Here is a 115,343-nt window from a genome sequence, read left to right as displayed (position 1 = left end):
AGCACGAGGATCGAGATCAGTTCGGCGGACATGCGGGGCTCCCGTCGTCGGTGCTGTCCGAGCTGGGCCGGTGGTCCGGGTCAGTGGCCGAGTGGCTCAGCCACTTTCCGCCCGCGGTCCACCGGCTGTCAAGAGGTGGCCTAGTGGCTGAGCCACTTGACCGGTTACCCTGGGCAGATGTCCGAGGCGCTGCGGCCGGTGGTGAAGTCCCGCCTGTACGAGCAGGTGCTCGAACGCCTGCGCGCCCACGTCGCCGAGGCGGGTCTGAAGGCGGGGGACAGGCTGCCGCCTGAACGCGACCTCGCCGCCGGCCTCGGGGTGAGCCGCGCGTCGGTCAAGCAGGCGATCGTGGTGCTGGAGGTACAGGGCCTGGTCGAGGCCCGCCACGGCGGCGGCACCTACCTCGTGCGCGACACCCTCGACGTGGAGCCGGTCGAGCAGCTCGTCGAACGCCGCAAGCGCCTCCCGGACGTGCTGGAGGCCCGCGAGGCCATGGAGACCAAGCTGGCCGAGCTCGCCGCCGAACGCCGCACCGCCGCCGAGCTGGCGGACATCCGGCTGGCACTGGACTTCATGCGCGACGAGATCGCGGACGGCGGGGCCGGCGTGGAGGGCGACCGCCGGTTCCACGCCGCCGTCACCGCCGCGGCGCACAGCGCGCTGCTGGCCGAGTTCATGCGGACCATCGCCACGCAGATCACCGAGAGCCGCACCGAGTCGCTGCGCCAGCCCGGCCGCCCGTCGCGGTCGCTGGCCCAGCACACCGCGATCTACGAGGCCATCGCCGCCGGTGAACCGAAGAAGGCGGCGATGGCCATGCGCAGGCACGTGCGGACGGTCGCGAAGGTCAGGCTCCTGGACTGGGTCCCGGAGGACTGACCGTCAGCGGAGGTCGACCACCACCCGCCGGTGCGCCGACTTCGCCATCGCCTGCACGGTGCGCGTGGTGCCGTCGGCCCTGTGCACGACGACGGTCCAGTCCCGCTGGGACACCTTGCCGGGGAACCAGCCGCGCGCCGGGTCGATCGTCACCTTCCCGTCCTCATACTTGATGCGCGTGCGCGCGGACAGCTTGCGGTCGTCGTCCTCGTAGAGCGAGAACTCACCGCGAGCGCCTTCCGTGACGTGCACGGTCAGCGCGTCGGCCTTGTTCTGCACGTGGTTGGCGACGTTCCCGGTGCGCTCCACCAGCAGGCCGCCCGAGCGCAGGAACACCGGCATGGTGTCGAGGCCCGCGCTCACCGTCGCCCAGGTGTTGCCCTGGTACACCCGGCCGGTGAAGTAGTCGGTCCACTGGCCCGGCGGGAACCACACCCGCGTCTCGCCGACCTCACCCGGGGTGGTGATCGGTGCGACCAGCATGTCAGACCCCAGCAGGAACTGCGTGTCCACGGTGGAGTACGCCTCCGGGCTGCTCGGGTACTCCAGGTACGCGGGACGCACCATCGGCACACCGGTCCGGTTGGCCTGCTCCGCCAGCGTGTAGAGGTAGGGCACGAGCCGTTCGCGCAGGTTCAGGAACTTCGTCGCCGAGGCCTGCGCCGCCGGCCCGTACTGCCACGGCAACCGGTCGCCGTGGTTGCTGTGCAAGCGGGTGATCGGCTGGAACGCGCCCAGCTGCACCCACCGCGCGTACAGGTCGTCCGGCAGCTTGGTGGTGTGGCGGAGCTGGCCGTTGTCGAGGTAGGTCTCCGAGCCGCGCAGCCCGGTGGTGTCGTTGTGACCGCCGATGTCGTGGCTGATGTTCGACATGCCGGTCGCCACGCCCTCCGCTGAGGTGAGGCCGATGGTGCCCTTCATCGCACCCCACGTCGACGAGGTGTCGCCGGTGAAGTGCAGGGTGTGCCGCTTCTCCGCCCACGGACCGGTCGGCAGCGGGCCGGACCCGCTGTAGCCGCCCGCCTGCAGCGAGCCGTAGCCGCGGGAGAACGCGAACCCGCGGTCCAGGGTGGACAGCTTCGCGTACTCCTCGTTGATCAACGTGTCCGGCGTGACGCCGCGTGCCGACGAGCCGGAGCCGTCGCAGCACCAGTCGAGCCACCAGAAGTCCGTCTTCATCGGCCGGTGCAGGTCCAGGTACGCGCGCAGCTGGTCGGGGTCCGCCCAGTCGAACGCGTAGCTGTCGACACCGCCGCGGCTGCCGTTCTTCGCCAGCTTGCCCTTCGCGGTGGCCTGGGCCTGCGCGAAGTCGGGGTCGTCGGCCTGGATGCTCGGGTGGATGTTCAGCGTGCTGTGCAGGCCCTGCCCGTGCACCCAGTCCTGGAAGTCGGCCGGGAACTTCGCCGGGTCGACCCGCCAGCCGTTCCACGCGTTGTGCGCCTTGAAGTCCGTGTCGATCACGAGGACGTCCAGCGGCACGCCGTTCGCGCGGAACGCGGGCACGATCCGGTCTCGGAAGTCGGCCGCGGTCCGGTCGATGTACTCCGAGTACCAGACGCCGTAGGCCCAGCTCGGCAGCAGCTTCGGGCCACCGGTCAGCGTCGCCAGGTCACCCAGCGCGGCCTTGTAGTCCTGGCCGTAACCGAAGACGTACCCGTCCTGGTAGGGCTGTGCGCCCCGGTCCGGCCGCACGGCCCTGGTGGCGAGAGCGGAGGTCGTGTCGTCGAGCAGGTACCAGCCGTCGCGGTGCAGCAGACCGGCGTACAGCCTCGGCGGGCCGTCGTTGCCGGAGTAGCCGTCGAGCGAACGCCGGTAACCGCCGAGCTGGAGGTGCTGCGACGTCGAGGCGATCCCGATGGTGTCGAGGTTGACGTGGCAGCCGGTCGCCGGACACGTGACGGCGAGCTCCGAGCTGCCCGCCGGCAACGGCACCTGCGCCGTCACCGTGCCCCAGGTCGCCCAGTTCGCCGTGGCCGGCAACGAGACCGCCGTGCCGTTGACGAACACCGTGCGCGCCTCGTGCTTGCCGTCGCCGCCGACGCCGTTGGCGTAGCGCAGCTGGACCGCGTGGGTGCCCGCCGCCGGGACCCCGCTGATCCGCTGCGTCACGCTCCTGCCGCCGACCAGCTCGGCGACGAACCCGGTGCCCGCGTACCCGGCGTGCTCGTCGGCGATGTCGGCGTCGGTCACGCCGTTCTCGGCCTCGCAGGTGGTGCCGAACCGGCACTCGTCGGTCGCCCGCTGCGTCGGGAACGCCTGGCCGGCTGTGAGGACCGCGAGGCTGTCAACGTTGACATTGCCGGAGTCGCCCGCTCCTCGCGTCAGTGCGACGCGGTGCTCGCCGGCGGTGAGGTCGACCTCGGTCTCGGCCAGCTGCCAGTCCCGCCAGTCCGCGGTCCTGGGCAGCGTGACCTGCTTCGGCGCCTTGCCGTCGACGCCGATCCCGAGCGTGCGGCTCTCGTGCCTGCCGTCACCGCCCTGCCCGTTGGCGTAGCGCACGACGATCCGGTGCTTGCCCGCCGCGGTGGCGCGGACGGTCGCCGTGACGCCGTTGTTGAGGTACTGGAACCCGGCTGCGAACCCGCTGCCGGTGTGACCGGGGTGGTCGGCCGCGATCAGCAGGCCCTCGCGCTGCTGGTCCTCGACCTCGCAGAGCTGCCCGGTCGCGCACACGACCCGCCGCCACGGGGACGCGGTCGTGCTCGCCGTCTTGACCTCCAGGTTGTCCGCGCGGAACGGCCCGGAGTCGACGCGGTAGCGCAGCGTCATCGCCGAGGTGGTGATGACCAGCCAGCCGTTCTCGGTGCGCGAGCGGTAGGCCGTGCGGGGGAAGCCGGCGCGGTTTACAACGTTGTAAGTGGCCGCGTTCTCGAAGCGGCGGTCACCGGCGTACTCGGTGCGCACCAGGGTGGGGGAGAGGACCTGGAACCTGGCCTGCCCGGACACGACCGTGTCCGTCGGCTGTGCGGTCGCCGGAATCGGCAGGACCAGGCCCAGTAGTGCCAGCAGAGGTAGTGCTGTCGTGCGTTTCCGCATCGGGTCTCCTCGTTGACAACGTTGGCGTGCGAGGGTCGTTCAGGTTCTTGCACACACCCTGGCCTGCCGGGGTGGACCGATCAAGAGGGAATTCGGCCTGACATGATGCCGCCGTGCGCACAGCGGAAGCGATCTTGCGGGACACCGGCTGGGACGACCTGGAACACGCCTGCGGTCCCGCCTCCGACGCCCCCGGTCGGCTGGCGGCCCTGCTCAGCGAGGACCCGGAGGCCTGCGGAGACGCCCTCGGCTTCCTCGACTCGGCGCTGCTGCACCAGGGTTCGGTCTGCTCGGCGACTCTCCCGGCCGCCGAGCTCGTGGCCGCGGTCCTCGACGACCCGCGCGTGGGTGTCCCGTGTGAGAGCGCTCTGCCGTGGGATGAAAGGGAACGCCCGCTGCGCGCCGCTCTGCTGGAGTGGCTCGGCGCGTTCGCGGAGTCGGTGACGTGGGACGACGAGGACGAGGACGACGAAGAGGACGAGGACGACCCGTGGGTGGCCGGCCGGCTCCTCCTGCCGGACCTCTTCGACCGGGTCGCGCCGTTCCTGGACGACACCGACCCCGCCGTGCGCTAGGCGGCCACCGGTGCCGTGGCGCACCTGCTCCAGGCCGACGAGCTCGCCGACCGGCGGGGCGCCGTGGCCGACCGGTTGCTGCGTGCGGCGCAGGACGCGTCCCCGGCGGAGCGCGCGGGCATCGCGCTGAGCCTGGGCGGCTGGGGCATCCCGGCCCTGCTGACCGACGACCACCCCGGCGTGCGGGCGTGCGCGGCCGTCACCACCGCGCACGACGGCGATCCCGCGGCGCTCGCGGAGGTCCGGGCGGCGTTGCGCGACCCTGAGGCAGCCGACGACCTGCTCGGCGAGCACCCGCCCCAGCTGGAGGGAAAGCTGCGGTTCCAGCTGGTCGCGGCGCTGTTGCGGCGCACGACCGAGTTCGACCAGATCGCCGACGAGGCCGTGGCGGTCGCCCGGATGACCAACGAGTACACGGTGGACGCGGACTGGGGACCGCTGCTGCTCAGGGCGTTCCGCGGCGGTCCAGGTGATCGGCTCTCCGAGGCGCAGCGGCGCTTTCTCGGCGCGGTGGTGGACAACGACCGCTGCTGGGGCTCGATCGCGAACCGGGTGCTGTGGCTGCGCAGGGCCGGTCTGCCCGCCGACCGCGACGGGCTGCGCGCACTGCTCTGATCGGCCGTGGCGGGCAAGGGCCTGACCTCACCACCGTGCAGCGGCTGGTCAGGCGGAGTCCCGCCTGATCAGCGGAGCGGCGCCCAGGGCCGTCTCCAGCTGCTCCCAGCGCGTCACCAGGTCCGACATCATCACCATGAGCACGTCGGGGAACGCGTACAGGAAGCTCTGGTACCGGTAGTGGTCCAGGTAGTACACGACCACGTCGTCGGTCAGCGCCGTCGCGGACGTGGTGCGGGCGTTGAAGAACAGGTCGTGGTGGCCGAGCAGCGCGCCCCTGCCCAGCCGCGCGCGCTCGTAGATGCCGCCGAAGTCGACCTCGACCTCACCGGCGCGCACCAGGAACACGCCGTGGGCCGGGTCGTCCTCGCGGAACAACCGGTCACCGGCGCCGAACGGGATCTCGTCGAACATCGACGCCAGCGTCTCCAGTTCGGCGTCGGCCAGCGCGGTGAACAGGCGGACGCCGTGCGGGTCGGTGCTGTCGCGCAGGCACGCCACCCGTTCGGTCAGCTCGGGCTCGCTCAGGTGCGTCATCCGCATCCGCACGAACCGCAGCATCCGGTCGACGTTGCGCGTCTGGCGGCGCGGCGTGCCGGCGCTCGGCGGTGCGAACAGCGTCGCGTCACCGCTGATCCTGGCTGCCTCGCGCCGCCCGGACTCGTAGGCGCTGTGCACGCAGCCCCAGTGGTAGGGGTTCGTGCCCTCGCCGGCGAAGTGCAGCCAGTCGCCGACCGGTTCGGCGAGCGCGGCGACGTCCTTCGACGACGAGCCGACGCCGATGCACGTGTAGGAGCCGTGGGCGAACGGGTCGGCCGTCCACGCCGTGCGCGAGATGTGCTGCGGTGCGGGCACGTCCGGGCCGAAGACGTCCCGCACCACCGTGGTCGCGTACGCCTCGACGTGCTCGTCGGTCCACGTCTCCAGCTCCCGGCCCAGCGACGCACCGAGCAGCATCACCAGGATCGGCTTGCCGTGCGACTTCCACATGCTGATGACGACGGTGGGGTAGCGGTCGGTGTCGCGGCACAGGTAGCCGAACACGTACTGGTCGCGCGGCCAGAACGGCTCCGGGTAGTGCAGCGCGATCTTGTTGAGCGTGCCGAAGCCGAGCTTGTCGATCGCCGTCCGCTTGTCGCGGGGCAGCGGCGGGTCGAACCGCACCGCCCGCGCCTTGAGGACGCCCAGCGGCAGCGTCACCAGGACCCTGTCCGCCTCGAACACCCCCTGCCCCGTCGTGACCCGGCCCGGTTCGACCAGCGAGACCACGTGGCCGAGCCGCACGTCCAGCCCCTCGGCCAGAGCGTCCACAACGGACTGGTAACCCCGGTGCAACGTGCTGTCGCCGTAGCCGTACACCAGGTAGCCCTCCTCCCAGTGCTGGAGCGACAGCCGGTCCGGGTCCTCCGCCGCGTCCTCGCGCAGCAGCACGTTGAGGTGGTAGCGGACCGCCTGCTCGTCCTCGGCGGACAACGCCCTCCCGGCGAGGACCTCGCGCAACGCCTGGCCGAGCGCGACGTCGGGCAGCTCGTCCCTGCGGGCGAGCGCGGCGCGCTGTTCGAGCTCGTGCAGCACGTCGTCGGCCAGCTCCAGCGTGCGGCTCTTGTAGCGGTGGCCCACGACCCGGTTGTCCGCGCCGAACAGGTCGAGGCTGTCGAAGCCGCCGGTGTAGGCGCTGTCGCCGCCGACGTAGCTGTACGGGATGCCCAGGTCCTCGACCAGCTCGGTGACCGGGTTGCCGTCGGTGCCGTGGATCCAGTGCGCACCCAGGTCGACGCCGTGCCCATCGGTCCAGATCCGCCCGCCGACCCGGTCGCGCGCCTCCAGCACCGTGACCCGGTGCCCCCGGTCGTGCAACGCGCGCGCCGCGGCCAGCCCCGCCATACCCGCTCCGACCACGACCACGCTGGCTCTCTCCGGCATCGCACGATTGTGCGGTCGGTGGGTTGAGCCCGAACATTCCTCGATCGTGTACTTGCGTCGCAGGTCTTGCCGATACAGCAAGTTCTCGTGCCAGAACGGCCGGTCCGCCACAAAACTCCCCGGCATGATCCGCGCTCTCGTCCTCGTCCTGGCCCTCGTCACCGCCTGCGCCTCACCACCCGCCGAAGTCCCCGAGCACGCCGCTGTCACCCACGACGACCCGGTCTTCTCCCGCACGTTCCAGCACGGGTTCGCCGACGTCGACGGCATCCGCATGCACTACGTGACCGGCGGCGAGGGCACCCCGGTCGTCCTGCTGCACGGCTGGCCGCAGACCTGGTACGGGTGGTGGGAGGTCATGCCCGCGCTCGCCGAGCACCACACCGTCTACGCCGTCGACCTGCCCGGCCTCGGCGACAGCACCGGCACGCCGGCGAGCTACGACAAGGCCACCCTCGCGCGTTACGTCCACACCCTGATGACCCGGCTCGGCGTCCGCGACGCCACCGTCGTGGGCCACGACCTCGGTGCCGCCGTCGCCTTCCAGTACGCCGCGCAGTTCCCCGCCGACACCGCTCGCCTCGGCTACCTCGACCTGCCCCTGCCCGGTCCCGCCGTCGACGCCGCCGCCTACCGCTCCCTGAGCTGGCACATCGCGTTCCACATGCAGCCCCGCGTGCCGGAGGCCGTGGTGGGCAACGACGTCCGCGACTACCTCGCCCTGTTCTACCCGCAGGTCTCCTTCGGCGGCAGCGCGTTCGGCGGCACCGCGGACCGCTCGCCGTTCACCGCCGCCGAGATCGACGAGTACGCCCGCACCTACCGCAGGCCCTCGGCCCTGTCCGGCGGCTTCGACCTGTACCGCACCCTCGACCGCGACGTCCGCGACACCACGGCAGCCGCACCCGTCACCACGCCCGCACTGGTGCTCGCCGCGCAGGGGCAGGTCGAGGCCATCCGCGGCACCGCGGCGACCCGGATGACGAACGTCGTGCGGGCGGTGGACGTTCCGCGGGCCGGGCACTGGCTGGTGGAGGAGAACCCGGAGTTCGTGACCGCGGAGCTGCTGCGGTTCCTGAAGAGCTGACCACGGGAAATCGGTGGGAACGGGGAGCGGTGGCGTGGTCGAATGCGCCGGTGACCAGCAAGCGCTCCTCGACCACCGTCCGGGCCCGGCACCACGCGCACCTCACCGCGCCACGACCCGGCGACGTGCTGAAGTCGGTGTCCGCGGGCCCGTCGGGCGAGGCCGTGGCGCTGTGGGTGGCGGCCGGTGACCTGCCGGAGGGCGCAGGACCCGCCAGCAGGGTGAAGCCCTCGGTGCCGGCCCACGTGACCGTGCACCAGCCGGACCAGGTGCTCACCGTCCGGCTCGCCGGCCTGAAGGTGGACTTCCCGTCGGTGCAGCCGTTGCCCGGCGGCCGCTTCCTGGTGGTGGGTGCGCGGTGCCGGTGGCGGAAGAACGACCCGGAGCGCAACGCGTTCGTGTACGACGCCACCGGCGCGGTGGAGGCCGCGCACACCTTCGGCGACGGAATCGAGCACGTGCAGGCCACGCGCGACGGCGAGGTGTGGGTGGCGTACTTCGACGAAGGCGTCTACGGCAACTTCGGCTGGGGCGAAGCGGACTCCCCGGCGCCCGTCGGGTCCTGCGGGCTGATCCGGTTCTCCGCCGACCTCACCCGGCAGTGGCGGTACCCGTCGCACTGGGAAGACGAGTGGGGTGCCATCAGCGACTGCTACGCGCTCAACGTCGGCGACAGCGCGGCGTGGGCCTGCTACTACACCGACTTCCCGGTGGTGCGGATCGACGACGCCGTGTCCGGGTGGCACAACGAGGTGCGCGGCGCGAAGGCGCTCGCCGTGGCCGGTGACCGCATCGCCCTGTACGGCGGGTACGGACCGGACCGCCACCGGCTCGTCGTGGGGGTGCTGGCGAACGGCCGGGTCGAGGTGACCGGGAAGTTCCGGCTGGTCCTGCCCGACGGCCGGTCGCTGCCCAGGACGGCCGAGGTCGTCGGCCGGGGCTCGGACCTGCACGTGTTCGCGGGGGACGAGTGGTCGCGGCTCGGCGTCGAGGACATCGGGCGGTGACGGCGCGGGACGGTGGACCCGTGGACACGACCGAGGTTCTCGGTGCCGTGGCACATCCGGGCGGCCTGCTGGTGCACCGCCCGGAACTCGTCGTGGGTGTCGTGCGCGCGATCTCCACGCCCTGGGCCCTGGAGATCGAGCTGCAGGCCCGCCGTCCGCTCGACCACCGCGGCGCGGCCGAAGTCGCACCCCGCCGGTTGCTGCCCGCACACGACGAGGGCGTGGACCTGCGCGTGGCCTGGCTCGACGAGACCGGGCACGCGCACTGGGAGTACGCCCTCTCGTCGTGGTCCGACAGCGGCGACCACGTGGGCGGCACCTCCGGCCATCGGGTCGTGTTCCGCTTCCCACCGGTGTTCGACGAGATGTCGCTCGTCCTCGCGTGGCCGGAGATCGGCTTCCCCGAGACAATTGTTCGCCTGCCGCTGCCGGACCGGGCCACCGTCGAGCGGACCACCATCTCGATCTGGCGGGCACCGCTGGACGTCCGGCCCCTGCCGCAGGGCCTGACCCACCACGTCGCACCGCACCACGACGCACCGGCCCTCGAAACGGGCACGATCGCCGCGCCACCGCTCGTGCTGCACCGCCGCGTCCACCGCGCCGCCGTGGTGCTCACCCGGTTGACCGTCGTGGGTCCGGGTCCCGTGCTGTCCGCGGAGCTGCTCTGCGTCGCCAGGGGCCACGCCGCTGACGTGGTCAACGAGCACGCCTTCTCCGATCGGCAGGACACAGCGCCGGACGACCCGGCCCGGGTCCGGACGAGTGGCCCCGGCGCCGCCGTGGCGGTCGTCCAGGGGAGCGGGGCGTTCTGGGTGCGGCGGGGGGAGCTGGTCGCCTCCGGTGGCGACCAGACGTTCTCCTGCCTCCAGCAGCTCGTCCTGCGGCGCCCGGAGGACGGGTGGCTCGACCTGGTGGTCGCGTGGCCGCTCGCCGGGCTCGGCGACGTGCTGGTGCGCGTCCCGCTCACCTCTGCCTGAAAGGTCGTCGTTTCCGCCGGTTCAGGCGAAGTGCGTACCGGCAGGTTCACACGACCGTGTGAAGGATTTGATCTTGGCGCCCGTCGTGCCCCACTCTGCCGCAATCCGACGACGTTGCGAGCGAGAGGTGCCATGGAGCACGAGGCGAACTGGTTCAGGGGCGCTGTCTTCTACGAGGTCCTGGTCAGGGCCTTCAGCGACTCCAACGGCGACGGCACCGGCGATCTGCGCGGCCTCGCGTCCAAACTGGACTACCTGGAGTGGCTCGGTGTCGACTGCCTGTGGTTGCCGCCGTTCTACGCCTCGCCGTTGCGTGACGGCGGGTACGACATCAGCGACTTCCGTGCGGTGCTGCCGGAGTTCGGCACGGTGGAGGACTTCGTCCACCTGCTGGAGGAGGCGCACCGGCGGGGCATCCGGGTGATCACGGACCTGGTGCTCAACCACACCAGTGACGCGCACCCGTGGTTCCAGGAGTCGCGGCAGAACCCGGACGGCCCGTACGGCGACTACTACGTGTGGAGCGACGACGACTCGCGCTACTCCGACGCGCGGATCATCTTCGTCGACACCGAGTCGTCCAACTGGACCTTCGACCCGGTGCGCGGGCAGTTCTTCTGGCACCGCTTCTTCAGCCACCAGCCGGACCTCAACTACGACAACCCCGCCGTCCAGGACGCGATGATCGACACCCTGCGGTTCTGGCTGGACCTCGGCATCGACGGGTTCCGCCTGGACGCGGTGCCGTACCTGTTCGAGCGCGAGGGCACCAACTGCGAGAACCTGGCGGAGACGCACGACTTCCTCCGCAAGTGCCGCAAGGTCGTCGACGACGAGTACCCCGGCCGCATCCTGCTCGCCGAGGCGAACCAGTGGCCGTCCGATGTCGTGGAGTACTTCGGTGACCCGGCGGTGGGCGGGGACGAGTGCCACATGGCGTTCCACTTCCCGTTGATGCCGCGGATCTTCATGGCGGTGCGGCGGGAGTCGCGGTTCCCGATCTCGGAGATCCTGGCGCAGACGCCGGCGATCCCGGAGAACTCGCAGTGGGGCATCTTCCTGCGCAACCACGACGAGCTGACGCTCGAGATGGTCACCGACGAAGAGCGCGACTACATGTACTCCGAGTACGCCAAGGACCCGCGGATGAAGGCCAACATCGGCATCCGCCGGCGCCTGGCCCCGCTGCTGGAGAACGACCGCAACCAGCACGAGCTGTTCACCGCGATGCTGCTGTCGCTGCCGGGCTCGCCGGTGCTGTACTACGGCGACGAGATCGGCATGGGCGACAACATCTGGCTGGCCGACCGCGACGCGGTCCGCACACCGATGCAGTGGACCCCGGACCGCAACGCGGGGTTCTCCTCCTGCGACCCGGGCCGGATCTACCTGCCGGTGATCATGGACCCGGTCTACGGCTACCAGGGCCTCAACGTCGAGGCGCAGGCCCGCAGCCAGTCCTCGCTGCTGAACTGGACCCGGCACCTGATCGCGGTGCGCAAGCAGCACCGGGCGTTCGGCCACGGCGACTTCACCGAGCTCGGCGCGTCGAACCCCACCGTGCTCGCCTACCGCCGCACGCTCGGCGCCGACGTGGTGCTCTGCGTCAACAACCTCTCCCGCTTCCCCCAGCCCGTCGAGCTCGACCTGGCCGAGCACGCGGGCAGCGTGCCGGTGGAGCTCACCGGCGGCGTGCGGTTCCCGGCGATCGGGGAGCTGCCGTACCAGCTCACCCTGACCGGTCACGGCTTCTACTGGTTCCAGCTGACCTCCGACGTGGAAGGTGGCGACAAGAAGTGACGACGAGCGAGGCCGTCGAGGTCGTGCCGGAGCAGCTGGACCGCTGGCTGGTGACCCAGCCCTGGTTCCGCGGCCGCGGGCCGGTGGAGTGCGAACGCGTGACCGTGCTGCGCGACGGTGACCCGACGCTGGCCCACGTCGTGCTGGCGGCGGGCGGACGCCGCTACCAGCTGCTGCTGGGCGTGCGCGACGAGCTGCCGGAACGGCTGGTGCACGCCAGGATCGGCGCCGCGGGCGACCGCCAGGTGTACGAGGCGGTGTACGACCCCGAGCTCACCGCCGTGCTGCTGCGGCACTTCGAGGAGTCCGCGCAGGTGGCGGGCCTGCGGTTCCGCGGCGACCTGCCGCCGCGCTACACCGACGCGCCGGTCGGGCGGCCGTTCCCGGGCCCGCAGCGCAACTGCTCCATCGTCTACGGCCAGCGCCACGTGCTGAAGTTCTTCCGCGAGCTGGTCGCGGGCGACAACCCGGAGCTCGTGCTGCACACCGCCCTGCACTCCATCGACGACCCGCACATCGCACCACCCCAGGGCGCGCTGGAGTCCGAGCTGGACGGGGAGCGCACCACGTTCGCGGTGCTGCACGAGTTCGTCCCGCTCGGCGCCCTGGGCTGGCCGATGGCGACCGCGAGCGTGCGGGACTTCCTCGCGAGCCCCGGCACGGACCCGCAGGCCGCGGGCGGCGACTTCGCCGCGGAGGCGCGCCGGCTCGGCCGGGCCGTCGCGCGGGTGCACGCCGACCTGCGCGAGACGCTCGGCGAGCAGACCGCGGGACCGGACGAGGAGGCCGAGTTCGTGGCGGCCCTGCACCACCGCCTGGACGCGGCACTGGCCGAGGTCCCCGCGCTGGCACCATTCGAGGCGGGCCTGCGCGCCCGGTTCGACGCCGTCCTGGCCGCCGCGGAGCCGGTCCGCCTGCAGCGGGTGCACGGCGACCTGCACCTGGGCCAGGTGCTGCGCTCACCGCACACGTGGGTGCTCGTCGACTTCGAGGGCGAACCCCACGGCGGTGCGGCGGAACGGGCCCGGCCACGTCCCGCAGAACACGACGTGGCCACCGCCCTGCGGTCCCTGCACTACGCGGCGGCACAGCTGCTGGTGGGCGCGGACGACGTGGCCACCCTGCTGCCGCGGGCCGCTCGGTGGCTGGACCGCAACCGCGGCGCGTTCTGCGACGGCTACGCCGAGGTGGCGCCGGACCGCCGTCCCGGTGGCGCGCTGCTGGCCGCGGTCGAGCTGGACCGGGCGGTGCTGGAGGTGTGCCACGAGCAGCGCTACCGTCCCGAGTGGACGGTCATCCCGCTGTCGGCGATCGCGGAGGCGGTGACCGGCGAGCCCGCCTGGCTGGTGTAGCCGGGTTTCGGACGGCGGCGGGCCTCAGCGGTCCGGCCGCCGTCCACGGCCGGCGTGATCGCATCGTCGGTGCGGTCGTTGTCGGCAAGCTCGTGGTGGGACCGCGAGCCAGGTCGTCGTCGGCTCTCCGCGTTCGGCACCGCCGCCCGCGGCTCAGCCGGACTTGAGCAGGTTCTGCGTGTCGCCCCGCCGCTGGGTGCCCACGGTCGCGTCCGTGCCGATCAACGGCACCGCCGTCGTCCGCACCGGTTCGAGCACCGGGGTGGCCTGGGTCCAGCTGCGCAGCAGGTGCCGGCACAGGGACGCCTCCAGGGCGATCGCGGCGGCAGCGGCGTGCAGGAGGTCCTGGGTCCGGCCGGGGTGGGCGGACAGGTGTTCGCGGCTCTCGTTCAGCATCCTGGCCCAGCGCTCGTCCGGCGCCTCCGCGACGGACCGGACCGGGCGGCCGCCGACGCGGTGCAGGCCCGCGGTGAGGCGGCGGTCGAACAGCAGCGCGATGCCCGCCGCCGCGGTCCGGTGGCCGATGGCCGTGGCGGTGGAGAGGGCCAGTGCGCTCATCGTGTTGTGGGCGGCGATGGCGACGGCGGGCACGCGGTCGATCGCGGGCTGCGGCTCGTGCAGCGACTTCGCGGTGACGAGCTCGCGCAGCTGCGTGGTGGTGGCCTTGGTCTCGATGAACGTGTACAGCGCGGTGTGGCTGCTGCGCATCAGGCTGATGAGGTGGTCGCCGATGCGGGCGGGGGAGGCGGTGTCACCGCCCGCGTCCCTGACCATCGGCGCGGTCATCTCCCGCAGGGCGGCCAGCCACCGCTCGCTCAGCAGCGCACGCCACCGCACGACCTCCGGCTCGGCCGCGCGCTCGGCGCCGACGCCGTCGAACTCGCCTTCGTGCAGGGCGATCCACAGGGCCAGCTGGAAGTCCGGGTCGGCCACCAGCCGCGCCGGCTCGTCGACCGCCGTGAGGGCGGGGGGTGCCGTGCGGACGTCGAGCAGTGCGGCGATGACGCCGGCGCTCAACGGTCCTCGGGCGGTGGGCAACAACATCAGTGCCTCCGACGGGGGTGATCGCGATCCCGTGATCACTTACCCCTCCCGGGGTTCGTCAAACGCCTTCCCGGATTCCGGTACCCGGACGTGGGTCCGCGCCCTGCCGCTGAGGCGCCGTACAGGGGCGGCGAGGTCGCGGTCTTCAGGTCGTGTCCGGCTGACCGGACACGACCTGAAGACCGCGCGAGCTGGAGCACCCGCAACCCCGATGACGGCAGGTCGGCGGTCATCTCCCCGGGGGACGACCGCCGCCGACCTCCCGGCCGACCCGGCTCAGGCCGTCCGGGACCCCAGCAGTTCCAGCATCTCCGGCAGGTCGAAGAACCGCGCCACGTCGAGCGCGGACCTCGGCCCGAGTGCCGGGTCCGCCCCGGCCTCCAGCAACAGCCGCACGGAGCGCTCGGAACGGCGGAACACCGCCGCCCCGAGCGCGGTCTGCCCGCGGTCGTTGACCCGCCCGGTGTCGGCGCCGCGCTCCAGCAGCGCGGCGACGGTGTCGGGGTGGTTGTGGTACGAGGCCAGGACCAGCAGCGAGTCACCGGCGCCGTTGGTGAGGTTCACCGGCACGCCCGCGTCGAGTGCCTCGGCCAGCCGCTCGGTGTCGCCGGTGCGGGCCAGGTCGAACATCGACTGCAGGAACGCGAGCTCCTCCTCCGTCAGCGCCCCGGTCATGCGATCGTCGCCGGGAACCGTTCCCACACGCGGTGGGCGCCGAGCAGCGTCATCAGCTCCGTGAACACCTTCGTCGCGTCCTCACCGGCCACCACGCCCGCGGCACCGGTGATCCCGGCGGCCTCCAGGGCAGCGCGGCCGGTGCCCCACGCGCCGATGGCCTTGGCGTGGCGGAAGCACTCCTCGACCATCAGCAGCACGCGCGGGTCGACGGTCGTGCCCGGCGCGCCCGCCTTCGCGTCCCTGGCCGGCACCGCGTCCGGGCCGGGCGGGGGAGCCGCGGCGAGCAGCAGGGCGTCGAACTCGATCGACCGGGCCGTGAGGAACGTGCGCTGCGCGACCAGGCCGGAGTCGCCGATGGGACCACCGGTCGGCGCGATCAGCAACGGCACCATCCCGCCGGCCAGGATCGTCTCGCGGACGGTCCGCACGCCGTCGAGGTCGGCCGGGTCGACCACGATGCCGATGAGGCGGCCGTCGGTCGGCCAGGTCTTCCCGACCTGGGAGAGCGCCGGGCTCGGCGTGACCTTCCTCGGCCGCACGGTGGGTTCGGGCGCGGGCAGGCCGAGGCCGCGGGCGACCTCCGCGCACAGCGTCGGGTCGACGTTGGCGAGCACCCGCAGCTGGCGTTCCTTGATCGCCTGCTCGTAGCACTTGCCGAGCTCGAAGGTGAACGCGCGCACCACGTGCTCCTTCTCCACCGGCGACAGGCTCAGCCAGAACAGCCGCGGCTGCGTGAAGTGGTCGGCGAACGACACGGGCGACTGCCGCACCTTCGCCGACTTCGGCAGCGGCTGCGCCACCTCGACGAACGCCCGGTCCTCCACGCCCGCGGTGAACGGGTTGCCGCCGTCAAGCGTGTTCGGCCGGTACGGCGCCACCCCGGCGTGCACCGCGTGCTGGTGGTAGCCGTCGCGGAACATGTCGTTGACCGGCACGTGCGGGCGGTTGATGGGGATCTGGTTGAAGTTCGGCCCTGCCAGCCGGGTCAGCTGGGTGTCCAGGTAGGAGAACAGCCGCGACTGGAACAGCGGGTCGTCGGTGACGTCGATGCCGGGCACCAGGTTGCCGAGGTGGAACGCGACCTGCTCGGTCTCGGCGAAGAAGTTCATGGTGTTGCGGTTGAGCGTCAGGAGGCCGACCGGCTGCACCGGCGCGAGCTCCTCCGGCACGATCTTCGTCGAGTCCAGCAGGTCGATGCCCTCGAACGTCTGCCGCGGGGTGTCCGGGAAGATCTGCAGGCCGAGCTCCCACTGCGGGTACGCGCCGGACTCGATCGCGTCGGCGAGGTCGCGGCGGTGGAAGTCCGGGTCGAAGCCGTTGGCCATCTGCGCCTCCTCCCACACCAGGGAGTGCACGCCCAGCTTCGGCTTCCAGTGGAACTTCGCGAGCGCGGTCTCACCCTCGGCGTTGACGAGCCGGAACGTGTGGACGCCGAAGCCCTCCATCGTCCGGTACGAGCGGGGGATGCCGCGGTCGGACATGTTCCACAGGACGTGGTGGGTGGCTTCGGTGTGGGTGGACACGAAGTCCCAGAACGTGTCGTGCGCGCTCTGCGCCTGCGGGATCTCCCGGTCCGGGTGGGGCTTGCCGGCGTGGATGATGTCCGGGAACTTGATGCCGTCCTGGATGAAGAAGACCGGGATGTTGTTGCCGACCAGGTCGAAGTTGCCCTCCTGGGTGTAGAACTTCGTCGCGAACCCGCGGGTGTCGCGGACCGTGTCGGCCGAACCGCGCGAGCCCAGCACGGTCGAGAACCGCACGAACACCTGCGTCTCCACGCCGTCGCCCAGGAACGCGGCCTTGCAGACGTTGGCGGCCGTGCCATAGCCGACGAACACGCCGTGCGCGCCGTAGCCGCGTGCGTGCACCACGCGCTCCGGGATGCGCTCGTGGTCGAAGTGCATGATCTTTTCGCGCAGGTGGTGGTCCTGCAGCAACGTCGGGCCGCGGTCACCGGCCTTGAGCGAGTGGTCGGTGTCGTACAGCCGCGCGCCGGCCGACGTGGTGAGGAACTCGCCCTGCTGACCGTTGGCGAGCTTCGGGGCACCGGTGGGCGCTCCCGTCGGTGACACCGTCTCCGGACCGGTCTGGTCCTGCTTGGGCGGCAACGGGCCCCGCGGCTCGGTCGGCTCCTCGAGCGAAGGCGGCTCGCTGTTCGGCACGCCGGGGATCGGCGGGTTCACCATCTCGGTGACCTTGTCGACCGCCTTCTCCAACGCCGCCTTCACGCGCTTGCCCGGCTTCTGGGTCGCCACTTGCTTCCTCCTCGGAGCTTGAACGTCAGCCAGGCAGTACCCGCCTAAACGCCATCTATGCGTGACAACCCGTCCGAGTATTGGTCAGCGCCGCCGTTTCTTCTCCTTCGCCTTCTTCTCCTTCGCGGCGGGCGCGGGCACGATCCGCTCCGCGACCGCAGGTGGCGCGGCGGCCAGCCCCGGTCCACCGGCCTCGACCCACTCGACGACGCCGTCCACCACCTCGTCCTCCAGCACCGACCCGACCCACACCGGCCGGGCGCCCGCGGCCCGTTCCCGCGCGCCGGGCAGCACGACCACGACGTTGGACACCTCGCACGCGTCCAGGCAGTCGGCGACCCGGACACCGGACAGGCGGGAACGCAGGACCGCGAGCTGGTGGTCGTGGTCGACGTCGGGGTGCTTGCGCGCGGTACCGCAGCAGCACCCCCGGCAGACGGTGATCTTGGGCGTCATGCCCTGAGTTCTACCCACCGACCGGCCGCGAGGGGTGTGAACGTGCTGCGGTTCTCAGTCCCGCGATCCGGGCGACCGGCCGATAAAGTGCCGTACCCCTACGGATGCGGACCCTGATTGTTCCTCACCGGACACCGCCTGACAGTGATCGGCAGTGAACTGCCGCCGTCCCTGCCTGAAGGCGAGCGTTCCTGATCCGAGAGGAACTGAAGTGAACAGAACACCACGGTCCTGGGGTCTGCTGGCCCTGGTCGCCGCGGCGGCGCTGGCCCCGGTCAGCACCGCGCACGCGGCACCGGAGAACGCCCAGCGCACCGCCCCGGCGGCCACCTACCTCGGCGACACCGTCCCTGCGAACCTCGGTGACGTCTCGCCCATGTTCGCCGGCGGCCAGAACGCCACGGTGAGCGAGTTCCCCGGCATCGTCGCGGGCATCCGCGCCGGTGGCTCCCGGCCGGAGGGCCAGACCTGCACCGGCACGGTCGTCGCCCCGCGCAAGATCCTCATCGCGGCGCACTGCGCGGACGCGGAGGGGGAGAAGAAGTTCGTCTACGGCCTCGACGACCTCAAGGACTACCGGGGCGGCGCCGGTTCCGGGTTCGCCGTGAACGTCGTCAGCTACAAGAAGCACCCGCGGTACGTCAACTTCGACCAGGGCTACGACGTGGCGGTCGTGACCGTCGACCGCGACATCGCGCTCAAGGGCGGGGCGGCCTACCCGAAGTTCGCCACCTCGGCGGACGCCGGCGGCGCGGCACCGGGCAAGACGGGCCAGGGCTTCGGCTACGGCAAGAAGGACTTCAACGACACCTCGCAGGACGTCACGCTGGACAAGGCGAGCCTGCCGGTCGTCGACGGCGACCGGGTCTGCCAGGGCGTCGGCGCGGGCTTCAAGTCGGCGACCATGATCTGCGCCGGCTACTCCGACGGCCGCACCACGATCCTGCCCGGTGACAGCGGTGGCCCGCTGGTCGTCGACGGCAAGGTCTACGGCGTCGCGTCGTGGAGCCGGTCGGACTTCAAGTGGTACTCGATCTACGGCCGCCTCGACAACGACATGGGCGACTGGGTGAAGACCGAGGTCGGCGAGCAGCCCCCGGTCGGTGACTTCGGGCTGACCGTCGCGCCGGGCAGCGGTTCGGTCGCCGCCGGCAAGGCGCTGTCCGCCGCGGTCAACACGACCGCGGGCTCGGGTGGTGCGGAGAACGCGACGCTGTCCGCCTCCGGCCTGCCCAGCGGCGTGAAGGCGGTCTTCCAGCCGACGTCGGTCACCACCGGTGGCTCGGGCAAGGTCACGTTCGACGCGAGCACCACCGCTCCGAACGGCACCTACGAGATCACCGTCACCGGCACCACGTCGAGCGGCAAGACCGCGTCCGGCAGGTACTCGCTGACCGTCACCGGCGGCGGCGACCCGCAGCCGGGCGACTTCACCCTGGCGGCGACCCCGAGCAGCGTGAAGGCGGCCAAGGGCAAGTACGTCTCGACCACCGTCGGCAGCACCGGCGACGGCCAGACCATCACCCTCTCCGCTTCCGGCGTGCCCACCGGCGTGAAGGCGGCCTTCCAGCCGTCGTCGATCGCCGCGGGCAGCGCGGCCAAGCTGACGCTCGACGTCTCCACCACCGCGGCCGCCGGCACCTCGTCGATCACGGTCACCGGCACCGACGCGGGCGGCAAGACCGCCACCACCACGGTCTCGCTCACCGTCGAGGGCACCGAACCGCCGACCGGTGAGGTCACCGTCACCGCGACGCCGTCGTCAGCGACCGTCAAGCAGGGCCTGCTCGCGCAGACCCTGGTGAAGGCCGCCGGCGGCACCGGGAACCTCACGCTGACCGCGTCCGGGGTGCCCGCGGGCGCGCAGCTGTCGTTCAACCCGGCCACCATCGGCCAGAACGGCAGCAGCAACGTCTGGGTCTTCACGAACTTCTCCACCCCGCCCGGCACCTACCCGATCACCGTCAAGGCCACCTCGGCGGACGGCAAGACCGGCACGACGACGTTCACGCTGACCGTCACCCGCTAGCAGCAACAACGACGTGTGGGGTGTGACCGCTTCCCGCGGTCACACCCCACACGTGTTCTCGCTGCTGAGCAGGTTGCCAGCTGTCGTGCCTTCGCCCCCGAGTTCCCGCCCCTGGCTCTGCCGGCGTCTGCAAGTACCACCAACTGGTACTTGCAGACGCCTTGGGCAAGCAAGGAGGGGAGGGGCGGACAAGACTTCTGGCCCCAGGTGTTCAGACCGTGAGAGTCCAGGAGTCGATGGTGCCGACGTCGTAGGTGTAGACGTCCTTCACCTGGAGCTTCCACGTGCCGTTGCGCGTCTCCGAGGAGAGGTCGACGGTGTAGGTCTCGTGGACCCCCGCCGAGGACGACGCGCCGCCGGCCTTCTTGAGCACGTAGGACCGGCCGGACGGGCCGACCAGGTCGATGGCCAGGTCACCGGTGTAGGTGTGGTTGATGTCGACCTTGACGGTTGCCGAGGCCGTGGAGTTGCCGGTGCAGCCCGCGATCGTGACCGAGGACGAGACCGCGGTGCCGTTGTCCGGGATGGACACGTCCTCGCCGTTCGTGCCGGGGCCGCACTCCGGTGCCGGGCCGCCGCCGATGAACCCGCTGTGGAGCAGCTTGTTCGGTGAACCCGAACCGGGGTTGGTGACCTTGCCGCTCGTGGCGCCGTTCACCAGCGCGTCGCGCAGGGCCTGGGGGCTCGCGGACGGGTTGGCCGACAGGTACAGGGCCGCGACCCCCGCGACGTGCGGGGTGGCCATGGACGTGCCGGACATGTTCGTGGCACCGCCGTTCAGCCCGAGCGAGGTGATGTTGTCACCCGGCGCGAAGATGTCGGTGCAGGTGCCGTAGTTGGAGAACGAGGCACGGGCGTCGTTCGACGAGGTCGCGTTCACGGTGATCAGCGCCGCGATCTTCGCGGGGCCGGTGGAGCAGGCGTCGGTCGAGCTGTTGCCCGACGCGACGGCCATCTGCACGCCCGAGCTCACCATGCCGGCGATGGCGTCGTTGCCGATGTCGGCGGTGTCGAACGTCCAGGAGGCGTTGACCACCGCGGGCTTGCGGGCGTTCGCGGTGATCCACTCGATCGCCTTGACACCCGCGGAGTCCGGGCCGTTGCCGGTGCAGCTGGTGCCCAGCATCCGCACCGACACCAGCTTCGCCTTCTTGGCCACGCCGTAGGTCTTCGACCCGACCGTGCCCGCCACGTGCGTGCCGTGGCCGGAGCAGTCCTGGCCGTTCTGGCCGTCCTCGATGAAGTCCGCGCCGACGGTGGCACGGCCCTCGAAGTCGGCGATGCCGGTCTTGATGCCGGTGTCGGTGACGTAGACGGTGACGTTCGACGCGCCCCCGTCGGGGTAGCTGAACCTCTTGTCCAGCGGGAGGTTCGCCTGGTCGATCCGGTCCAGGCCCCAGGTCGGGTTGCTCTGCACCTCGGTGGCCCGCGCCGTGCCGTCCTGGTAGACGGCCTTGACCGCGGGGTCGGCCGCGAGCCTGCGGGCCTGCTGCGAGCTCAGGCCGGTGACCTGGAACCCCTGCATGGCGCGGGAGAACACGGTGTCGAGGGTGCCGCCGTAGCGCTGGACCAGCGTGGAGGAGGCGGCCTGGACACCGGCCAGCGAGATGCCGCCGGCCGGTTTGAGGGAGACGATGAAGCTGTCGCCGGGGGCGGGGTGCTCGGCCCGGACGAAGTCGGCCTCAGCGGCGTGCGCCGCCGGGGCGGTGATGACCGAGAGCGACGCCAGCACGGCGAGCCCGAGAGCGGTGCGTTGCATGACAGGTCCTTCCGGGCGTCGTCAGAACGTCAGGGTCCAGGAGTCGATGGTGCCGCTGTCGTAGCTCCACACGTCCGTGACCTGCAGCTTCCACGTGCCGTTGCGGTCCTCCGCGGACGCGTCGACGGTATAGGTCTCGTGCACACCGGTCGTGGACGACGCGCCGCCCGCCTTCTTGAGGCCGTACTTCGCGCCGGACGGGCCGACCAGGTCGATGGCCAGGTCAGCGGTGTAGGGGTGGTTGATGTCCACCTTCACCTTGGTGGTGGTGGACGCCTTGCCGGTGCAGTTCGAGACGGTCACCGAGGAGGAGACGGCGGTGTTGGTGTCCGGGATGGACACGTCGTCGCCGTTGGTGGCCGCCGCGCACGGCTCGGGGTCGGGGCCGCCGCCACCGATGAAGGAGATGTTGAGCAGCTTGTTCGGCGAGCCCTTGGTGTCCGAGATCTTGTCCGGCGTCGAGTTGTTCACCAGCGCGTCGCGGACCTGGGCAGGGGTGGCAGAAGGGTTCGCCGAGAGGTACAGCGCGGCCGCGCCGACCACGTGCGGGGTGGCCATCGAGGTGCCGCCCATCGACGTGGTGCCGCCGCCGTTCTTCGTGGAGGTGATGTTCGAGCCGGGCCCGAAGATGTCGACGCACGAACCCCAGTTGGAGGCCTGGCCGCCGGTGTAGATCGAGCGCTTGTCGGCCGAGTCGCTGGCGGCCACCGTGATGGCCTCCGGCGTGCGGGCGGGGGAGGTCTGGCAGGCGTCGCCGTTGTTGTTGCCCGCCGCCACGCCGAACGTGACGCCCGCCGCGATCGCCCGCTTCACCGCGCTGTCCACAGTGGAGTCGGCGCCGCCGCCGAGGCTCATGTTCGCCACGGCCGGCTTCTTCGCGTTCTGGGCGACCCAGTCGATGCCCTTGATGATCTGCGAGTACTGCCCGTTGCCCGAGCAGTCGAGCACGCGCACACCGACGAGGTTGACCTTCTTGGCCACGCCGTAGGTCTTCGACCCGACCGTGCCGGCGACGTGCGTGCCGTGGCCCTGGCAGTCCGAGGCGTCCGGGTCGTTGTCGATGAAGTCGTAGCCGTCCTTGGCGCGTCCCTCGAACTCCGGGTGCGCCTTGTAGATGCCGGTGTCGAGGATGTACGCGGTGACGTTGGAGGCGGTGTTCGGGTAGGTGTAGCGCTGGTCGAGCGGCAGGTTCGCCTGGTCGATCCGGTCGAGGCCCCAGGTCGGGTTGGTCTGGGTCTCTGACGTGCGCGCCCAGCCGTCCTGCTGCACGTAGGCGACCTGCGGGTCGGCCGCGAGCCGCCGGGCCGCCGCCTCGTCGAGCTTCACCGCGAAACCGCGCACGGAGGCGACGTAGGTGTTGCTGACCTTGCCGCCGTGCTTGCGGGCCAGGTCGAGTGCCTTGGCGTTCGTGGTCGGCGCGTCGCTCGCCCCGTCCTTGAACACCACGATGTAGCTGCCCGCGACGGGCTGCGCCACCGCCTTGACCTCGGCCTGCTGGGCGAAGGCGGGGGTCGCCGCCGCAGCCGCGGCGCACAGGGCGGCCACACCGAGTCCGGCCGTGACCAGCCGGCGGGATGTGCGATCGAGTCGCATCTGAGGTTCTCCGTTCTGGGCCGCCTCGGCAGGGAGTGGGCGGCCACGTGCGGATCACCATCGGTCGCGTGCGCACCGCGAACAATCCGGATATCGCTACGTAGGGATACCCGTCTTTCGCCTAAGATCAGTCCGGATGAGTCGGACACCGAGCCAGCGCCGGCCCGGCCCCGCCGCACTGGTGCGGACCAGCTCCCCGGTGCTCGTGGGGCGGGGGGACCAACTCGGCACGCTGCGCGCCGCCGTGCCGAGGCACCCCGCCGTGGTCATGGTCGAGGGCGAGGCCGGTGTGGGGAAGTCCCGCCTGGTCCGCGAGCTGCTCGACTCCGACCTCGGTCCGATCGCCGTGCTGATCGGGCACTGCCAGCCGGTGGGGGAGCCGTTCCCGTACGGGGCGGTGCTGGAGGCGTTGCGCGACTGCGCCGAACGGCTCGCGCGCGGTCCGCGGCTCAGCCCGGTGACCGGTGTGCTGGGCGCGTTGCTGCCGGAGATCGCCGAACACCTGCCGCCGCCACCGCCGCCGACCGGTGACCCGCGGGCCGAGCGGCACCGGGTGTTCCGCGCGGTGCGGGAGCTGGTGAGCGTCCTCGGGCCGGTGCTGCTGGTCGTGGAGGACCTGCACTGGGCCGACGACGGGTCGCGGCAGCTGCTGCGGTTCCTGATGGGCGACCCGCCCGCGAACCTCTCGATCGTGGTCACCTACCGGCGCGAGGACGTGCCCGGCGGGGTGCCGCTGGGGTCGGCGTACCGGCCGCCCGGTGGGACCACCAGCGCGGTGCTGGAGCTCGAGCCGCTCGACGTGGCCGAGGTGCGGGCGCTGACCTCGGCCATCCTCGACGGCGAGCCGGTGTCCGCGGAGTTCGCGGCCAAGCTGCACGAACGCACGGCGGGCATCCCGTTCGTCGTCGAGGAGACCCTGCGCGCGCTGCGGAACCCGGCCGGTGCCGTGCACGCCGACGGTGCCACGGCGCGGCGGCTGCTCGACCACGTGGACGTGCCGGTGCTGCTGCGCGACGCGATGGCCGAGCGGCTGGCCGCGTTGCCGGTGACCGCGACCCGGCTGGTGCAGGCAGCGGCCGTGCTCGGGGTACCCGCGACGGCCGAGCTGCTCGGTGCGGTGGCCGCCATCGGGGAGAACCGGGTGCGCACGGCGTTGACCCACGCGCTGACGGGCCACGTTCTGCACGAGGCCGACGCACGCACCTACGGCTTCCGCCACGCGCTGGCACGCCAGGCCGTGTACGACACGTTGAGCGGACCGGACCGCCAGCAGCTGCACAGCCGGGCCGTCGAGGCGTTGTCGCAGGTCGAGCCGCTGCCGTTGGTGCAGCTGGCCGAGCACAGCGAACGCGCTGGTCACACCGCTGAGTGGCTGCGCTTCGGCGAGGCCGCCGCCGACCGGGCCGCCGAGCGCGGTGAGGCCGGGACCGCCACCGCCCTGCTGCAACGGCTGCTGTTCGACCCGGCCGTGCCCGCGGCCGACGTGGACCGGCTCGCGATCAAGCTCGGCGAGGTCGCCCACCGCGGCCTCGACCAGCACGCCCCGACCGAGGCGCTGGAACGCCTGCTGTCCGACCGGCGGCTGTCCGTCTCGGCGCGCGGCGAGGTGCGCCTGTTCCGCGGCCTGCTGCTGATCCGCCAGGCCGGCGGCCTGGAGGAAGCCCGCGTCGAGATCGAACGCGCCGTCGCCGACCTGGGCGAACGCCCCGACCTGGCCGCCCGCGGCGCCGCCGTGCTGGGCCTGCCCTACCTCGGCACCACCCCGGTCGGCGAGTGCATGCCGTGGCTGGACCTCGTCGAGGAGCACCGCGCGTCGACCGGCGACGCCGAGCTGCGGCTGTCGCTCTACGCCAACCAGCTCGGCTCGAAGATGCACACCGGCGACCCGTCCGTGCTGCGCGAGCTGGACTTCACCCCCGCCACGACCCCCGGCGAACTGCGCCAGCTCGCCCGCGCCCACTGCAACCTCGCCGACGCGCTGGCCACCACCGGCCACCTCGACCTGTGCGGTGACCTGCTGCGCGACGGCCTGCGCCTCGCCGCCGAGTGCGGCGCCCCGTTCGTGGTGAGCACCGCCCAGGCCACCCGCGTCCGCCTCGACTGGCTGACCGGCCGCTGGGACGGCCTCGCCGACCGCGCCCAGACCCTGCTCGACGAGTACCGCGACCTGTTCCCGGTGGCCAGCGAGCTGAACCTGGTGCTCGGCTCGCTGGCCACCGCGCGCGGCGAGTGGGCGGAGGCCACCAGCCACCTCACCGAGACCGGCGCGTTCGCCCCGGAGGAGTCGATCGCCCCGGTCGCCATCGCCGGCTGCGCCGCACTGGCGTGGACGGTGCTGTCGCAGGACGAGGTCACCCGCGCCTGCGTGGACGTGGACCGCGGCCTCGCCGTCGTGCGCGCCAAGGGCGTCTGGGTGTGGGCCACCGAGCTGGGCCCGGTCGCCGTGGCCACGTTCCTCGCCGCCGGCCGCGAAACCGACGCCGAGACCCTGATCGCCGACATCGCCCGCGGCATCGAGGGCCGCGACGCACCGATGGCGGTGGCCGCACTGGCCCAGTGCCGCGCCCGCCTCGCCGAGGCCCGCGGTCAGCTCGACGTCGCCATGACGCTCTACCGGGAAGCCGCCGACCGCTACGCGGCGCTGCCCGCGCCGTACTTCACGGCCCTGGTGACCGAACGCGAGGCCGTCTGCCTGCTCCCGACCGACCACGAGAAGGCGACCGAGGTCCTCTCCGCCCTGGTGGACACCTTCGACGCGCTGGGCGCGACCCGCGACGCCGCCCGGTGCCGCCACCTGCTGCGCAGCATCGGTGGCGGCAAACCGTCCCGCCGCGGCCGCCGCGGCTACGGCAACGAGCTGTCCCCGCGCGAACAGGAGGTCGCCCGCCTGCTCGCCGCCGGCCACACCAACCGCAAGATCGCCGACGTGCTGTTCCTGTCGCCGCGGACCGTGGAACAGCACGCGGCCAGGGTGCTGCGCAAGCTCGGGGTGTCGTCGCGGGCGGAGCTGCAGGCGGAGGACCTGGGCTGACCGGTTGCGCGGTGGTGTTCAGCCGAGCAGCCTGGCGCACGCCCTGGCCATGCTGTCGCGGTCGCCCGCTGACAGGGCCCGTCAGCGGCTGTCAGGCCCTGCCAGCCGCACGTGCGCCCGGTGCCAGCGCCTCCCACCAGTCTTCTGGGCGTACACCCCAGAGCTGATCAGGAGTCCACCCCATGCACGTCACGATCACCGGCGCCGGTCTCGGCGGCCTCACCCTCGCCCGCGTGCTGCACGTGCACGGCATCGAGGCCGCGGTCTACGAGGCCGAGCCGTCACCGACCGCCCGCGCCCAGGGCGGCATGCTCGACATCCACGACTACAACGGCCAGCTCGCCATCACCGCCGCCGGGCTGATGGACGAGTTCCGCGCCATCGTCCTGGAGGGCCGCGAGGCCATGCGCGTCGTCGACCGCAACGGCACCGTCCTGATCGACAAGGCCGACGACGGCACCGGTGGCCGCCCGGAGGTGCAACGCGGCGAGCTGCGCACGTTGCTCATCGACTCGCTGCCCGAAGGCACTGTCCGATGGGGGCACAAGGTCAGCAGCGCGCGCACCCTCGACGACGGCCGCCATGAGGTCACGTTCGACAACGGCACCGTCATCGCCACCGACCTGCTCGTCGGCGCGGACGGCGCCTGGTCGCGCATCCGCCCGCTGCTGACGCCTGCGACCCCCGAGTACGCGGGCACGTCGTCCGTCGAGACCTTCCTGCTCGACGCCGACACCCGCCACCCGGGGGCCGCCGCACTGGTCGGCGGCGGCATGATGATGGCCGCCGCGCCGAACAAGGGCATCCACGCCCACCGGGAACGCGGGGGCACGCTGCACGTCTACGTGATGTTCACCGAAGCGCAGGAGTGGTTCGACCGCTTCGACTTCACCGACCCCGCCGCGGCCACCGCCGCGCTCGCGCGGGAGTTCGACGGCTGGGCCCCCGAACTGGTCGCGCTGATCACCGACACCGACACCCCGCCGCTGTGGCGGCCCCACTACGGCCTGCCCTCCGGCCACCGCTGGGAGCGCGTGCCGGGCGTGACGCTCGTCGGCGACGCCGCCCACGTCGCCGCACCGGACGGCGAGGGCGCCAACCTCGCGATGCTCGACGGCGCCGACCTCGCGCAGGCACTGGCCGCGCACCCGCACGACGTCGAGGCGGCGCTGGCGGAGTACGAGCGGAAGATGTTCGGGCGCGTGGAGGCGGGCGTCGACGAGGAGCAGCTGCTGCAAAGCCTGTTCGGGGAGAACGCGCCGCAGAACCTGGTGGACCTGTTCGCCGAGCACCAGGCGTCCTGACCCACGAGGAGCCGGTCCGTCAGACCAGGTCCGCCGGGGCACGGGCCGCGAGCGCCTCCGCGTCCGGCACCCCCAGCCGCCGTCCCGCGCCTGCCGTGCGCGGCCGGAACGCCGGTCGCACCCGCAGGTCTCGAAGCCCTCGTAGCGCAGCCCGGCCGCCAGCGCCGCGGCCACGGCCCTCCACCCGGAGTCGTCCGTGCGCCGCGGCGCCGTGAAGTCGTGGCCCGCGAACGCGTACCGGTACACGCCGCCGACGGTAGCAGGAGCCGCTCAACGTCCGAAGTGGACGAACCGCACCGCGGTGTGCAACGCCCGCGCCACCGGCTGAGCACGTCTTCACGACCGGCGACGTGCGCGGAGTCCACCACCCCGTTTCGGCCACCTGACCGGGTGAAGTTCCGCCCGAACGACGGCAGCGGCTGGCTTTTCGGCCGCGCGGTCCGGTAAGCCCTCCGGCGTGCGTTTGCCTCACGCGGTTTGGGTCGGCGGGCTGCTGGTGCCCGCCCTGCTCGCCGCCACCGGTGTGTTCGTCTACGGCAGTGGCGTCGAACGGTCGCTCGACGCCGATGTCCGCTCGGCGCTGACCAAGGCCGGCTACCACGGCGTCGTGGCGGTGGACGGGCGGTCGGTGGTGGTCAGCGAGGTGGCCCCGCGCGCGGCCGACGCCGTGCGCGCCGTGGTGTCCGACGTGGACGGTGTCGCCACCACCGAGATCCGCGCGGCCGGCCCCGAGCAACTGCTCGTGGCCGTGCGCGGCGCGGAGGTCCTGGTGTCCGGCGCGGTCGCCGACGACGCGGAACGCCGCGCGCTGGTCGACGCCGTCCAGACCCCCGGTCACCGGGTCACCGCGGCACTGCGCCTGGGAGGCACCCTGCCGATCCCGCCCGCGGTGGTCGGCCGGCTGGTGTCGGCCGCGTTGTCCGCCAGGGTGTCCGAGGTGACCACGACCGTCCACGGTGGACATGTCGCCGTGGCTGCCCGCGTGCCGGACGAGGAACGTGCCACCGCGGTCCGCGAGGCCATCCGCCAGGCCGCGAACGGCCTGCGGGTCACCGACCGCGTCGAGGTCGGCCCGTCCACCACCGCCGGCGACCTGGACGTCGCGGCCCTGCACGACTCGATCAGCCGCATGGTCAACGGCAACGGTGCGATCCGGTTCGTGCAGGGCACCACCGCCTGGGAGGGCCACGGCCCGGTGCTCGTGCACCGCGTCGGCCGCATGCTCCTGGTCGCACCCCGCGCCTCCGTCACGCTGGTCGCCCACGGCACCGACCCGGTAACGGCCACCACCCGCGGCCAGATGGTCCGCGACGAGCTCGTGGGCCAGGGCGTCTCCCCAGCCCTGATCGCCGTTGAGACCCGCCCCGCCCCCGACGGCGAGTACGACCCGGCCACCCGCCAGGTCGACGTCGTAGTCCGCTAGGAGTTCCCGTGCTCTGGTTGTTCTCGCAGATGTTCCTGCTGTGCCTGGCGTCCTTCGCCGCCGGCTGCCTGCTCACCTGGCTGGCCGTGCGCAAGCGCCACGCCGAGTCCCCGAAGCCCCGCCTCGCCCTGCCCGCACCCCGCACCGAGAACCCGATCGTGCGCCAGCAGCCGCTGCTCCAGGTCGCGGACGAACCCGTGGTGACGGTGCCCGCCGATGACGAGGAAGCGTTGCCCGTCAAGGGGAACTCGCGAACGATGGTCTACCACACGCCGGACTCGCCGTACTACCGGCGGATGAAGGGCGACGTGATGTTCGGGACCGAGACCGAGGCGCTGAAGGCCGGGTACCGGATGTGGACGACGAAGGCCCGCGTGAAGGCCTGATCGCACTTCTCCAGACCCCTCCGACGTCGAGGAAGGCCCCGTCGATCTGACTAGCAGGTAGTGACTTGCCGCACAAGCGCAGGTATAACTTGTTCTCATGCGGCAAGAGTGAGGATGATCACATGAACCACACAATGACGTGTGATAACGGTTTCAAGGGTCCCTCTCGACGTTCGTTCTTGACTGGAACAGGTTCTATTTTAGGTGGCATGGCCCTGGGTGCCGGTCTCGCACCGGCGGCCAGAGCGAGCACGATCGCCGACGCGGCGGTGGTTCCGGCGCTCGTCATCGGCACCGGGTACGGCGGGTGCGTCGCGGCGCTGCGCCTGGCCCAGGCCGGTGTCGACGTCCACATGGTCGAGATGGGCATGGCCTGGGACACGCCCGGTTCCGACGGCAAGGTCTTCGCCAACACGACCACGCCGGACCAGCGCTCGTTCTGGCTGCGCACCAGGACGAAACAGCCTTTGAGCAACTTCCTCGGCTTCCCGATCGACAAGGCGATCCCGAGGTACACCGGCATCCTCGACGCCGAGGAGTTCGGCGGCATCACCGTCTACCAGGGCCGCGGTGTCGGCGGCGGCTCCCTCGTCAACGGCGGCATGGCCGTCACGCCCCGGCGCGAGACCTTCGGCGACGTGCTGCCCGGCGTGAACGCCGACGAGATGTACGGCACCTACTACCCGCGGGCCAACGCCGAGCTCGGCGCCGGGCTCGTCAACCCGGCCTGGTTCGACGGCACCGCGTGCTACCAGTACGCGCGGGTCGGCCGCAAGCACGCCCAGCGCAGCAACTTCCCGTACGTGTTCGTGCCCACCGTGTACGACTGGGGCTACATGGAACAGGAGGCGGCGGGCACCGTCCCGAAGTCGGCGCTGGCCGGCGAGATCCTCTACGGCAACAACCACGGCAAGAAGTCCCTGCAGAAGTCCTACCTGCCCAAGATCAGGGCGACCGGGCGGGTCACCATCTCGCCGCTGCACCGGGTCGCCTCGGTCCGGCCCACGACCGGCGGCTACGCGGTCACCGTCGAGCAGCTCAACACCACCGGTGACGTCATCGCGACCAAGTCGGTGACCGCGGCGAAGGTGTTCTTCGCGGCGGGCAGCGTCGGCACCAGCAAGCTGCTGGTGAAGCTGAGGGCCACCGGTGCGCTGCCGAACCTGAACGGCGAGGTCGGCAAGGGCTGGGGTGACAACGGCAACGTCATGTGCGGCCGGGCCAACCACATGTGGGACGCCACGGGCGCGCTGCAGTCGTCCATCCCGACGCTGGGCATCGACAACTGGGCGGCCGGGGGAGCGTTCGCGGAGGTGGCGCCGCTACCGACCGGGATCGAGACCTACGCCTCGTTCTACCTGTCGATCACCAAGACCCCGCACCGCGCCGCGTTCTCCTGGAACGCCGCCACGAACAAGGTCGACCTCAACTGGCAGACGGTGTGGAAGGAGAAGTCCATCACCGCCGCCAAGACGATCTTCGACAAGATCAACGCGAAGGAGGGGACGATCTACCGGACCGACCTGTTCGGCGTGTACAAGATCTGGGGCGACCACCTGACCTACCACCCGCTCGGCGGCGCGGTCCTGGGCAGGGCCACCGACGCCTACGGCCGCCTGCACGGCTATCCGGGGCTGTACGTCATCGACGGGTCGCTCATCCCCGGCACGACCGTGGTGAACCCGTTCGTCACCATCACCGCGCTCGCGGAACGCAACATCGAGAAGATCATCGCCACGGACCTGTGACCGGGTCTGTGAAGTCCTGCGTGGACGCTCCCAGCTGACTCGGCAGCACGCAGACCGCGTCGAGCCCGAGCACGTGGTTCAACCGGCCGAACGAGAGCCACGCGCCGATGCTCATGGTCAGCTCCACGATCTCCACCTGGCTGTACGACGCGGTCATGCGGGACCAGAAGTCCTCGTCGAGACCGTGGTGGTCCAGTGCGTACCGCTCGGCGTACTCGGCGGCCATCCTGGTGCGGTCGTCGAAGGCGTCGGTGGTGCGCCACTGGGTCACCGCGTCGAGGAACCCGTCCTCGACCTTCTGCCCGTCGCGCTCGGTCCGCCAGTCGAGGCAGAACAGGCACCCGTTGATCTGCGCGGTCCGCAGCCGTGCCGCCTCGAACTCGCGCAGCCCGAGCGTGGTGTGCTGGTAGACAGCGAGCGAGAAGTTCGCCGCGGCGACACCGATGCCCGGCACCATCTCGCTCCACACGTACCCGATGGGGTCCTTGCCCTGCGGGATGTCGACGTTCACCGCACACTCCTCCCCAGCTTGCCCGCCACCGGTCGCAGCGGCACGTCCAACGCGTCGTAGAGACCGGGTTCCGCCGCGGCCAGCCAGTCGATGGCGTTCACGAGCCGCCCGACCGCCGTCGCGTTGCCGCCCGCGGACCGGTTCTCGCCCTCGTCGTCGGCCTCGACGGACACCTCGATGCGCGGCCGGCCCTCGATGATCACCTTGTGCGCGCCGTCGCCGGAGGGCGGCATCGGCCAGTCCGGCGCGCAGGACGGGTGGATGCGCGTGACGTGCTCGATCACGATCAACGGCTCGCCGCCGACGACCCCCTGCACCTCGAACCGGATCGCGCCCTGCGTGCCCGCCTCGAACTCGCCCATGGTCCGCGTCGTCACCGTCTCGTCGAGCGCGCGCCGGTCGACGGTCTCGCGGATCTCGTCGACCTCCACGCCCAGCGCCCTGGCCATCAGCCGGATCTGGCCGCCCCACACCATGGTCGGCACCGTCGCCATCAGCATCGGCGCCTGGTAGTCGAGCGGCTGGCCCATGCCGATCAGCCACCGCACCGCGTCGGGCTGGTCGTAGGTCGAGTAGTCGAAGATCTCCTGGCAGCGCACCGCGTCGATCCGGCTGCCCAGTCCGCTGATCAGCAACGGCAGCACGTCGTTGCCCCAGCCGGGGTCCACACCCGACACGAACAGCGACCCGCCGCCGTCCGCGATCGCCTTCAGCGCCGGGTCGCGCAGCTCCGGCGGCGCACTGCGGTGGTCGTAGAGCGCGTACAGCGACGGCGTCACCACCACCGCGCCCGCCGCGATCGCCCTGGTGATGTCGGCGAGCGCCTCGGCCGGCCGCACGTCACCCGAGGCCGCGTAGACGACGGCCCGCGGACCCGTGGCGAGCACCGCGCCGATGTCGTCGGTCGCGACGATCCCTGTGTTGTAACCGGTTCCAGCAAGCTCACCGGCGTCGCGTCCCACCTTGTTGGCGTCGTGCACGACCACCGCGGTCAACTTCAACCCAGGATGGGCCTCCACGGCCCGAATTGCCGCACGCCCGACGTTGCCCGTGCCCCACACCACTGTGGCGATCATGCGCTGTAGCCTAACTAGAACACGTTCCAGTTTCTAGTGCAGTCCCGTTCCCGCTCCCAAATCCACCCGCGGGGCGTAACCCCCTGCCTTCCACGGCATCTGCAACAAGCGGGGTGGGGCTAGGGTTTGTGGAGTTGGACGGTCAGCTCCTTGCCTGGGTGCAGGAGAAGGGACACGGCCAGCGTTTCGCGTTCGACGAAATCGCGGTGCGTGTGAACGGCCGCCGCGACGTCCTCGGGTGCCGTCAGGACGACCTCGATGCGGTCGGAGACGTCGAACCCGGAGTCCTTGCGGGCCTGCTGCACCAGCCGGACCACGTCCCGCGCCAGGCCCTCCGCCTCCAGCTCCGGCGTGAGCGCGGTGTCGAGCGCGATCGTCACGCCCTGCTGCGCACCCACGACCCAACCGCTGCGCGGCGCCTCGGTGACCAGCACGTCATCCGGCGAGAGCGTGACGGACCCGGCCAGCTCGGCCGCACCCGTGGCGCGCAGGGCCTCCGCCAACGAGCGGGGGTCCGCGGCCGTGATCGCCGCCGCCACCTCCTGGGTGCGCTTGCCGAACCGCTTGCCCAGTACGCGGAAGTTCGGCCGCACCTCGATGTCGACCACCTCGCTCGCGGCGTCGAGCGGCAGCACGACCTTGACGTTGAGCTCGTCACCGACGTCGTCGAGCAGCTCCCGCGGCAACGGAACGCTGACCAGCGCGCGGCTCAACGGCTGGCGGATGCGCAGACCCGCGGACTTGCGCGCGGCACGGCCCAGCTCCGCGACCACGCGGGCACTCGCGACCTGCGCGGACAGCTCGGGGGAGACGCGGGCGGGATCGCTGACGGGCCACGTGGCCAGGTGCACCGAGTCCGCGGCGGCGGGGTCGTGCGGCCTGATCACCCGCTGCCAGACCTCCTCGGTGATGAACGGCACGAACGGCGCCAGCAGCCGGGTGAGCACCTCCAGGCACTCGTGCAGCGTCGCCAGCGCGTTCTCGTCGCCGCGCGAGAACCGTTGCCGCGACCGGCGCACGTACCAGTTCGACAGGTCGTCGACGAACCCGGCGAGCAACCGGCCGGCCTGCGCGGTGTCGTACTGCTCCATCGCAACGTCGACGGCGGCCACGAGCGCGTGCAGCTCGGAGAGCACCCACCGGTCGAGCACCGGCCGGTCGGAGCCCGCGGTCCACGTGGCACCCGAGGCGTGGAGGCTGAAGAACGAGGCGGTGTTCCAGTACGTCAGCAGCACCTTGCGCACGATCTCGTCCAGCGGCCCGGCACCGACGCGGCGTGCCGACCACGGCGAGCCCGAGCAGGCCATGAACCACCGCAACGCGTCCGCGCCATGCGTGTCCATCAACGGGATCGGCTCGATGATGTTGCCCAGGTGCTTGCTCATCTTGCGGCCGTCCTCGGCCAGGATGTGGCCCAGGCACACGACGTTCTCGTACGGCGACTTGCCGAACACCAGAGTGCCGATCGCCATCAGCGTGTAGAACCAGCCGCGGGTCTGGTCGATCGCCTCGCAGATGTACTGCGCCGGGTAGGTGGCCTCGAACGCCTCGACGCTGCCGGGCAGGTGCGGGTAGCCGAGCGAGGCGAACGGCATCGCGCCCGAGTCGTACCAGGCGTCGATGACCTCCGGCACCCGCGTGGCCACCTCGCCGCAGTCCGGGCAGGCGAACGTGACCGCGTCCACGAACGGCCGGTGCGGGTCCAGTGTGGACAGATCAGCCCCGGCCAGCCGCCCCAGCTCCGCCCGCGAGCCCACGGCCGTGACGTGCCCGCCGTCGCAGCGCCACAGCGGCAGCGGCGTGCCCCAGTAGCGCGTCCGCGACAGCGCCCAGTCGACGTTGTTGACCAGCCAGTCGCCGTAGCGGCCGTGCTTGATGTGCTCGGGGAACCAGTTCGTCGCCTCGTTCTCCCGCAGCAGCTCCGCGCGCACCTCGGTCGTGCGGACGTACCACGACGGCTGCGCGTAATAGAGCAGCGGCCAGTGGCAACGCCAGCAGTGCGGGTACGGGTGCTCGAAGTCCTCGTAGCGGAACAGCCGGCCGGTCCGGCGCAGCTCCTCGACCAGCACGGGGTCGGCGTCCTTGAAGAACGTCCCGCCCACCAGCGGCACCTCTGCCAGGAACCGCCCGTCCCGCCCGACCGGGTTGACCAGCGGCAGCCCGTTCTCCCTCGCCACGGCCAGGTCCTCGGCGCCGAACGCCGGCGCCTGGTGCACCAGACCGGTGCCGTCGGTGGTCGTCACGTAGCCGGCGAGCACCACCCGGTGCGCGTCGGGGATGTCGATGAGCTCGAACGGCCGCTCGTACCGCAGCCCGGCCAGCTCCGCACCGGTGAGCGCCGCCAGCACCTCGGCGTCGCCGAGAACGGCCTCGACCCGCGGCTCGGCCACCACGAACACGCCGTCCCCGGTGCGCGCGACCACGTAGGTGACCTCCGGGTGCACGGCGACCGCGGTGTTGGACACCAGCGTCCACGGCGTCGTGGTCCAGATCAGCAGCTCGGCGCCGTCGATGCCGTGCAGCGGCTCGACGAGGGGGAGTCGCACGTAGGCGGACGGGTCCGTCACCGTCTCGTACCCCTGCGCCACCTCGTGGTCGGACAACGTGGTCTGGTCGTTCGCGCAGTACGGCGTGACCCGGAAGTCCTCGACCAACCGGCCGTCGGCGTGGATGCGCTGCAACGACCACCAGACGCTGTCGACGTACTCCGGCGTCATCGTCTCGTACGGGTGCGCCAGGTCGATCCAGTAGCCCATCCGCTCGGTGAGCTGCTCGAACGCGCCGACGTGCCGCAGCACGGACTCCCGGCAGCGCGCGTTGAACTCGGCGACGCCCATCCGCTCGACATCGGGCTTGCCGGACAGCCCGAGCTCCTTCTCGACCGCCAGCTCCACCGGCAGCCCGTGGCAGTCCCACCCGGCCCTGCGCGGCACCGAGCAGCCCTTCATCGTGCGGTAGCGCGGGAACACGTCCTTGAACACGCGCGCTTCGACGTGGTGTGTGCCCGGCATGCCGTTCGCGGTCGGTGGTCCCTCGTAGAACACCCACGCGGGCCCTTGGGCGGTCTGCTCGACGCTGCGGGCGAACACGTCGTTGTCCTGCCACCACCGGATGATCCGGCGGTCCAGGTCACCGAGGTCCACCTTGGACGGCAGCGGGCGGGCGTTCTCGCTCATGCCGGCCATGATCCTCCAGTCGCGCGGTCAGGCGCCGAGCGGCGTGCGGAGCTTCGCGGCCCTGGCTGCTCCGTACCTGGTGGTCAGCAGCTGGTCGACCAGCTGCTCGGAGGTCAGGCCCTCGCGGTTCTTCTGCTGGTTGAACGCCAGGTCGGAGAGGTCGAACAGGGCCGGCAGGTCGAACTTCCACACACCGTCCTCGAGGCCGAAGCCGATCATGCCCGACGCCTGCTCGCCCCGGACGGCGTAGCGGGCCAGCGCGACGCCGTTGTGGATCGTCGGCCGGCTCAGCGCGATGTCGCGGGCGTCGTCCGCGTTGACCAGACCCCGGTCGATGATCGTCTTCACCAGGTCCTGCGGCGAGCCGGTGCGCAGCACGGCGTGGTCGAGCTCGGCGCGCATCGCGTACGTGAGGAGGCGGGCGCTCGGCCGCTGGGTCGCGACCGTCTGCTCGGTGCCGGTGACCGCTTCCCGCCTGATCCCGTCGTAGATCTTGAAGGTGTTGCTCAGCAGCACGGGGAGGGCGGCGGCGCCGTCCTTGGCCAGCGCGGCTTCCCGGTAGGTCTCGAAGGCGGCGGAGATGGCCTGCGGATCACCGGCGGACGTCGGCACGGTCGTCGGCGCGCCGCTGGACGCCCCGGTCGAAGGCGGTGCGGCGTCCGGAGCCGGGGTGGTGCAGGCGGCCGCTGCCAGGCACAGGACGGCCGCGATGAGTCGCTTCACGGGCGGAGCGTAATCGACGAAGCAGGCCGGGACCGCCGGGTTTTGACAACACAGGCTAATGGCATTAGCTTTTGGCTAACGACATTAGCCGAGGCTCTGGAGAACAGCGTGACCGAGCACCTGGAGATCGACGGCAACACCCTCGCCTACGACCTGATCGGGCAGGGGCCGCTCGTCGTGCTCGCCCACGGCATCGGCGACAGCCGCCACTCCTACCGCTTCCTCGCCCCGGCACTGGCCGCGCAGGGGTACCGGGTGGCGAACGTCGACCTCCGCGGCTGCGGTGACTCCGGCGTCGGCTGGGACGGTTACAGCCGCACCGACATCGCGGGGGACCTGGTGGCCGTCATCCGCCACCTGGGCGGCCCGGCGGTGATCATCGGTCAGTCCATCAGCGGCGGTGCGGCGACGATCGCGGCCGCCACCGCGCCCGACGTCGTCGCCGGTGTCGTGGAGCTCGCGCCGTTCACCCGCGCGCAGTCCTTCGACGTGGGCGGGCTGCTGCGGGTGCGCCGCTTCCGCGCCGGGTACGCGCAGCTCGCGAAGGTCATGATCGCGGGCAGCCTGCCGGGCTGGACGAGGTACCTGGACCTCGCGGTGCCGGTGAAGCCGGCCGACTGGACCGCGGAGCTCGCGCGCATCGAGGCCAAGCTCGGCGAACCCGGTCGGATGGGGGTGCTGCGGGCCATGTGCAAGACCAGCCCCGCCGACGCCGGTGCGCGGCTGGCCGACGTCACCTGCCCGGTGCTCGTCGTCATGGGCGACGCCGACCCCGACTGGGCCGACCCGCGGGCCGAGGGGGAGAAGGTGCTCGCCGGCCTGCCCCGGGGTTGCGGTGAGCTGGCCGTCATCGAGGGTGCCGGCCACTACCCGCACGTGCAGACCCCCGACGAGGTCCTCGCGCTGTGCCTGCCGTTCCTGGCCGCGACGCTGGCGGACCGCCCCGCCAAGCTGGGTATGTCCGACACTAGCCAGGTGTAGGCTCCCCTGCATGCCCATGCAGATGAAGGGCCCGTTGGCCGCGCTGGACCAGTGGCAGCCGGACCGGTGCTCGATCGCGCTGGCGCTGGACGTCATCGGCACGAAGTCGGCGGTCCTCCTGCTGCGCGAGGCCTTCTACGGCACGACGAGGTTCGACGCGTTCGTGCGGCGCGTGGGCATCACCGAGGCCGTCGCGGCCAAGCGTCTCAAGGAACTGGTCGAGGCCGGCGTGCTCGCCAAACGCCCGTACCGGGAGCCCGGCGCGCGCACGCGGTACGAGTACGTGCTGACCGACATGGGCAACGCGCTGCTGCCGGTGGTCGTCGCCCTCATGCAGTGGGGCGACACCTACCTGCGCGAGGACGGCCCGTTGCAGGTGGTGGCCGCCGAGACCGGTGAACCGGTGAGCGTGCACGTCGTCCCCTCCGGCGCCGGGTCGCTCACGCCGGAGGGGTTGCAGGTGCGGATCAACCGAGGAGCAGGCACGTCGTGACGGCGTGCGCGATCACGCGGCCGGATGCGTCGGTGACGCGGCCCTCGGCCGTGGCGGTGCGGCGCCCGCTGGACACCACCCGGCCCTCGCACGTGAGCGTGCCGCTGCCGAGCGTGGCCGGGCGGGTGAACTTGATCGTGAGGTCCAGCGAGGTGTAGCCGGTGCCCGCGGGCAGCCTGCTGTGCACCGCGCACCCGAGCGCGGTGTCGGCGAGCGTCGACAGGACGCCGCCGTGCACCGAGCCGATCGGGTTGTAGTGCCACTCGGCCGGTGTCAGCTCGAACCGCGCGTAGCCGTCACCGATCTCGGCCATTCTCAGGCCGGTGGTCTCGGCGGCAGGGGGAGCGGGCAGGTCGCCGCTGCCGATCTTCTTGAGGAACTCGGCGCCGTCCAGCTCGCTCGCCGCCCGGGCGAGCAGCCGCGGGTCGCTCCAGCCGTAGGTGCGGGTCCGGTCCACCGTCAGACCCTCTCGATGATCGTCGCGTTGGCCAGTCCGCCCGCCTCGCACATGACCTGCAACCCGAACCGGCCGCTGGTCTGCTCCAGCGCGTTCAGCAACGTCGTCATCAGCCGCGCCCCGGACGCGCCCAGCGGGTGCCCGATCGCGATGGCGCCGCCGTTGACGTTGACCTTCGCCGGGTCCGCGCCGGTCTCCGCCTGCCACGCCAGCACGACCGGCGCGAACGCCTCGTTGACCTCGAACACGTCGATGTCGTTGATCGTGAGCCCGGCGCGGGCCAGCACCTTGTGGGTGGCGGGGATGATGCCGGTGAGCATGAGGACGGGGTCGTCGCCGGCGACGGCGAACGAGTGCACGCGGGCCCGTGGCCGCAGCCCGTGCCGCGCCGCCGCCTCCTCGCTGGTGAGCAGCACGGCCGCAGCGCCGTCGTTGACCGGTGAGCTGTTGCCGGCGGTGATCCGCCAGTCCAGCTCGGGGAACCGCGTCTCCCAGTGCTCTGCCCGGAACGCCGGTCGCAGCCCGGCCAGCACCTCGGCGGTCGTGTCGGGGCGGATCGTCTCGTCCACCGCCAGGTCGGTCACCGCCACGACCTGCGCGTCGAAGAGCCCGTCCTTCCACGCCGCGGCGGCCTTCTGGTGCGACTCGGCGGAGAACTCGTCGAGCCGCGCCCGCGACAGGCCCCACCTCCGCGCGATCAGCTCCGCGCTGATGCCCTGCGGCACCAGCCCCTCCGGGTAGCGCGCGGCGACCTTCGTCCCGAGGAAGTCCCTGCCCAGCGCCTGCGACCCGATCGGGACGCGGCTCATCGACTCGACCCCGGACGCGACCACCACGTCGTAGGCGCCGGCCAGCACCCCCTGCGCCGCGAAGTGCAGCGCCTGCTGGCTCGACCCGCACTGCCGGTCCACGGTCACGCCCGGCACCGACTCCGGGAACCCGGCCGCGAGCGCCGCCCACCGCGCCGTGTTGCCCGACTGCTCGCCGACCTGGCCGACGGCGCCGCTGATGACGTCGTCGACCGCGGCCGGGTCGAGCCCGGTGCGGTCGACGAGTGCCTTGAGGACCGCGCTGTGCAGGTCCACCGGGTGGATCTCGGAGTACGCGCCACCGGGCTTGCCCTTGGCCAGCGGGGTGCGGACGGCGTCGACGACGACAGCCTGACTAGTGGAAGGCATAGTCAGGACGCTACCCCCTGACTGTGCTCAAGCCAAGCCAGGTTGCGAGGGAAAACCGCTGTGCCGGATTTGGTTAGATCATCTCCGTGCGCCCGTTGCCGGGCGCGTGACTCCTGGGGGAAACAAGTTGAAGAAGCGCATTTGTGCTGCCGTCGTGGCGATCGCCGCCCTGGCCACGACCGCCTGCGGTGGTGAGCCGGCTGCGGCGCCGCCGGTCACGACGACCACCACGACGACGGCGCCGCCGACCGCGGCGGAGCTGGACCTGCGCGCCAAGGCGGCGATCGCCCCGCCCGGTGCGTTCGACGCCCAGGGCGGCAAGGTCGGGTCGAGCACACCCGCCACCGACACCGACCCCGGCCTGGAGGGCGAGCCGGTCACCTTCGTCTGCAAGACCAGTGAGCTGTTCGCCGACGGCATGTCGGTCTCGCGGACGCGCACCTGGGACGGGCGGGTGGACCTGTTCCAGCGGGTTCACGCCACGGCCGACCGCCCGGCGGCCACGCTGGTCGAGCGGGTGCGGACCTGGGCGCAGCAGTGCACCCAGTACCGCGGCGCCGACAAGATCAAGCTCGAGCTCCCGCTCACCAAGCCGCAGGGCGTCGACGACTTCTACGCCTACTGCGAGACGACCGAGGACCCCGCGCTCATCGACTGGTCGTGCCACGCGGTCATGGGCCGCGGCACGCTCATCACGGTCGTGGTGGCGTTCGGTCCCACGCAGGCGGCGGCCGAGGCGCAGCTGACCTCCGCGGTGCCGATCTTCGCGGAGACGTTCGCGAAGGCGTGACCGTGCGCGCCGGTGGTCCGCCACAGCGATGGCGGACCACCGGGTTGCACAACGCTCACATCGAAACTGTCGCGCAGATCTCGCCTGCTCAACAGCCACTAGCGCGGTGCCGTGCTCCATCCGGCCCTTGCTAAAACGTTAGCGCTCACAATCGTGGCAGATATCTGCCATCGGCTGCCCGCCCGCGCCCGGCGTGCTGGAAGGTGGCGGTGATCCGCGGGTGGCTCCCGGCCGGTTCGCGGGGTGAGCGAAGGGGAGAGCATGGGGAGCACAGCCGTGAACGCCGCGAGGTCGCTGGTCGCCCTCGCGGTGCTGGTGTCCGCCGCACTGCTGCCGGCCTCGGCAGGTCAGCTCCGCGCCTCCGCCGCCGTGCAGGAGACGTTCTACGTCGCACCGGACGGGAACGACTCCAACCCCGGCACGCTCACGGCGCCGTTCCGGACGCTGCCGCGTGCACGGGACGCCGTGCGCGCGGTGAACGCGAACATGTCCGGCGACATCCAGGTGTACCTGCGCGGCGGGAACTACCCGGTCACGAGCACCGTCGAGTTCACGCCGGGCGACTCGGGCACGAACGGCCACCGGGTCCTGTACTCCGCGTACCAGGACGAGGTGCCGGTGCTCAGCGGCGGCGTGCCGGTGACCGGCTGGACGCAGCACAGCGGCAACATCTGGAAGGCACCGCTCAGCCGCGCGAACAAGCTGCGGGCGTTGTACGTCAACGACAAGCGCGCCTTCATGGCCACCAAGACGATCAGCTCGCAGGGCTGCTACGGCACCTACACCGTGACCGCAGGGCAGGCGCCGTGGGCGTGGGAGTCGGGCTCGCAGTGCGACGGCGCCCGCTACAACCCCGGCGACCTGCCCGCCATCACCCGCAACCCCGCCGACATCGAGATCGAGACCGCCACGACGTGGACGACGGCCATCGCCGGCGTCCGCCAGATCACCACGAGCAGCGACGGTGCGAGCCGGGTGGCGTTGTTCCAGCAGCCCGGCGGTGCCATCGCCCAGGGCGCGTTCAACGGCAACTTCCAGTCGGGCGGCAGCCACAAGTTCATGAACGCCTACGAGTTCCTCGACGCTCCGGGCGAGTTCTACTTCGACCGGTCGAGCCAGACGGTGTTCTACTACAAGGCCGACTCCGACAACATGGCGACCGCGTCGGTCTTCGCGCCCAACAACGTCTCGACGCTGCTGCGGATCGCGGGCACCTCCACGGCCAACCGCGCGCGCAACATCACGTTCTCGGGCATCACCGTGCAGCACTCGGACTGGAACCTGTTCACCGTGGCCGGGTCGTCGTTCAAGCAGGCCCAGCAGGGCAACCTCGGCAACACCGCCTACGCCAAGGGCAACTTCCACGTCTACTACTACCGCAACGTCGACACCGCACCCGGCGCCGTGCAGCTGGAGAACGCCGAAGGCATCGCGTTGCTGCGCAACAGGGTCCAGCACACCGGCGTCGACGGCATCAGCATGGTCAACGACGTGCTGAACACCCAGCTGGTCGGCAACGTCACCAACGACGTCGCCGGGTCGGCGATCGTCGTCGGCCACCCGCAGCACGTCTACATCGGCGACCACACCTCGTCCAACCGCGAGAAGTACACCGCCCAGGCCGAGGGCCTGCCGAAGAACATCGAGATCAAGAACAACTACCTCTACGACAGCGCGGTGCTGTTCAACGGCCACAGCCCGATCTCCGCCTACTTCGCGGACACGCTGACGGTGCAGCACAACCGCATCGAGAAGGCGCCGTGGAACGGCATCACGCTCGGCTGGGGCTGGTGGAACTTCGACGGCTCATCGGGTTCCATCGCGCCGAACCGGCCGACGACCACGGCCCGCAACAACACCGTCAGCCACAACCACATCATCGACACGGTGCAGCGGCTCAACGACACCGCGCCCATCTACACGCTGGGCAGCCAGCCGGGCACCACGATCACGGACAACTACCTGCAAGGCGTCCCGTCCGGGCACAAGTACGGCCTGCACCCGGACGAGGGGTCGGCCTTCATGACCTTCCGCGACAACGTGCTCAGCGTCGACAAGAACGTCACCTGGCTGGTCAACTCCGACGACTTCGGCCGCAAGCACGACCTGAGCATCACGCAGACCTACGGGCCGATCAACAAGGTCTCGCAGAAGGTCCTGCCCAACAGCACCATCCACGACATCCTGGTGTCCTCGGACTACGTGTGGCCGGCCGCGGCCTACGGCATCGCCGTGCGCTCCGGCCTGGAGGACGCCTACCGCGACATCGTCCCCGCCGCCAACCTCTCCCGGCCCGACTACGCGCTGCCCGCCAGCACGTTCGTCGGCGCGGGCACGGCCTCGATCCCGATCCGCAGCACCGGTGACGCGACCAGGACCGTGTGGCTGGCGCCTTCCGGCACCACGAACTTCGCGGTGGGACCGACGATGACCAGGGCCGGTGGCACGGCGACGACCATCGACGTCCCGGCCACCAACGGCGACTACCGGCTGTTCGTCGTGGACGCGCAGGGCGTGCGGTCAGCCGAGTCGAAGTCGCTGGTGCGGCGCCAGGGCGGTGGCAGCCAGCAGAGCGGCACGATCGTGGGCGGCCAGTCCGGCCGGTGCGTCGACATCAACGGCGCGAGCACGGCCAACGGCGCCGCGGCCCAGCTGTGGGACTGCCACGGCAACACCAACCAGCGCTTCACCCTCACCTCGGCCAAGCAGTTGCAGGTGTACGGCACCAAGTGCCTGGTCGCGAGCGGCGGCGGCACCGGCAACGGCACCGCGGTCGTGATCGGGGACTGCGCGAACCAGACCAGCCAGCAGTGGAACGTCAACGCGAACGGCACGATCACCGGCGTGCAGTCCGGGTTGTGCTTCGACGCCAACGGCGCGGCCACCGCGAACGGCACCAGGATCATCCTCTGGACCTGCAACGGTGCGGCGAACCAGCAGTGGAGCCTGCGTTCCTGACCGGCTCGAAGTGGCCCCTTACGCGGCGGCGTGGGGGGCCACCAGAGTGGCAGCCATGACGAGAGCACCGATCTTCGACGAAGAAGCCCGGTCGAACGGACGGCCCAGGTGACCACCGTCGAACAGCGGACGAGCCTGAAAGCCCCCGGAATCCTGCTCGGGGTGGGCCTCGGCGGGTTCGCCGACGGCATCCTGCTGCACCAGCTCCTGCAGTGGCACCACATGTTGAGCAGCACGAACACCGACAACGCCGGAATCGACTTCTACGACCCGGACACCGTCTCCGGGCTGCGGATGAACACCGCGTGGGACGGCATCTTCCACACGGTCTGCTGGCTGGCGGTCCTGCTGGGGCTGGCCGTCCTGCACTCCAGGGTCACCGAGAACCGGCGCGGGACGTGGACCTCCCGCGCGCTGTGGGGGTGGGTCCTGGTCGGCTGGGGCACGTTCAACCTCGTCGAGGGCGTGCTCGACCACCACCTCCTCGGCGTGCACCACGTGCGCGGCGGGCCGCACCAGCTGTGGTGGGACCTCGCGTTCCTGGCCCTGGGCGCGGTTCTGGTCGTGGGCGGCTATCTGCTGCAACGCAGTCGGCGTGACTCCTGATGGACCACCACGCTCACGGCCCGAGCATCGGCGCGTGGCTGCCCATCGTCCCGTTGTTGTCGTGCGCGGTCGTCTACCTGCTGCTCGTCGGCCGCGCTCGACGGTCGAACCCGGTCCTGGGGTGGAGCCCGTGGCGCACAGCCGGGTTCCTCGGCGGCATCGCCCTGCTGGCCGTCGCGTTGCTGCCGCCGGTCGCACCATGGGCACACACCGACTTCCGCGGCCACATGGCGCAGCACCTGCTGATCGGCATGTACGCGCCGTTGGCACTCGTGCTGAGCGCACCGGTCACACTGCTGCTGCGAACGCTGCCGGTCCGTGCGGCGCGTCGGCTCGTCGCGGTGCTGCACAGCCCACCGGCCCGTTTCGCGGCACGACCGGCGGTCGCGTTCCTGTTGAGCACCGGCAGTCTCGTGCCGCTCTACTTCACGTCGCTGTACAACGCGATCACCGCCGACCCGGCGGGGCACTGGCTGCTGCACGCGCACTTCCTGGCCGCCGGGCTGCTGTTCGCCCACGTGATCGCCGGCCCCGACCCCGCGCCGGCACGACCCGGCGTCCGCACCCGGCTGGTCTACCTCGGCTGCGCCATCGCGATGCACGCCGTGGTCTCCCAGCTGCTCTACGGCGGCTTCTGGACCCAGGTCGACGCACCCGCCGCCGAGGTCCGCACCGGTGCGGAGATCATGTACTACGGCGGTGACATCGCCGAGCTGCTGCTCGCCGCGATGATCACACCGCTGCTCGGCGAGCGCCGTGCCCGGCGGACGAACCACCCGATCCAGCGACTGTCCACTCGGGCGCGTCGGCTCGTCAGACGCGGCACTCCTCGACAGGCTGTCACGGCACAAAGACCGGAAAGCCTGAGAGGACCGACGTCTCGATGATCCGAATCGTGCCTGCGAAGGACCAGCAAGTGCGGGTGACCTGGGCGCTGCCCCGGCACGAGCCGTCAGGACCCGTCAGCGTGGTCGGCGACTTCAACGGCTGGACGCCGGGCGTGACCGAGCTGCGCGCCCGGTCCAACGGCCGCCGCACCGCCGCCGTCGTCGTCCCGCGGGGCACCACCCTGCGCTTCCGCTACCTCGGCTCCGACGGCCACTGGTTCGACGACGAGGACGCCGCCGCCCGCGACGACCACGGGTGCCTGATCACGGTCTGAGCCCGCGACCGGGCACCTTTTCTGCGTGGCCGGCGCGCAGCCCTGACCGCCTCGTGAGGCAGCGGTGTCAGGGTTTGGTCTGGTACTCGCGGGCGACGTCGACCAGCAACTGGTGCATCGCGAGCTCGGCCGGTGCGCGGAGCCGGTCCTGGCGGTGCGCGAGCAGCACCCGGCGGGCCGGCACGTCGCTGCCCAGTGCGAGGACGCGGACGTCCGGGTTCGGGTTGCGCACCGCGGTCCTGGGGGCGAGCGCGACGCCGAGGCCGACGCTGACCATGGCCTGCGCCTCCTGGTAGTCGTTGGCCTCGAACGCGATCCGCGGGGTGAACCCGGCCGCGCGGCAGCTGCGTTCGAGCACCTCGGCGACCGGGTGGTCGTGGGCGCGCACGATCCACTCCTCGTCGGCGAGCTCCGCCATGGTGGTGAACCTCTTGCGCGCCAGGCGGTGGTCGGCGGCGACGACCAGCACGGTCGGGTCGTCCAGCAGCGGCGTCAGCGAGATGTCCGGCACGTCGACCCGGTTCCACGCGTAGTCCCACAGCAGCGCGATGCCGACCGTGCCGTTCTCCAGCAGCTCGACCAGCTCGTCGAACCGCGTGCTGCGCACGTCCAGGCGCAGGTCCGGGTACTGGCGGCGGAACCGGCTGACGACCTGGGGGAGCAGCGCGCTCGCGACGGTCGGGAACACGCCCACCGCGATCGTGCCGCGGCGCAGGCCCGCCAGCTCGGCGAGGTCGGCCTCGGCGGCGCTGAGCCGGCGCAGCACGTGGCGGGCGTGACCGGCCAGCACCGCTCCGGCCTCGGTGGGCCGCACGCCCCTGGCCTGCCGGTGCAACAGCGGCTGACCGGCCTCCACCTCCAGCCGGCGCAGCTGCTGGGAGACCGCCGACGGCGTGTAGCCGAGCTGTTCCGCAGCGGCGGTCATCGAGCCCGTGTCCACCACGGCGGCGAGCAGTGCGAGGCGTCGGACGTCCAGCATGAGGCGCTCCTCGGCAGAAAAGTTCGATGCGGTCGTTTCACTGTGCGATGACTTCCGTACAGCTGTGCTTCAGGCTAGCCATAGCCATTGAACAGCGTTTCTCGGCCTCGATGCTGATCCATGGGCATTGATTAGGCTGTTTGAGCGTGAAGGAGGGCTTCACGGGTGTGCAGATTCTCGTGATTGTGTTCAACCTCGGTGCACGTCACGGTTGCCGTCATTCCCCGGTTGTCACGGCGGTGTTGCCACCGCCCGCGAAGGAGTGGCTGTGCGAGAGATACCGGCGACGTGGATGCGCGGAGGCACCAGCAAGTGCTGGGTGTTCGAGCGCGATGTGCTGGCGGTGCCCGGTCGCAGCGTCGACGAGGTCCTGCTGCGGCTGTACGGGAGCCCCGACCCGCGCCAGGTCGACGGTGTCGGCGGGGCGACGTCCACGACCAGCAAGGCCGTGGTGCTCGCGCGGAGCGACCGGCCGGGCATCGACGTCGAGTACACGTTCGCCCAGATCGGCATCGCCGACGGGCGCGTGGACTGGACGAGCAACTGCGGCAACTGCTCGGCCGTCGTCGGCCCGTACGCGCTGCGCCGCGGCTGGGTGACGCCCACCGGAGACGTGACGACGGTGCGGATCAACAACACCAACACCGGCCAGCTGATCGTGGTCGACGTGCCGACGCCGGCGGGCCGCGTCACCGAACAGGGCACCGACCGCATCCCCGGTGTCGCCCAGCCCGGTCTCGGCGTGCACCTGTGGTTCGTCGACCCGGCCGGCCGCACGACCGGCGCGTTGCTGCCCACCGGCAACGCCGTCGACGTGGTGGACGGCGTCCGCGTCACGCTCCTGGACGCCGGAGCACCGGTTGTCCTCGTGCCCGCCGACGAGCTCGGCGCGAACGGGGAGGCGTCCCCGGCCGCGCTCGACGCCCAGCCGGACCTGCTGGACCGGCTCGACCGCATCCGCCGCACCGCCGCCGTGCGCATGGGCCTCGCCGCCGAGGCCGAGCAGGCCGCCCGCGCCACCCCGAAGATCGCTCTCGTCAGCGAGGGCCGCCCCGGCCGCTCGGACGTGACCGTGCGGATGATGTCCATGGGCCGGACCCACCCCGCGCTGGCCGTCACCGGCAGCGTCGCCCTCACCGCCGCCGCCCGCACCGCGGGTACCGTCCTGTCCCGGTTCACCGCCGGTGACGAGGAGGTGCTGCGCCTGGACACCCCGGCCGGAGTCGTGACGACCCGCGCTGACACCCGCGACGGACAGCTCGCCATCGGGGTCACCCGGACGACGCGCCGCATCGGCGACGCGACCCTGGTCCTGCCCGATGACGAACCGCTGGAGCTCCCGCTCACGGAACTGGCCGCCCTGTCGGCCTCCTGACCCGACCGTCCTGCCTGGGCGGAAGCGTCGGGGCCGCATGACCCAAGAGGACAATGATGTCATCACAGCTGATCGCCATCCTGGTTCTGGGCGGCATGTTCGTCATCGCCACCGTGTTGCCCGTCAACATCGGGATCCTCGCGCTGGTCGCGTCCTTCCTCGTCGGCACGTTCGTGTTCGGCTTGGAGGACAAGGAGATCTTCGAGGGCTTCCCCGTTTCGCTGTTCATCACCGTCGTCGGCGTGACCTACCTGTTCTCCGTCGCCAAGCTGAACGGCACGATCGACCTGCTGGTGGAGGGCGGGATCCGGCTCGTGCGCGGCCGGGCGATCCTCGTGCCCTGGGTGCTGTTCGCCGTCGCCGCGACGCTGACCGCACTCGGCACGTTCACCCCGGCCGCGGTCGCACTGCTGGTGCCGATCGGCATGAGCTTCGCCTTCGCCTACCGCATCAGCCCGCTGATGATCGGCATGATGGTGATCTGCGGTGCCCACGCCGGCGCGTTCTCGCCGATGGCGGTGTCCGGCGCGCTGGTCCACGGCATCGTTGCGAAGTCCGGTCTCACGATCTCGCACGCCGCGTTGTTCTTCGCGAGCTTGGGCTTCAACGTGCTGCTGGCCGCCGTCACCTACGTGATGCTGCGTCGGCGTGGTGAGGAGAGCTTCGTCGAACGCCCGGACGACGTGGCCTCCGGCGGCGGGGTGTCCGGTGGTGGGGTGTCCGGTGGCGGGGTGGCGGAGCCGACCGGTGGTGGCGTCGCCACGGCGGTCCGCCCGGAGGCGGTGGCGGTGACCTGGCGCCAGCGGGCCACCCTCGCTGCCCTGGTGGTGCTCGTGATCGGCGCGCTGGCGTTCCACCTGCAGATCGGCTTCCTCGCCCTGGCCGCAGGAGCCGTGCTCGCCCTGCTCGACCGCGAGCACCTCGGCAAGGCCGTCGAGGGCATCAGCTGGCCGACGATCCTGCTGGTCGCGGGCATGGTCACCTATGTGGGCGTGCTGGAGCACTCCGGCACCATCGACTGGGTCGCCCACGGCGCGGTCGGCCTCGGCGCCCCGCTGCTCGTGGCGCTGGTGCTGTGCGTCATCGTCGGCGTCACCTCGGCGTTCGCCTCCTCGACGGCCATCCTCACCGCCACCATCCCGATGGCGATCCCGCTGCTGCTCACCGACGCGCTGCCGGTCGCGGGCGTCGTCGCCGCCATGGCCATCTCCACCACGATCGTCGACGTCTCCCCGTTCTCCACCAACGGCGCCCTGGTCCTCGCCAACGCCCGCGGCGTCGACCGCACCCGGTTCTACCGCCAGGTCATCTCCTACACCTGCGTGATCGTCGGCCTCGGGCCGATCGCGGCGTGGGCGGTGCTGGTGCTGCCCGGCTCGTTCTGATCCGCAGCCCCCGGGGCGGACGTCACCACGGCGTCCGCCCCGAGGGCTGTTCCGGTTCAGGCGCCTTCGTCGCGCAGCGCGTGCACCATGCTCCGCAGCACCCGGAACGCCTCCGCCCGCTCGCCCTCGGTGAGCCCCGCCAGCATCCTGACCTCCACCGCCCGCACCGCCGCCGACGCCTTCTCCAGGCTCCGCCGCCCGCGGGGGGTGAGCCGCGTGGGCAGCACCTTCCCGACCGGCGCCGCCGCGGGCCGGGTCACGTACCCGTCCCGCTCCAGGTTCTGCAGCAGCACGTTCATCGACTGCCGCGTCACGAACGCGCGGCGGGCGAGCTCGGAGTTCGACAGGCCCGGCCGCTGGGCCAGCAGCTCCAGGCACGAGTAGTGCGTCACGGTCATCCCGAGCGGGCGCAGCACCTGCTCCATGGCCGCACGCAGGACGCTCGACGCCTCCTTCAGCAGGTAGCCGAGTGACGTGTCGAGGTCGATGCCCGCGTCGTCTTGACTCATGTCAGGATTCTGACATAGCGTGGTGCATGTCAGAAAACTGACACGTAGTGGAGGAGCCACGCCATGCCCGTCACCGGACCCGACTTCATCTCGCTGCAGGCCCGCGACCTCACGGCCTCGCAAGCGTTCTACGAGCGCTACCTCGGTCTCGTCCGCTCGCCGGCCGGGCCGCCGCACGCGGTGGTCTTCGAGACGAAGCCCATCGCGTTCGCGCTCCGCGACGTCGTCCCCGGCACCGACCTCGACGCCGTCGCCCAGCCCGGCATCGGTGCCGCGATCTGGTTGCACGCCACCGACGTCCAGGACATCCACGACGCGCTGGCCGCCGACGGGCACACCATCGTCGCCGCGCCGGTCGACGGTCCCTTCGGGCGGACGTTCACCTTCGCCGACCCCGACGGGTACCGGATCACGCTGCACGACCGCGGCTGACCTCCCGAGTCGCCGGGAGCGGACCCGTCGTCCAGGGTGGTGGGCGGACCGGCTTTGACCCTCAAGGCCCCACGACGACGACGGAAGGGTTCCGCGATGAACGTGCTGATCGTTCTGACCTCGCACGACGAGCTGGGGGACACGGGCCGCAAGACGGGTTTCTGGCTGGAGGAGCTCGCCGCGCCGTACTACCGGCTCAAGGAGGCCGGTGCGACGCTCACGCTCGCGTCCCCGAAGGGCGGCCGGCCGCCGCTGGACCCCAAGAGCGACGAACCGGACACGCAGACCGACGACACCCGCCGGTTCGCGGCGGACCCCGAGGCCGAGGCAGCGCTGAGCTCGACCGTCGCGCTGAGCGCGGTCGACCCCGCCGACTACGACGCGGTGTTCTACCCCGGCGGGCACGGGCCGCTGTGGGACCTCGCGGAGGACACCGACTCGATCCGGGTCATCCAGGACACCCTGCGGGCCGGGAAGCCGGTCGCGCTGGTGTGCCACGCGCCGGGCGTGCTGCGGCACGTGACCGGCGAGGACGGTGAGCCGCTGGTGAAGGGGCGGTCGGTCACCGGGTTCACCAACGGCGAGGAGGACGGTGCCGGGCTGACCGACGTGGTGCCGTTCCTCGTGGAGGACGAGCTGAAGGCCAAGGGCGGCGACTACTCGAAGGGCCCGGACTGGGGTTCCTACGTGGTGCGGGACGGGCTGCTGATCACCGGGCAGAACCCGGCCTCGTCCGCGGAGGCCGCCGACGCCCTCGTCGCCCTGCTGCGCGAGGGCGTCTGACTGCCGCCGGGACGGCTCCGGCGGGGGCCGTCCCGGCAAGCCGGTGCTGCTCGACGGTGGTGCTCTTCAGTGCCGCCGCGGTCAAGGCCGACAGCGGCGGGACCGCCGCCACCGCCGTCATCCGGGAGCTCCTCACCTGACCGTCAGCACCAGGCCGTCCGGCCCGCGCGCGATCCGGCCGGCCGTCGGCGGCGGGAAGTGCGTGCCCAGCACGAGGGTGCCGGTGTCCGCGAGCGACTCGAGCAGCGCGCGCCGGGTGGCCTCGGCCTGGACCGGGTCGACGTCGGCGCAGCTGGTCACCTCCGGGTGCGCGACCTGCACCGGGTGGTGCAGGCAGTCGCCGGTGACCAGGGCGGTCTCGCCGCCGCTGGTCAGCTCCACCGCGACGTGCCCCGGCGTGTGCCCCGGCGTCGGGACGAGCCGCACCCCCTCGGCCACCTCTGCGCCGTGCGCGCCGACCTCGACCAGGTCCAGCAGGCCGGCGTCCTCGACCGGGTGCACGGAGTCGCGGAACACCTGCTGCCGCGGCTCGTCCAGCACCTGCCCGGCCCAGAACTCGCGCTCCAGCCTCGACGTGGCGTACCGCGCGTTCGGGAACAGCGGCACCCACTCGCCGTCCACGAGGTGCGTGTTCCAGCCGACGTGGTCGGTGTGCAGGTGGGTGAGCAGGACGAGATCGACGGCGTCGGGCGTGGTCCCGGTGTCCACGAGCCGGTCGTGGTAGCCGGTGCGCAGGTCGTGCCACGCGGGGTTGGCCCGCTGCTTGCCGTTGCCGACACCGGTGTCGATCACGATCCGCCTGCCGTTGCCGACGACGACGAAGCTGTGGGTCGCGAGCCGCAAGGCGCCGTCCGCCGCGGCGAAGTCGGGGTGCAGCCAGTCGTGGCGCCGGACGAGGTCGGGCGTCGCCGCCGGGAGCAGCCACGGTCCGGTCTCCGGTGGTGCGATCGCTTCGTCAACCCGGTGCACGGTCAGGTCCCCGACGGTCCAGGTGGGCACAGGCCGACCTCCTGAAGCTAATTCTTCGCGTTAAGCGGACGGTAGCCTTGGCATCGGCGTTAAAGCAACATCTTTGCTTTAGGCTGGTGTCGTGGACCGCAGAGGGACAGCACGTCCGGGTGGCCGGAGCGCCCGCGTGCAGGAGGCCGTGCACGCCGCCGTGCGAGAGCTGGAACCCGAGCTGGGACGGGAGAAGCTCACCGTTCCGCTCGTCGCCGCGCGGGCCGGTGTCACGCCCTCGACCATCTACCGCCGGTGGGGCGACCTGCAGGCGCTCCTGTCGGACATCGCGGTCGAACGCCTCCGGCCGGACTCGCCTCCGGAGGACCGGGGGAGCCTCATCGCGGACCTGCGGGCGTGGGCGGGGCAGTTCCTGGAGGAGATGTCGTCCGCACCCGGCCGCGCTTACCTGCGTGACGCGCTCATCGGCGATCCGGGCGTCAACGCCCTGCGGTGTTCCGACTACGCGGCCGACCAGATAAGCGTGATCCTCGGCCGTGCCGCCGCGCGCGGGGAACCGGCCGTCGACACCGAGACCGTGCTCGACCGCGTGGTCGCGCCGATCGTGTACCGGGTCCTGTGCCGTCCCACCGCGATCGGTCCCGGCTACGCCGAGGGACTGGTCGACGACCTCCTGCGGAGCTGAGGGAACGCCCGGTCGCCGCGAATACCATCTTCGGCCATGGTCCGCACCACTCCGCCGCGTCCCGTCGACGTCACGGCGCACTTCCCCGAACTCGCACCGCTGGCCCGCACCGCCGTGCGACTGCACCCGCGCCCCGGCGCACCGACCGCCGCGGACAGCTCCATCGGCGGCCCGCTGCTGTGGCCCGCGGGGGAGGAGTGGCCGGCCTGCGCCGAGCACGCCGGCCCCGAGCTGCACGGTGCGAGCGTGGCGGACGTGTTCGCACGGCGGCGGATCCTGACCGAGGCGTGGGCACGGCCGCGAGCCGAGGGCGTGAACCTGTTGACAGCGGACGAGAAGGTCGTCGTCGACCGGGTTGACCACGGCACCGGGATCGCGCAGGACGGGCCCGCACCGATGGTGCCGGTGGCTCAGCTGTACGCGCGGGACGTCCCCGGCCTGCCCCGCCCGGACGGTGCCGATCTGCTGCAGGTGCTGTGGTGCCCGTTCGACCACGAGGACGAGGGGTGCGCGCCCCGCACCGCGCTGCGGTGGCGGAAGGCGGCCGAGGTGACCGACCCGCTGGCCGAGGCCCCGCAGCCGGCCGCGGTCGAGGAGCACTACCTGCCGCAGCCGTGCGTGCTGCACCCGGAGGAGGTCACCGAGTACCCGGCCCCGCACTGCCTGCCCGCCGAGCTCCGCGAACGGGTGCGGCGGTGGGAGGAGCAGGAGGACCAGCACTACCAGTACGCGCTGTCCGTGTCCTCCGGCTGCAAGGCCGGTGGGCACGGTCCGTGGAGCTTCTCCGACCCGTTCCCCCTGTCCTGCCCGGACTGCGGCGGGGTGGTCACGCCGCTGCTGACCCTCGCCACCAGCGAATGGGACGGCACCACGAGCTGGCGGCCGGTCGAGGACGCCGACGCCGGCGGTGCGCTGTTCCCGCACGACAACGAGCCGACGATGCTGTCGATCGGCCGCAGCTACAACCTGCAGTTCTACGCCTGCGCCGACTTCCCGGCGCACCGGCACGTCACGAACATGCAGTAGCCGACTCGTAGGATGACGCCGTGTTCGCCCTTCTGCGGTCGGTGTGGGACGAGCCCCGGCCGGTGCGCGGGGCCGCGCGGCTGTGGTGGGACTGGGCGCTGGTCGCCGTGCTCCTGCCGGTCGCGGTGCTGGAGGCGGTGCTGCGGCCGGACCTGAGCTGGCGGGCCGGTTCGGTGGTGCTGGCCGTGGTGCTGCTGCCGTTGTTGCTGGTGCGCCGCAGCAGGCCGTTGCTCGCCGCCGGTGCCGCGTTCGGTGTGGCCGCGGTCGCGTCGCTGGTGTTCTGGGGCGAGCCGGACCTCAACACCCTGGTGTTCCTGCTGCTGTTCCCGTTCGCCCTGTTCCGCTGGGGATCGGGGCGGGAGGCGGTCGTCGGGCTGGCGGTCATGCTCGGCAAGGTCGGCCTGTCGGTGGCGCTCGGGTTCCTCGGCGCGGGGGACGCGGTGGCGGGCAGTGCCGTGCTGGCCGCGGCGTGTGCGCTCGGAGCCGCGGCGCGCTACCGGGGACGGGCGCGGGCCCGTGAGCTCGACCAGGTCAAGCTGCTCGAACGGGAACGGCTGGCCCGCGACCTGCACGACACGGTGGCCCACCACGTGTCGGCCATGGCGATCCGGGCGCAGGCCGGGCTCGCGACGGCGGCCACCCGCCCGGAGGCGGCGACCGAGGCGCTCGTGCTGATCGAGTCGGAGGCCTCACGGGCGCTCACCGAGATGCGCACGATGGTGCGGGCCCTGCGCCGCACCGACTCCGCGGACCTGGCGCCCAGCCCCGCGATCGCTGACGTCGCCCTGCTGGCGAGCCCCGGCCGGCCCGGTCCCGAGGTGGCCGTGCTGATCGAGGGAGCGGCCGACGACCTGCCGAAGTCGGTGGGAACCGCGGTCTACCGGCTCAGCCAGGAGGCGGTCACCAACGCGCGCCGCCACGCCCGGCACGCCACCCGCATCGAGGTGCACATCGACGTCGGCGGCTCGGCGGTGCGGCTGCGGGTCAGCGACGACGGCGACCCGGTCACCGCACGCACCACCCGCGGACACGGGTTGATCGGCATGGAGGAACGCGCGGACCTGCTCGGCGGCACCTGCGCGGCGGGCCCGAACCCCGGCCGCGGCTGGACCGTGACCGCCGTGCTGCCGCTCACGGGGGCCGCCCGATGAGCATCCGCGTCGTCGTCGCGGACGACCAGGAGATCGTCCGCACCGGACTCGCGATGATCCTCGACGCTCAGCCGGACATCGAGGTCGTCGGTGCGGCACCGGACGGGCGGCAGGCCGTGGAGCTCGCCAGGAACGTGCGGCCCGACGTGTGCCTGTTCGACATCCGCATGCCCGGCATCGACGGCATCGAGGCCACCCGCCTCCTCGCCGGCCCCGGTGTCCCCGACCCGCTCGCCGTCGTCGTGATCACAACCTTCGACCTCGACGACTACGTCTACGCCGCTTTGCGGGCGGGCGCGAAGGGGTTCCTGCTCAAGGACGCCGGCCCCGCGCTGCTGTCGCAGGCCGTCCACGCCGCGGCCGCCGGTGACGCCCTGATCGCCCCCAGCGTCACCGCCCGGCTGATCGAGGCCTTCGCGGACACCGGTCCCGCCGGTCCCGCCGCGCAGCTCGCCGACCCGCTCACCGAACGGGAGGAGCAGGTCCTCGCCGCTGTCGCGGGCGGGCGCACCAACGGCGAGGTCGCCGCCGAGCTGCACATCACGCTCAGCACCGTGAAGTCCCACATCGCCAGCCTGATGGCCAAGATCGGCGCCAGGAACCGGGTGGAGATCGCCATCTGGGCCTACGAGACCAGGCGCGTGCGCGGCGGTCTCCGGCAGCGGTCAGCCGAAAGTACGACGACCGCACCCGACCATCGGCCAGGATGACCGAAGACCTTCTCCCGATGAGCCGGCACCGCCTCCCGCGCCACGATCTGGGGCATGACCTCCACCACCCGGCGGGACCTGCTCGTCCCGGCCGCGATCATCCTGTTCAGCCTCGTCCCCGTGCTCGGCGGCGCACTGCGGCTGACCGAGCTCGGAACCGGCGCGGAGATCACGCCGGACAACGCGCGGTTCTTCGCCTCACCCGTGCCCGTCGTGGTGCACGCCGTCACGGTGAGCGTCTACAGCGTGCTCGGCGCCTTCCAGTTCGCTCCCGGTTTCCGCCGCCGCAGACCGGGGTGGCACCGCGTCTCCGGCCGAATTCTGGTCCTCTGTGGACTTCTGGGGGCGTTGTCGGGGCTGTGGATGACCGTGTTCTACCCGAAACCGGCCGACGTGGGCGCGTTTCTCACCGGCTCCCGGCTGGTGTTCGGCACCGCGTGGGCGGTGTTCCTCGTCCTCGGTGTCGCCGCGGCCCTGCGCAGGGACCTCGCCGGCCACCGCGCGTGGATGGTCCGCGCGTTCGCGATCGGGCTGAGCGCCGGCACGCAGGCCGTGCTGATGGGACCCTGGATCGCCTTCAGCGGCCCGCTCGACCAGCTCACCAAGGCGGTGCTGATGCTCGCCGCCTGGCTCGTCAACCTCGCCGTGGCCGAGTGGGTCGTCCGCCGCCCGGCGCGGTCCGCCCGTTCCGCGCTCGCGCTCGGGGTGACGCGGTGAAGGCGATCGTCCAGGACCGGTACGGCTCCCCGGACGTGCTGGCGCTGCGTGACGTGGAACCGCCGTCGGCCGGCAGCGGCGAGCTGTTCGTGCGAGTGCACGCCGCCGCCGTCAACGCCTACGACTGGCACATCATGCGCGGAGACCCCTACCTCGCCCGCCTCACCGGGATCGGGTTCACCGCTCCCCGCGCCAAGATCCGCGGCCGCGACTTCGCCGGAACCGTGCAGGCGGTGGGCAGGGACGTGCGGCGCTTCCGCCCCGGCGACGAGGTGTTCGGCGACCTCGGTCCCGCCGACGGGGCGTTCGCGCAGTACGTGCGCGTGGCCGAGGACCTCGTCGAACCCAAGCCCGCCTGCCTGAGCTTCGAGCAGGCGGCCGCGCTGCCGTTGGCCGGGCTCACCGCGTGGAAGGGCCTGTGCGACAGCGGGGGACTGCGACCCGGTCACCACGTGCTGGTCAACGGGGCGTCCGGCGGTGTCGGGACGTTCGCCGTGCAGATCGCGAAGTCGGTGGGTGCCACCGTGACTGCCGTGTGCCGGACGCGGAACGCCGAGCTCGTGACCTCGTTGGGCGCCGACCACGTCATCGACTACACCGGCTCCGACTTCACCACCGGCAGCACGCGGTACGACCTCGTCCTCGACCTGGTCGGCAACCACCCGCTGGCCGCACTGCGCCGCGTGGTCCGTCCCGGTGGGACGGTCGTGCTGTCGGGCGGGGGAGTGTTCGAGGGCGGCAGTCTCGTCGGTCCGCTGCGGCTCCTGCTGAAGGCGAAGCTGCGGTCCGCGTTCGTCCGCGACCGGCTGCACGTGCTCACCACCGCGCCCGACCGGACGGTCCTCGCGGAGCTGCGGCGCCTGGCCGAGTCCGGTGCCGTCACGCCGGTCGTCGACCGCACGTTCTCGCTCGCTCAGGCGCCCGATGCGATCCGGTACGTGGAGACCGGGCACGCCCGCGGCAAGGTCGTGATCACCGTCTGACGCCCGCCCGCCGCCGCGACCGCCTCGGTGACCGCCGTGATCGCCGGACCGGCGGTGCCGGGCAGCCGGGCGACGAGGATTCACCGGACCTCCCGCGCTCCGGTGCCGAAACCCCGCGCGGCCACCCGGCCGCATTCCTATACTCCGGACCATCCTGATCGGACTACTGGGGGCTGCGGTGAGCGGGAACAAGGTCTTGGTGGCAGGGGCGAGCATCGCGGGACCCGCGCTGGCCCACTGGCTGCACCGGTGCGGCGCCGAGGTGACCGTCGTGGAACGGGCACCCGCGCTGCGGCCGGGCGGCCAGGCCGTGGACGCGCGCGGCGTCGCCAAGGAGGCCATCCGGCGGATGGGCCTGGAGGACGCGGTGCGCGCGGCTCGCACGGACACCGCCGGCGCGCACACCGTGGACGCCGACGGCACCGTGCTGGAGACCTACCGCGCCGAGGACGACGGTGGGGACGGCTACATCGCGGACATCGAGATCCTGCGCGGAGACCTCTCCCGGGTGCTCCACGACGACACCCGCGACCACGCCGAGTACGTCTTCGGCGACCGCATCGCCGAGCTCACCCAGGACGCGGACGGCGTGGACGTGACGTTCGCGAGCGGCACCCGGCGCCGTTTCGACCTGGTGGTCGGCGCGGACGGCCTGCACTCGTCGCTGCGCGCCCTGGTCTTCGGGCCGCGCGAGCGGTTCCTGCGGCACCTCGGCCTGGTGCTGGCGTTCTACAGCGTGCCCAACGAGTTCGGCGTGGACCGCTGGATGATCGACCACCAGGACCGCGCCACCGGCCGCTCCGCCGGCCTGCGCCCCATCGGTGACGACACCAGGGCCATGGCGATGCTGTCGTTCCCCGCGGCCGACTTCACCGTCGACCACCGCGACGTCGAGGCGCAGAAAACCCTGCTGCGCGAACGGATGGCGGGCATGGGCTGGGTGACGCCGCAGATCCTCGCGCACCTCGACGACACCCCGGACTTCTACCTCGACCAAGTCGCCCAGGTCGTCATGGACCGCTGGTCGCACGGCCGCGTGGCGCTGATCGGCGACGCCGCGTTCAGCTCGTCCCCGATGTCCGGCGGCGGCACCGGCCTGGCGCTGGTCGGTGCCCACCTGCTGGCCGGGGAGCTCGCCACCGCCGACTGGGACCCCGAAGCCGGGTTCGCGGCCTACGAGCAGCGGATGCGGCCGTTCGTGGAGGCCAACCAGGAGATCGGCCGCATGCACGTCCACAGCCTCCTGCCGCAGACCGAGCCCGCCCCCGAACCGGACATGGAGGCGTTCACCGCCCTGATCGACCGCGCGATCAACGGCGTCGAACTGCCCGACTACGCGTTTCCGGGAACGGTGAAGTGACGAGCCTGCTGCGCGTGTCCGTCGTGGCGCCGGAGCACTCCGCCTGGGGCAGGACCGAGCTGAAGCTCCTGGTGGACGACCGAGACCCGGTCGAACCGGTGTTCTCCGAAGGACCGCGGGAGGACCCCGACGTGCTGCTGGGGCCCACCAGCCTGCTGCTGCCCGGTGACGAGCCGCGTGAGGTGATGATCGCCGAGGCGGACTGCACGTGGGGGTGCTGCGGCGCGGTGTTCGTCCGCGTCCGCCGCGAGGGCGGCGAGGTCGTCTGGGACGGGTGGCGCAACCCCGACGACAACGGGCTGTCCCTGCCGGAGGTCCGCTTCGACCTGGCGCAGTACGAGGCCGAGCTCGCCCGCGCCGACCGCGACCGGTTCTGGGAGTGGCCCGGCCGGGAGGTGGCGCGGCTGGTGCGCGACGGGCTGCGCGAGCACCCCGCCGTGCTGGACCGGTGGGACAGCGGCGTCGACTGGGCGCAGTCCTTCCCCGGCACCCGCGACCAGGTCGACGTCACGTTCACCTCGCCACCGCGGCACGTCGTCGACAAGCACTGGAGGACGACCCGCGAGTCGTTGGAGCACAAGCAGTTCGTCCTGCGGTTCCCCGTGACCGAGGAGCCCGTCGAACGCCAGGCCGAGCACATCATCGCGACGTTGCGCGACAGCGACCCGCGAGCGAGCGCCGAGGTCTGCGGCGGGTACACCGCGCCGAAGTGACGAGTCCTGGGTGTGCCGCACCCAGGACCACCGCGTCCTGCCCGGGAAGCGAGAAGTGGCCGATCCTCGACGTCATGAGCAACGACGACAACATCGACGTGGTGGGCATGTGGGTCACGGCGGACGGCCACATCCGGCAGGAGCTGCGCGCCGACGGTCGTTACGACGAAGCCCGCGGTACCCGGCGCAGCGCCTACACCGGGTCCTACTCCGTGACCGGCGCGCACCTGGACTACGTCGACGACACCGGGTTCACCGCGACCGGCGACATCCGCGACGGCGTGCTGTACCACGAGCACCTCGTGCTGTACCGGGAGCCGGCGGCTGGCACGTGAGCAGGGCGTGGTCTTCGCGGCCTGGGTTCCCGCTGTGTGCCAAGTCGTTCACCCGGCGCTGGGTTTCGCCTTGCCGCCGGGCGTGCCGGACCACCTGCACCAGTCCGAGACCGAGGTGCGGGAGACGACAGGACGAAGTCATCGGAGGGTTCGGTCGATCGACGAGCAGGAGTGGCCTCGGCTTCCTGCGCTGACACCTCCCACACATCGGTTCTTTACGTGCCGCGGCATCTTCGCTACGGTCGGCTCTGGGAGCGCTCCCAGAACTGGGGTGGCGGCCTGTCCGTGACGCGCACGAAGGAGTGCTGATGTCGGGAACAGCCAGGAAGCGCCGTACCGTGCTCGCGGTGCTGGGGGCGGCGGTGGCCGTCGCGTGCACGGCTCTGACGGCGGTCGCGGGTGGCGCGAGCGCGGCCCCGTTCGGGTGCCGGGTCGACTACACGACCACCGACTGGGGCAGCGGCTTCAAGGCCGACGTGACCATCGCGAACGTCAGCTCGGCGGCGGTGGACGGCTGGACGCTGACCTACACCCACGCGGGCAACCAGACGTTGCAGCACGGCTGGAGCGGCACCTGGTCCCAGTCGGGCAAGAAGGTCACCGTCGCCAACATGAGCTGGAACGCCACCGTCCCCGCGGGCGGCAGCGTCAGCGCCGGGGCGAACTTCTCCTACAGCGGCAGCAACGCCAAGCCGACGGACTTCGCGGTCAACGGCACCGACTGCACCGGCACCGTGCCGACCACCACGACCACCCCGCCGCCCGACGGTTCCGCGCCGGAGCTGCGCGTCTCCGGCAACAGGATCGTCACCGCGCAGGGCGAGCCGTACCGGCTGCTGGGGGTGAGCCGGTCCAGCGGCGAGTTCGCCTGCGTGCAGGGCAAGGGCATGTGGGACGGCGGCCCGGTGGACCAGGCGTCGGTGGACGCGATGAAGACCTGGAACGTCCACGCGGTGCGAATCCCGTTGAACGAGGAGTGCTGGCTGGGCGTCCACGGCTCGCCCGGCGGCGTCGCCTACCAGCGGGCCGTGAAGGAGTACGTGGACCTGTTGGTGTCGAACGGCATCAACGTGATCCTCGACCCGCACTGGACCTGGGGCGCCTACCCGAACGGCCCGGACTGGCACTGCAAGGACGAGCACGCGGTGTGCCAGAAGCCGATGCCGGACGCGCAGTACGCCCCGCAGTTCTGGACCGGCGTCGCCACCGCGTTCAAGGGCAACGACGCCGTGGTCTTCGACCTGTTCAACGAGCCGTACCCGGAGATCGCCAGCGACTGGAACAAGACCCTCGGCTGGCAGTGCTGGCGCGACGGCGGCACCTGCACCGGCCTGCCCTACGAGACCGCCGGCATGCAGGACCTGGTCGACGCGGTGCGGGCCACCGGCGCCACCAACGTGCTCATGCTCGGCGGCCTCGAATGGGCCAACGACATGCGGGAGTGGCTGGCCCACAAGCCGGTGGACCCGTTGAACAACATCGCGGCGTCGTGGCACGCCTACAGCTTCAACGCCTGCGCCAGCGAAGCCTGCTGGGACACCCAGATCGCCCCGCTCGCCGAGCAGGTTCCCGTGGTGGTGGGGGAGTTCGGGCAGGACAACTGCGGCTTCGACTACATGCAGCGGTTGGTGGACTGGGCGGACGCGCACGAGCTGAGCTACCTCGCGTGGACCTGGAACCCGTGGGGGTGCAGCTCCGGCGCCGTGCTCATCAAGGACTGGAACGGCACGCCGGAGCCCGGTGTCGGTGAAGGCTTCAAGGCCCACCTGCTCAGCCAGGACCCGTACGGCGCCCGGTAAGGCTCAATGCCCGAGCCTGGTCCGCGAGCACTTGCTCGCGGACCAGGCTCCGCCGGATCAGCCCACTGCGTTGCGCCTCCGATGTGCGTCACACAGGACTTGAACTCTCCTGGCACGAACGTCACTTCGGAAGCCATTACGGTACCTCGAAATCCACCGTCAACAGTGGACAACTAGATGACACCGCAGAGGCGGTGTGCGGTGGGAATGGCTTGGTCCAATGGAATGATCAGCGGGGAACGCGCCACCGCGCGTTCCCCGCTGATGTCATCCCGGCCTCACCGAACGTGGATCGTTCAGCTGAGGGTCTTGCACGCCGTGCCCTGGTAACCGGTGCTGTTGGACACGCCGGTGACGCAGTAGGTGCCGCTCCAGGCGTTCTGCAGGGAGTAGTCGGCCCAGTTGCCCTTGCCGCCCGTCCAGGTGCCGGTCTGGGACCAGTTCAGGCCGCCGGGACCGGTGAGCGTGAGCGAGCCGATGAAGGTGGTGTTGCGCGCCCAGCCCTGCACCAGCGCGGTGCCGCCGGCGTTGCCGCCCAGGAAGATGCAGACGTTGCCGGAGCAGCCCTGCGCCGCGGCGTGGGCCGGGACGGCGCCCAGCACCACCGCTGCCGCGGCAGCGGTGGCCAAGGCCGAGGTGGTTGCGGCCGTGCGCAATCTGGACAAGATCGCCATGAGGTTCTCCCGGTGTCGATGATCGACCGGACGCTCGGGTTCGGCTGTCGCCTGCTTCGAGGCCGGTGCTGTCGGAGATCGACGCTAAGGCTCGTGACCTGCGTTGATGACCGTCCGGACGTCGGTCGGACATCCGACCGACGGTGCGTACGCGGTTACCAGGGGCGACAGCGCGGCCGTCTGCGGTCGGTGTTGTCCACTCGGCGGTGCGGAATGCACAAAGCCCCGAACAGACGACGACGAATCTCGTGCCGATGATGTTCTCTTGCTCCATGAACCTGCGGAGCAAGCGAAGACCTCAAGACACGATCACCGTTTTCTGGTCCGACTGGCACGCGCGTCGCGCGGACTCCGGCGTGCCGGTCAACGACATCGCCCACGCCGCCCAGAGCAACCGGACCTCGATCTACGACCTGGGCAAGCGCGGCAAGCTGTTCCCCGATCCGGAGTTCGTCACCAAGCTGTGCACCGCTCTGGGCATGAACGACGCCGAACAGCGCGAATGGCTGACGCGTTATCGCGCTTTGTCAGCTGTGTCCACAAATCAGCCGGAACGGCGGAACTGGACGACGTGGCACCTCGGGGCCGTCGGCGCGGTCGCGGTGGTTCTCGGCGCAGCGGCAACAGTTCTGGTGCTGGCGGTGACCGAGAGCCGCGACCACACCACTGCTCCTGCTGCTGCTGCTGCTGCTGCGGTCATCGAGGTGCAGAACAAGACTGTCGCCGGGGAGAACGAGCTCGCCGAGGACGTGACCCCCGCCTACCTGTCCAGCAGAACCGTCCGCAGGTGCGCCGCACCGGAGAACGCCTGCAAGCTGGCGGGAACCGAGATGTCCAGTGGTGCTCTGGTCGTGGCGGTCTGCCGTGCCACCGGGGACGAGCTGGTGAACTACAACCGCGACTCGCCCTACCCCGACAACCCGCACCGAGCTGTGTCGAACGGCTGGTACCGCGTGGTGTGGCCGGACAAGCGTGAGGGTTACCTGTCCGAGGTCTACGTCCACCCCGCTCATCGGGGCGGCCGCGGCCTGCGCGACTGCTGACCCGCCCTCGCGGCACCCGGTGGGATCAGCCCCGCACCACCGCGTCGAGCACGCCGGGGAACCGGCTGTCCAGGTCCTCGCGCCGCAGCCGCAGGTACAGGTACCGGCCCTCGCGCCGTTGTTCGACGACCCCGGCCTCCCGCAGCACCTTCCAGTGGTGGCTGGCCGTGCTCTTGGTGATGTCCGGCAGGATCTCCTGGCAGTTCAGCTCCTCCGCCGCCGCCAGCGTCCTGACCACCCGCAGCCGCAGCGGGTGGTCGAGCGCCGCGAGCACCGCCTCGATGGTGATGTCCCCGCGGGCAGGGCCCTCTTCGGTCTCCACACACCCGATTGTACGACTTGACTCGAACTGTTACGGTTCGAATCAAATCGAACAGTTGAGGTGGGGCGTGATGACGACCGAACAGGTCAAGCAGGACGTGGCGGCGACGTTCATGAAGGCGCTGGCCGGCCAGGACTGGGACCTGCTGCGCGGGATTCTCACCGAGGACGTGACCTGGACGCTGCCGGGCGACAACCAGGTCTCCGGAACCGTGACCGGCCAGGACGGCGTGGTCGACCGGGTGCGGTTGATCAGCGGCTTCGGCGTGGACTTCGCCCTGCTGCACGTGCTGGTGAGCCGGGACAACGTCGCGCTGAACCTCCACAACACCGCGACGAGGGGCGAGGTCGTGCTCGACGAGCACCTCGCCACCGTCCTCACGCTGGCGGACGGCAAGGTGTCCCGGATCGAGACGTTCCTGTCCGATGTGGACGGCATGAACCGCTTCTTCGCCTGACGAACTGCGGGGGATGCTCACGCTGTGACCGGTCTGGTGGCCGAGCTCGGCGTCGAGGACCCCAGCAGCTCGTCACCCTCGCCGACGGCGCGATCAGCCGCACCATGGTCCTCAACGACCCCGGTTGCGGGCGGCACGCTCGTGCCGCCCCGGAGGTCCTCCTCGACCACGTACCACGCGGCGGGCGGAGGTGAGCGGCCGTCAGTCCTGCGGCGTCAGGTAGCCGCGGGAGAACGCGACGGCCACGGCGGCCGCCCGGTCGTTGACGCCCAGCTTCGCGTACACGTGCAGCAGGTGCGTCTTCACGGTCGTCTCGCTGATGAAGAGCCGCTTCGCTGCCTCGCGGTTCGTCGAGCCGCGCGCGATCAGCTCCAGCACCTCCAGCTCGCGCTGCGACAACGGTGCCGGAGCCGGTCTGCGCACCTGCCCCACGAGCCGGGTCGCCACGGCGGGGGAGAGCACCGCCTGCCCGCGTGCGGCGGCTTCCACCGCGCGGACGAGCTCCTCCCTCGGCGCCTCCTTGAGCAGGTAGCCGGTGGCGCCGGCCTCGATCGCGGCCAGCACGTGGCTGTCCGTGTCGTACGTGGTCAGCACCAGCACCCGGGACGGCACCCCGCGCTTGGCCAGCTCCCGGATGGCGGCGACCCCGTCCGTCCCGGGCATCCGCAGGTCCATGAGGATCACGTCGGGCCGCAGGCGTTCCCCGGCCGCGATCGCCTCCGCACCGTCACCGGCCTCGCCGACCACCTCGAAGCGCGGGTCGGAACCGAACATGCCGCGCAGCCCGTCGCGCACCACGGGGTGGTCGTCGACGATCAGCAGCGAGATCACCGCACACCTCCCGCAGGGATCGCCGGCACCGCCACGGTGATCGCGGTGCCCCCGCCCGGCTCGGACTCGACGTCCAGCCGCCCCGCGAGCAGCTGCACGCGCTGCCGCATGCCGGCGAGCCCGAAACCGCCGTCCGCGGAACCGCCCGTGCGCTGGGCGTCCGGTGCGAACCCCACCCCGTCGTCCAGCACGTCGAGCGTCACCAGGTCCTCCATGTACGACAGGGTCAGGGCCACCCGGCCGGCCCGCGCGTGCTTCGCGACGTTCGCCAGGGCCTCCTGGGCGGTCCGCAGCAGCGCCACCTCGACGTCGGTGTGCATCGGCCGGGCCTCACCGGTCGTGGTCAGCACCGCCTCCACCCGGTTCACCCGCGACCAGCGCCGGGCCACGTCGCCGATGGCGTCCGGGAGGCGCGTCCGCTCCAGCGCGGCCGGCTCCACCGCGTGCACCGTCCGCCGGGCCTCGGTGAGGCTCTCGCGGGCCAGTTCCACCGCGTTCGCCACGTGCCGGCGCGACACCACCGGTTCGTCCGCGGCCTGCTCGGCTGCCTGCAGCTGGGTGAGGATGCCCGCGAGGCCCTGGGCGAGGGTGTCGTGGATCTCCCGCGCCATCCGCTGCCGTTCGTCGAGCACACCGGCTTCGCGCGCCTGCGCCAGCAGCTGGGCGTGCAGGCCCGCGTTCTCCGCCAGCGCGGTCTCCAGCTCGGCGTTCGCCCTGTGCAGCTCCACCAGCGCCCGCTTCTGCCGGTGGTTGCGCCGGTCGGACATCACGTCGGCGGAGAAGGCCGCCGTGGCCAGCACCGCCGTGACCGCGCTGACCGCGGGCCACTTCCACCACTCGTCAGCACTGATGCCGTCCGCCCCGCCCACGTAGGAGATCGCGCAGACCGCGGCCGTGACGACCACGCCGGCGTAACGCCACCGGCCCTTGAGGTACTGGAACGCGTGCACGTAGCCGATGAAGGCGAAGAAGCCGAACCACGGCGTGACCAGCACCAGGCAGGCGGTCAACGCCACGAGCCCCGCGTAGTACCAGGCCATCCGCGCGCTGTCGCCGTGCCACTGCGGGTGCGAGGTGTGGAACCACACCACCCACGCGGTGAGCACGGCCGAAAGCACCAGCACCTCCGGCAGGTGCAGGGGAGCGCCCCAGAGCGGTTGCAGCAGCGTGAACACGACGCTGACCACCAGCAACGGGTACGGGAGCAGCTGCAGGACCGCGGTCTCCCTGCGCTCCCAGCGGTCGAACTCCTCGCGCAACTCGGCCTCGACCCCCACCCCGGGAATCATCGCACGACCGTTCCCGGGGCGAGGGGAGCCGTTGCTAGACAACCGCACGCACAGCGCGCACCCGGCGCAACCCCCCCGAGACCGCCCAGCTCGCGGTCGCGGCGATCACCAGTGCCAGCAGGAACTTCGGCACGGGCGCCGCGTCGAGTGGCTGCAAGACCGCCACGACACCGACGATGACGGGCGCGTGCACGAGGTACACGGCGAAGGCGTTGTCGGCGAGGTACCGGCTGAACCGCGACGAGCCGGCGGCGAACCGGGCGAACACCCGCAGCAGCACCAGGACGACGCCGACCGCGAACGCCGACTCCCACAGCGCCAGTGCCAGGTGCGGGAGGTCGTACCCGGCCAGCTCGCCGGCCGCCACGAACCCCCGGTACCCGCCCAGCGCCAGCGGCACGAACGACGTGACCACCAGGACCACGCCGAACCAGCCCGTCCGCTGCGGCAGCGACTCCAGCCACCGGCGCCGGTACGCCACGACACCGGCGAAGAAGAGCAGCACGTACTGCGGCAGGTAGGAAGGGCTGGGTAGCCCGAGCACCGGCTCGTCCGTGCCGAGCGGGACGAGGATGCGCCAGCCGTACGTGGCCACGGCGAGCACGAGCGTGAAGACGAGCAGATCCCGTCGCCGCAACGGTTGTGACCGCACCGGCGCAGCGGTCCCGCGCAGGTGCAGGAACAGCGCGTACCCGAGCGAGAAGATCAGCAGCACCTCCAGGAACCAGGCGGGCCCGACCTCCCAGGCCGTGAAGTAGTAGGCCACGAACGACGGCCGGGTGCCGGCCGGCAGGGCGAGGTAGGTCGGCAGGTCGAACAACGGGCGCAGCAGCACCACGAACGCGAGCAGCGGAATCCCGAGCCGCCTCAGCCGCTCGACCGCGAACGCGCGTGGCCCCCTGCGGTCGGCCGCACCGGGCGCGAAGCACCCGGACAGCAGGAAGAAGAACCCCATGAAGAACGACTGGTTGACCACGAGCAGCAGCGTCAACGGCACCGCTTCGGCCTCCGACGCCGGCGGTTGCCAGTTCGGCCAGACGTCGATGGTGCTGTAGGGCGCCGCGCAGTGGTGCACGACCACGAGGAACGTCAGGAAGATCCGGAGGTTGTCGAGGTAGCGGATGCGTGCCGGACGAGAGGTGCGGACGACGTCGGACAATGCCATGCGGACAGCCTGCCGCCGCCGCCCGCGCACCGGATCGACCACGCGGACGCGGATCACGGCGGGCGCGGTGGACCCCGTCCATCCTCCGATCGGAGGATGGACGCCGTCAGCACGGCAGGGTTCGACGCTCCTCATCGGACAGCCGCAGCGCACAGGCCAACGCCGGGCACACCTGTGCTGACGGCGTCGCCACCGGTCCCTGCTCGAGACCCGCGGGTGGTTTCATCGACGTCGGAGATGTCACACCGGAGCCCGGTCCGCCGATGTCTTCCAGGGGAGGTCGATCATGGCGAGGGATGCGAGGCGCCGGCCGCTGGCCGGTGGGATCGTCGTGGGGATGTTGTTGCTGCCCAGCGCGGTCAACATCGCCACGGGGGCGTTGCCCGACACCTGGGCCCGGTTCGCCTGGGTGGGCGTGCCGGTCGCGGTCGTGCTGACCGCGGTCCTGGTGGTGCTGGAAAGACGCGCCCGCGCCGAGGCCGCCCCGGAGGAGCCGCGCGGCGGCAACCAGTACTACGTCACCGGCCCCCAGAGCACGCAGATCAACTCCCCGCAGGGCACGGTCAACGTCCAGTACGGCACGCAGCAGCAGCCCGAGCGCCGGGAACCATGACCGGCGACCAGCACTTCGTCACCGGGTCCGGCAGCGTCCAGATCAACCACCCGCAGGGGCCGGTCACCGTGACCGGAACGCCGCCGGCGCACCGGCTCGAGCCGTTCTCGTTCGTCCCCGCGGTGGACCCCGCGCGGCTGGCCCACCAGCCCAGCCGGCTGCTCGACGCGCGCAGCCAGGTCGTGCCGTTCAGCGGGCGCGACGACGAGCTCGCCGCGCTGGCGAGGTGGAGGGACACCGCGGTCGCGCCGATGTCCGCCCTGCTCGTGCACGGCCCCGGCGGACAGGGCAAGACGCGGCTGGCCGCGCGGTTCGCCGAGGTGTCCGCCTCCGCCGGCTGGGAGGTGGCGCTGGCCCGTCACGCGTCCGAGGCGGCTTGGTCCGGCGCGACGTTCGAGCCGCGTTCGCCCGGCGGTCTGCTGGTGGTCGTGGACTACGCCGACCGGTGGCCGCACCTGGAGCTCGTCGCGCTCCTGCGGGAGCTGGGGCAGGTGGGCAGACCCGTGCGGGTGCTGCTCGTCGGCCGGACGGTGCAGTGGTGGCCCGCTCTGCGCGGTGAGCTGCGGGAGATCGGTGCCGACGTCGGCGACCTCCTGCTGCCGGACTTCGCCGACGGCACTGACGACCGCGAACGCGCCTTCGCCGCCGCCCGCGACCGGTTCGCGGCCGTGCTCGGGGTGTCGGCGCCCGTCGACGAGGTCGCGCGCGGCCTGGACGGCGACGAGTTCGGGCAGGTCCTGACCATCCACATGGCCGCCCTCGTCACGGCCCTGCGCGCGCGGCACCCCGGTGGGCCGGTGCCCGACGGCGTCGAGGGCATCGCCGCGTACCTCCTCGATCGGGAACGCATGGGGTGGGAACGCCTGCAACCGCGTCCGGGGTTCAGGACGACGTCGGCCGACATGGCCCGCGCCGTGTTCACCTCCGTGCTCAGCGACAGCATGTCCCACCGCGACGGCCTCGCCCGGCTCACCCGCCTGCGGCTCGAACCCGCCCAGCAGGTCCTCGACGACCACCGGTTCTGCTACCCGCCGCACGACCGCTCCCGGGTGCTGCAACCGCTCCAGCCGGACCGCCTGGCCGAGGACTTCGTCGCACTCATGCTGCCGGGGCACGACATCACCGGCTACGACCCGGACCCGTGGGCCGGTGACGTGCCCGGCGTGCTGCTCGGTGTCGACGAACCGGACGCGGCGGTGCCGTCGACGGTGGCCAGGACGATCACGGTGCTCGCCTCGGCCGCCGGCCGGTGGCCGCACGTGGGCCGGCAGCTCGGCGCGCTGCTGGGCGAACGCCCCCAGGTCGCCGTCCACGCCGACAGCGCGGCGCTGATCGCGTTGGCCGAGGCCAGGCACGTCGACACGGATGTGCTGCTCGCCGTCGAGGTCCACCTGCCCGATGATCGCCAAGTCGACCTCGACGAGGGCGCCGCCGCGGTCACCGAGCGGCTCGTGCGCGAGCGGGTGACCGACACCGCCCGGCTCCAGGACGTCGCGTCCTGGTGCTCCCGGCTCGGGACCCGCCTGGGGCACGCCGGTCGCAAGCAGGAGGCGGTCCGGTACGGCCTCCAGGCGCTCGCGGCGCTGAGCCGGCTCGAAGAGCTCGACCCGCGGACCTACGGGGTCGACGTCGCGCTGTGCCTGATGCGCGTCGGCGCCCACCTGTCGGACCTCGGCCGGCACGACACCGCGGTCGGCTTCACCGGTCGCGCGGTCGAGCTGCTGCGCGCCAAGACCGAGGACTCGGCCCGCGCCGGCCTGGCACTGGCCCTGTCGAACTACGGCAACCAGCTGCAGAACGTCGGCCAACGAGGGAACGCCGTCGCCGCCGCGGAGGAGTCCGTTGCGCTGCACCGGGTTCTGGAGGGCACCGCCGCCGCGGACCCGCCGATGTTCGCGTTCGCGCTCACCGCTCTCGGCACGAGGCTCATGGCCGTCGGCGAGGACGAAGCGGCGCTGCGGGCGCTCGGCGAGAGCGTGGAGAGGTACCGGAGCCTGGTGGACTCGGCCCCGAAAGCGCACCTGCCCGGCCTCGCACGGGCGTTGACGAACCTCGGCACCGCCTGCTTCCGGCTCGGACGTTCGGCTGAAGCACTCGAAGCCTCCGCGGAGGCCGTGGACATCCGGCGTGACCTCGTCGCGGTGAACCGAGAGGCCTACGCGCCCGATCTGGCGCTGTCGCTGATGAACCACGCGGGCCGGCTCTGCGACGTCGGCCGGGACGCGGAAGCCACGGCCACCGCGGACGAAGCCGTGGCCTCGGCCAGGAAACTCGCCCAAGCCGACCCCGTGCGCCACACAGCCCTGCTCGCCGCAACGCTGTCGAGCCGCGGCAGCGTCTACGCGCAGGTCGACCGCGACCGCGCGGTGGACTCGTTGCGTGAAGCGGTCGCGTTGTACGAACGCCTGGTGGTGAACAACGAAAGCCATCGATCCATGTTGGACACAGCCCTGCGCAACCTGCGAATCCTCGATTCCACACCGGCGGCCGGTGCCTCCCGGACACCGCAGCCGGAGACCGTCGAGTTGTTCAACCGCGGTGTGCTGCTGGAGAAAGCCGGTCGCACGACCGAAGCGGAACACTGCTACCTCGGAGCCGCCGACGCGGGTCTCGCCGAGGCGATGTTCAACCTCGGTCATCTGTACCGCGCCGACGGTCGGCCTGCGGACGCCGAGTGCTGGTTCACCGCCGCCGTCACCGCGGGCATGACCTCGGCGTGCTTCAACCTCGGCGCGCTGTGCCTGCAACAGGGGCGCCGGGACGAGGCCCGCCGGTGGTTCCACGCCGGCGCCGACGCGGGCATGGCGATCGCCATGACGGTGCTGGGAAGCATGTACCGCGACGACGGCGCACCGGCCGAGGCCGAGCGCTGGTTCATCGCGGCCACCGAACGCGGCGAACCGGAGGGCCACTACCGGTTCGGCCTGACCCTGGCGGAACAGGGCCGGCACGCGGAAGCCGCCGTCCAGCTCGCCAAGGCGGCCGAGGCGGGCCACGCCGACGCCGCCAAGGAGCTCGCTGACCACCAGATGCGGCACAACCAGACGCACCAGGCCCACAGGTGGTGGCGCATCGCCCGCGCCGGAAGAGCTCCCGCGCCACCGCCACCGACCGCCGCACCGCAGTCGGACCACCCCCTGGTGCAGGCGGCCCTCGACCGCGACATCCCGACGCACGTCGTCTCCCCGGCCGGTAGCGTGTCCGTGGCGGCGGAGCTGCGCGAAGCCCACGTGAGGCAGCTCCTCGACGCCGGACGGCTCGACGACGCCATCGACACCTACCTGGGCGCCGCACGGGACGCCGAGGCGCTGCTGGCCCACAGCCCCACCGGCTCCGACCTGACCTACAGCCTGCTCAGGCAGCGGGCCGTCGACCTCTCCAGGGCGGCAGCCCTCCAGCAGACCGCGGGCCGCACCACCGAAGCACTCGCTGCGAGCCAGACGGCGGTCACCGCACTCGGTGAGCTCGCGGCCCGCTCCGGTGACACGGCCACCCACGCCCGAGCCCAGCGGATCTTCGCCGCAATCCGCGCCGACGCGCGCACCGAGCTGGACCGGGCCGTCGTCGAGGTCGAGGAGGCCATCGCGACGTTCTCCCAGCTCGGCGGAGCGGACTACGCGGAGGGTGAGCTCCGGTTGTGCCGGATCGTCCTGAGCGCACTGCGGTCAGGACCGCGGAACTAGGGCCTGTGTCGAGGTCCGTGTTCGCGACAGCCGGGCCTGAGGCCGCCAGGAACCACCTCAGGCGCGACTCTCATCGAACGGGACCTCGACACAGGCCCTAGTCGTCGAGGCACCGGCCGTGGGGCAGGAGCCCTCCCAGGAAGCTCCCGCCCCCTCCACCCGGCACGCTCGTGACGTACCCGACGAGGCAGGCGTTCTCCGCGACGGGCACCGCGTAGAGCAGGGCCCCGGAAGGCGCGGGGTCGTCCGGGCGGGCGATGCGCACCACGCTGTTCACGAACCCGGCCCGTTCCAGGGCCGTGCGGCGGCGATCCGCGTCGTCGGTGGCCGGTGGACGCCTGGAGGGCACGACGCACCTGTCGTTCGGCGCGGAACTGCAGCGCGAGTCGACCGACATGGCGCGCTGAACGTTGTTGTAGACCTGTTCAGCGGCGGTGCGCTGCGCGGAGGTGAGGGGCGTGCGCCGGGCGATGTCGGCCGCGACCCGCCCGCAGTGGTCGTCCTTCTCGTCCTGCGCCGTGATGCACGAGACCGAGGTCCCCGACGACGAACCCATCGGCCGGTGCCGGGTGCTCAGCCACCACGCGCCTGCGAGCAGGCAGACCGCGAGCGCGAAGCAGACGACCAGCATGGCCTGGCGGCGCCGTGATGGCATGACCCGTGTCACCGCGGCTCGCGCGGCGGGGCAGCCGGCCCGGTGCGAGCCCACCGGGCCGACGCCCGTGCCCCGAGCAGCAGTCCTGTCGCGACGGTCAGCAGCTGCACGCGCTGCACCAGACCGGCACCGGGGTGGTTGACCAGCACCGCGGACAGCACCCCCGTCACGGCCAGCAGCACCGCCACCACCCAGGCGCTCCACCACCGTGTGCTCCGTGCGAAACCCACGGCGGCAACCAGTGCGCTGAGGAACGTCAGCACGCTCGTCACCTGGTGCAACTGATGTCCGAGCGACACCGACCCGCTGCTCTCCCGGGCGCGGCACACCATGTCCACGCTCGGCGCGCAGTCCAGGGCGAGCGCGGTGTCGGCGAGGGTCGCGCCCGCGAAGACGAGCACAGCGGCGACGACCAGTCGTCCGCGCATCCCGCGGGCGGCGAGCAGCAGGCAGCAGGCGGCCAGCGAGTCGGTGACGCGGAACAGCCACCGGTACGGCTGGTCGTCGGCGAGCAGCTCGCTCACGTAGCTGTCCACTGAGGACAACCCGGTCGGCAGGACCAGCTCCAGCAGCCAGCACGAGTACAGGACCGCGGCAGTGACCAACCACCCGTGCGGCCGGCGGGACAACGGTTCCCGCATCACGCCCGCCTCATCCTTGCGCCATGCTGTGTCCCGTGGCCAACGTCGTGGGATCGACCCTGCACCTGCTGGTGGACGGACCGGCGGACGCGCCGCCGGTGGTGCTCACCTCGGGCCTGGCCGGCGCTGTCGCCGACTGGGACGTCGTGACCCGCCTGCTCACCCCGTCCGCGCGGGTGCTGCGCTTCGACCGGCCCGGCACCGGCGCGAGCACCCCGTCGCCCGAACCACCGTCGGCCCGGCGCGAGGTGGCGGTGCTGGACGCGGTCCTCGACGTCGCCGGAGCCCCGGCCGTGCTGGTCGGGCACTCGCTCGCCGGTCTGCACGTGGAGGCGTACGCGCGGTTGCGCCCCGAACGCGTGCGCGGCGCGGTGCTCGTGGACCCCAGCCTCGTCCCGCCCGGAGTCGGCCGCCCGTTCGACCTCTCCGCCGTGTTCGCGCAGGCCCTGCTCCGGGTGGGTGCCGCAGGACCGGCCGCACGCTGCGCCGGTCCGCTGCTCCGGCTCTTCGGCAGGCCACCGGCCACCGCCGCCGTGGTCGAAGAGCTCGCCGGTTATCCCGCTTTGGTTGCGGAGGTGGACGCGTTGCGCACGCACCCGTTGCCGGATGTGCCGTGGCAGGTGCTCACGGCGGGAGGGACGCTGGGCGGTGCGAGGTCGGCGTTGCACATCCTCACCGCCCACGGATCGATGGCCTCCCTTTCCGCTCATGGCCTTCATCGCATCGTGCCAGAAGCGTCGCACATGGTGCAGTTGGACGATCCCGGTGCGGTGGCCGATGCGGTGCGGCGCTGCCTCTCGTCGTCCTGACAGTTCCCGGCCGCGTGTTCAAGATCGGCGTTGCACGCGGCGAGCGGATGCCGGGTCACCGGCGGATCTCGCGCACGGGCATGACGGCGATGTCGTGCATGCGCCAGTCGGCGTCGCGCAGCCGGTGGCTGAGCCGGTCGAGCCGTTCGACGAGGTCGTCGGTGCCGGGCCGGGGTACGACGAGCATCTCGCCGACGAACACGTGGCCTTCTTCCCGCAGCCGGATCCAGGCGTCGGTGACCCAGGGCTGGTCCAGGGCGAGTGCGGTGAGCTGAGCGGGCAGGGGGTGCGGTTGGTCGTCGGTGACGGTGCGGGGCCGGCGGTCCATCAGGTCGGCGACGGCGGTGCGGGTGGTGCGCAGGCCGTCGCGGACGATGTCGGCGGAGATGATGATCGCGGCGACGGCGTCGGCCCACCACAGCCCGGCGCCGATGCCGAGGATGCCGAGGACGGCGGCGCCGGCGGTGAGCCAGTCCGCGCGGTTCATCTCCGCGTCGGCGTGCAGGACCTTGTCGTGCAGTTGTGCGGCCAGCTTCGTCTTGGCGCGGCCGAGCAGGATCGCGGGGACCATGGTGGCCAGCAGGACGGCGATCATCGGCCACCCCAGCCACACCGCGTGGTCGAAGACCTCGATCAACCCGATCGGCGGGCGCTCGCCCTGCACGAGCCGCAGCACGGACTCGACGAGGATGTAGCCGCCGAGGATCAGCAGTGCCAAGGCGGAGGCCAGGAACGCGATGGCCACCGAGCGGTGATGCCCATAGGGGTGTTCCTCGTCGACGGGCCGGTTGCGGTAGCGATCGGCGACCAGGAACGCGATGGGCGGCGCGAGAGCGAGGATGTCCTCCACCCAGGCCGCCTTCATGGCCTGCGACTGGCCCAGCACGACGGCCAGCACGGTGATGGCCACGACGAAGAACGCGACCGTCCACCACTCCAGGCGCACGGCCCGGCGGTGCAGCGCCGCCTTGTCGGGCGGAAGCTCGAAGCTGTCGTGGATCGCGGCCATGTCACGCCCCCTCACGGCGGGCGTCGAGCAGCAGCCGGCGCACCTCGTCGGGCTTCAGGTCCAGCAGGAACCGCTCGACCGTGCTCTGCCAGGCGTTCTCTCCGGCGGGCACCGCCATGACGTGATCGGCACTGGACAGGTGGATGCCGGAGTCGGTCAGGCCGGCCGCGTCCACCCGCCAGTCCGGGACGACCGCGGCACCGCCGGGGCGTTCGGGAACGTCGGCGACGGGGACGGCGGTCGCGTCTTCGTCGGACAGCAGCGCGGCCTCGGCGCTGCCTTCCCGCACCAGCACCCGTTGCCCGGTGATGTCAGCCGCTGCTCCCGCGGGCACGGCGACGACCATGTCCGTGGTGAGGTAGTCGGTGGTCAGTGCGACGTCCTTCTCCCAGGGCGACTCGGCGTCCAGCCCCGCGACGACGAGGTCGAGGCTGCGTTCGGACAGCGCGGTCATGAGCTCGGCCTCACCGCCGGACACCCACTGCACGCGCGCGCCCAGGCTGTCGGCCAAGCGCTGCACCAGGACCGTCTCGGCACCGCCCGGTGCCTGGTTCCCGTCCGTGATCGTCCACGGCGGGCGGTGCGCGACCCCGACCCGGAGCGTGCCCTCCCGCACCCGGTCCAAGGTGCCGTCGGCGTCGCGCGGCCACTGGCAACCGCCCACCGACACCAGGACCAGGACCACCGCGGCCGCTCGTTGCCACACGTGTCGAGCCAGTGCAACCGATGCCATGCGGGTGATGTTGCCCAAGACCACCCCGTTCAACCATCGGATGATCCACTCAGGAACGCCTTGCACAGGCGCAACCGGGATGAAACGCCCGAAAGCGGTGTCTTCTCACCGCGGCCACCGGAACGGCACCGCTCGCGCGGGGGAGAACGCGAGGACCGGGGTCAGGCGGGCACCCGGTAGTACCCGCCCGCCGTGGTCAGCAGGTACGGGTGCAGCGCGTCCGAGGCCAGGCGGGACTGTGCGCGGGCGAAGCCGTCCTCGAAGGACGACTGGAACGCCATGAACACCACACCGGTCTCGGCAGGGGTCTCCTGGTAGATCCACGACCGGCGCAGCATGCGCGGCGCCGGGGTGTCCCCGGTGCGCGGGTTCATGGCGCGCACGTGCGAGTTCAGCGGGATCGCCACACCGTCCGGGTCGCCGGCGTAGTCGGGGACGCGGCCGGGCGGGGTGCCGTCGAGCCAGGTGCCGTCCGGGTGGCGGCCGATGATCCTGGCCTGCGCCTCGGCGCTGTCGGCGTCCCACAGCGGGTGGGCCAGCCGGATGACGCGCAGCGCGGCGAGGGTGTCGCCGTCGGGCAGCAGCACCGACTGCTCGTTGGTCTGCCCCTCGACGAAGCCGAACGGGTTGCGCTGCAGGGGTTTGCCGTCCAGCGGCGGGGCGACGTCGCGGTGGACCGGCACCGTCCACACCGGCGTGAGGCCGGGCAGCTCGGCGAGCACCTCGGCCAGCCGGTCCGCGCAGTCGTCCCGGTCGTCCCCCTCGACCTGGACGAACGCGTCGGTGCGGGACCGGTCGCGGTCCAGGGTCTCGCCGGGGAAGTCGGGCATCACGGGCACGTCCGCGAGCGTCGGGCCGAGGCCGACCATCACGTCGTCGCCGCGCACGCCGAGCAGCCGCGCCCTGGCGTCCGTCCCCCGTGCCCGCAGCAGGGCCAGCGCCCCGGCCGGACGCGGGGTGCGCAGCACCGGGTGGGTGCCGGGCGGGTCGGTGCCCGGTGTGCCGCAGCCGGACAGGCCCAGGCACGCCAGCAGCGTGCCGAGGCCGGCGCCGACCAGCAGGTCGCGGCGGTCGATCACCGGGCGACCGCGACCACGAGGTCGTCGAACGAGGGGTCGTCGTAGCCGTCGCTGCACCGCAGCACCGCCCCGTCGCCGGTCTCCTCCACGACGATCCCCGCGTTGCCGACCCACGCCTGGTCGACGCCGGTGTCGTCGACCCAGGTGTTCCACATCCGCACCAGCAGCGCCCCGCGCCCTGACCGGCGCACGGTCAGCTCGACCAGCGGCGGTGCGGTGTCGGTCCACAGCACCACCTCGGCGAGCCGCTGGCCGTTGACCTCCAGCACCCCGCCCCTGGCCTTGACCACCAGACCCTCCCGCCGGTCCCGGCGGGCGCCGGTGAACGCGATCCGCAGGGTCTGGCCGTCGGCGGGGTCGGGCAGCTCGTAGGTCATCGTCACGCGCTGCCCGGCCACGTCGAGGGGCGCACCCCGCCCCTCGGCGAACAACTCGCCCAGCTTCTTGGCCATCACAGTCCCTCGTCAGTACCCGGGGTGCCGGAACGGGTCCCTGGCCGCGTGGTCCTGCGGCCAGCGCGGCACGACCCGCTTGCCGCCGTCGCGCATGGGGATCGGCTCGTGGGACAGCTCCATCGACTCCATGCCGCCCTTGTCGGGATTGTAGCGAGTGGGCGGTTGCCCGGACCGCATCCTGGCGAGGTCGGCGTCGGACCACTGCCGGCTCGCGCTGGGGTGCTCCGCGGCGTTCTTCCAGTACCGCGACCGCACGGTCGACCAGGCCGGGTCGTTGCCCGCCGCGGTCTTGGAGTAGATGTCCTGACCGCGCTGCCAGCCCTTCCCGTTCGCCGCCTTCCACCCGTTCTGGATGTCGCGCATGTCCGCGGCCTTCGACAGCCACTTGCCGATCCCGGCGCCGAGCATCCCGCCGAGGCAGCCGGCCGCGGCGGCACCGCCGACGCCGCCCCAGCCCCAGTCGACCTTGCGCCCGGACAGGCGCTGCCCGGCGTAGTCCATCGCCGCGTCCATCGCGGCCCCGCCGAGGCAGCCGAGCAGCAGCGGGTTGGTGCCGTTCGGGTCGGTGGCGTTGGCCGGCGAGTTGCCGACGTAGGCGTAGAGGTTGCCGCCGCCCTGGTAGCCGATCGGGTCCTCGGAGATGAACCGGCCCAGCGCGGGGCTGTAGTAGCGCTCGCGGTACTGGAGCAGGCCGGTGCCGTCGTCCTGCCGCCCGGTGAACGACAGGTCCGAGCCGCGGGCGTCACCGGTGGTGGCCGGCACGCCGAACGGGTCGTAGGACTGGGTCGCGGCCAGTGTCCCGTCCGCTCGCCCGAGCGCCAGCGGCGACCCGAGCCCGTCGGTCAGGACGCTGTCGGTGATGCCCGCCTGGGCCCGCCCCGCCCACTTGTCGGTGCCCATGGCGAGCAGCCCGGCCGACAACGTGCCCGCGGCGTCGAGCTCGGCCGCGGCGTTGGCGCCGTCGTAGACGAACCGGGTGGTGGCCGAGCCGACCGTGCGGGTGTCCCGGACCCCGGTGGGGCCGTAGACGTTGGTGCTGGTCAGCCCGGACCGGCTGGTGCCGGTCAGCTCGCCGCGCGCGTTCCACGTGTAGGTGGTGGTGCCGTCGGAGAGCAGGTTGCCGTCGTTGTCGTAGGTCAGCGCCGTGCCACCGGCGGAGACCAGCCGGTTGCCGTTGTCGTAGGCCAGGTCCGACCTGGCGGCCGGCAGCGCCACGTTCGCGAGCGAGCCGGTGACCGAGGTCCGCCTGCTCACCGCGTCGTAGGTGTAGCCGAGGTCGCCCTTGGCGGTGCCGTTGTGGCTGTAGGCGATGCCGGTGACCTGCCCGATCGCGTCCCGGGTGAAGGCCTGCCGCCAGCCGCCGGGCAACGCGACCGCACTGGCCCGCCCGGCCGCGTCCCGCGTCACGGTGACCGTGTCGCCACCGCGGGTCGCGCCGGTGAGCTGGTCGGCGTTGTCGTAGGTGTAGGTGGTGGCGGGCAGCCCCGGCACCGTGACACCGGTCGTGCGGCCGAGGACGTCGTAGGTGTAGCCGACCGTGCCGTTGGGTCCGGTGGTGGTGGCGAGCCGGTCGAACGAGTCCCAGGTCTGGCTGGTGGTGCCGCCCGCCGTGTCGGTGAGCGTGGTGAGCCGGTCCAGGGCGTCGTAGCCGTAGGTGATCTTCGACTGCTGCGTGCCGGCGCCGGTCACCCCGTACCTGATGCTGACCGGCCGGTTGAGCTGGTCGTAGGTCATCTCGGTGCGCAGCCCGGCGCGGCTGACCGTCGCGGTGACCCGGCCGGTGCCGTCGTAGGTGGTGGTGTCGGTGCGGTTGAACGGGTCGACGCGGGTGACCGCCCTGTCGGCCTTGTCGTAGGTCCACGAGGTCGTCTTGCCACGCGGGTCGGTGTAGGCGGTCCGGTTGCCGTTGGCGTCGTAGGTGAACGTGCTGACGCCGCCGAGCGCGTCGGTGACCTTCACCGGGTTGTTCAGCGCGTCGTAGGCGACGAGCTTGCGCGCTCCCGCCGCGTCGGTCCACAGCACCGGCCGGCCGGCCGCGTCGTGGAAGGTCGTCGCGGTGCGGCCGAGCGCGTCGCGCACCCCGGTCAGCGTGCCGGACTCCCAGGTGAACGTGGTGGTCGCGCCCGCGGGGTCGCGCAGGGTCGCGACCTGCCCCGCCGACGTGCGGGTGGTGGTCGTGGTGCGGCCGAGCGGGTCGGTCGCGGTGAGCAGGTTGCCCTTCGCGTCGTAGGTGAAGGTGCTGGTGCGCCCGGCCGCGTCCTTGGTGGTCGTCGGCTGGTCGTACGGCCCCCAGGTGGCCTCGGCCGAGGTGTACTCGCCCGCGGTGTCCGCGAGGCCGGTCGCCTTCACCACCCGGTCCGCGGCGTCGTAGGTGTACTCGGCGCGCCGGCCGTACGGGTCGACCACGGCGTCGAGCCGGTTGCCTGCACCGCGTTCGTAGGTGGTGGTCCGCGCCAGCGACGTGCCGAAGGCGGTGGTGTCGGTGGCGACCATCCCGGTGGCGGTGAAGGTCACCCGCCGCACCGACCCGTTCGGCTGGGTCACCCTGGTCTCGGTGACCTGGTTCTGCGCGTCGAGGGTGTAGGCGAAGGTGAAGGAGCCGCCGTCGGCGATGTCCTGCCGCGACACCCTGCCGTTCGCGTCGTAGGCGACGCTCAGGTAGGTGTTGCCGCGCCCGTCGGTGATGCCGGTGACCCGGTTCGCGGTGTCGTAGGTGTAGGTGGTGACCTTGCCCGCCGGGTCGGTGACGGTCGCGAGCCGGCCCGCCGTGTCGTAGGTGTAGCCGACCTGGCGGCCGATGTTGTCGCTGGCCCTGATCACGCGGGCCGAGGCGTCGTACTCCAGCCCGATCCAGCGGCCGTTGGGCGAGACGATCTGGGTGACCTCGCCGTTGGCGCCGCTCGGCCGCACGAACGTGACCTCGTTGCCGTTGCGGTCACGCATGGCACGCGGCCTGCTGTACCAGGGGAAGAACCACTTGGTGCCGTCCCGCAGGGTCAGCACCCAGTCGCCGTTCTCCTGCGCGATGGTGGAGCCGGTGTAGCGGCCGGGGGAGCCGACCGCGGCGAACACCGCGTCGCCGTAGCCGGTGCCGGGCGAGGTGCGGACGTAGTGCGCGCGCCCGCCGCCCGGGGTGTAGAGGTCGACCTCCTGGTACTGCTGTTCGGAGGCCAGGTACATGTTGTGGTCGGCGCCGGAGTTCAGCCCGAAGTCGCGGCTGTGGTTGTCGCCCTGCCAGTACTGCCGGTTCAGCGCGATCGGCACCGTGTCGTCGAGGCCGAGATCGGTGTGGGTGTCGGTCAGCAGACCGGTGGACAGGTCGACCGGGTCACCGGAGAGCTTGTCGAGCAGGTCCTGCCACCACGGCTTGTCCGGCTTCGGGTTGCCGCCGGTGTTGAACATCGCGCCGTCGAGGGTCCACAGCTTGGTCTTCTCGTCCGGGATCACCCGGCTGGCGTCCGCGTTGACCTTGCCGTGGCCGTAGACGTACCACTGCTTCTCGGCCGGGTCGTAGTTCCAGAAGTCGACAACGGTGCCGGCGGGCAGCTTGGTGTAGTTCGGGTACACCACGCTCGCGCCGTCCGGGAAGATCGTCGCCCCGCCCGGCTGGACGGTGAAGAACGTCGGCACGATTCCGTTGCGCGGCAACGGGTAGGGCGGCCGGTCGATCGGGATGGCGGTGATGCCCAGCTCCGTGACGACCTTGCCGTCCATGTCGCGCACGACGGTGCCGGCCGGGATGTGGACCTCGAGGCCGGGGATGGCCGGCGTGGTCAGGACCGTGTCCTTCGTGGTCGGCGCGGCGAGCTCGACCGTGTGCGCCATGTCCAGCTTGGGCAGCCACACCGGCGCGTCCAGCGGCGTCGTCGTGCCCCGCTCGACCCTGGCGTGGATGCGGAACGTGCCGTACCTGCTCTTGCCGGTGGCCGCCGCGTACCCGTCGACCACGATCATGGTCGCGTTGGCGCGGACACCGGACAGCAGGAACCGGCCGCTCGCGTCGGTGGTGGTGCGGATCGAGTCGACGCGCACCGGGATGCCGGCCAGCGGCCTGCCGTCGAGCCCGAGCACGTGCCCGCTGATCGCGGTGACGCCCTTGGGCGCGGTCAGGTCGGTCACCGGTGTGGCCGGGCCGCGCCGCGTCAGCCAGTCACGGCCGTCGAGGTTGCCCGCGTCCGGCGTCCAGGCCGCGTCGAGCCGGTCGTCGCGGACCAGCGTCGCGGCGTTCGGGGAGGCCGGGTCGGGGTCGACCCGCAGCGAGTCGTCCCGCAGCCGTGCCGGCAGGAGCTGGGGCTTGGTCCTGGTCTCGTGCTTCGGTTCGGCGACGGCCGTGGCCACCGGAGCCTGCTCGGTCCGCTCGTTCTGCTTGGCCTGCTCGGCCGGTGGTGCGACCGCCGCGGCGAGGGCGGTGGCGGTCCGCGCGGTGAAGGTCGTGGCGCCTGTGTTGATGCCGTAGGGGCCGAACCACACCTTGTACGTGCCGGTCTGCGGCAACGTGCGCCCGGTGACCTCGGTGTTCATGTACTGGTCGGTCAACCGCTGTCCGTCCGGCGCGATGATCTGCCAGGCCGCGCCGCAGCAGCCCAGCGAGCCGGAGGTGTTGCTGGACCCGATGGTCACGGCCTGGCCGGCCGTGCCGGAGAAGGTGACGAAGGCGTCCTGGCCGGGGTTGGTGACCGTGACGGTCTTCGCGGTGCCGTCGAGGGTGATCGTGCCCGCGTCGAGGTCGGCCGGGACGGTCCACGCCTTGAAGGTCGTCGAGCCGGTGTTGGTGCCGTACGGCCCGAAGGAGATCTTGTAGGTCCCGGTCTGCGTCAACGTCTTGGTGTCGACGGTGGAGTTCATGTACTCGTCGGACATGCGGGTGCCGTCCGGGGCGAACACCTGCCACGCGGCGCCACAGCAACCCAGGTTGGCCGACGTGTCGGTGGACTGGAAGATCACTCGCTGGCCCGTGGTGCCGGAGAAGGTGACGTAGCCGTCCTGGCCCGGGTTGGTGATGGAGATGGTCTTGCCCGTGCCGTCGAGGGTGATCGTGCCCGCGTTGACGTCCGCCGGGACGGTCCACGCCTTGAACGTGGTCGAGCCGGTGTTGGTGCCGTAGGGGCCGAAGGAGATCTTGTAGGTTCCGGTCTGCGGCAACGTCTTCGTGTCCACCGTGGAGTTCATGTACTCGTCCGACATGCGGGTGCCGTCCGGGGCGAACACCTGCCACGCGGCGCCGCAGCAGCCCAGGTTCGCGGACGTGTCGAGGGACTGGAAGATCACGCGCTGCCCGGCGGTGCCGGAGAAGGTGACGTAGCCGTCCTGGCCGGGGCTGGCGATCGAGATGGTCTTGCCGGTGCCGTCGAGCGTGAGGGTGCCGGCGTTGAGGTCGGCGGGCACGGTCCACGCTTTGAACGTGGTGGAGCCGGTGTTGGCGGCGTAGGGGCCGAAGGAGATCTTGTAGGTTCCGGTCTGCGTCAACGTCTTGGTGTCGACGGTGGAGTTCATGTACTCGTCGGAGATCCGCGTGCCGTCGGGTGCGAAGACCTGCCAGGCGGCGCCGCAGCAGCCCAGGTTGGCCGACGTGTCGAGGGACTGGAAGATCACCCGCTGACCCGCGGTCGCGGAGAAGGTGACGTAACCGTCCTGGCCCGGGTTCGTGATCGAGACGGTCTTGCCGGTGCCGTCGAGCGTCAGGGTGCCGGCGTTGAGGTCCGCGGGCACGGTCCACGCCTTGAACGTCGTGGAGCCGGTGTTGGTGCCGCGCGGGCCGAACCAGATCTTGTACGTGCCGGTCTGGGGCAGCGTGCGCGTGTCCACAGTGGAGTTCATGTACTCGTCGGACAAACGCGTGCCGTCCGGCGCGATCACCTGCCAGGTCGCGCCGCAGCAGCCCAGGTTGGCGGACGTGTCGAGGGACTGGAACAGCACGCGCTGACCCGTCGTGGCCGAGAACGTGACGTAGGCGTCCTGGCCGGCGCTGGAGATCGTGACGGTCTTGGCCGTGCCGTCGAGGGTCAGGGTGCCCGCGTTGAGGTCGGCGGGCACCGTCCACGCGGTGAACGTGACCGAGCCGATCAGCACCGACGACGGGTCGGCCACGATCCGGTAGGTGCCGGTCTGGGGGAGCGTGATCGTGTCGAGGGTGTCGTTGGCGTACTTCGTGTCACCGACGCGGGTGCCGTCCGGTGCGACGAGCCACCAGTACAGGCCGCAGCAGCCGAACTGCGACGACGCGTTCGTGGACTGGACGGTGACCCGGTTCCCGGCCGTGCCGGCGAAGGTCGTGTACGCGTTCTGGCCGGGTTTGGTGAAGGTGACGGTCTTCGCGGTGCCGTCGAGCGGCTGGGTGCCCGCGTTGAGGTCCGCCGGGACCGACCACGCGCTGACCGTGACCGACCCGGTGTTGGCGCCACCCGGATCGAGGAAGACGCGGTAGGTGCCGGTCTGCGGCAGGGTGGTCGTGTCGAGGGTGTCGTTGGGGTACTTGGTGTCGCCGACGCGGGTGCCGTCCGGTGCGACGAGCCACCAGTACAGGCCGCAGCAGCCGAACTGCGACGACGCGTTGGTGGTCTGGATGATGACGCGGCCGCCCGCCGTGCCGGAGAAGGTCGTGTAGGCGTTCTGGCCGGGGTTGGCGACCGTCACCGTCTTCGCGGTGCCGGACAGGGACTGCGCGCCGGCGTTGAGGTCGGCCGGCACCTTCCGCACGGTCACCGTGGTGGTGCCGGCGGTGTCGGTGTCGTTGCGCAGGAAGATCGTGCGCAGCCCGGGACCGCTCGTGGGGCCGGTGTCGATCCAGCCGCCGGTGCCGACGCAGCTGCCGGTGGCGGTCTGCCGGTTGCGCTCGTCGTGGACGCGGGCGTACAGGCCGCAGGAGCCGAAGGTGCCGTCGCTCAGCGAGAAGGCGAACCGGTCCCCGTCGGCGGCTGAGAAGTACCGCACCGCCCACTTGCGCGCCGCCACCGGCACCTGGGTCGCGGTGCCCGCGGTGATGGCCGCGGCGGTGTCGATGCTCGCCGGGTCGATGCCGGTGGGCGGCACGACCAGCACGGCCGAGCTGGTGCCGGTGCCGGCCGGGGTGCTGAGCGACACGGTGCCGGTCGCGGCGCCCGGCGGAATCCGGACGGTGAGGGAGCCGCCGGAGCGTGCGGTGACCGCGGCCAGCATCCCGTTGACCCGCACCAGGTTGTTGGCGAACTCGGGGTCGGAGTTGGTCGTGGTGACGGTGACGGTCGACCCGGCGGCGGCGATCTTCGGCGTGACGTCGGTGACGGTCGGCTTGTCGTTGCGGACGACGGTGACCACCGGGCCGGTGCCGGTGCCGGCCGACGTGGTCACGGTGACCGCGCCGGTCGTCGCCGACGTCGGCACGGTGACCGTCAGCCGGTCGGCGGCGGCCGTCTTGACCGTCGCCGTGACACCGTTGACCTTCACGGTGTTGGCCGTCGCGGTGGTGCCGAAGCCCTTGCCGGACACCACCATCGCGTCGCCGGGACGCACGATGCCGGGCACGGTCGACAGGACCGCGACGGCCGGCGTGCCGAGCCGCTCGACCGACAACGGGTTGCCCGCCGGGTCGTAGGTGTACCGCGCGACCGAGCCGTCGGCGCCGACCATGCCGGCGATCCGTCCGAGCGCGTCGTACGCGTAGGTCGCGGGACCGGGTGGTGGGTCGACGAGGGGTGCCGCCGCGCGGGGTGCCGCCACCTCCGTCCTGGCCGGCAGGTCGCGGGGAGCGGCCGCTACCGGCACGCCGGTGGCCGTGACCGCCGAGGAGACCACCGCCACCACCGACACCAGGACCGAGTACTGCCGCAGCCTCGTGTGCACGTCGTCTCCTCGACCGCTCGGCGCGGGGTCTGCCGACTCCCCCCGGAACTATCGCCGGTCCCGCCGCCCGTGTGTCCACTCAAACCGGAAAACCGAGAAAATTACTCGTTTGTCGTAGCGACCGGGACGAAAAAGACCGACGAGGCGGCCGATCGGTTCATCGTGTCCGCCTATGACGAGTTCATCAACGGCTATGGCTGCGGCTTGACAACCGGGCAGGATTTTGTGCTGCTGCACGACATCCGGAAGCTCCAAAGCCCAGGACGAGCGATCCCAACGGGTTTGCTCCACCCCCCGGGTGACGGGCGTTGTCCAGCCATCTGACCGGTGCACCCAGCCGCGTCACCGGTGCCGCACGGTGCACCGGGGCGTGACGATGGTGGAGCCGGTCCGCGGTGGCGCTTCCGCCTGCCCGGACCACCCACACAGCCACAACAAACGGAGTCGTGTCACCGTGCGCACCCTGATCGACCGCACGACCTGGCGAACCCTCCTGGGGTATGCCGAACCACAGCGGCGCACCATCCTCTGTGGAGGGTTCCTCGTCCTGCTGAGCGGTCTCGCCGCCGCCGCGCTGCCGTTGGCGGCCAAAGCGCTGGTGGACCGGCTGGGCTCGGGGGAGGGGGTTGCCGGGCTGCTGGCGTTGCTCGTCGGCATCGCGCTGGCCGGTGCCGTGATCGCGATGGCCGGCGGTTACCTGCTCGAACGTGCCGCGGAGTCGGTCGTGCTCGGGGCCAGGAAACGGCTGGCCGCGCGGTTGCTGTCGTTGCGGGTGCCCGCGGTGCAGCGAGCCGAGCCCGGTGACCTGCTGTCCCGGTTCACCGGCGACACGACGTTGCTGCGCGAGGTCTGCACCCACGCTCTGGTCGGGCTCGTCACGGGGTCGGCGACGACCGTCGTGATGGTCGTGATGATGGGGGTGATGGACCTCGTCCTGCTCGGCATCACCCTGGCCGTGCTCGCCGTGGTGGGGCTGCTCGCCCTCGCCGGGATGCCGATGATCGAGAAGGCCTCCCACGCCGCTCAGAGCGCTGTCGGGGAGACGGGCGCGCGGCTGGAGCGCGTGCTCGGGGCTTTCCGGACCGTGAAGGCCGCGGGTACCGAGGCCGTGGAGCTCGCCGCCATCGAGCGGGGTGCGCAGGACGCGTGGCGTGCCGGTGTGCGGTCGGCGCGGTGGGAGGCGCTGGTGCACGGCTTCAACGGCCTTGCGGTGCAGGCGTCGTTCCTCGCCGTGCTCGGTGTCGGTGGTGCTCGCGTCGCGACCGGGGCGATCCCGCTGTCCACCCTGGTGGCCTTCCTGCTGTTCCTGTTCTTCCTCGAAGAGCCGATCGGGCAGCTGCTGCACGCCGGCAGCAAGCTGCAGATCGGACTCGCCGCGGTGCGCAGGCTGGGCGAGGTCGAGCAGCTGCAGACCGAACCGGTCGGCACGGGCACCACCGCCGCGGCACCGGGTGCGGCCCGCGTGAGCTTCTCCGGCGTGCGGTTCCGGTACGGCCCGGACCTGCCGGAGGTCCTGCGCGGCGTGGACGTCGAGGTTCCGCCGGTGGGCCTGACCGCGTTCGTCGGCCCGTCCGGTGCCGGGAAGTCCACGCTGTTCGCGTTGATCGAGAGGTTCTACGAGCCGGACTCCGGCCGCATCCGCCTCGACGGCCGCGACCTCGTGGACTGGGACCTCGCCGAGCTGCGCGCGGGCATCGGGTACGTCGAGCAGGACGCACCGCTGCTGTCCGGGTCGTTGCGCGAGAACATCGTCTACGGCCGCCAGGACGCGACCGAGCAGGAGATCCGCGACGTGGTCGCGCACACCCGCCTCGACGCGCTCGTCGAGCGGTTGCCGGACGGGCTCGACACCCCGGTCGGGCACCGCGGCACCTTCCTGTCCGGCGGTGAACGGCAACGGGTCGCGCTCGCTCGCGCGCTGATCACCCGGCCGCGGTTGCTGCTGCTCGACGAGATCACCTCGCAGCTCGACGCCGCGAACGAGATGGCGATCAGGGACGTGGTCACCGCCGTCGCGAAGACCACGACGGTGCTCGTGGTGGCGCACCGGCTGTCGACGGTGACCCAGGCCGACCGGATCGTCGTGCTGGACGGCGGAACGGTGCGGGCCACCGGCACCCACGACGAGCTGGTCGGTCAAGATCCGCTGTACGCGGAGTTCGCCACCACGCAGCTGCTCAGCGGCTGAGCCGGCGGCAGGCTCAGCCGCGGGCGGTGACCGGCAGGCTCAGCCGCAGCCGGAAGCCGCCGTCGGCGGTGGGGCCGGTGTGGAGCGTGCCGTCCAGCAGGGCGGCGCGCTCCCGCAGCCCGACCAGGCCGTGCCGTGCGCTGGGCAGCGCGAGGTGCGGCCGCGTGGGCGGGGTGTTGGTGACGGTCACGGTGAGGTCGGTGTCGTCGTGGCTGATCTCGACGGTGGCACCGGCGCCGGGCGCGTGCTTGCGCACGTTGGTCAGCGCTTCCTGGATGGTGCGGTAGATGGCGCGCTGCACCGGCGGTTCGAGGCCCTCGGGTGCGGTGCCGACCATGCGGGCGTCGATCGCGCTGTTCGCGATGAGGCGCTCCAGGTCGGTCAGCGTGGGCTGCGGGGTGAGCTCGGTGGCCGGGGTGCCGGAGGCCCGCAGCAGGTTCACCATGTGCCGCAGCTCGTCGAGCGTGTTCACCGACAGCAGGCGCACGTTCTCGGCGGCCTTCCTCGCCTCCGGGTCGGGGGTGCTGACCTGGAGCGCCCCGGCCTGCACCGCGATCAGGCTGACCTGGTGGGACACCACGTCGTGCATCTCGCGGGCGAGCTGGTTGCGTTCGCGGGCCAGGATCGCCTCGGCGTCGAGCCGCCGCTCGTGCTCGCGGGCTTCCTTGACCTCCTCCAGCCGCAGCGCCAGCTCGTGCCGGGACCGCAGGAACTGGCCGAGCAGGACCGGTGCGAACGCGGTCATCGTGGCGTAGATGACGCCGAGCAGGGTGTAGGTGTCCCAGATGGTCGGAGCGAACTCCGACATGGGGAACGCGAAACCGGCCGCGGCGAGCAGCCAGCACCCCGCGAGCAGCCACCAGTCGCGGTAGCGGCTCGAGACCACGTACAGCGCGATGATCGTGGGGACGATCGCTCCGGGGAAGAGCACCGCCGGCAGCGTCGCCAGGAAGGCGGGCACCGGGACGCGGTGGACGAGCAGGAGAGCGGCGACGGCGACCGCGATGGTGACGATCCCGCCCGGGTCCTCCTCGCTGACCATGGTGAGCACCCCCTCGGCCACCGCGAGTGCGAGCGCCGCCGCGTCGACCAGCCACCGGGGCGGGCGGCGGCTCACCGCTCGGTCCCGTCGAGCAGGCCGGCGCGCTGCGCCACCAGGGCCGCCTGCACCCTGCTGCCCACGCGCAGCTTCGTGAGGATGGCGCTGACGTGGTCCTTCACCGTGCCGACGCTGAGGTGGAGCTGCGCGCCGATGTCGGTGTTGGACAGCCCCTCGGCGATCAGCACGAGCACCGCGCGTTCGCGTTCGGTGAGCAGACCGACCTGCTCGGAGGCCGGCGAGCCCGAACCGGAGCCCAGGTACCCGTCGACGACCGTGCGGGTCACCTTGGGGGACAGGACCACACCGCCGCAGGCGAGCGTGCGGACCATCTGGGCCAGCTGCTCGGGCCCGGTGTCCTTGAGCACGAACCCGGCCGCACCGGTCCGCAACGCCGTGGCGATGTACTCGTCGGAGTCGAACGTCGTGAGCATCGCCACCACCGGCGGCGGCTTGAGGCCCTGCAACTGGCGCAGGACCGTGAGGCCGTCGACGTCCGGCATCCGGATGTCGAGCAGCACGACGTCCGGCTTCCGCAGGCCGATCTCCCGCACCGCCTGCGCGCCGGTCGTGGTCGCGACCACCTCGATGTCCCCCGCCGCCTGCAGGATGAGGCGGAACCCCGTCCGCACCAGCTCCTCGTCGTCCACGACGACCACCCGGATCATGCACCGCTCCTTTGTGGATACTGTCCGTGCAGTGTCCCCAGGAGTCGTGCGAGCGCGCCATCCGGGGACCGGCCGGACCCCTCCGCCGACCGGCGGGCGCGACCAGCCGGTCGGCGGAGGGGAGCCGGCGCAGGGAAGTCGGTTCGGGGGAGCCGGCTCAGCGGACGTGCTTCGCCGGTGTGGTGGCGAGGTGGAGCAGGTGCTCCAGCGGTCCCCTGCGGAAGAACCGCGACCAGACGCCGGCGAACACCGTGACGCCGACGACGAACACGAGCACCGGCACCCAGGACGCCGGGGACTCGGCGCCGGTGCTTCCCGATGCCCCGGCCAGTTGTGGCGACAGGACGAAGTGCCCGACGTAGGCGGTCAGCGACATCGTCCCGACCGCGATGACCGGCGTGGCCAGGCGGCGCAGCAGCGGCAGGCGGTCGAGCAGCACGGTCGCGCCGATGACCACGGTGATCGCGACTCCGACGCAGCCGATGACGTCGAGCGGCATGCCGCTGTGCGGACCTGCCGTGAGCAACGACCACGCCGACCCGACGGCGTCAGCGCCGAGGTCCTCCGGTCCCGCCTTCCCGGCGACAGAGGGACGCTGCACCTCCGCAGCCGACCGGACGCCCTCGAACAGCTGCGACATCAGCCAGGAGGTGCCGTAGGCGAACACGGCCAGGGCGGGACCGAACACGGCCAGCCGGCGCCGCACGGTGCCCGAGGACAGGTCCAGCCGGCCCAGCGCCATGCCGGAGACGACGAACGCCATCCAGGGGAGCGCCGGGTAGAAGCCGGTGAGCAGGAGGTCGAGCACCCCGACACCACCGACGCGGTCGAGCGGGTCGTGGGCCTTGAGCGCGGCCGAGATTGGATCGCTCAGCAGCGACCGGAGCCCCAGCGCCAGCGGCGGCAGGACGACGGCGAGCGCGGCCGCGGTGATCGCGAGCGTGCGGGCGCGCAACCGCACCAGCGGAAGGGCGAGCAGGAAGTAGAGGCCGTAGAAGGCGAGGATCACCACGCCGCCGTAGACGGTGGCCATCACCGTGCCCAGCGCCAGCAGGACCACGGCCCTGATCGCGATGCGGGCCTTGGCCTGCCGTCCGGCCACACCGGTCCTGGGTTCCAGGCGACCGGCGAGCAGCACCAGCGAGAACCCGGCCAGGGTGGCGAACAGCGCCGAGGACCGGCCCTCTGCCAGGTGGCGCACCCAGATACCGATGCCGGACGTGGCGTCCGCGGCCGGGCCGAGGTGCACGACGTACATGCCGAAGACGGCCAGTGCGCGGGCCAGGTCCACCCCGACCAGCCGTGCCGTCGAGGGTGTGACCGGTGTGCCGGGCTGGTGGGCGGTGGAGATGTCCTGTGGTGGCAGCTGTTTCACACAGCCACCTTTTCGGTGCGGCCCGGTGGCGGACCACCCGTCAGGTCGCGGTGCGCACCCCGCCGGTCGACCGGAACCGCCCGGCCGACCGGAACCGTCCGCAGTGGACGGTCATCCCTCGTCGTCGTCGCCGAAGAACTCCTCGGCCATGCCGCTCAACGCCATGCCGCCGAGCACACCGCCCGCGGCACCGGCGGCACCGGCGGCGAGCATGCCGCCCATGCCGGCTCCGCGCCGCTGGTCCTGCTGGTGGTAGTGGTGGTCGTCGTCGTGACCACGGCCGCGGTAGCCCTGCTGCCCGCCGTACCCGGCCGGGGTGCCGAAGGCGGGGTGGTGCCCAGGTTGCCCGCTGAACGCGGGGTTCTGCGCACCACCGAAGGCGGGGTTCTGGGCGCCACCACCGAACGCCGGGTTCGCCCCGCGCTCGGCGACCTGCGCCAACCAGCCGCTGATCGCGGCCGCCCAGTCGGTGACCAGCGCTTCCTGGTGGGAGACCCGCAGGTGCCCGGAGGTGTCGCCGCCGATCGAGAACCCGCCCCGCCGCCGGTCGGCTTCGAGCACCACGTGCAGCTCGTGCGCGGTGGCGACGAAGGTCAGCTCGACCTGGCTCACCCGGCCCGCGAACCGCCCCGGCGGGAAGAACTCCAGCTCCTGGTAGAAGCCGAGCTCGTGCGGCACACCGGGCAACCGCCCGTTCTCCACACCCGCACCGCGGAACGAGAACCCGAGCTGCCCGACCGCGTCCAGCACCTTGTTCTGCGACGGCAGCGGACCGACCAGGACCGGGTCGAGATCACCCTTGTCGGGCGCACCCGCGACGACGAGCTCGGTCCGCAGCCCCACTCCCATCCCGGGCAGCGCCGCACCACCGACCGCGGTGATCGGCGTCTCCCACGGCAGCTCCAGCTGGAAGGGCACCGCCACCAGCTGGCCCGCGGGCACCCGCACACCCTGCTGCACCACCGCCCGGAAGAACTCCGCGCCACCGTGCTCGTCGTCGCGGGCGAAGGCGAACCCACCCCGCTCGACCTGCGCCACCAGCGACAGCACGACCTGGCCGATGTCGGCGTCGGCACTGCCGCCCTGGATGCGCACCTGCCCGGTGACGGGCTGACCGGGCACGGCGTGCGGCGAGTCCAGCACGGTGTCGACGGACGGGCCACCGATGCCGAAGGCGCTCAGCATCCGATTGAACATGAGAAGCTCTCCTCCTGGGACGAACGGGTCGAACCTGTTGCCGTGTCCCAGCTTCGTGAGCCCGTCGGACCGTGCACAGCTGCCGGACGTCCGGAACACCCCGCTACCCGGCTGGACCTGACCCCGCCGATCGGCGGGGTGGGCCACGTCCCGCCGAGGCTGAACCTGTCCTCGGTAGCCTCGGCGGTGTGATGGACGATCGTCGCGGCGTTGCCCCAACACGCACCCACTCGGTGCTCGTCGTCCTGTTCGACGGCGTGCAACCCCTTGACGTCGCGGGTCCTCTGGACGTGTTCTCGTTGGCAGCGCGTTGCGTCGGAACAGCGGACACCCCGCCCTACGTCGTTCGCACGGCCTCACTGGGCGGCGGAACGATCCGCGCGGCCGGCGGCCTGCGGGTGGTCCCGGACCTCGACCTCGCCGCTGCCGACACCCCGGACCTGCTCCTGGTGCCGGGCGGTCCCGGCGTGGGGGACGTCGACGAGCGGCTCGTCGCGTGGCTGCGTGAGCGGGCTCCCGGTTCGCGACGAGTGGTGTCGGTGTGCACGGGGGCGTGGCTCCTGGCCGAGGCCGGTCTCCTGGACGGGAGACGGGCCACGACGCACTGGGAGTCCTGCAGTCACCTCGCCGACAAGCACCCGCGGGTGCGGGTGGAGACCGAACCGATCTTCGTCCAGGACGGCCCGTTCTACACGTCGGCCGGTGTCACCGCGGGTGTGGACCTCGCCATCGCCCTGGTCGAGGAGGACTTCGGCCGCGCGGTGGCCCACGAGATCGCCCGTCTGCTGGTGGTGTTCCTGCGCAGGCCGGGGAACCAGGCCCAGTTCAGCGCGCAGCTGTCGGCCCAGGCCGCGTACTCCGACCCGCTTCGGGACGTCCAGCACTGGGCCACCGCGAACCTCGCGGCGGACCTGTCCGTTCCGGCGCTGGCGGGCAGGGCCGGGCTGTCGCCACGTCAGTTCGCTCGCGCGTTCGCCGAGCAGGCCGGCGTGACACCGGGCCGCTTCGTGGACCTCATCCGGCTGGAGGCCGCGCAACGCATGCTGGCGGACACCGGGGAAGGGGTGCTGCGGATCGCGCGCCGGTGCGGGTACGGGACGCAGGAAGGGATGCGCCGCGCGTTCCTGCGCGAGCTCGGCGTGTCGCCCACGGAGTACCGGCGCAGCCGGGCCTGATCCGGGACGGATGGCAGATTCGTTGGGGTGCACGACATGGGCACGGCGACCGACCGGACCTACCGTTGCCCACATCGTCTGACTGAAGGGTCCCGACATGCAGGTCGCCATCGTGCTCTACCCCGGCTTCACCTCCTTGGACGTCCTCGGGCCCTACGAGGTCCTTGGCCGCCTTCCCGACACCGAGGTCGTCTTCGTGGCCGAGAAGCCGGGCCTGGTGGTCAACGACCTGAAGAGCCTGTCGATCGACGTCGTCGCCACCCTGGCCGATGTCACGGCACCCGACGTCGTTCTCGTCGGCGGAGGCCCGGGCCAGGTGGAGCAGATGTCCAACCACGCCTTGCTGGAGTGGCTGCGCACGACCGACCGGACGAGCAGGTGGACGACGGCCGTCTGCACCGGCACCTTCCTGCTCGCGGGTGCCGGACTGCTCGGCGGACGCAGGGCAACGACCCACTGGGGCGGGCTCGACCAGCTCGCCGAGTTCGGTGTGACTCCTTCGAAGGAGCGGGTGGTCGTCGACGGTCACTACGCGACCGCGGCCGGCGTGTCCGCCGGCATCGACATGGCGTTGACCCTGGCCGGTCTGATCGCGGGCGACGACGTGGCGCAGACGGTGCAGCTCATCATCGAGTACGCGCCGGAGCCGCCCTACGACGCGGGTTCGGTGGACTCCGCTCCCGCGGCCGTGGTCGAGAACGCGATGCGGATGATGTCGAGCTGACCCACCTCCGGCGGATCACCGCCGTTGACATGCCGGTGGGCACGAGTAGAGGACGAACGCTGACCGGTACTTGCGACACAGTGCCCTTGTCATCGGAAGCGTCCGCGGACGAAGTCCACTCGCAGTCAACGCAGGAGAACAGTCATGCGAACCCGTCCGCTCGGCCGCACCGGCATCCAGGTCAGTCCCTACGCGCTGGGCACGATGCTGCTCAACTCGTACGGCAACCCGGACCAGGACGAGTGCGTCCGCATCGTGCACCGCGCCCTTGACGCCGGCATCAACGTCGTCGACACCGCCGACGTCTACGGCCCCGACGGGGAGTCGGAGACGATCCTCGGGAAGGCCCTGCGCGGCCGCCGCGACGAGGTCGTGCTGGCCACCAAGTTCAACGGCGCCATGGGCACCGACCCCAACCAGCGCGGCAGCTCCCGCCGCTGGATCGTCTCCGCCGTCGAAGGATCGCTGCGCCGCCTCGGGGTCGACCACATCGACCTCTACCAGGTCCACCACCCCGAACCCGGCACCGACGTCGAGGAGACGCTCGCCGCGCTGACCGACCTGCTGCGAGCGGGCAAGGTCCGCGCCATCGGGCACTCCAACCTGCCCGCCGCGGAGATCGTCGAGGCCCAGTGGGTGGCCGAGCGGCGCGGGCTGGCCCGCTTCCGCTCGGAGCAGCCGCACTACTCGATCCTCAACCGCGGGATCGAACGCGAGGTGCTCCCGGTGTGCGAGCGCTACGGACTGGGCGTCGTGGTGTGGAGCCCGCTGGCGATGGGCCTGCTCGGAGGCCGTCTGCGCAAGGGCAGCGCCGAGACCGCCTCGGCCGGCCGCCTGCACTGGGCCGGGAAGCACCTGACCGACGAACGCAAGCTCGACGCCGTCGAAGCACTCGCACAGGTCGCGGAGGAGGCCGGGGTGTCGTTGCCCCACCTCGCACTGGCCTTCGTGACCGCCCACCCCGCGGTCACGTCCGCGATCATCGGCCCGCGCACCCTGGACCAGCTCGACGACCTGATCGCGGGAGCCGACACCCTGCTCGGCGACGACGTGCTCGACCGCATCGACGAGATCGTGCCGCCGGGCACGGATGTGGGGCCCATGGACGTCGCCTACGTCACCCCGCCAGTCGCTCACCCTCATCTCCGCCGTCGCCCTGTTGCCACCCGCGCCGCACGGCAACGGTCTCCGCAGTGAAGGTCGACGTCGGACAACGCCGGGCTCGTCTCGGTGTCCGCCACCACCTGGCCACGGCCGCGACCACAGTCCAAGAGGTCATCGAGGGCGTCGTCGCGCTGCACGCCACCGACCCCGCGACGGTGTACCTCTCAGCGGCCGCACGGCTCATGCGCCCGGCCGTGGCGGAGGTTGAGCACGCGCTGTACCAGGAGCGCATCTGCTTGCGGCTGCTCGGGATGCGCCGCACGATGTTCGTGACAGACCTCGACACCGCGGCTCTGGTGCAGCACGGTTGTTCCGCCGACGTCGCGACGAAGCAACGGCGGCTGCTGGAGAGAGAACTCGGGCAGCAGGGACACCCGGAGAACGTGCCGGAACCGGCGACGTGGCTGACCGAGGTCGAAACCGCCGTCGAGGCCGCTCTGCACAGGCTCGGGTCGGCGACAGCGACGCAGCTGGCCGACGAGGAGCCACGGCTGCGCCAGCAACTGCGGATGTTCGAGGGCAAGCCGTACGAGGCGATCGGCAACGTCACCAGCCGGGTGTTGTTCCAGCTGGCGGCGGACGGCCGGATCGTCCGCGGCCGTCCACGCGGCACGTGGCTGAGCACGCAGTACGTCTGGCACCCCTTGCGGGACTGGGTTCCGGACGGCCTGCGGTCGTGGGAGCCCGACGCGGCGCGGACGGAGCTGGCACGGTTGTGGTTGCGCGCGTACGGTCCGGCGCCGGTGTCGGACCTGCGGTGGTGGACGGGCTGGACGGTCAGCCAGACCAGGAGCGCCCTGGCCGGGGTGGCGACGGCGGAGGTCGATCTGGCGGGCGTGCCGGGGCTGGTGCTGGCCGACGACCTGGAACCGGTGCCCGTGCCGGAGCCGTGGGCGGCGTTGTTGCCGAGCATGGACCCGACGTCGATGGGCTGGCAGGACCGCGACTGGTTCCTGGGTGAGCACCGGGCGGCGCTGTTCGACCGCGCGGGCAACATCGGCCCGACGGTCTGGGTGAACGGCCGCGTCGTGGGCGGCTGGGCGCAGCGCGCGAGCGGCGAGGTCGTGCACCGGCTGCTGGAAGACGTGTCGTCGGACGAACGGGAGCTGGTGGAGGAGGCAGCCGGCCGCTGTGCGACCTGGCTGGGCGGGGTCCGGGTGACACCGCGGATGCGCACTCCGCTGGAGCGCGAGCTGGCGGCATGACCGCCGAGGACGTCTCGGCGGGGATCGGCTGCACGGCTCACCGCCGGGTGACGTCGACGACGAGCCGGGTGTGCCGGCGGACCACGGCACGCGCTTGGCGCTGGGGCTGCTCGGCCTCCCTGATCGCGTCCACCCGCAGCGCCAGCTGCCGGAACGCGACCTCAGCGGTCACGAGCCCCAACTCGGCTCCAGCGCACCGGTGCGCGCCCAGCCCGAACGACAGGACGTCGCGTGGCCCGGTGTCCGGCGTGAGGAACCGGTCCGCCACGAACGAGTCCGGATCGCCGAACCTGCCGGGATCCCGGCCGAGCGCACCGAAGCACACGAGCACCACGCTGTCGCGGGCGACGGGGACACCGGCCAGTTCGGTGTCCTGCGCCGCGACCCTGACGCCGTACTGGACAGGAGGGTCGTACCGCAGTGCCTCCAGGACGAACGACCTCAGCAGTGCGTCGTCGTCGCGCAGACCCGGCAACAGGTCGTTGTGCGCCGCGAGCTGACGCAGGCCGCTGCCGAGCAGCGACGCGGTGGTCGCGGTGCCCGCGCCGAGCAGGAACACCAGGTTGCTGACGAGGTCCCGCTCGTCGATCTGGCTGTGCTCCCTGAGCGAACGGACGAGCGGAGCTTCGCTTCCCCGCTTCGCCAGGACCGTGTTCGTGATGTGGTCGACGAGGTGTGACGATGCCTCTTCGGCGGCTGCGAGCGCCTTGTCCGGCGGGTGCATCTCGTTGCGTTCCAGGAACCTGTCGAGCCAGCCGGCCACTCGTTCGCCGTCGTGCCGCGGCAGACCGAGCAGTTCGCCCATCACGGAGTCGGGGATGGTCGTGAACGACCGGGCGGCGTCCACCAGGCCGTCGCCCTCGCCGAACGGCGCTGTGCCGGCGCCGGCGTGCCGCGTGATCATCGGGCGCATCCGCTCGACCTGGTCGGGGGCGAAGAAGCGCGCGATGAGGCGGCGGGCGGGTTGGTTGTCGGGTGCGTTGCGGAAGAGCAGGCTGCGGTAGAGCAGATCGGTCGACGGGACCGTGTACCAGGTGGGCCACAGCCGGTCGGCGTAGTGGCGGTCGGGTACGGGGAAGAGCTTTGGGTTCACCAGGACGTCCGCGCACTCCCGGTAGCCGGTGACGAGCAGGCGCTGAGGGGTGATCGGCAGCACCGGCCAGTGTTCGACCAGCTCGCGGTAGTGGCGGTAGGGCGCGGTCCGCCCCTCGGGGGACAGCAGCCGCAGCAGCACGTCGTGAGGACTGGTCACGGCATGCCGTCCCGTCCGCTCAGCACGAGTCCGGACAGTGTCACGAGTGGACTGCCGTCGGCCGTGCCGGCGATGCCGTCGGCGACACCGTCCACATGTGTCACGTGCAGGTGGATGCCGTTCTTCGCCTGTGCTGCCAACGCGAGGTCGTTGTGCCCGGTGTGCAGCCTCAGCTCGGCGATCGAGTGGGGCGTCGCGTACCGGTGCGGGGTGTCGATGGCGCAGGCGGTCTGCAACAGGGCGTCGACGAGCAGCCACGGTGTCCGGTGCGCGGCGAAGAACTCGCCGTCCGGGAGCGGGGGTTCCCAGCGAGCCGAGGTCGTGCCGGTCGTGAACCTGAGGTCGCGAACCTGGTCGAACAGGCCCGACATGGACATCGTCGCCGGCGCGCGCCGGACGCTGAGCTGACGGGGCCGGGCAGGCGTGACGGTGCTGTCGGTGGTGCCGCCGACCGGAACCAGAACCTCGACGTGGTGGACACGGCGGCTGCGGTGTCCGGCCCTGAGGTGCGATCGGACGGTGACGCGCACGACGCCGGCATCCGGACCCGCGGGCGTGAACGACGCGGCCAGGGTGTACTCCGCAACCTGGGGGTCGACGGCGATGGGAGCCTCGAAGCGGACGTCCAGGAACCTGTCCACGACAGCGCCGCCGGTGAGGTGGCCGGTGACGGCGGCCGCGAGCTCCAGCACGAGCGCACCCGGCACGAGCGCGCGCGACTGCCGCACGTGGCCCCGCAGGTGGTCGTGCCGCGAGAGGTCAAGTCGCCAGACGGTGTCGTCCCGGTCGGTGTGGGACGGGCTGCCCACGTAGGGGAGTCCGGCGCCGTCGCCCACGAGGCCGGGGAACCGCGATCCCGCCAGCCGCCACTCCGCTTCGCCCAGCAGGACCGGTGCCGCGTGCCGCCCGAGGTGGTTCGCCGGCACCAGCGTGGTGAAGATCCGCTGTCCCTCGGCGTCGCTGATCAGGCCGAGCTGCCCGGTCTTCGCCGTGTAGTCGGTGAAACCGCTTCGTGGCCCCAGCCCGGACTCACCCCACAGGCTCCAGCCGATCGCGCACTCGGCGCCCGAGCTGCGGCCGGACTCGTACCGGGCGGCCGCGTTGAGCACGTCGTTGGCCGGTCCGTAGTCGATCTCGCCGGGCAGGCCGAACGCACCGGCGACGGAGCTGAAGTGGCACCACGCGAGCGGTGCGGGGTCGCGGAACGCCGCCCTGAGGTTGTGGTAGCCCATGACCTTGGTGTCACGCACCCGCCGGAACGTCGAGAGGTCCTTGGCCCTCAGCCTGCGGGCGCCGCTGATCCCCGCGCCGTTCAGCACCAGGTCGATGCGGGGCGTCGTCGCGGCGATCACCGCCGCCGCGCGCCGGACCGCGGCGGGGTCCGTCACGTCGCACCCCAGGTAGTGCACCCGGTCCGCCCCGATCCGGTCGCGCAGGGCCGCGATGGTCGCACGCGCCTCCCGCGACCTGCGACAACGGTCGTAGGTCGCCCGCAGGCCACCGATGTGGGCATCTGGGTCCTCGTGGCGCCTCCTGCGCACGTAGTCGGCGCTGCTCAGGTCACCGATCTCCGCGGACTCAGCAGCCATGGTGTCCGGTTCGGTGCTGCCGAGCAGCCACAGCACCGACGGCGGAGGGTTCATCGCCTCCAAGCACCGTGCGGTGATGCCACGCGCGCCGCCCACCGCGACCACGACGGGGCCGGTGACGGCTGGGTCCTCGACGGCAGGTGACGGCTCTTCGAGCGGGAGAAGTCGTTCCTCCCACCTGACCGCCGGGGCCGATCCGGTCCGGTAGTAGGCGACGGGCAGGCCTCTGCCGCACCCGGACTCCGCGCGAAGCCGTGCCAACGCGGCAGCGAGGCCGACGTCGTCGGTGACCACGGCGAGCACGTGCGCCGCCGGCAGCTCCCACGCGACCGACTTCGCCATCCCGGTCAGCAGCGCGCAGTGCGGATGTGGTGTTCCGCCGTCGAAACGGTCGAGCACGAGGAGCGCGACCGACGAGTTCTCGTGAGCCGGGTCGGCACGCTGTTTCAACGCGACGAAGGTCGCCTCCTGCAGGGCGAGAAGACCCGGACGTGGCGCGTCGGGCCACGTGGCACCGCGCAGGGACGTGATCACGCACAGCTGGTCGCTGACCGTTCCCGCCGAGGTGACGAGGTTCGTCACCGCCTCCTCGTCCCAGGTGGCCGCGGCGTCCGGCACGAGCACGACCGTCACCTCGTGCGCCGCGATGGCGCGCACCTGGTCCGCGATCTCCGCGTCGTCGGTGAGCACCAGCGCTCCGGCGGGCAGCGGATCGCGTTCGGGGAAGCGGGCCACAGCGGGACGTGGCACCAAGCGGAGGTCGTACGGCCGCACAGTCGTCTCCACCGCGTCCGTGGCCGTCATGGCAGCGGTGGGAGCACGTGGACGGTCGGGCCGGACTCCGCGGAGAACCGTTGGGGCAGGGTGTCCTGCACGACGCTCCGGATGACGTCGAGCACCCCGTCCGCGGCGAGGTAGCTGGTGCTTCGGCGTGGCGGTGCCGCCGCGGATGCGGGCGTCAGTTCGGTTCGCACGCGTGCGAGCACCCGCCAGCCACGGGCGGCAGCGGTTTCGGGACGGGCGAGCGCCACCGCGAACGCACCCTCGGCGCTCTCCCCGCCCTCGCTGACGACCGAGCCGGTGCTGCCGAAGGCATCGGTGTTCCACGCCATCACCAGCGCGAGATCGATGTCGCCCCGGCGCAGGTAGCAGCCGGCGGTGTGCACGGCGGCGAGCCCTGACGCCCCTCCGGCGTCGACCATCATCGTCGGCCCACGCAGGTTCCTCCGGTTGCTGATCCACCCGAGTGCGATGGACGACATGCGTCCGACCAGGCTGTACGGGCCGATGGCCCGGCTGCGGTCGCGGAGCTCTCGCAGGTACTGCTCCGCAGCCGCCTTCTCCTCGCCGTCCAACGTCGCCGCAAGCCCGTCACCCAGGCACCGCACGGTGGACTCGACAGCCGACCTGCTGACGCCGTACCGGGCGCCGAAGACACCCGTGCGTTCCGCAAGTCCCTGCCACCACGGTGTGTCGTCCCCCGATCCGGCCAGCCGGCCCGCCAGCTCGGCCGCGAGCAGCTGACTCATGTCCAGCTGAGCCGCGACCTTGGGCACGATCAACGAGCTCGCGAACGGAGGAAGCGGGTACGGGGCCTCGAACCGGGTCGTGTCGGCGGGATCGTCGCCTCGGGACAGCCGGTGCGCGACCGACTCGTCCTCCGGCTTGCCCGGCAGCAACGCGCTCCACCGCACCAGCACCAGCTCGTCGCAGGACGCGGACGGAGCGGACCGCACGGCACGGGTCTGCGTCCCGGGCGGGCAGAGCAGCTGATGTCCGTTGATGCCACCGAGTCCACAGGCGAAGACCCCGACGAACGACCGTTCCTCCGCCGCCAGCGGCACCGGTGCCGAGGGCACCCGGACGGAAAGGGAGCGGGCGTACTCCGGCAGCGACGCGTGGTTGGGCTGCCGGGGCACCGTCGACCGGTGCAGGCCGATCGCGGCCTGGATCAGCGAGACGATCCCGCAGGCCATGCCGGTGTGGCCGAGCATCGCCTTGTTCCCCGTGACCCACGGCGTGCCACCGGCGTGGGCGGCGGCGATGGAGCGCAACTCCGTCGCGTCCCCTGCGAGGGTCGCGGTCCCGTGCCCGATGATCCACGAGACCTCGGCGCCGGTGACGCCGTTGACGTCCCCGGCCCGCGTCATCGCGCGAGTCTGGCCCTCCTGGCTCGGTGCGAAGATCGCTTTGCTCTTGCCGTCGCACGCGGCGCCGAACCCGGCGAGCACCGCGAGCACCGTGTCGCCGTCCCGCAGGGCATCGCTCATCCGCTTGAGCGCGACGACGCCGGCGCCTTCGGAGAACACCGTGCCGTCCGCCGCCGCGTCGAAGGCGCGCAGCTGTCCCGTGCGCGACAGCGTGCCCATCTCGCCGAAGTACACCTGGCGCAACGGTCCGTGTGAGCTCACGCCACCGCAGAACGCGACGTCCACCTCGCCGTCCAGCAGGTGCCTGACGCCGAGGTCCACCGAGTACAGCGCCGACGGGCAGATGTTGTCGGAGACGAGCACGTGCGTGTCTGGAGGGAGCAGTCCCTTCGCGGCGCGGACGGCCTGGTGGTGGGGGAGGAACTCGGTGTGTCCGCGGTGCGCGCAGGGGTCCGCTTGCGCGAGCTTCCGCCTGATCGCGTCGCGCCGGTCTCCCGGCAGCCGTGCCGCGGTCTGGGCGGCGAGGGCGTCCGCGGCGAGCGCGAGGTCCATCTCGTAGCTCGTGTCCGTGGACGAAGCGAGGAACAGACCGGTGCGGCCGGTCGGACCGGGCGATGTGGTCGTGACGCATTGATGCAGCGCACGACGCAGCCAGGACACCTGGAGGTCGCCGACGTCGTCCCCCAGCGCCGTCGGAACCTCGCCGAACCGGAGCTCGTACGGCTCACCCGTGTCGCTGTGGGTCAACCGCGCCAACGATTCGAGCCCGCGGAACCGGGCGGAGGGCCCGAACACGAGAGGGCCGTCCTGCGCGCGCCTCCACAACTCCTCGACGTCGTCGCAACCCGGCGTCACGACACCGGCGGCGACGACGCAGACCTGGTCGGCGTGCATCGGATCAAGCCGTTTCCCGCGCCGCACCGGCGTCTTTCAGCAGCTGGGCCACCGTGCGGACGGTGATGGTCGCGGGCGACTCGACCTGACCGAGCTCGACCGACCACCGCTGCTGGGCCTTGACCAGCACGAGGTGGTGCTGGAGGGAGTCCAGGCCGAACTCGGCTTCGAGGTCGACATCCGGGGTGACCATGTCCTCCGGGATCTCGAGCGCGGCAGCGTAGCTTTCGCGCAGGTAGGTGGTCACCACGTCGTCTGAGCTGGTCATGGCTGACTCCCTGGGGCTGGTGAGAAGAGTGGTCAACTGTCGGACATCGGTCTCGGTCACGCGTTTCCTGAACGGCGCCCACACCCGCGCCCTGCTGCCGAGGGTCTCGGAGACGAGCCGGGTCAGCGTGTCCTTCAGGCCGCATTCCACGAACTCCGCCACCCCCTCCGAGCTCAGCTCCGTGACGGCGTGGCAGAAGTCCAGCGGCCGCACCATCTGGAGCGCGGCGAGCAGGACAAGGTCGTCGTCGGCTCCCACCGCGCGCCCGAGCACAGGTGACCACACAGCCGTTTTCAGGGGCGCTGACCGGATTCCACGTACGGACTCCAGGTACCGTTCGAACGCGGGGCCGAGCGTGACGTGGTGCTGGGCGTAGGGGCCCGCGCGCAGTGCGGTCACCGTGGTGCCCTGCGCACGGGCGTGGTGCGCCAGCCGTTCGACCTCTTCCGCCGGGCCGGAGAGGATCACCTGCGTCGGGCTGTTCACCGCGGCGACCACGACGCTCCTGGCACCTGCCACGACCGCTGCCGCTTGGCAGGACGACAGCATGAACGCCGCGGTGGCGGCATCGGCGTTTGCGTGTGCCTGCAACGCTTTGGCGCGTTCGCACAACAGGCGGGCGCCGTCCTCGACGGTGATGCCCTCCGCGGCGACCATCGCGGTGATCTCACCGAGGCTGTGTCCGAGCAGGACGTCCGGGCGAAGCCCGAACTCCTCCAGGAGCACCCGGTGACAGCTCAGTTGTGCGTGGTAGGTCTGCATCTCGCTCAACGGGCTCCACGCCGTGGGCTCGGGCTCGCTCAAGACGGACGGCCACCCGAGGTCAGCCGTCACGGCGTCGATCCGGCTCGCGAGCTCGGCCGCGTGCCGTCGACCTGCTGCGTAGTGGGCGAACGGATCAGTGAAGAGCGATCCGAGGCCGGGAAAGACGAATGCGGTCTTCATGGAATCCCGTCATGTCGAACCTCTGCGCTGCTGTGCGGATCGAAGCTGACCTGTCCCGCTGGACGGTATGGCACCAGGACTTCGCCTTCCACGAGCCGTCCCATTCGATGGAACGACCCGTTCCAGCGTGCCTCACCGAACATCCGGATGGGCGTGCCGCTTGATGTGACCGTTCTGCATGACGAAGTCGACGTTCCCGGTGCAGCCGATGTCCTCGAAGGGGTTGCCGGGCATCGCGACGAGGTCGGCGAGCGCGCCGGGGCGGATGGTGCCGCGGTCGGGGGTGGCGAGCAGCGCGGCGGCTTCGGAGGTAGCGGCGCGGAGCGCGCGCAGCTCGCTGATGCCGTTGGAGACCATGGTGGGGAACTCGCGCCAGTTGTCGCGGTGGGGCAGGACGCTGGCGTCGGAGCCGAACGCGATCCGGGCCGCTGAGCCGGCGGGATGGGTGGCGCACTGGTGCAGGCGGTCGGCGTGCGTGCGGAAGGTGTCTCTGAGGTGGTCCGGCTTGTCAGTCCAGAAGTCGTCGTCGTCGAGGTGGCGCAGGCATTCGACGGTGACGAACTGGGTGGGGACGAGCCAGATGCCCTTGTCCACGAGCACGGTGAGCGTGGAAGGGGTGGCGAGTGAGGCGTGTTCGACGGAGCGGACGCCGGCGTGGGCGGCGCGCAGGACGCCTTCGTCGTTGAACGCGTGGACAGCGGTGGGCATCCCGAGGTCGCGCGCGGTGGCGACGAGGGCGTCGACTTCCGCCTGGGAGTAGGTGACCAGTTCGGGGTCGTCGTGTTCGGAGCCGAACCCGCCGGTGCCGGCGAACTTGATCCAGTCCGCGCCCTGCCGTGCTTCGACGCGGACGGCCTGGACGACCTCGTCGACGCCGTCGGCGAGGGCGCCCAGCTCGACGCCGAAGCGTTCGCCCAACCCGGCGGACTTGTCGCCGTGGCCACCTCTGCCGGAGATGATGCGCGGCGCCACGATCATGCGCGGACCGTCGACGACCCCTTCGCGCTGCGCTTGCTTCAGGTCGACGGTGACGGACGGGGGTGCGCACCCGAGGTCGCGCACCGTCGTGAAGCCGTTGTGCAGCAGGGTCCGCAACGACGTCAGTGCCGCCAGGGTCTGCGCACTGACGGAGGTGTCGGGTGGCAGGTCGGGCACGACGTGGACGTGGCAGTCGATGAACCCCGGAACCAGGGTGCGATCGCCCAGGTCGACCACCTCCGCCCCCCGCGTCCGCGTCGGGCCGACCTCCTCCACGCGGCCTCCTGCGACGAGCACCGAGGTCCGCCCGGAAGGACGGTCGGCGATCCCGTCCCAGAACCGGTCGGCGACCACGATCAAGGGGTTCGTCGCGATTGACATCGATTGCCCTTCACTTTCACCGGTCGACTGGTCGCAGGGCCACTCTTTTGTGGGAATCCGCACCCGGAAAGCGCAGTCCCGGTGGACGTGTTGCTGCTGACCGTAGGCTCCTGCGCCTGTTCGAGTGACGGGTTTCCCTCCATTTCGATCTTACCAATGAATGAGGTGCTCCGTGGTGGATTAGCAGGCTTCCCGTGCGGGCATCACCAATTAAGGGAACTGTGCGGTTGAATTCCGAGCGAAATCGAATACGCGTGAATACCGTGGAGGACGACGGTGGAGGACACGACGGCCGGAGACCGGTCATTGATCTTGGGCGAGAATTCTCTCGACCCGCGAACGGTGGCAGAGGTCGCCTCCCGTGAGCTCCGCGGCGGGATACGGCTGTCCGACAGGGCGGCCGAGCGGGTCGACGGCAGCGCGGCGCTGCGCGGGGAGCTGGTCGAGGCCGGACAACCCCTGTACGGGGTGACCACCGGTTTCGGTGACAGCGCGCGCCGGGTGGTGTCCGCGGACAAGGCGGTGGAGCTGCAACTGGGCCTGGCCGAGTACCACTTGGCGGGGGTCGGTCCGCAGACCCCGCCGGAGGTGGTGCGGGCGGCGATGCTGATCCGGGCCAACTGCTTGGCCAAGGGCGCCTCCGGGGTCCGCCGCGGCCTGGTCGAGCTGCTGCTGTCCTGTCTGGAGAACGACCTGGTTCCCGTTGTGCCCCAGCGCGGTTCGGTCGGCGCGAGCGGTGACCTGACGCCGTTGTGCTACATCGCGAACGTCCTGCTGGGCCGGGGCGAGGTGGTGGTCGGGGGTGAACGGCGACCGGCGTCCGAAGCGCTGCGGGAGTGCGGGTTGACGCCGTGGGAGCCGGAGCCCAAGGAGGTGCTGGCGCTGATCAACGGCACGTCGTTCTCCTCGGCCTTCGCGGTCGTCGCGCTGCAGCGCGCCACCCGCCTGGCCCACGCCGCCGAGGTGTGCACGGCGATGGCCTGCGAAGCCCTCGACGCCGACCGCAGCCACTACGACCCCGTGATCCACGAGCACAAGCCGCACCCGGGGCAGCGGGCGAGCGCTGAAGCTCTGCTGTCGCTGCTGGACCGGTCCGGCCTGGTCGAGGACCACCCCGCGTCCCTGGGCGATGACGACCAGGTCGACGGCGACTACGAGGAGCTGGACCAGCCGATCCAGGAGCCGTACAGCCTGCGGTGCGCCCCGCAGGTGATCGGGGTGCTGCGCGACACCCTCGACTGGGTCGGCCGCTGGCTGGAGGTGGAGATCAACTCGGTGGACGACAACCCGCTGTTCGACACGCGCACGGGCCAGGCCTACAGCGGCGGCAACTTCTACGCGGGCCACGTCGGCCAGGCGATGGACTCGCTCAAGGTGGTGACGGCGTCCATCGGAGACCTGCTGGACCGGCAGGTCGCGCTGCTGGTGGACGAGCAGTACAACCGCGACCTGACCCCGAACCTCATTCCCCGCGTGGACGACGACGACCCGCACGCCGGGCTGCGCCACGGTTTCAAAGCCGCCCAGATCACCTGCTCCGCCCTGGCGGCCGAAGCGCTGAAGAACACCATGCCCGCCACCGCCTTCTCCCGTTCCACCGAGTGCCACAACCAGGACAAGGTCAGCATGGGCACCATCGCCGCCCGCGACGCGCACACCGTGGTGGAGCTGGTGGAGAACATCGCCGCGGTCCACCTGCTGGCCTCCTGCCAGGCGTTGGACCTCCGCGGCGCCGACCGGGCCGCGCCCGCCACGAAAGCCGTGCGCGACCTCGTCCGCGAACACGTGCCGCCGGTCGAGGACGACCGCGGCGTGGGAGGTGACGTCAGCGTCGTCGCACGACTGCTGCGCACCGGGGCCGTCATGCGGACCGGTGAGCGGTGAACGCCGGCCACAGCGCTCTCGGCGCGTCGACCGGCCTGCCGGAGGGCACCGGCGTGACGATGGGCGTGGAGGAGGAGTTCCTCCTGGTGAGCCGCGGTTCCCGGCTGCCGGTCGGCGACGCCGCAGCGGTGCTGGCCGGTGTGCCTCCCGCGGACCTGCCCGGTGAGAGCCGCGTGGTGCACGAGCTGTGGGACACCCAGGTCGAGGCGACCACCGGAATCTGCTCCGACCTCGCGCAGGTGCGCGACGAGCTCACCCGCAACCGCGCCGCGCTGCGACGGTCGGCCCGGTCACTGGGCCTGGAGCTGGTGCCCTCGGGACACCCGCTGTTCGGCGCCGAGACCGCGCCTCCCCGGTGCGATGGCCACTACGGGTGGATGAGCGAGACCTACGCCGGGGCCCTGGCCGACCAGGAGATCTGCGGCTGCCACGTCCACATCGGGCTCGGCGACCGCGAGATCGGCGTCGCCGTGCTCAACCACCTGGCACCGTGGTTGCCGACGCTGCTGGCGCTCACCGCCAACTCACCCTTCCGGCGAGGCCGGGACAGCGGGTTCCACAGCTGGCGGATGATGGTGCTGACCCGCCTGCCGGCCTCCGGCATCCCGCCGTGGTTCGGTTCGACCGCCGAGTACGACGCCGACCTGGCCCGCCTGCGGGAGTGCGGGCTGCTGCCCCCCGACCACGGCGGCCTGCGCCTGGCCCGCCTGTCCGACCACCTGCCCACCGTGGAGGTCAGGGTCGCCGACACCACGGCCACGACCGACGAGGCGGTGCTCCACGCTGCTCTGGTCCGCGGTCTCGTGCGCACCGCGCTGGGCGAGCTGGACGCCGGCCGGGAGGCCCGCCGCCTCGGGGACACCGTGCTGGGCGACGCGTTGTGGGCGGCCGCTCGACACGGCCTCGACGGCCCGGCCGTGGACCCGTGGAGCGGCACGCGCACAGCACCGGGCGCGATGGTGTCCCGCCTGTTCCGGCACGTCGAGGACGCACTGGCCGCGACCGGTGACCTCGACGAGGTGCGCACGCTGCTCCACGCGGTGCTCACCGGCGGCAACGGGGCCATGCGGCAGCGCCTGGCCGCTGTTCTGCACGGCGTGCCCGGCGCGCTCGACCTGCTCGTCCGGGACGCGGAAGGTGGGACACCGCCACCGGCCGGACCGGTGACACCACTCAGGAGGTGAGCGACGTGAACGACGCCCTGCTCGGAAAGCACCTGATCTACACCTACGACAGCGGATGGCGGTACGAGTTGTACGTCAAGAACGCCACCGGCATCGACTACCGCATCCACAGCGGGCCCGTCGGCGGCCGGTGGGTCAAGGACCAGGCCGTCCACATCACCCGCCTCGACTCCGGCGCCCACACCGTGTCCTGGACCGAACCCACCGGCACCTCGGTCGCCCTGGTCGTCGACCTGGAGCACCGCCAGTTGCACGGCGCGATCTTCTTCCCCCGCTGGGTGTGGGACGACCCCGCCGAGACCGCGTGCTTCCAGAACGACCACCTCGACCGGATGACCGCCCTCCGCGACGCCGGACCCACCTACCCGGTCGAGGTGGTCGACGAGGCCGCGCGGATCACCTTCGTCGACCAGCGGGACACCGACGACGACACCGTGATCGACCGCGCACCCGAGGACCTGCCCGACGGGTACGCCGACCGCACGCGGTGAACCGGCCGGCTCAGGCGCGCTGACCGGTCAGGTCCGCGCAGAGCTGGTCGATGAGCTCGGTGGTGACGTGGGGCATGACGGACAGGTGCGCGCGCCCGTCCACGTCGAGCAGGTGCCAGGCGCTCATGGCCTCGTCCTCGGGACGGTCGAACAGCACGACGTTGCCGCCGGGGAAGCGGGTCGGGTTGAGCCCCGCTTCCCCCAGGCGCCGGACCGCGTGCTCGGTGACCTCCAGGCAGTGCCGGACCCGTTCGGCGAGCCCGTCGCGTCCCAGTCCGCGCAAGGCGTACCACAGCAGCAACGGCGACAGCGCGTCCCGAGACCCGCCGATCGTGTCGTCGTCGCTGCCCACCGCCACTCCCGGCCTGCGGATCGCGTCCGCGTCCACCTCGCGCACGAGGACCGCACTGCTGGGCAGGGGCGACCCGATGATCTTGTGGCCGCTGATCGACACGCTGTCCGCGCCGTCGGGGAACGACCAGGGGCGGCGTGGTCGACCGAACTCGGCGAGCGGCCCGCCGAACGCCGCGTCGGAGTGGACGAACACCCGGTCCACCCCCGCGTCGGTGGCGGCCCGCCGGATGCCGGGGATGTCGTCGACAGCGCTCCTGCCGGTGGTGCCGATGGTGGCGACCACGACCGCCGGCACGCCTCTGCTGCCGATCTCGTGCCCGAGCGCGGCGAGATCCAGCACGCCGCGCTCGTCGACGTCCACCGCCACGTAGGGCATGCGCAGGAGCTTCGCGATCTTCGGCATGGAGTAGTGCGCCTCGCGCGAGGCGAACAGCACGCCGTCCGGGTACCGCTCACGCGCCACGTAGGCCGCGAACAGGTTCGCCTCGGTCCCGCCGTGCGCCAGGTGACCGAACACCTCGTCCGGTGACCCGCCGGCGAGCTCGACGAAGAACGTCATCACCGCCTGTTCGAACGGCTTGGTGTCGAGCCCGTACTCGCTCGCCTGGTCAGGGCTGCCCGCGTTGTTGAGGTGCATCGACAGGAACGGGGCCAACGGGCCGTAGTCGAATTCCAGGTTGACCGGAAAACCGGTCATGTGCCGGGAACGCTCTTGGACCGAGGCCGCGAAGCGCTGCAACAGTTCGACGTCCGCGCCTCGGCGGGCGTCGCCGTGCACCGGGATCCGCAGTTCTTCCGGTGAGAACACGAAGACCACCTATTGGGCAGGAGCACCGTCGTCACCGCCGTGCTGCCCGCGCTCGCCCTGCGGCGGCAGACGATGTCGTTTCCGACATGGACCGTGTTCCATCATGCCGGGCAGACGACGGCCACCGTCAGCGCGAAACAGGTGAAATTCGATCAGCCCGTTCACGGACGCGGCTTCACGCACCGGCGGTGCTGCGGCGAGGAATGGGCGACCCGTTGCTCCTCGCGGGTGAACCGCTGACCAGGCACTGTCCCAGCCGGGGTGTCCACTTCTGGTCCGAGCCGTTCCGCGCCCTTCTTCGTTCGCGATCGAGGTGGAATCTCGACTTTCGCCGGAAATTGGAATAGATCGACACCGGGGTGCGAGCTTCACCTAATCGAACCTGTTGTTCCCGGTGCGTTCCGAGTACGAATGAACACCGCCACTTGCAATCTTTGGAGGATTCATGTCACCTGTCGACTCAGCCGGCCGCTCGTTCACCCGAAGAGGGCTGGCAGCAGCGGCGCTGACAGCGTTGTTGCTGCCGTTGACCGCGCCGGCGCCCGCTCACGCGGCCTTGGTCAACACCTACACCAACCCCGGCAACTTCACCTTCACCGTGCCGGCCGGAGTCACCGCCGTCACCGTGCACGTCGTCGGGGCCGGCGGCGGGGGCGGTGGCAGTGGTTGGGGGTTCTTCCCCGTGCCCGGACCCGGTGGTGGCGGCGGCGGAGGCGGGGCGAACGCGACCTGCACGCTGGCCGTCACCGCGGGTGCCGTCCTGAAGATCTCGGTCGGTGCGGGGGGCACCGGAGGCGGTCCGCGCGAGGGCGTCTACCAGGCCAAGGCCGGCGCGTCCGGCGGGAGCTCCGGCATCACCATCGGCACGACCGTGCGGGCCAACGGTGGCGGCGGTCAGGGCGGGCAGGGCTCCCTCGGCGACAACACCGGCGGGGTCGGGGGCAACGGGAGCAGCTCGGCGAGCTGCAGCGGCACGGTGGTCACCACAACCCCCGGCGCTGCTGGAGCCACCGGAGGCAACGGTGTGCTGAGCAGCGGCGGAGGTCCAGGCGGTGCGCCCGGTTCGACGGTGCCCGCCGAATGCGCGGCCGGCACCGGACGAGGGGGCAACGGCGCCAACGGCGGTGTGTTCAACGGGTTCACCGGCGACGTCGGCAGCAACGGCTGCGTCGTCCTCAGGTACTGATCCGGCTCTGTCCGGACGAGGCCGCTGACCCTTCCTCCTCGCCGGTGTGGGGTCAGTGGCAGACCTGACTGATCAGGTCCGGTGCGGTAGGCAGGTGCCTGAGAGTTGAGCGCCGTGCCGCCGCCTGCGCCCACTCGGTCGGACAGCTCGGGCGAACACCGCAGTGCCTCGTTTGTCGCAACGCCAGCCTGTTGACTGCGGGTAATCGCCCGAGAACACTGGGTGTTCACGAGGTGAGGAGTGGTCTGGTGAAACTGCTGAAGAGGATTGTCCGTCGTCGCTTCGCCAAGCCCGGTTACTACGCCTACCCGGCGGTGTGATCCGGTCCTGTTTCCGGGCCGTCCGCTCGGGCGGCCCGGACCGGGAGCCGTCCGCGTGAGAGACCCGCGGCAGGCGTTGACCGCCGTGGCGCGGTCCGGGGGTGGCGTGGTCGAGCTGCGGCCCGGTACGTGGCTGGTGACCGATCCCGCCACCACCGAGCGCCTGCTGGCGAGCCGGCACGCCCTGACCGCCAGGACCGAGCAGGGCGCGGATGTCATCTCCTGGGGCGAGGACGGCCTGGAGCGGTGGATGGCGGCCCGCCGCGCCATGCGCCCAGGACTGACCGCGGCTGCCGCTGCCCGGTTCGAGCCGACCACCGGCTCGTACGCCCGACGGGCCGTCACCGGGTGGGCGTCGATGACGAGCATCGACGCGATGGCCGAAGCCACCCGCCTGATGGCGGCGGTCAACACCCACTACGTCCTGGGTGAACCGGCGCCGGTCATCACCGCCCTCGTCGGGAACGAGCTGTCGGCCGCGCAGCGGACCCGTTTCCCCGTGTCCCGCCGGTTGCCGCGCAGGCAGCTCGCCACGTACACCGCCCTGCGCACCCACCTGCGCGATCGAACGCCGGCCAGAGGACTCGTCGCTGACCTGGCCGCCGCGGGACTGGACGAGCGGAGCACCACGCTGGCGGTGCGGGCCATGCTGCTGTCCAGCCACCACGTTCCCGCCGCCGCCTTGGCGTGGGCGCTGCACGAGCTGTCCCGGTGTCCCGATCTCCAGCGGAAGATCCGCGACGAAGCCACCGCACTTCCGGACCCTGGCGCCGCTGACCTGCCCCTGTGCCGGGCGGTCGTCAGGGAAACCCTGCGCCTGCACCCGCCGATCTGGCAGCTGCGGCGCGTCCTGGACGCCCCCGTCCCCGGCTTCCCGGCCGGCGCCGAGGTGCTGTTCAGCCCGTACCTCAACCACCGCGACCCGGCAGTCCACCTCGACCCGGACCGGTTCGACCCCCACCGGTGGACCTCCGCTCCGCGCCCTTCCCCTGGCTCCTACCTGCCCTTCGGGCTGGGGCACCGCTTCTGCCCCGGCTCCCACCTGGCCACCGCCGAACTCACCGTCGTCCTCGCCGCGGTCCTCGCAGGTCACCACGTCCTGCCGCGCCAGACGCCCAAGCCGCTGCGAGGTGTCCTGAACGCACCGCACCGCCTGCGTGTGGCCCTGGTTCCGCGTCCCCGGTGAATCGGTGTTGTCGAAGTTCTTGGTCGCCTGTCCTCCTGCTCACGCGGACGATGACTGGAGAGCGCTCTCCCAAACAGCGTCCCGCTGGGCGCCGGGAAGTGTCAAGAGGGCTCGTTGACATCGCTGACCTGCGTTCGTAACATTCGTCGGCAGGGGCTGTGAGAGCGCTCTCCCGCATCTCTCGTCCCCAGTCGACCCTGCAGGAGACGCAATGTCCCGCCTCCGCTCCATCGGCACAGTCATCGCCGTAGTCGTAGGACTCGCAGTCGTGCCGGGCCCGGTCAGCGCCGCGCCCTCACTGCTGTCCCAGGGAAAACCCGCCACCGCCTCGTCGACGGAGGGCGCGGGCACCCCGGCATCCGCTGCTGTCGACGGTGACGCCGGCACCCGCTGGTCCAGCGCGTGGAGCGACCCGCAGTGGCTGCGGGTCGACCTCGGCGCGTCCTCGTCCATCACCCGCGTCGAGCTCGACTGGGAGGGTGCCTACGCCACGGCGTTCGAGATCCAGGTCTCCGCCACCGGTGACGCGTGGACGCCGGTCCGCTCGGTCACCGGTGGCACCGGCGGCCGGCAGGGCTTCGACGTCAGCGGCACCGGCCGGTACGTCCGGGTCCACTCGACACAGCGCGCCAACGGTTACGGCGTCTCGCTGTGGGAGTTCCGGGTGTTCGGCGAGCAGGGTTCCACCCCGCAGCCGGGCACCGGGGTGCGGGTGACCGGCTCGCAGGGCAACTGGCAGCTGACCGTGGACGGCCGGCCGTGGACGGTGAAGGGCCTGACGTGGGGCCCGCCCGCCGCGGACGCCGCGCGGTACATGCCGGAGCTGAAGTCCATGGGCGCCAACACGTTGCGCACCTGGGGCACGGACGCCTCCACCCGCCCGCTGCTGGACGCGGCGGCGGCGAACGGGCTGCGCGTGATCAACGGCTTCTGGTTGCAGCCCGGTGGCGGTCCCGGTTCTGGCGGCTGCGTCAACTACGTGACCGACGCGCAGTACAAGGCGGACACGCTCGGCCAGATCCGGCAGTGGGTCACGACCTACCGGGACCACCCCGGCGTGCTGATGTGGAACGTGGGCAACGAGTCCATCCTCGGGCTGCAGAACTGCTACTCCGGCGCCGAGCTGGAGAACCAGCGCGTTGCTTACGCCAAGTACGTCAACGAGGCCGCCCGCGCGATCCACGCGATCGACACCAACCACCCGGTGACCAACACCGACGCCTGGACCGGTGCGTGGGTGTACCTGAAGGCCCACGCTCCCGACCTCGACCTGTACGCGGTCAACTCCTACGGCAACGTCTGCAAGGTGCGGGAGGACTGGGTCGGCGGCGGCTACACCAAGCCGTACATCCTCACCGAGGCCGGCCCGGCCGGTGAGTGGGAGGTCCCCAACGACGCCAACGGCGTTCCGGCCGAGCCCACGGACGTGCAGAAGCGCGACGGTTACACGCAGGCGTGGAACTGCATCACCGGCCACACCGGCGTTTCCTTCGGCGGCACGCTGTTCCACTACGGCACCGAGTACGACTTCGGCGCCGTGTGGTTCAACCTGGCCCCGGCGGGCAAGAAGCGGCTGTCGTTCTACTCGGTGCAGCGCGCGTTCGGCGGTGCGACGCCGGCGAACACCCCGCCGGTGATCTCCGCGATGACCGTCCCGCAGACCGTCGCCGCCGGTGCGCCGCTCACGATCGACGTCGCGGCGTCGGACCTCGACGGGGACGCCATCGCCTGGTCGGCGGCGTTCAACAGCAAGTACGTCGACAACAGCGGCGGCCTCGCGAACGCGCCGGTGCGGGTGAACGGCAACCGGCTGACCGTGACCGCACCCGACCGGCTCGGCGTGTGGAAGGTCTACGTGATCGCCGAGGACGGCCGCGGCAACATCGGCATCGAGACGAGGTCCGTCCACGTCGTGGCACCGCAGCCCGCCGGGGTGGACGTCGCGCGGGGCAAGGCGGTCACCGCGTCGTCGTACCAGCAGGTCGGTGACGGCGCCCCGTTCCCGCCGGCCAACGCCGTCGACGGCAACGGCGCGACCCGCTGGGCCACCGACTGGGCCGACCCGCAGTGGCTGCGCGTCGACCTCGGCGCGGTGACGACGTTCCAGCACGTGCAGCTGGTGTGGGAGGGCGCGTTCGGCCGGGCGTACGAGGTCCAGGTGTCCGACGACGGCACGAACTGGCGTTCGGTGTACGGCACGACCACCGGCAACGGCGGCGTGGACTCGATCGACGTCACCGCGACCGGGCGGTACGTGCGGCTGTACGCCACCCAACGCGGAACCGGCTGGGGTTACTCGCTCTACGAGCTGGGCGTCTACCGCAGGTGATGCCCGGCGCACCGAACCGGCCCACGGCACCACATGATCCGGTTAAGGTGCCGGAATGGCGGAGAGCGGATTCGTCGAGATCCACGGGGCCAACCGGGGCAACAACGTGTTCCTGCACCTGTTCGCCGTGGCGTTGATGCTCACCGGACCGATCGTCTACGCGGCCAACGACGGCGGCACCGTCGGCATCGTGCTCACCGCGGTGCTGGTGCCGCTGGGCATCTCCGTGTGGCGCGGGATCGGGCGGGCCAAGCGGCGGCTGCTGCGGCTGGACGAGGTGGGTCTGCCCGCGACCGCCCACGTGCTGACCATGGAGCCGATCAGCGAGGACGCCACGGTCCGCGTCCGGCTCTGGATCAGCGGCCCCGACGTGCCCGGCTTCGTGGCCGAACACGACGCCAGGTACGACCCGAGCCTGCGGCCGGGCAACGAGCTGGCCGCGACGGTCGACCCCGACGACCACCACGACTTCGAGCTTGACTACTAGGGCTGGGCACGGCCGGAAGCACAGCGGAATGGCATTATTGAAAGCGCTAATACTATTTTCCGCCCTTTGCGGCTTGACGCTCTCGCTGATCTCGTGACCTGCGAGAAATAAATATTATCGTCTGGACGTCCCTCTTTTGGTCGAGCACTCTGCTGTGCACACCCGGCGCGCCGCCCGCCGTCCGTCGAGAACAGCCGAGGAGAGACGATGAACGGTTGCACCGCCGCCCTCAAGCTGGCATCGGTCGTGGCCCTGGCAGCCGGTCTGGTCGTGACCGCGCCCGTCGCGCACGCCGCACCCGATCCCGGTCAGCTGGCTGACGTCCTCGCAGACCGGCTCGGAGCCGCGAGCGCCGGGTCCTACGTGGACGGGGGAGGAAGACTCGTCGTCACGGTGACCGACCGGGCCGCGGCGGACACCGTCACCGCGACCGGTGCGCGTGCCGAGATCGTCAAGCACAGCGCGGCGACTCTCGGTGCCAGCGCCGCCGTCCTGGACCGCACGGCGCGGATTCCCGGCACCTCCTGGGGGATCGACCCCGCGACCAACCAGGTCGTGGTGTCCGCCGACGCGACCGTCACCGGCTCCGCGCTCGCCCGGCTGAGGTCCGTGGTCGGCGGTCTCGGCGACACGGCACGGCTGGAGCAGGTCAGCGGCTCGTTCCGGCCCACCATCACCGGCGGTGACGCCATCCTCGGCGGCGGCGTGCGGTGCTCGCTCGGGTTCAACGTCAAGACGCCCGGCACCAGCACCGCCTACCTGCTGACCGCCGGTCACTGCGGCAACCTCACGTCCACCTGGAGCACCTCCGGCGGTCAGGTCGTCGCGTCCCGCACGGGAACCAGCTTCCCCGGCAACGACTACGCCCTGTTCCGCTACACCAGCGGCATCAGCCGGCCCGGCTCGGTCAACCTGTACAACGGCTCCCAGCGCGACATCGCCCGCGCCGGCGACCCCGTGGTGGGGCAGACCGTCGGCCGCAGCGGCAGCACCACCGGGTTCCACCGGGGCAAGGTCACCGGCCTGAACGTCACGGTGAACTACGCGGACGGCACCACCGTGACCGGCATGATCGCGACGACGGTCTGCGTCGAGGGCGGCGACAGCGGGGGGCCGCTGTTCGCCGACAACACCGCACTCGGCCTGACCTCGGGCGGCAGCGGCAACTGCGCCAGCGGCGGCCGGTCGTTCTACCAGCCCGTCACCGAAGCCCTCCGTGCCTACGGCGTGGCGATCTACTGACGTCCGCCGTCACTCCACAATGGATTCTTCAGCGTCGAGGAGCGTTCCATGACAGTCAACCGTCGCCGTCTTCTGCTGGGCAGTGCGGCTCTGCTGGCGGGCACCGCGGGTGCGACCGGTGCGGCCGGTACCGCCGCCGCGGCGCCGGCGGGGTTTCCCGACTACCGCTACCGCAGGCTCGCCCTGGTCAAGAGCAAGCTGCGGTACAACCCGACCGGTGAGCTGATCTTCCCGACGATCCGGGGCACGAAGGACCGCATCCCCGGCGCCCGTGCCGCCTACTACCTGTACTACGCGCCGCACGACGCACCGGGCGGGATCTGCCTGGCCTATGCCAACACCCTCGACGAGGAGTTCACCGAGTACCCGGG

Annotated in this window: 94 protein-coding genes and 1 pseudogene (1 of these 95 running past the window's edge); 55 read left to right on the top strand and 40 right to left on the bottom strand. The window is 71.6% G+C overall.

Features of this window, described 5'->3' with window-relative positions; translation table 11 throughout:
* On the bottom strand, positions 1-32 hold the start of the coding sequence (locus AB0A63_RS11520; protein ID WP_360388646.1) for an SLC13 family permease. It extends 1,258 nt beyond the left edge of the window; only the first 32 of its 1,290 coding nucleotides appear in the window; its start codon is at positions 30-32; the stop codon falls past the left edge of the window.
* A 145-nt stretch (positions 33-177) separates the two neighbouring features.
* On the opposite strand from AB0A63_RS11520, the gene AB0A63_RS11515 reads away from it, so the two are divergent.
* Entirely contained in the window at positions 178-879 is a 702-nt protein-coding gene (locus AB0A63_RS11515; protein ID WP_360388643.1) for a FadR/GntR family transcriptional regulator, read from the top strand.
* Positions 880-882: 3 nt separating this feature from the next.
* Here the strand turns inward: AB0A63_RS11515 and AB0A63_RS11510 are convergent, their stop codons facing one another.
* A complete protein-coding gene (locus AB0A63_RS11510; RefSeq protein ID WP_360388640.1) occupies positions 883-3,915 on the bottom strand; it encodes a TIM-barrel domain-containing protein in 3,033 nt (1,010 codons plus the stop codon).
* A gap of 113 nt (positions 3,916-4,028) precedes the next feature.
* On the opposite strand from AB0A63_RS11510, the gene AB0A63_RS11505 reads away from it, so the two are divergent.
* Positions 4,029-4,490, top strand: coding sequence for a hypothetical protein (locus AB0A63_RS11505; protein WP_360388637.1), 462 nt, complete (start codon positions 4,029-4,031; stop codon positions 4,488-4,490).
* Between the two features lie 15 nt (positions 4,491-4,505).
* Positions 4,506-5,105 (top strand): hypothetical protein, encoded by a 600-nt coding sequence (locus tag AB0A63_RS11500; protein ID WP_360388635.1) that lies wholly within the window; start codon positions 4,506-4,508, stop codon positions 5,103-5,105.
* 48 nt (positions 5,106-5,153) lie between these two features.
* Here AB0A63_RS11500 and AB0A63_RS11495 read toward each other — a convergent pair whose 3' ends face one another.
* Positions 5,154-7,154, bottom strand: a complete 2,001-nt coding sequence (locus tag AB0A63_RS11495) for an FAD-dependent oxidoreductase (RefSeq protein WP_360388632.1) — start codon at positions 7,152-7,154, stop codon at positions 5,154-5,156.
* Between AB0A63_RS11495 and AB0A63_RS11490 the strand changes: the two genes are divergently transcribed.
* From AB0A63_RS11490 to AB0A63_RS11470, 5 genes are all read left to right on the top strand, one after another.
* Entirely contained in the window at positions 7,153-8,115 is a 963-nt protein-coding gene (locus AB0A63_RS11490; protein ID WP_360388629.1) for an alpha/beta hydrolase, read from the top strand. The two genes, AB0A63_RS11495 and AB0A63_RS11490, sit on opposite strands and share 2 nt — an antisense overlap.
* A 50-nt stretch (positions 8,116-8,165) precedes the next feature.
* The gene (locus AB0A63_RS11485) at positions 8,166-9,122 is read left to right on the top strand and encodes a hypothetical protein (RefSeq protein ID WP_360388626.1); all 957 of its coding nucleotides are present in this window, start codon (positions 8,166-8,168) and stop codon (positions 9,120-9,122) included.
* Positions 9,123-9,142: 20 nt separating this feature from the next.
* On the top strand, positions 9,143-10,102 hold the full coding sequence (locus tag AB0A63_RS11480; RefSeq protein WP_360388623.1) for a hypothetical protein: 960 nt from the start codon (positions 9,143-9,145) through the stop codon (positions 10,100-10,102).
* A gap of 132 nt (positions 10,103-10,234) precedes the next feature.
* On the top strand, positions 10,235-11,902 hold the full coding sequence (treS, locus tag AB0A63_RS11475) for a maltose alpha-D-glucosyltransferase (RefSeq protein WP_360388620.1): 1,668 nt from the start codon (positions 10,235-10,237) through the stop codon (positions 11,900-11,902).
* Positions 11,899-13,254, top strand: coding sequence for an aminoglycoside phosphotransferase (locus AB0A63_RS11470; protein ID WP_360388617.1), 1,356 nt, complete (start codon positions 11,899-11,901; stop codon positions 13,252-13,254). Before treS ends, AB0A63_RS11470 begins: the two co-directional genes overlap by 4 nt.
* 153 nt (positions 13,255-13,407) lie before the next feature.
* Here the strand turns inward: AB0A63_RS11470 and AB0A63_RS11465 are convergent, their stop codons facing one another.
* The 4 genes from AB0A63_RS11465 to AB0A63_RS11450 form a co-directional block, all read right to left on the bottom strand.
* Positions 13,408-14,298: a hypothetical protein gene (locus AB0A63_RS11465; RefSeq protein ID WP_360388616.1), complete on the bottom strand. Its 891-nt coding sequence runs from the start codon at positions 14,296-14,298 to the stop codon at positions 13,408-13,410.
* Positions 14,299-14,574: 276 nt separating this feature from the next.
* Complete coding sequence (locus AB0A63_RS11460; protein ID WP_360388613.1) at positions 14,575-14,973, bottom strand: ankyrin repeat domain-containing protein; 399 nt, start codon at positions 14,971-14,973, stop codon at positions 14,575-14,577.
* Entirely contained in the window at positions 14,970-17,231 is a 2,262-nt protein-coding gene (locus AB0A63_RS11455) for a catalase (protein WP_360388610.1), read from the bottom strand. The genes AB0A63_RS11460 and AB0A63_RS11455 overlap by 4 nt, the downstream gene beginning before the upstream one ends.
* Positions 17,232-17,315: 84 nt before the next feature.
* Positions 17,316-17,687 (bottom strand): hypothetical protein, encoded by a 372-nt coding sequence (locus tag AB0A63_RS11450; RefSeq protein WP_360388607.1) that lies wholly within the window; start codon positions 17,685-17,687, stop codon positions 17,316-17,318.
* 211 nt (positions 17,688-17,898) lie between these two features.
* Between AB0A63_RS11450 and AB0A63_RS11445 the strand changes: the two genes are divergently transcribed.
* Complete coding sequence (locus tag AB0A63_RS11445; protein ID WP_360388604.1) at positions 17,899-19,716, top strand: trypsin-like serine protease; 1,818 nt, start codon at positions 17,899-17,901, stop codon at positions 19,714-19,716.
* A 211-nt stretch (positions 19,717-19,927) separates the two neighbouring features.
* On the opposite strand, the gene AB0A63_RS11440 is transcribed toward AB0A63_RS11445, so the two are convergent.
* Together AB0A63_RS11440 and AB0A63_RS11435 are read right to left on the bottom strand one after the other, a co-directional pair.
* Positions 19,928-21,475: a S8 family serine peptidase gene (locus AB0A63_RS11440; RefSeq protein WP_360388602.1), complete on the bottom strand. Its 1,548-nt coding sequence runs from the start codon at positions 21,473-21,475 to the stop codon at positions 19,928-19,930.
* Between the two features lie 21 nt (positions 21,476-21,496).
* Positions 21,497-23,068 carry a S8 family serine peptidase gene (locus AB0A63_RS11435; protein WP_360388599.1) on the bottom strand — a complete coding sequence of 524 codons (1,572 nt, stop codon included), beginning with the start codon at positions 23,066-23,068 and terminating at the stop codon, positions 21,497-21,499.
* A 136-nt stretch (positions 23,069-23,204) separates the two neighbouring features.
* Here AB0A63_RS11435 and AB0A63_RS11430 point away from each other — a divergent pair, with 136 nt between their 5' ends.
* From AB0A63_RS11430 to AB0A63_RS11410, 5 genes are all read left to right on the top strand, one after another.
* A complete protein-coding gene (locus AB0A63_RS11430) occupies positions 23,205-26,099 on the top strand; it encodes an AAA family ATPase (RefSeq protein ID WP_360388596.1) in 2,895 nt (964 codons plus the stop codon).
* 182 nt (positions 26,100-26,281) lie between these two features.
* A complete protein-coding gene (locus tag AB0A63_RS11425; RefSeq protein ID WP_360388594.1) occupies positions 26,282-27,403 on the top strand; it encodes an NAD(P)/FAD-dependent oxidoreductase in 1,122 nt (373 codons plus the stop codon).
* 457 nt (positions 27,404-27,860) lie between these two features.
* Positions 27,861-28,826: a hypothetical protein gene (locus AB0A63_RS11420; protein ID WP_360388591.1), complete on the top strand. Its 966-nt coding sequence runs from the start codon at positions 27,861-27,863 to the stop codon at positions 28,824-28,826.
* A gap of 8 nt (positions 28,827-28,834) precedes the next feature.
* Positions 28,835-29,212 (top strand): hypothetical protein, encoded by a 378-nt coding sequence (locus AB0A63_RS11415; protein WP_360388589.1) that lies wholly within the window; start codon positions 28,835-28,837, stop codon positions 29,210-29,212.
* Positions 29,213-29,421: 209 nt separating this feature from the next.
* On the top strand, positions 29,422-30,960 hold the full coding sequence (locus AB0A63_RS11410) for a GMC oxidoreductase (protein ID WP_360388586.1): 1,539 nt from the start codon (positions 29,422-29,424) through the stop codon (positions 30,958-30,960).
* Here AB0A63_RS11410 and AB0A63_RS11405 read toward each other — a convergent pair.
* The 4 genes from AB0A63_RS11405 to AB0A63_RS11390 all read right to left on the bottom strand — a co-directional run bounded on the left by AB0A63_RS11405 (position 30,941) and on the right by AB0A63_RS11390 (position 36,446).
* A complete protein-coding gene (locus AB0A63_RS11405) occupies positions 30,941-31,471 on the bottom strand; it encodes a carboxymuconolactone decarboxylase family protein (protein WP_360388583.1) in 531 nt (176 codons plus the stop codon). The two genes, AB0A63_RS11410 and AB0A63_RS11405, sit on opposite strands and share 20 nt — an antisense overlap.
* Entirely contained in the window at positions 31,468-32,547 is a 1,080-nt protein-coding gene (locus AB0A63_RS11400) for a dihydrodipicolinate reductase (RefSeq protein WP_360388581.1), read from the bottom strand. Before AB0A63_RS11400 ends, AB0A63_RS11405 begins: the two co-directional genes overlap by 4 nt.
* A 119-nt stretch (positions 32,548-32,666) precedes the next feature.
* Positions 32,667-35,723, bottom strand: coding sequence for an isoleucine--tRNA ligase (ileS, locus tag AB0A63_RS11395; protein ID WP_360388579.1), 3,057 nt, complete (start codon positions 35,721-35,723; stop codon positions 32,667-32,669).
* Between the two features lie 27 nt (positions 35,724-35,750).
* A complete protein-coding gene (locus AB0A63_RS11390) occupies positions 35,751-36,446 on the bottom strand; it encodes a hypothetical protein (RefSeq protein WP_360388576.1) in 696 nt (231 codons plus the stop codon).
* A 108-nt stretch (positions 36,447-36,554) separates the two neighbouring features.
* Here AB0A63_RS11390 and AB0A63_RS11385 point away from each other — a divergent pair, with 108 nt between their 5' ends.
* Together AB0A63_RS11385 and AB0A63_RS11380 are read left to right on the top strand one after the other, a co-directional pair.
* A complete protein-coding gene (locus tag AB0A63_RS11385; RefSeq protein ID WP_360388574.1) occupies positions 36,555-37,427 on the top strand; it encodes an alpha/beta hydrolase in 873 nt (290 codons plus the stop codon).
* A gap of 10 nt (positions 37,428-37,437) precedes the next feature.
* Entirely contained in the window at positions 37,438-37,920 is a 483-nt protein-coding gene (locus AB0A63_RS11380; RefSeq protein WP_360388572.1) for a helix-turn-helix domain-containing protein, read from the top strand.
* Here AB0A63_RS11380 and AB0A63_RS11375 read toward each other — a convergent pair.
* Both AB0A63_RS11375 and AB0A63_RS11370 read right to left on the bottom strand, forming a co-directional pair.
* Positions 37,895-38,377, bottom strand: a complete 483-nt coding sequence (locus tag AB0A63_RS11375) for a PaaI family thioesterase (RefSeq protein ID WP_360388569.1) — start codon at positions 38,375-38,377, stop codon at positions 37,895-37,897. The two genes, AB0A63_RS11380 and AB0A63_RS11375, sit on opposite strands and share 26 nt — an antisense overlap.
* Positions 38,378-38,379: 2 nt before the next feature.
* Positions 38,380-39,555, bottom strand: a complete 1,176-nt coding sequence (locus tag AB0A63_RS11370; protein ID WP_360388566.1) for a thiolase family protein — start codon at positions 39,553-39,555, stop codon at positions 38,380-38,382.
* A gap of 127 nt (positions 39,556-39,682) precedes the next feature.
* Here AB0A63_RS11370 and AB0A63_RS11365 point away from each other — a divergent pair, with 127 nt between their 5' ends.
* From AB0A63_RS11365 to AB0A63_RS11345, 5 genes are all read left to right on the top strand, one after another.
* The gene (locus AB0A63_RS11365) at positions 39,683-40,345 is read left to right on the top strand and encodes a hypothetical protein (protein ID WP_360388564.1); all 663 of its coding nucleotides are present in this window, start codon (positions 39,683-39,685) and stop codon (positions 40,343-40,345) included.
* 261 nt (positions 40,346-40,606) lie between these two features.
* Entirely contained in the window at positions 40,607-43,303 is a 2,697-nt protein-coding gene (locus tag AB0A63_RS11360; protein ID WP_360388561.1) for a ricin-type beta-trefoil lectin domain protein, read from the top strand.
* A 108-nt stretch (positions 43,304-43,411) separates the two neighbouring features.
* On the top strand, positions 43,412-43,909 hold the full coding sequence (locus tag AB0A63_RS11355) for a DUF2243 domain-containing protein (RefSeq protein ID WP_360388558.1): 498 nt from the start codon (positions 43,412-43,414) through the stop codon (positions 43,907-43,909).
* Positions 43,909-44,796 (top strand): cytochrome c oxidase assembly protein, encoded by an 888-nt coding sequence (locus tag AB0A63_RS11350; protein WP_360388556.1) that lies wholly within the window; start codon positions 43,909-43,911, stop codon positions 44,794-44,796. The genes AB0A63_RS11355 and AB0A63_RS11350 overlap by 1 nt, the downstream gene beginning before the upstream one ends.
* On the top strand, positions 44,793-45,071 hold the full coding sequence (locus tag AB0A63_RS11345; RefSeq protein ID WP_360388553.1) for an isoamylase: 279 nt from the start codon (positions 44,793-44,795) through the stop codon (positions 45,069-45,071). Before AB0A63_RS11350 ends, AB0A63_RS11345 begins: the two co-directional genes overlap by 4 nt.
* Before the next feature lie 67 nt (positions 45,072-45,138).
* Here the strand turns inward: AB0A63_RS11345 and AB0A63_RS11340 are convergent, their stop codons facing one another.
* Entirely contained in the window at positions 45,139-46,050 is a 912-nt protein-coding gene (locus AB0A63_RS11340) for a LysR family transcriptional regulator (RefSeq protein WP_360388550.1), read from the bottom strand.
* A 268-nt stretch (positions 46,051-46,318) separates the two neighbouring features.
* Here AB0A63_RS11340 and AB0A63_RS11335 point away from each other — a divergent pair, with 268 nt between their 5' ends.
* Positions 46,319-47,425, top strand: a complete 1,107-nt coding sequence (locus AB0A63_RS11335; protein ID WP_360388547.1) for a PrpF domain-containing protein — start codon at positions 46,319-46,321, stop codon at positions 47,423-47,425.
* A gap of 56 nt (positions 47,426-47,481) precedes the next feature.
* A complete protein-coding gene (locus AB0A63_RS11330) occupies positions 47,482-48,810 on the top strand; it encodes an SLC13 family permease (RefSeq protein ID WP_360388545.1) in 1,329 nt (442 codons plus the stop codon).
* Positions 48,811-48,866: 56 nt separating this feature from the next.
* Here AB0A63_RS11330 and AB0A63_RS11325 read toward each other — a convergent pair whose 3' ends face one another.
* Positions 48,867-49,319, bottom strand: a complete 453-nt coding sequence (locus AB0A63_RS11325) for a MarR family transcriptional regulator (protein ID WP_360388542.1) — start codon at positions 49,317-49,319, stop codon at positions 48,867-48,869.
* 63 nt (positions 49,320-49,382) lie between these two features.
* On the opposite strand from AB0A63_RS11325, the gene AB0A63_RS11320 reads away from it, so the two are divergent.
* Together AB0A63_RS11320 and AB0A63_RS11315 are read left to right on the top strand one after the other, a co-directional pair.
* Positions 49,383-49,751 carry a VOC family protein gene (locus AB0A63_RS11320; protein ID WP_360388539.1) on the top strand — a complete coding sequence of 123 codons (369 nt, stop codon included), beginning with the start codon at positions 49,383-49,385 and terminating at the stop codon, positions 49,749-49,751.
* A gap of 96 nt (positions 49,752-49,847) precedes the next feature.
* The gene (locus AB0A63_RS11315; RefSeq protein WP_360388537.1) at positions 49,848-50,534 is read left to right on the top strand and encodes a type 1 glutamine amidotransferase domain-containing protein; all 687 of its coding nucleotides are present in this window, start codon (positions 49,848-49,850) and stop codon (positions 50,532-50,534) included.
* Positions 50,535-50,666: 132 nt separating this feature from the next.
* Here the strand turns inward: AB0A63_RS11315 and AB0A63_RS11310 are convergent, their stop codons facing one another.
* The gene (locus AB0A63_RS11310) at positions 50,667-51,533 is read right to left on the bottom strand and encodes an MBL fold metallo-hydrolase (protein ID WP_360388535.1); all 867 of its coding nucleotides are present in this window, start codon (positions 51,531-51,533) and stop codon (positions 50,667-50,669) included.
* A gap of 91 nt (positions 51,534-51,624) precedes the next feature.
* On the opposite strand from AB0A63_RS11310, the gene AB0A63_RS11305 reads away from it, so the two are divergent.
* The 10 genes from AB0A63_RS11305 (at position 51,625) to AB0A63_RS11260 (ending at position 60,973) form a co-directional block, all read left to right on the top strand.
* Positions 51,625-52,179, top strand: a complete 555-nt coding sequence (locus AB0A63_RS11305) for a TetR/AcrR family transcriptional regulator (protein WP_360388532.1) — start codon at positions 51,625-51,627, stop codon at positions 52,177-52,179.
* A 36-nt stretch (positions 52,180-52,215) separates the two neighbouring features.
* A complete protein-coding gene (locus tag AB0A63_RS11300) occupies positions 52,216-53,205 on the top strand; it encodes a hypothetical protein (protein WP_360388529.1) in 990 nt (329 codons plus the stop codon).
* 20 nt (positions 53,206-53,225) lie between these two features.
* Positions 53,226-54,356: a histidine kinase gene (locus AB0A63_RS11295; protein WP_360388526.1), complete on the top strand. Its 1,131-nt coding sequence runs from the start codon at positions 53,226-53,228 to the stop codon at positions 54,354-54,356.
* Positions 54,353-55,066, top strand: a complete 714-nt coding sequence (locus AB0A63_RS11290) for a response regulator transcription factor (protein WP_360388523.1) — start codon at positions 54,353-54,355, stop codon at positions 55,064-55,066. The genes AB0A63_RS11295 and AB0A63_RS11290 overlap by 4 nt, the downstream gene beginning before the upstream one ends.
* A gap of 54 nt (positions 55,067-55,120) precedes the next feature.
* Entirely contained in the window at positions 55,121-55,783 is a 663-nt protein-coding gene (locus AB0A63_RS11285) for a DUF2306 domain-containing protein (protein WP_360388520.1), read from the top strand.
* Positions 55,780-56,766, top strand: a complete 987-nt coding sequence (locus AB0A63_RS11280) for an NAD(P)-dependent alcohol dehydrogenase (RefSeq protein WP_360388517.1) — start codon at positions 55,780-55,782, stop codon at positions 56,764-56,766. The genes AB0A63_RS11285 and AB0A63_RS11280 overlap by 4 nt, the downstream gene beginning before the upstream one ends.
* Positions 56,767-56,944: 178 nt before the next feature.
* Entirely contained in the window at positions 56,945-58,126 is a 1,182-nt protein-coding gene (locus AB0A63_RS11275) for an FAD-dependent monooxygenase (RefSeq protein ID WP_360388514.1), read from the top strand.
* Positions 58,123-58,839: a hypothetical protein gene (locus AB0A63_RS11270; RefSeq protein WP_360388511.1), complete on the top strand. Its 717-nt coding sequence runs from the start codon at positions 58,123-58,125 to the stop codon at positions 58,837-58,839. The genes AB0A63_RS11275 and AB0A63_RS11270 overlap by 4 nt, the downstream gene beginning before the upstream one ends.
* A 74-nt stretch (positions 58,840-58,913) precedes the next feature.
* On the top strand, positions 58,914-59,174 hold the full coding sequence (locus tag AB0A63_RS11265) for an Atu4866 domain-containing protein (protein WP_360388508.1): 261 nt from the start codon (positions 58,914-58,916) through the stop codon (positions 59,172-59,174).
* Positions 59,175-59,482: 308 nt separating this feature from the next.
* Positions 59,483-60,973, top strand: a complete 1,491-nt coding sequence (locus AB0A63_RS11260; RefSeq protein WP_360388505.1) for a cellulase family glycosylhydrolase — start codon at positions 59,483-59,485, stop codon at positions 60,971-60,973.
* Between the two features lie 296 nt (positions 60,974-61,269).
* Here the strand turns inward: AB0A63_RS11260 and AB0A63_RS11255 are convergent, their stop codons facing one another.
* Positions 61,270-61,647, bottom strand: coding sequence for a hypothetical protein (locus tag AB0A63_RS11255; RefSeq protein ID WP_360388504.1), 378 nt, complete (start codon positions 61,645-61,647; stop codon positions 61,270-61,272).
* A 272-nt stretch (positions 61,648-61,919) separates the two neighbouring features.
* On the opposite strand from AB0A63_RS11255, the gene AB0A63_RS11250 reads away from it, so the two are divergent.
* Positions 61,920-62,690, top strand: coding sequence for a hypothetical protein (locus tag AB0A63_RS11250; RefSeq protein WP_360388501.1), 771 nt, complete (start codon positions 61,920-61,922; stop codon positions 62,688-62,690).
* Positions 62,691-62,715: 25 nt separating this feature from the next.
* On the opposite strand, the gene AB0A63_RS11245 is transcribed toward AB0A63_RS11250, so the two are convergent.
* On the bottom strand, positions 62,716-63,012 hold the full coding sequence (locus AB0A63_RS11245; RefSeq protein WP_360388499.1) for a metalloregulator ArsR/SmtB family transcription factor: 297 nt from the start codon (positions 63,010-63,012) through the stop codon (positions 62,716-62,718).
* A gap of 70 nt (positions 63,013-63,082) precedes the next feature.
* Here AB0A63_RS11245 and AB0A63_RS11240 point away from each other — a divergent pair, with 70 nt between their 5' ends.
* Positions 63,083-63,469 (top strand): nuclear transport factor 2 family protein, encoded by a 387-nt coding sequence (locus AB0A63_RS11240; RefSeq protein ID WP_360388496.1) that lies wholly within the window; start codon positions 63,083-63,085, stop codon positions 63,467-63,469.
* 201 nt (positions 63,470-63,670) lie between these two features.
* Here the strand turns inward: AB0A63_RS11240 and AB0A63_RS11235 are convergent, their stop codons facing one another.
* From AB0A63_RS11235 to AB0A63_RS11225, 3 genes are read right to left on the bottom strand one after another with little or no spacing between them, the layout of a single operon-like run.
* Positions 63,671-64,300 carry a response regulator transcription factor gene (locus tag AB0A63_RS11235; RefSeq protein ID WP_360388493.1) on the bottom strand — a complete coding sequence of 210 codons (630 nt, stop codon included), beginning with the start codon at positions 64,298-64,300 and terminating at the stop codon, positions 63,671-63,673.
* On the bottom strand, positions 64,297-65,589 hold the full coding sequence (locus AB0A63_RS11230; RefSeq protein ID WP_360388490.1) for a sensor histidine kinase: 1,293 nt from the start codon (positions 65,587-65,589) through the stop codon (positions 64,297-64,299). Before AB0A63_RS11230 ends, AB0A63_RS11235 begins: the two co-directional genes overlap by 4 nt.
* A gap of 34 nt (positions 65,590-65,623) precedes the next feature.
* The gene (locus tag AB0A63_RS11225; protein WP_360388487.1) at positions 65,624-66,754 is read right to left on the bottom strand and encodes an acyltransferase; all 1,131 of its coding nucleotides are present in this window, start codon (positions 66,752-66,754) and stop codon (positions 65,624-65,626) included.
* 286 nt (positions 66,755-67,040) lie between these two features.
* Here AB0A63_RS11225 and AB0A63_RS11220 point away from each other — a divergent pair, with 286 nt between their 5' ends.
* Both AB0A63_RS11220 and AB0A63_RS11215 read left to right on the top strand, forming a co-directional pair.
* Positions 67,041-67,367: a hypothetical protein gene (locus tag AB0A63_RS11220; RefSeq protein ID WP_360388485.1), complete on the top strand. Its 327-nt coding sequence runs from the start codon at positions 67,041-67,043 to the stop codon at positions 67,365-67,367.
* Positions 67,364-71,050 carry a tetratricopeptide repeat protein gene (locus AB0A63_RS11215; RefSeq protein ID WP_360388482.1) on the top strand — a complete coding sequence of 1,229 codons (3,687 nt, stop codon included), beginning with the start codon at positions 67,364-67,366 and terminating at the stop codon, positions 71,048-71,050. Before AB0A63_RS11220 ends, AB0A63_RS11215 begins: the two co-directional genes overlap by 4 nt.
* Before the next feature lie 97 nt (positions 71,051-71,147).
* Here the strand turns inward: AB0A63_RS11215 and AB0A63_RS11210 are convergent, their stop codons facing one another.
* Both AB0A63_RS11210 and AB0A63_RS11205 read right to left on the bottom strand, forming a co-directional pair.
* A complete protein-coding gene (locus tag AB0A63_RS11210) occupies positions 71,148-71,705 on the bottom strand; it encodes a hypothetical protein (RefSeq protein WP_360388479.1) in 558 nt (185 codons plus the stop codon).
* 8 nt (positions 71,706-71,713) lie between these two features.
* Positions 71,714-72,346 carry a DUF998 domain-containing protein gene (locus AB0A63_RS11205; protein WP_360389843.1) on the bottom strand — a complete coding sequence of 211 codons (633 nt, stop codon included), beginning with the start codon at positions 72,344-72,346 and terminating at the stop codon, positions 71,714-71,716.
* Positions 72,347-72,369: 23 nt separating this feature from the next.
* On the opposite strand from AB0A63_RS11205, the gene AB0A63_RS11200 reads away from it, so the two are divergent.
* A complete protein-coding gene (locus AB0A63_RS11200; protein ID WP_360388476.1) occupies positions 72,370-73,155 on the top strand; it encodes an alpha/beta fold hydrolase in 786 nt (261 codons plus the stop codon).
* Between the two features lie 55 nt (positions 73,156-73,210).
* On the opposite strand, the gene AB0A63_RS11195 is transcribed toward AB0A63_RS11200, so the two are convergent.
* The 5 genes from AB0A63_RS11195 to AB0A63_RS11175 all read right to left on the bottom strand — a co-directional run bounded on the left by AB0A63_RS11195 (position 73,211) and on the right by AB0A63_RS11175 (position 84,249).
* Positions 73,211-74,164 carry a cation diffusion facilitator family transporter gene (locus AB0A63_RS11195; RefSeq protein ID WP_360388474.1) on the bottom strand — a complete coding sequence of 318 codons (954 nt, stop codon included), beginning with the start codon at positions 74,162-74,164 and terminating at the stop codon, positions 73,211-73,213.
* 1 nt (position 74,165) lies between these two features.
* Positions 74,166-74,897 carry a transporter substrate-binding domain-containing protein gene (locus tag AB0A63_RS11190; protein WP_360388471.1) on the bottom strand — a complete coding sequence of 244 codons (732 nt, stop codon included), beginning with the start codon at positions 74,895-74,897 and terminating at the stop codon, positions 74,166-74,168.
* Positions 74,898-75,058: 161 nt separating this feature from the next.
* Positions 75,059-75,976, bottom strand: a complete 918-nt coding sequence (locus tag AB0A63_RS11185) for a hypothetical protein (RefSeq protein ID WP_360388468.1) — start codon at positions 75,974-75,976, stop codon at positions 75,059-75,061.
* Positions 75,973-76,428 (bottom strand): hypothetical protein, encoded by a 456-nt coding sequence (locus tag AB0A63_RS11180; protein ID WP_360388465.1) that lies wholly within the window; start codon positions 76,426-76,428, stop codon positions 75,973-75,975. The genes AB0A63_RS11185 and AB0A63_RS11180 overlap by 4 nt, the downstream gene beginning before the upstream one ends.
* A 12-nt stretch (positions 76,429-76,440) precedes the next feature.
* Positions 76,441-84,249 carry an RHS repeat-associated core domain-containing protein gene (locus AB0A63_RS11175; protein ID WP_360388463.1) on the bottom strand — a complete coding sequence of 2,603 codons (7,809 nt, stop codon included), beginning with the start codon at positions 84,247-84,249 and terminating at the stop codon, positions 76,441-76,443.
* A 454-nt stretch (positions 84,250-84,703) separates the two neighbouring features.
* On the opposite strand from AB0A63_RS11175, the gene AB0A63_RS11170 reads away from it, so the two are divergent.
* Positions 84,704-86,437 (top strand): ABC transporter ATP-binding protein, encoded by a 1,734-nt coding sequence (locus tag AB0A63_RS11170; RefSeq protein ID WP_360388460.1) that lies wholly within the window; start codon positions 84,704-84,706, stop codon positions 86,435-86,437.
* A 13-nt stretch (positions 86,438-86,450) separates the two neighbouring features.
* Here the strand turns inward: AB0A63_RS11170 and AB0A63_RS11165 are convergent, their stop codons facing one another.
* The 4 genes from AB0A63_RS11165 to AB0A63_RS11150 all read right to left on the bottom strand — a co-directional run bounded on the left by AB0A63_RS11165 (position 86,451) and on the right by AB0A63_RS11150 (position 90,776).
* Positions 86,451-87,554, bottom strand: a complete 1,104-nt coding sequence (locus tag AB0A63_RS11165) for a histidine kinase (protein ID WP_360388457.1) — start codon at positions 87,552-87,554, stop codon at positions 86,451-86,453.
* Complete coding sequence (locus AB0A63_RS11160; RefSeq protein WP_360388454.1) at positions 87,551-88,204, bottom strand: response regulator transcription factor; 654 nt, start codon at positions 88,202-88,204, stop codon at positions 87,551-87,553. Before AB0A63_RS11160 ends, AB0A63_RS11165 begins: the two co-directional genes overlap by 4 nt.
* A gap of 157 nt (positions 88,205-88,361) precedes the next feature.
* Positions 88,362-89,579 (bottom strand): heparan-alpha-glucosaminide N-acetyltransferase domain-containing protein, encoded by a 1,218-nt coding sequence (locus tag AB0A63_RS11155; protein WP_360388451.1) that lies wholly within the window; start codon positions 89,577-89,579, stop codon positions 88,362-88,364.
* A 111-nt stretch (positions 89,580-89,690) separates the two neighbouring features.
* The gene (locus AB0A63_RS11150; RefSeq protein WP_360388448.1) at positions 89,691-90,776 is read right to left on the bottom strand and encodes a sporulation protein; all 1,086 of its coding nucleotides are present in this window, start codon (positions 90,774-90,776) and stop codon (positions 89,691-89,693) included.
* Between the two features lie 191 nt (positions 90,777-90,967).
* Here AB0A63_RS11150 and AB0A63_RS11145 point away from each other — a divergent pair, with 191 nt between their 5' ends.
* The 4 genes from AB0A63_RS11145 (at position 90,968) to AB0A63_RS11130 (ending at position 95,044) form a co-directional block, all read left to right on the top strand.
* On the top strand, positions 90,968-91,951 hold the full coding sequence (locus tag AB0A63_RS11145; protein ID WP_360389840.1) for a GlxA family transcriptional regulator: 984 nt from the start codon (positions 90,968-90,970) through the stop codon (positions 91,949-91,951).
* A 97-nt stretch (positions 91,952-92,048) separates the two neighbouring features.
* Positions 92,049-92,675 (top strand): DJ-1/PfpI family protein, encoded by a 627-nt coding sequence (locus AB0A63_RS11140; protein WP_360388445.1) that lies wholly within the window; start codon positions 92,049-92,051, stop codon positions 92,673-92,675.
* Between the two features lie 144 nt (positions 92,676-92,819).
* Positions 92,820-93,872 carry an aldo/keto reductase gene (locus tag AB0A63_RS11135; protein WP_360388442.1) on the top strand — a complete coding sequence of 351 codons (1,053 nt, stop codon included), beginning with the start codon at positions 92,820-92,822 and terminating at the stop codon, positions 93,870-93,872.
* Positions 93,869-95,044, top strand: coding sequence for a winged helix DNA-binding domain-containing protein (locus AB0A63_RS11130; protein WP_360388439.1), 1,176 nt, complete (start codon positions 93,869-93,871; stop codon positions 95,042-95,044). The genes AB0A63_RS11135 and AB0A63_RS11130 overlap by 4 nt, the downstream gene beginning before the upstream one ends.
* Positions 95,045-95,081: 37 nt before the next feature.
* Here AB0A63_RS11130 and AB0A63_RS11125 read toward each other — a convergent pair whose 3' ends face one another.
* The 5 genes from AB0A63_RS11125 to AB0A63_RS11105 form a co-directional block, all read right to left on the bottom strand.
* Positions 95,082-96,296 carry a cytochrome P450 gene (locus AB0A63_RS11125; protein ID WP_360388436.1) on the bottom strand — a complete coding sequence of 405 codons (1,215 nt, stop codon included), beginning with the start codon at positions 96,294-96,296 and terminating at the stop codon, positions 95,082-95,084.
* The gene (locus AB0A63_RS11120; protein WP_360388433.1) at positions 96,293-98,689 is read right to left on the bottom strand and encodes an SDR family NAD(P)-dependent oxidoreductase; all 2,397 of its coding nucleotides are present in this window, start codon (positions 98,687-98,689) and stop codon (positions 96,293-96,295) included. The genes AB0A63_RS11125 and AB0A63_RS11120 overlap by 4 nt, the downstream gene beginning before the upstream one ends.
* Positions 98,686-100,929, bottom strand: coding sequence for a beta-ketoacyl synthase N-terminal-like domain-containing protein (locus AB0A63_RS11115; protein WP_360388431.1), 2,244 nt, complete (start codon positions 100,927-100,929; stop codon positions 98,686-98,688). The genes AB0A63_RS11120 and AB0A63_RS11115 overlap by 4 nt, the downstream gene beginning before the upstream one ends.
* Before the next feature lie 4 nt (positions 100,930-100,933).
* Entirely contained in the window at positions 100,934-102,142 is a 1,209-nt protein-coding gene (locus AB0A63_RS11110; protein WP_360388428.1) for an acyltransferase domain-containing protein, read from the bottom strand.
* A 132-nt stretch (positions 102,143-102,274) separates the two neighbouring features.
* Entirely contained in the window at positions 102,275-103,501 is a 1,227-nt protein-coding gene (locus AB0A63_RS11105) for an amidohydrolase family protein (RefSeq protein ID WP_360388425.1), read from the bottom strand.
* Between the two features lie 342 nt (positions 103,502-103,843).
* Between AB0A63_RS11105 and AB0A63_RS11100 the strand changes: the two genes are divergently transcribed.
* Genes AB0A63_RS11100 through AB0A63_RS11090 form a run of 3 tightly spaced genes read left to right on the top strand, consistent with a single transcriptional unit; the run spans position 103,844 to position 107,060 of the window.
* A complete protein-coding gene (locus tag AB0A63_RS11100; RefSeq protein ID WP_360388423.1) occupies positions 103,844-105,385 on the top strand; it encodes an aromatic amino acid ammonia-lyase in 1,542 nt (513 codons plus the stop codon).
* Positions 105,382-106,569: a YbdK family carboxylate-amine ligase gene (locus tag AB0A63_RS11095; RefSeq protein ID WP_360388420.1), complete on the top strand. Its 1,188-nt coding sequence runs from the start codon at positions 105,382-105,384 to the stop codon at positions 106,567-106,569. Before AB0A63_RS11100 ends, AB0A63_RS11095 begins: the two co-directional genes overlap by 4 nt.
* Positions 106,570-106,574: 5 nt before the next feature.
* Positions 106,575-107,060: a phenolic acid decarboxylase gene (locus AB0A63_RS11090; protein WP_360388417.1), complete on the top strand. Its 486-nt coding sequence runs from the start codon at positions 106,575-106,577 to the stop codon at positions 107,058-107,060.
* 10 nt (positions 107,061-107,070) lie between these two features.
* On the opposite strand, the gene AB0A63_RS11085 is transcribed toward AB0A63_RS11090, so the two are convergent.
* Positions 107,071-108,222 carry a histidine decarboxylase gene (locus AB0A63_RS11085; RefSeq protein WP_360388414.1) on the bottom strand — a complete coding sequence of 384 codons (1,152 nt, stop codon included), beginning with the start codon at positions 108,220-108,222 and terminating at the stop codon, positions 107,071-107,073.
* A gap of 39 nt (positions 108,223-108,261) precedes the next feature.
* Between AB0A63_RS11085 and AB0A63_RS11080 the strand changes: the two genes are divergently transcribed.
* The 7 genes and pseudogenes from AB0A63_RS11080 to AB0A63_RS11050 form a co-directional block, all read left to right on the top strand.
* On the top strand, positions 108,262-108,462 hold the full coding sequence (locus tag AB0A63_RS11080; protein WP_360388412.1) for a hypothetical protein: 201 nt from the start codon (positions 108,262-108,264) through the stop codon (positions 108,460-108,462).
* 205 nt (positions 108,463-108,667) lie between these two features.
* A complete protein-coding gene (locus AB0A63_RS11075) occupies positions 108,668-109,408 on the top strand; it encodes a hypothetical protein (RefSeq protein ID WP_360388410.1) in 741 nt (246 codons plus the stop codon).
* 375 nt (positions 109,409-109,783) lie between these two features.
* Entirely contained in the window at positions 109,784-110,914 is a 1,131-nt protein-coding gene (locus AB0A63_RS11070) for a cytochrome P450 (RefSeq protein WP_360388408.1), read from the top strand.
* Positions 110,915-111,125: 211 nt separating this feature from the next.
* Positions 111,126-113,243, top strand: a complete 2,118-nt coding sequence (locus tag AB0A63_RS11065; protein ID WP_360388406.1) for a discoidin domain-containing protein — start codon at positions 111,126-111,128, stop codon at positions 113,241-113,243.
* Between the two features lie 55 nt (positions 113,244-113,298).
* Positions 113,299-113,730: a hypothetical protein gene (locus tag AB0A63_RS11060; protein ID WP_360388403.1), complete on the top strand. Its 432-nt coding sequence runs from the start codon at positions 113,299-113,301 to the stop codon at positions 113,728-113,730.
* 207 nt (positions 113,731-113,937) lie between these two features.
* On the top strand, positions 113,938-114,972 hold the full coding sequence (locus tag AB0A63_RS11055) for a S1 family peptidase (protein ID WP_360388400.1): 1,035 nt from the start codon (positions 113,938-113,940) through the stop codon (positions 114,970-114,972).
* A gap of 48 nt (positions 114,973-115,020) precedes the next feature.
* Positions 115,021-115,343 (top strand): annotated as a pseudogene (locus tag AB0A63_RS11050) (hypothetical protein); the annotation flags it as partial.

The organism is Lentzea sp. NPDC042327 (genome assembly GCF_040647275.1).
Taxonomy (GTDB): Bacteria; Actinomycetota; Actinomycetes; order Mycobacteriales; family Pseudonocardiaceae; genus Lentzea.
Note: the sequence above shows the minus strand (reverse complement) of the source record. Positions and strands in the feature narration are given on the sequence as shown.

Excerpts from the sequence above, each read along its gene's own strand:
- AB0A63_RS11515 (WP_360388643.1), top strand. The coding sequence starts at position 178 with ATGTCCGAGGCGCTGCGGCCGGTGGTGAAGTCCCGCCTGTACGAGCAG.
- AB0A63_RS11510 (WP_360388640.1), bottom strand. The coding sequence starts at position 3,915 with ATGCGGAAACGCACGACAGCACTACCTCTGCTGGCACTACTGGGCCTG.
- AB0A63_RS11490 (WP_360388629.1), top strand. The coding sequence starts at position 7,153 with ATGATCCGCGCTCTCGTCCTCGTCCTGGCCCTCGTCACCGCCTGCGCC.
- AB0A63_RS11495 (WP_360388632.1), bottom strand. The coding sequence starts at position 7,154 with ATGCCGGGGAGTTTTGTGGCGGACCGGCCGTTCTGGCACGAGAACTTG.
- treS (WP_360388620.1), top strand. The coding sequence starts at position 10,235 with ATGGAGCACGAGGCGAACTGGTTCAGGGGCGCTGTCTTCTACGAGGTC.
- AB0A63_RS11465 (WP_360388616.1), bottom strand. The coding sequence starts at position 14,298 with ATGTTGTTGCCCACCGCCCGAGGACCGTTGAGCGCCGGCGTCATCGCC.
- AB0A63_RS11460 (WP_360388613.1), bottom strand. The coding sequence starts at position 14,973 with ATGACCGGGGCGCTGACGGAGGAGGAGCTCGCGTTCCTGCAGTCGATG.
- AB0A63_RS11450 (WP_360388607.1), bottom strand. The coding sequence starts at position 17,687 with ATGACGCCCAAGATCACCGTCTGCCGGGGGTGCTGCTGCGGTACCGCG.
- AB0A63_RS11440 (WP_360388602.1), bottom strand. The coding sequence starts at position 21,475 with ATGCAACGCACCGCTCTCGGGCTCGCCGTGCTGGCGTCGCTCTCGGTC.
- AB0A63_RS11435 (WP_360388599.1), bottom strand. The coding sequence starts at position 23,068 with ATGCGACTCGATCGCACATCCCGCCGGCTGGTCACGGCCGGACTCGGT.
- AB0A63_RS11430 (WP_360388596.1), top strand. The coding sequence starts at position 23,205 with ATGAGTCGGACACCGAGCCAGCGCCGGCCCGGCCCCGCCGCACTGGTG.
- AB0A63_RS11425 (WP_360388594.1), top strand. The coding sequence starts at position 26,282 with ATGCACGTCACGATCACCGGCGCCGGTCTCGGCGGCCTCACCCTCGCC.
- AB0A63_RS11410 (WP_360388586.1), top strand. The coding sequence starts at position 29,422 with ATGGCCCTGGGTGCCGGTCTCGCACCGGCGGCCAGAGCGAGCACGATC.
- AB0A63_RS11400 (WP_360388581.1), bottom strand. The coding sequence starts at position 32,547 with ATGATCGCCACAGTGGTGTGGGGCACGGGCAACGTCGGGCGTGCGGCA.
- ileS (WP_360388579.1), bottom strand. The coding sequence starts at position 35,723 with ATGAGCGAGAACGCCCGCCCGCTGCCGTCCAAGGTGGACCTCGGTGAC.
- AB0A63_RS11380 (WP_360388572.1), top strand. The coding sequence starts at position 37,438 with ATGCCCATGCAGATGAAGGGCCCGTTGGCCGCGCTGGACCAGTGGCAG.
- AB0A63_RS11370 (WP_360388566.1), bottom strand. The coding sequence starts at position 39,555 with ATGCCTTCCACTAGTCAGGCTGTCGTCGTCGACGCCGTCCGCACCCCG.
- AB0A63_RS11360 (WP_360388561.1), top strand. The coding sequence starts at position 40,607 with ATGGGGAGCACAGCCGTGAACGCCGCGAGGTCGCTGGTCGCCCTCGCG.
- AB0A63_RS11350 (WP_360388556.1), top strand. The coding sequence starts at position 43,909 with ATGGACCACCACGCTCACGGCCCGAGCATCGGCGCGTGGCTGCCCATC.
- AB0A63_RS11345 (WP_360388553.1), top strand. The coding sequence starts at position 44,793 with ATGATCCGAATCGTGCCTGCGAAGGACCAGCAAGTGCGGGTGACCTGG.
- AB0A63_RS11340 (WP_360388550.1), bottom strand. The coding sequence starts at position 46,050 with ATGCTGGACGTCCGACGCCTCGCACTGCTCGCCGCCGTGGTGGACACG.
- AB0A63_RS11330 (WP_360388545.1), top strand. The coding sequence starts at position 47,482 with ATGTCATCACAGCTGATCGCCATCCTGGTTCTGGGCGGCATGTTCGTC.
- AB0A63_RS11325 (WP_360388542.1), bottom strand. The coding sequence starts at position 49,319 with ATGAGTCAAGACGACGCGGGCATCGACCTCGACACGTCACTCGGCTAC.
- AB0A63_RS11320 (WP_360388539.1), top strand. The coding sequence starts at position 49,383 with ATGCCCGTCACCGGACCCGACTTCATCTCGCTGCAGGCCCGCGACCTC.
- AB0A63_RS11315 (WP_360388537.1), top strand. The coding sequence starts at position 49,848 with ATGAACGTGCTGATCGTTCTGACCTCGCACGACGAGCTGGGGGACACG.
- AB0A63_RS11300 (WP_360388529.1), top strand. The coding sequence starts at position 52,216 with ATGGTCCGCACCACTCCGCCGCGTCCCGTCGACGTCACGGCGCACTTC.
- AB0A63_RS11290 (WP_360388523.1), top strand. The coding sequence starts at position 54,353 with ATGAGCATCCGCGTCGTCGTCGCGGACGACCAGGAGATCGTCCGCACC.
- AB0A63_RS11285 (WP_360388520.1), top strand. The coding sequence starts at position 55,121 with ATGACCTCCACCACCCGGCGGGACCTGCTCGTCCCGGCCGCGATCATC.
- AB0A63_RS11265 (WP_360388508.1), top strand. The coding sequence starts at position 58,914 with ATGAGCAACGACGACAACATCGACGTGGTGGGCATGTGGGTCACGGCG.
- AB0A63_RS11260 (WP_360388505.1), top strand. The coding sequence starts at position 59,483 with ATGTCGGGAACAGCCAGGAAGCGCCGTACCGTGCTCGCGGTGCTGGGG.
- AB0A63_RS11255 (WP_360388504.1), bottom strand. The coding sequence starts at position 61,647 with ATGGCGATCTTGTCCAGATTGCGCACGGCCGCAACCACCTCGGCCTTG.
- AB0A63_RS11250 (WP_360388501.1), top strand. The coding sequence starts at position 61,920 with ATGAACCTGCGGAGCAAGCGAAGACCTCAAGACACGATCACCGTTTTC.
- AB0A63_RS11240 (WP_360388496.1), top strand. The coding sequence starts at position 63,083 with ATGACGACCGAACAGGTCAAGCAGGACGTGGCGGCGACGTTCATGAAG.
- AB0A63_RS11230 (WP_360388490.1), bottom strand. The coding sequence starts at position 65,589 with ATGATTCCCGGGGTGGGGGTCGAGGCCGAGTTGCGCGAGGAGTTCGAC.
- AB0A63_RS11225 (WP_360388487.1), bottom strand. The coding sequence starts at position 66,754 with ATGGCATTGTCCGACGTCGTCCGCACCTCTCGTCCGGCACGCATCCGC.
- AB0A63_RS11220 (WP_360388485.1), top strand. The coding sequence starts at position 67,041 with ATGGCGAGGGATGCGAGGCGCCGGCCGCTGGCCGGTGGGATCGTCGTG.
- AB0A63_RS11215 (WP_360388482.1), top strand. The coding sequence starts at position 67,364 with ATGACCGGCGACCAGCACTTCGTCACCGGGTCCGGCAGCGTCCAGATC.
- AB0A63_RS11210 (WP_360388479.1), bottom strand. The coding sequence starts at position 71,705 with ATGCCATCACGGCGCCGCCAGGCCATGCTGGTCGTCTGCTTCGCGCTC.
- AB0A63_RS11205 (WP_360389843.1), bottom strand. The coding sequence starts at position 72,346 with ATGCGGGAACCGTTGTCCCGCCGGCCGCACGGGTGGTTGGTCACTGCC.
- AB0A63_RS11200 (WP_360388476.1), top strand. The coding sequence starts at position 72,370 with ATGCTGTGTCCCGTGGCCAACGTCGTGGGATCGACCCTGCACCTGCTG.
- AB0A63_RS11195 (WP_360388474.1), bottom strand. The coding sequence starts at position 74,164 with ATGGCCGCGATCCACGACAGCTTCGAGCTTCCGCCCGACAAGGCGGCG.
- AB0A63_RS11190 (WP_360388471.1), bottom strand. The coding sequence starts at position 74,897 with ATGGCATCGGTTGCACTGGCTCGACACGTGTGGCAACGAGCGGCCGCG.
- AB0A63_RS11180 (WP_360388465.1), bottom strand. The coding sequence starts at position 76,428 with ATGGCCAAGAAGCTGGGCGAGTTGTTCGCCGAGGGGCGGGGTGCGCCC.
- AB0A63_RS11160 (WP_360388454.1), bottom strand. The coding sequence starts at position 88,204 with ATGATCCGGGTGGTCGTCGTGGACGACGAGGAGCTGGTGCGGACGGGG.
- AB0A63_RS11150 (WP_360388448.1), bottom strand. The coding sequence starts at position 90,776 with ATGTTCAATCGGATGCTGAGCGCCTTCGGCATCGGTGGCCCGTCCGTC.
- AB0A63_RS11145 (WP_360389840.1), top strand. The coding sequence starts at position 90,968 with ATGGACGATCGTCGCGGCGTTGCCCCAACACGCACCCACTCGGTGCTC.
- AB0A63_RS11140 (WP_360388445.1), top strand. The coding sequence starts at position 92,049 with ATGCAGGTCGCCATCGTGCTCTACCCCGGCTTCACCTCCTTGGACGTC.
- AB0A63_RS11135 (WP_360388442.1), top strand. The coding sequence starts at position 92,820 with ATGCGAACCCGTCCGCTCGGCCGCACCGGCATCCAGGTCAGTCCCTAC.
- AB0A63_RS11120 (WP_360388433.1), bottom strand. The coding sequence starts at position 98,689 with ATGACGGCCACGGACGCGGTGGAGACGACTGTGCGGCCGTACGACCTC.
- AB0A63_RS11115 (WP_360388431.1), bottom strand. The coding sequence starts at position 100,929 with ATGCACGCCGACCAGGTCTGCGTCGTCGCCGCCGGTGTCGTGACGCCG.
- AB0A63_RS11110 (WP_360388428.1), bottom strand. The coding sequence starts at position 102,142 with ATGAAGACCGCATTCGTCTTTCCCGGCCTCGGATCGCTCTTCACTGAT.
- AB0A63_RS11105 (WP_360388425.1), bottom strand. The coding sequence starts at position 103,501 with ATGTCAATCGCGACGAACCCCTTGATCGTGGTCGCCGACCGGTTCTGG.
- AB0A63_RS11075 (WP_360388410.1), top strand. The coding sequence starts at position 108,668 with ATGTCACCTGTCGACTCAGCCGGCCGCTCGTTCACCCGAAGAGGGCTG.
- AB0A63_RS11065 (WP_360388406.1), top strand. The coding sequence starts at position 111,126 with ATGTCCCGCCTCCGCTCCATCGGCACAGTCATCGCCGTAGTCGTAGGA.
- AB0A63_RS11060 (WP_360388403.1), top strand. The coding sequence starts at position 113,299 with ATGGCGGAGAGCGGATTCGTCGAGATCCACGGGGCCAACCGGGGCAAC.
- AB0A63_RS11055 (WP_360388400.1), top strand. The coding sequence starts at position 113,938 with ATGAACGGTTGCACCGCCGCCCTCAAGCTGGCATCGGTCGTGGCCCTG.